Origin of the sequence: Pseudoroseomonas sp. WGS1072, from assembly GCF_049340465.1 — a bacterium.
Lineage (GTDB): Bacteria > Pseudomonadota > Alphaproteobacteria > Acetobacterales > Acetobacteraceae > Pseudoroseomonas.
This window is the reverse complement of sequence record NZ_JBMPSU010000001.1, coordinates 496,090-607,587: the sequence shown is the minus strand read 5'-3', so window position 1 is coordinate 607,587 and position 111,498 is coordinate 496,090. Positions and strand designations below refer to the sequence as shown.

Here is a 111,498-nt window from a genome sequence, read left to right as displayed (position 1 = left end):
GCGCAGCAGTTCGCCGTAGGTCAGCCCTTCCTCGACGGTGAGCGGTGGCGGCTCGGCGCGCGTGGTGCTCACCATGATCAGCGCCAGGGCGAAGGTCACCGAGATGATGCTGAACGGCAGGCTGCCCTCGACAGGAAAGGAGGCGATGAGCAGCTGGCCGACCGCCAGGGCCAGAAAGGTGCCGACCATGTAGAAGGCGAAGACCCGGCCCCGTATCGCGCGGGGCGCCTTGGCGTGCAGCCAGCTCTCCGTCGTCACGAAAAGGCCGGCGCAGCCGTAACCGATCGCGGCGCGCAACACGCTCCAGGCGGCGAGGTCGCTGACGGCCGACATCGCGGCCGTCGCGGCGATGACAATGCCCCCGAAGGCCGTATAGGATCGGATATGGCCGATCCTCTGCAGAAGTCGGCCACAGGAGACGGCGCCGATGGTGAAGCCGATGAAATAGGCGCTCAGGACAATACCCTCAAAGGCGGGATCGAAGGATTCGATGCCGAGCCGCAGCGAGACCACCGTCGTGAAGAAGCCGTTTGCCAGCTGGATCAGGCTGGTTGCCAGAATCAGGGTGCCAAGCTGTGCGCGCACCGGGGACTCCTTCGTGATCATGAACCACAGAGCTGCTTCCGCGGCATTCCCAACCCGATCAGACTGCCCCGCCGAGGACAAGCGCCATGTCGCGGATCCTCCCCCACGGCGCGCGCCGGCTCGGGCCATGGCCTGCCTGCTGTCCGTCCTGACGGTGGGCCTGATGACAGGATCGGCCGCCCGGGCGCAAGGGCCGGCGGAAGCGCCCCAGGACCGGGGCATGCTGACACTGCTCAACGAGAACGACATGTGGGGCGGCACGGACCGCTACTACACCAACGGTCTGCGGCTGGGCTGGACCTCGCCCGTCGGCGCGCCTCCCGCCGCTCTCTCCTGGCTCGACCGGCAGTTCGACTGGCTGCTCGGCGATGGTGCGTTCCGATGGTCCCTGTCGCTCGACCAGGCGATCTTCACGCCGGAGGACATCCGAAACCGGCGTCCCGATCCCCGCGACCGCCCCTATGCCGGCCACCTGTCCCTCACGCTCGGCCTGGAGCGGGCCACGGAGCACGAACGCACCGTGCTGGCCTTCCAGCTCGGCCTGGTCGGCCCCGGCGCCGGCGGCGAGTTCATCCAGAACCGCTGGCACGACGTCATCAACAAGTACCACGCCGAGGGCTGGGACACACAGTTGCGCGACGAGCCGACCTTCGGCGTCCTGGCGGAACGCAACTGGCGGGTTTCCACGGGCCGTCTCGGCACCTTCGACACCGAGATCATCCCGGCCGCGACCCTGTCGCTCGGAACGGCCCATACCTATGCCGGCGGCGGGATCACCTTCCGCCTGGGCGACGCGCTCGATGCGGACTGGGGCCCGTCCCGCCTGCGGCCCTCCCTCGGGGACAGCGTGCCGGGACGGCCGAGACAGGCCTTAGGCTGGTATGTCTTCGGCGGTATCGGAGGGCGCGGCGTGGCGCGCAACCTGTTCCTCGACGGCAGCACCTGGCGCGACAGCGCCAGTGTCGATCGGCGGCCCGTGGTCGGCGAGATCGAGGCGGGACTGGCCGTCTTCTGGCGCGGCATGCGGCTGGCCTATACCCAGGTCTGGCAGTCGAAGGAGTTCAGCGAGCAGAAGGGGGGGCAGAGTTTCGGCGCGATCAGCCTGACCATTCCGTTCTAGGATACCGGTCGTAACGACCGGGGACTCCCTTCATGAAGGCCGGCGGTTTTCTTCCCGTCCTGCTGGGACTCGGGGCGGTTGTGCTGGTGCTCGCCGGGCTTTGGGCGGCGGCGTCCCTGATGGCGCCGCTGACCGTCGCCCTGTTCATCATCGCATCGGTCGTCCCGTGGCAGCGGCAGCTGGAACGCATCCTGCCGCGCCCGCTGGCGATGCTGCTGATGCTGCTGGCCATCGTGACCGTCGTGGGCGCTTTCGGCAGCCTCGCCGTCTGGGCCGTCAACCGCGCCGGTCACTGGCTGGTCGAGAACAGCGCCAGCATCCTGGCCCTCTACGCGGCGGCGACGGCCATGCTCGACGCCCAGGGGCTGGACACGGCCGCCGCCCTGGCCGGGCAGCTCGATGTCTCCATGATGCTGCGCACCGCGCGCAGCCTGGCGGCCTATCTGCAAGGCTTCATCAGCTTCATGATGCTGATGCTGATCTTCATCATCCTGGGCCTGCCGGAGGCGGGGCCGGTGGCGCGCCGGCTGGAGGCGCTGGGGCCGGAGGGCCATGGCGGCCGGGCGTTGCGCGTCGCCAGGTCGACCTCGCGGAAGTTCCAGCACTACCTGCTGGTCCGCACGGTGATGAGCCTGGCGACAGGCCTCTGTGTCTATGGCATCGCACTGCTGTTTCATCTGGAACTGGCCCTGGAATGGGGTGTGCTCGCCTTCGTGCTGAACTACCTCCCCTTCATCGGCCCCCTGGTCGCGACGATCCTGCCGGCGCTGCTCGCCGGGGTGCAGTTCGGGGCCCTGACGCCGGCGGTCGGTGTCATGCTCGTCATGATCCTCACGCAGAATCTCATCGGCACCTATGTGGAACCGCGCGTGGCGGGCAACGCGCTGGCGATCTCGCCCTTCCTCATTCTGCTGGCGGTCTTCTTCTGGAGCTTCCTGTGGGGCATTGCCGGCGCCTTCATCGGCGTGCCGATCGCCATCGCCATCATGGAAGCCTGTGGCGCCTATCCCCGTACCCGCTGGGTCGCGGCCCTGCTTTCCGCCGCATCCTCCGATCCGGTGCCGCGCCGGGCTTCCGGGGAATCATGAAGGGGCGGGCGCCATGCCCTGGCGCCCGCCCCCTGGCCGATGTGTCTGACGAAGACGGGCGCTACCGGACCGCCTCGGGATCCGGCGGGATGTCGCCCGGACGATAGTTGGGCAGGCCGCCGGACGGGATGATGGCGATGAGCGCCAGGCCGGCCATGATCAGCAGGCCGATCTTGAGGGCCCGCAACCGGGCCTCGGTGTTGATCCGCACCGCCTCGGTCACCTGCTCGGGCGAGGCCGTCGTGTTGCTGAGCACGGCCTGCAGGCGGTCGTTGCTGACGAAGTTGATGTTGTCGAGATTGACCTGGGCGCGCAGCTCCTCGGTCAGCACCGGGCTGGCCGTGACCCTGCCGAGGACGGCGCTGCTCAGCAGGCCGACCACGAGCGCCCCGGCGACGGCGGTGCCCACGGCGGAGGCCAGGTTCTGCGTGGTGCCCCGCAGCGAGCCGACATCGCTGGCCAGTTCCTTGGGCGAGGCGGTGACCAGCACGTTGAACAGCAGGGTGACAAGCGCGCCCTGGCCGATGCCGAAGAGGATCAGCCCGAGCAGGACAGGCCACTCGTTCCAGTCGTTGCGCACGACGAAGGCCAGCCAGAGCAGGGCCACGGTGCAGATGACGAAGCTGCACCGCGCGATCAGCCGCGGCGTCATCTTGTCGTAGAGATTGACGACCAGCATGGCGGTGAAGAAGACGGTCAGGTTGAAGGGCATCATGGCCACGGCCGTGGCGATCGGCGATCGGCCCTGCACGATCTGGATATAGAGCGGCACCAGGAAGTTCAGCGCCGCCTCCAGCGCCACGACGACGAACAGGGCATAGACCGCGGAGCGCTCCTTCGGCGAATCCACGACCTCCAGCGCCAGCAGGGGCGTCCGTCCCTGCGCCCTGGCGCGGTGCGTCCAGGCCAGGAAGGCCTGGCCCAGCACGATGCCGAGGATGATCAGCACCGGCGCGGGGGACAGGCCCAGGAGGTCGAACGGCGCCCCCGGCCGCGCCCATCCGAGGCCCCAGCGGTTCAGGTTGTTGAAGCCGAAGCTGATGCAGATGATGGCGGCGGCCGCGAGCACGACGCCTAGCAGGTCGATCCGGACATCGGGATGCGGGGTCGAGGGCTTGAGGCGCAGGCTGGCGGCGAAGGCGATGGCGGAGGCCACGATCAGGATGCCGAAGGAGGGCCGCCAGCCGATATGGGTGCCGAGAACGCCGCCGATCACGAAGGCCAGCACCCCCGCGGCGGCGCGGGCCGAACCCAGCGCGCCCACCGCCGTGGCCTGCTGGCGCCCGCGGTAGTTCTCGGCGATCAGCGCGACCAGGCAGGGAACGATCACGGCGGCCGAAAGGCCGCACAGGGCCTGCGCCGTGATCATCAGCGTCGCGGTCGGCGTGAGCGTCATCAGCACCTGTGCCGCGAGGAAAGCGAGGATGGCGCCACGGAAGACGCGGGACGGGCCGAAGCGCTGGGAAAGCTTCGCGCCCAGCATGACGAAGCCCGCGACCAGCATGCCGTACATCACGATGCCGGTGGCCACCGTGGTCGGCGGCACATCGAAGCTGGCCACCATGCCGCCCAGCGCCACGGGAAGAGAGGCCACGTTGAACGACATGATCATCTGGCCGAGCACGATGGCCATGAGGGGAACCCAGCTCTCGCGGCTCTCCGCGTCCTGGCCTGTCACATCGGCGTCGAGCGCCATGGCGTTCTCCAGTTCATGCTTGCCGAAAGAATCGGAATGGCCTCAGGCCGGCTTGGACACCAGCAGGTCGAGGCCGAGGCGATGCGACAGGAACCGCGCCACCTGCTGACCCTTGACGCTGTTGCCCGCCTTGTCCAGCCGTGGCGCATAGGTGCCGAGGCCGCCTTTCCCGGGGGAGACGGTGACGATGCCGCCGCCGATGCCGCTCTTGCCCGGAAGGCCGATCTCGTAGAGCCAGTCTCCGGAGGTTTCGTAGAGCCCGGCGGTGATCATGACGGCCAGGGTGTAGTGGCAGACCTCCGGGCTGACGATCTGCTCGCCGGTCACCGGATTGACGCCGCCATCGGCCAGCGTGGCGCCCATGATCGCTAGATCCCGCGCGGTGACCTGAAGCGAGCACTGGCGGGTGTAGAGATCGGTCGCCTCGGCCGGGTCGGAGTAGATGGCGCCCATCCCATGCAGCGCATTGGCGATGCCGCGGTTGCGGAAATTGGTCTCGCTGGCGCAGCGGTAGGTTTCCTCATCCAGCTCCAGCTGCCGGCCGGCGAAGCGGCTCAGGCCCTGATGAATGAAGCTCCACTTCTCCGCCTCCGACAGGCCGGGAACCAGGCTCGTCGTCGCGATGGCGCCGGGATTGACCATCGGATTCGTCTTGCCGTCGCGGCTGAACTCGATGGCCGCCAGCGAATTGAAGGGGCGGCCGGTGCCGTTCACGCCGAGCTTCTCGCGTGCGGCCTGCGGGCCCAGGAGCTGACAGACCAGCGCGAAGAGAAATGGCTTGGAGACGCTCATGATCGTGAATGGCGTCTCGACATCCCCGACGGCGGCGATCCCGCCGTCATTCGCCACGATGCAGATGCCGAACTGCTGAGGCGGCACCCGCGCCAGGGCGGGATAGACGGTGGAAACCTCGCCCTCCTCGGAGTCCTTGAAGCGGTTGTAGGCCTCGTCGATCAGGCGTTTGACCGGCTCCTCGTCGGGAAGCTGGCCGGTCGAGACGTAATCATAGCCTTCCTCCTCGGAAGGCTGGGGAAATGGGGACACCTCCATGGCGGACCTACTCCTCCCGATACCGACATCGTTGTTCTTCTGTTGAGTGGGCGTCGTCGAAGCCCGGGCATGCCGGAGCGCATACCTTCACCTCTGCAGTGAGGCTGCGCCTCCGAAAGAGTGTCGTCAATTTGCATGTCAACGTCCGCCACGCGAACGGGGATGACAAATTGGTGTGGTCAATCCTCCTCGGCGCGGGCTTTCGGGAGCCACCGTGGGGCAGGTCCGGCATGCTGACGGACCCCTGCGGTGGTCCGGCCCGTTGCGAGCCCGCAGCGGCCGTGACAGATGTACCAATGTTGGAGACGTCGCTGATGCAAACTGTAATCCTTCCCCGTGACAGCTACAGCTATGGAACGCCGCTGGCCATTCTGGCGGCCCTGCTGTCGCTGAGCGGGCCGGCGATGGCGCAGGCGCCGGCAGTGAGCGTCACACCCGTGGCGGTCGAGGACGTCGCGCCAGGGGCTCGTTTCGTCGGACGCGTGGAGGCGATCAACGCGGTCGACATCCGCTCTCGCGTCGAAGGCTTTGTCGAGGCGCGCGGCTTCCGCGAAGGGCAGTTCGTCGAGCAGGGTCAGGACCTCTTCCGGATCGAGAGCGCGGGCTACGAGGCCGTCCTCTCCGCCGCGCGGGCCAGCCTGGCGGGCGCGGAGGCCGATCTGCGGGATGCCGAGGGGCGCTTCGAGCGCAGCCAGCAGCTCCGCCGGACGCAGGCGGCCTCCCAGGCGGCGCTGGAGGAAGCCCTGGCCGCGCGGGACCGCGGCCGCGCCAACGTCATGGCGGCGGAAGCCAACCTGCGGCAGGCCGAACTCAATCTCAGCTACACCATCATCCGCGCGCCGCTGGCGGGGCGGATCGGGCATACCACCGTCGCGGTGGGCAGTCTCGTCTCGCCCTCATCGGGGGTGCTCGCCCGCATCGTGCAGGTCGATCCGATCCGCGTCGTCTTCTCGGTGAGCGACCAGAGCCTTCTGGAGTTCCGCGGCGGCGCCACGGCCGGGCCGGCGGAGACCTTCGTGCCGACGCTGACCCTGTCCTCCGGCCAGACCTATCCCGGCGCCGGCGAGATCGACTTCATCGGCAACGAGGTCGATCCCCGGACCGGTACGGTGCCGGTGCGCGTCCGCTTCGCGAACCCGGACGGCCTGCTGGTCCCCGGACAGTTCGTCACCGTGGCCGTGCAGCCGGATGCGCCCCGCCAGCGCCCCGTCGTGCCGCTGGGCGCGGTGCAGCTGGACCGGGAAGGGCGCTTCGTGCTCCTTGCCGATGACAACGACAAGGTCGTGCTGCGGCGCATCCGGACAGGCGCGCAGCTCGATCAGAACTGGATCGTCGAGGAAGGGCTGAAGGGCGGCGAGCGGCTGATCGTCCAGGGCCTGCAGAATGCGCGGCCCGGCGCCGCCGTGACCGTCGTGCCCGTGGCCGTCGTGCCCGTGGCCGGCGCGCTCGCCCGCCCATGATCGCCGCGCTCTTCGTCCGGCGGCCCCGCTTCGCGATGGTGATCGCGGTGGTCACCACCCTGGCCGGACTGCTGGCCCTCAGCATGATTCCCGTCGCGCAGTTCCCGCCGATCACGCCGCCGGAGGTCCAGGTCAGCGCCAGCTATCCCGGTGCCAGCGCCGAGGTGCTGATGAACAGCGTCGGCGCGCCGATCGAGGAGCAGGTCAACGGCGTGGATGACATGATGTACATGTCCTCCTCCGCCGGCAACAACGGCAGCTATTCGCTGACCGTCACCTTCCGCGTCGGCACCGATCCGGCCATGGCGCAGGTGAATGTGCAGAACCGTGTGGCGCTGGCGACGGCGCGGCTGCCGCCGGCCGTGACGCAGACGGGCGTGTCCGTCCGCGCCCGCTCCACCAGCATGCTGATGGGCGTGTCGCTCTACTCGCCGGGCGGCACGCGCGACGAGATCTTCATCAGCAACTACGCCTCGGTCAATCTGCGCGACGCCCTCGCCCGGATTCCGGGCGTCGGGGATGTCGGCGTCTTCGGCCCGGTCTACAGCATGCGGGTCTGGATGAACCCCGACCGCATGCAGGCCCTGGGTATCACGGCGGCCGATATCACGGAGGCCATCCGCGCGCACAACGCGCAGGCCTCGGCGGGGCTGATCGGCGCGCCGCCCGCGCCCGCCGGGCAGGAGCTGCAGATGGCGGTGATGGCGCGCGGGCGCCTGGAGACGGCGGAGGAGTTCGGCGACATCGTCCTGCGCACGAATGCCGATGGCGCGATCGTCAGCCTCCGCGACGTGGCCCGCCTCGAGCTCGGCGCGCAGTCCTATGACATCGGGTCGCGCTTCAACGGCCAGCCGAGCGCGACCCTCGTCATCTATGCCGCGCCGGAGGCCAACGCCCTGAACGTCGCCTCCGCCGTCCGGTCGGAGCTGGCGCGCGCCGCACCGCAGTTTCCGGAGGACCTCGCGCAGACGGTCGTCTTCGACACCACGGCCTTCGTCAGCGAGACGATCCGCGAGATCGCCATCACGCTCGGCATCACCTTCCTGCTGGTCGTCCTGGTCACCTATGTCTTCCTGCAGGACTGGCGCGCCACGCTGATCCCGATGCTGACGATCCCGGTCTCGCTGCTCGGCGGATTCGTCATCCTCTACGCGCTGGGCTATTCGGCGAACACCGTCACCCTCTTCGCCATCGTGCTGGCCATCAGCCTGGTCGTCGATGATGCCATCATCGTCGTCGAGGGTGTGCAGCGCGCCATGCAGGAGCAGAGCCTCGCCGTCGTCGAGGCCACCCTGGAGACGATGCGCCAGGTCACCGGGCCCATTGTCGTGACGACCCTGGTGCTCGGCGCCCTGTTCCTGCCGATCGGCTTCATCTCCGGCGTCACCGGGCAGCTCTACGGACAGTTCGCCGTGACGATCATGGCGACCATCACGCTCTCGACCGTCAACGCGCTGACCCTGAGCCCCGCCCTCTGCGTGCTCCTCCTGCGGCGGCCGGCCGGCCCGCGGGGCGGGGTCTTCGCCCTTCTCGAGCGGGTCATCGGGCGGTCGCGGCGGGGCTACCTGGCCCTGCTCGGCCGCCTGGCGCGGCGGCTGGTGCTGGCGGGCGGGATCATGGTGGCGGTCCTGGCCGGCGTGACCGGCCTGTTCCGCACGCTGCCGACGGGCTTCATCCCCTCCGAGGATCTCGGATACATCTTCGTGAATGTGCAGTTGCCGAGCGCCGCCTCGCTCGAGAGGACGCAGGCCGCGCTGGACGAGGTGGTGCGGATCGTGCGCGCGACGCCGGGCATCGACAATGTCATCGGCGTCGCGGGTGCCAGCCTTCTCGGCGGCGGCGGCTCCGATTCCGGCATGGTCATCGCGGCGCTCAGGCCCTGGCGCGAGCGCCGCGATGCGAGCGGGCGTCTTGACCATGTGCTGGCCCACCTGCGGGCCCGCTTCGCCACCGTGACGGCGGGGGCGGTCGTCGCCTTCGTGCCACCGGCCATTCCGGGGCTCGGCGCCACGGGCGGGTTCGACCTCCGCCTCCAGGCCCGCGGCGGGCAGAGCCAGGAGGAACTGGCGGAAGCGATGCGGGGCCTGATCGTCCGGGCGAACCAGGCCCCGGACCTGACCGCCGTGTTCAGCACCTTCCGGGCCGACACGCCGCAGGTCCATCTGCAGATCGACCGCCACCGCGCGGAGTTGCTGGGCGTGACCCCGGGCGCGATCTTCCAGACGCTGCAGGCGCACCTCGGCTCCGCCTATGTGGACGACTTCAACATCCTCTCGCGCGTGTTCCAGGTCCGCATCCAGGACGAGGCGGGCTTCCGCAGCCAGGCGGCCGATATCGGGCGCCTGCATGTGCGCGCCAGCTCGGGCGAGCTGGTGCCGCTCCGTGCCCTGGTGACGACCCGCGCCACCCTCGGGCCGAGCGTCATCAACCGCTACAATCTTTTCCCCGCCGTCGCCATCAACGGGCAGGCCGCGGACGGCGCCAGCAGCGGCGCCGCGCTGGACCGCATGGAGGCACTGGCGCTGGAGAGCCTGCCGGAGGGCTTCGGCTTCGAATGGACCGGCCTCGCCCTGCAGGAACGGCAGGCCGGGGCGGAGACGATGATGATCATTCTCGTCGGCATCGTCTTCACCTACCTCTTCCTGGTCGCCCAGTATGAGAGCTGGAGCGTTCCCCTGGCGGTCATGCTGTCCGTGGCGCTGGCGGTGCTGGGCGCCCTCGCCAGCCTGGCCCTGGCGGGAATGCCGATCGACGTCTACTCGCAGATCGGCCTGCTTCTGCTGATCGGACTGGCCGCGAAGAACGCGATCCTCATCGTCGAATTCGCCAAGACCCGGCGGGAGCAGGGCATGAGCACGCTGGAGGCGGCGATCGACGCGACGCGGCAGCGTTTCCGCCCGCTGGTCATGACCGCCTTCAGCTCGGTCCTCGGCGTCGTTCCGCTGGTCATCGCGAGCGGGGCGGGGGCCGAGAGCCGGCGCTCGATCGGCATGACCCTCTTCGGCGGCCTGCTGATCGGAACCCTGCTCGGCCTGCTGATGATCCCGGTGCTCTATGTCATCGTCCAGACCGTCCGGGAAAGGCTCAAGGCGCGGTTCCTCGCCGCGCCCGGGGCGGAGCGGGGATAGGGATGGCGGCGCGGTCTTCCCGCCCCTGTTCCGTGCCATCCGCGGGCAGCCGTGCGGAGCGGCCCCGGATCAGCGCGCCCTGTAGAAGGACGCGCTCGCGCGGCAGGGCGGCGCCTCCGATGCGGGCGGCAAGCAGGTCCAGCCCCCGCGCGACCATGGCCTGCAGCGGCTGGGCCACGGTGGTCAGGCGATAGGGAGGCTGGCGGGCGGGTCCGATGCCGTCCATGCCGACCACCGAGATGTCGCCGGGCACCGCGACGCCGGCTTCCCGCAGGGCGTCCATGCCTCCCATGGCCAGGATGTCGCTGACGCAGAAGACGGCGTCCGGGCGCCGCGCGGGCGCCAGGGCGGCCAGGGCGGTGCCCGCGGCGAAGCCGGCGGCGTGGCTGGCGCCGCGAGGGCGATACGCGCGGCCTGCCCGACGGCAGGCTGCAGGACCTCGCCGGAATGAACACGCTGATGGGCTTCGAGGAAGTCCGGGACTTCGACCGCCGCTGGGCCCGCCCCGCCTCCGGCACGACGGAGTAGCCTGACCGGACCCTGTGGTCCCCGACATCACGAGGAACGTCCATGACAACAAGAAACACGCTTACCCGCCGCGGGTTCGGCGGGATCGCGGCCGGCCTGGCGCTGGCGCCCGCTCTCGCGCGGCCGGGGTGATGCCGGGGCGGTGCTGGAGAACTGGCTGGCCGATTTCGACTACATGCGGCGGAACACCGACTGGGGCATGCTGGTCTATACCTTCCACCCCGATGTCAGCGGCCGGGGCCACCGGATGATGATGATGGAGCGGCTGATCGACGGCCTGGCGGCGCGGGGCGCCGAGTTCCTGACGCTGGACGAGGTGCAGCAGGCGTTCCGCGCCCGGCGCGCGCCGGGCGGCGGGGGTTGAGGCGGGAGGGCGCCATGGCCTAGGCTCCCGGCACAGGCCTTCCGGGACGTCCCTCGCGCCCGGCCGGGCGGCTTCTTCCCGACCGGCGGCCCCGCGCCGGCCTGGAGGAGGCCGCGCGGCCCTCCGCCGCGCCGGACCGCGCGGAGGGCCTGGGCGGCGGCCGGGCCGGGGACAGGACGCCCGACCCTGGCCGGTGGAGAGAGACAGGGATCCGATCGTACGGCGCATGTCCGGCTTGCACGATCCAGCGAAGGGCTGATCATGAACTACGTTCCGAAGAGCAACGACATCGCCGGGCTGATCGAGGCCGACCGCGCGCATGTCTGGCATCATCTCTCCCAGCACAAGCAGTACGAGACCGTCGACCCGCAGCTGATGGTCGAGGGCAAGGGCATGCGGATCTGGGATGCCACCGGCAAGGAGTATCTCGACGCCACCTCGGGCGGCGTCTGGACGGTGAATGTCGGCTACGGTCGCGAATCCATCGCCGATGTGGTGCGCGAGCAGCTGGTGACGCTGAACTACTTCGCCGGCGCCAAGGGCAGCGCGCCGGGCGCCGCCTTCGCCAAGCGGCTGATCGAGAAGATGCCGGGCATGACCCGCGTCTACTACTCGAACTCCGGCTCCGAGGCGAACGAGAAGGCCTTCAAGATGGTGCGGCAGATCGCCGCGCGCCATCACGGCGGTAAGAAGTGGAAGATCCTCTACCGTGAGCGCGACTACCACGGCACCACCTTCGGCGCCCTCGCCGCCTGCGGCCAGCCGCAGCGCAACGCCGATTACGGCCCCTACCCGGAGGGCTTCGTCGAGGTGCCGCACTGCCTCGAATACCGCAGCCAGTATCCGGACGCCGAGGATTACGGCATCGCCGCCGCCGATGCGATCGAGGCGGTGATCCTGCGCGAGGGGCCGGAGACGGTGGGCGCGATCTGCCTGGAGCCGATCACCGCCGGCGGCGGCGTCATCGTGCCCCCGGCCAGCTACTGGCCGCGCGTGCAGGAGATCTGCCGCAAGTACGACGTGCTGCTGCATATCGACGAGGTGGTCTGCGGTCTCGGCCGCACCGGCAAGTGGTTCGGCTACCAGCAGTTCGGCATCGAGCCGGATTTCGTGACCATGGCCAAGGGCGTGGCCTCGGGCTACGCGGCGATCTCCTGCACGGTGACGACCGAGAAGGTCTTCAACCTGTTCAAGGACAACCCCGCCGACCCGATGAGCTACTTCCGCGACATCTCCACCTTCGGCGGCTGCCTGGCCGGCCCGGCGGCGGCGCTCGAGAACATCCGCATCATCGAGGATGAGGGCCTGCTCGAGAACACCCAACGGATGGGCGCGCGGCTGCGCGACAACCTTCTGGCGCTGCAGGAGAAGCATGCCGTCATCGGCGAGGTGCGCGGCCTGGGCCTGTTCCAGGGCGCGGAGCTGGTGGCCGACCGAGCGACGAAGGAGCCGCTGGCCGAGGCCAAGGTGCAGGCCGTCGTGGCGAAGTGCATGGAGCTCGGCGTCATCATCGGCGCCACCAACCGCTCCCTGCCCGGGCTGAACAACACCCTGACGCTGAGCCCCGCGCTGATCGCCACCGAGGCGGAGATCGACCGCATCACCGAGGTCATCGGGCAGGCGCTGACCGCCGTCACCGGCTGAAGCGGCCCGCCGGCCACGGTCCCGGCCGGGACCGTGGCCGGGCGGCGTCAGGCCAGGTGCGCTTCCGGCCCGAGCAGGGATTCCCGCATCCGCGCCTGCAGCAGGGCGCCTTCGCGGGGCGGCAGCACCAGCGGAAGCGCTTCCGCGTTGATCTTCACCTGGGCGAAGAGCGGGCCGTCGCAGCGGTGGACCGCGTCGCGCAGGGCCGCGATATCGTCCATCGCCTCGACCCGGCTGGCCTGCGGGAAGCCGGCGGCGCGGGCGATCCCCGCCAGGTCCACGCCGGCGCCGGTATGGGTCGGCTGCATGCCGGTCTCGCCGTAGTGCTCGTTGTCCAGCACGACCACGGAGAGATTGGCGGGGCGGGCCACGGCGATGGTGGCCAGGGCGCCGAGGCTCATCAGCATCTCGCCGTCGCCGGTGATCACCAGCACCGGCACCTTCGGCTGCGCCAGGGCCAGGCCGAGGCCGATCATCGCCGCCCCGCCCATGCCGCCCCAGAGCGGCAGGTTGCGCGGGTGGTCGCCCGCCGCGGTGATGTCCCAGGCCGGCGCGCCGAGCCCGGCCACCACCAGCAATTCGCCCCGGTCGGCCAGCAGCGCCGGGACGACCTCGCGCCGGCGCAGCGTGCCGGAGGATGCGGTCTCGCTCATGGCGTCACTCCTTGCCGAAGGTCTTGGCGCCCAGCACGCGCTGGCCGATCAGCGTCGCCGTGGGGCGGAAGGTGTTGAAGGCCATGCGCAGCGTGGCATCCGCGGTGGGCGCGATGTCGGCGGCGTGGTCGGCGCGGCACACCAGCGTCCCCATGGCCTCCAGCACGGCCTGCGTGGCCTGGCCCATGGGCATCTGCGCCGGGTTGAACTCGCCGAAATCGCCGCGCATCGTCACCAGCATCGGCATGGGCGTGCGGTGCAGGATGCCGAGCGACAGCATGTTGACGCAGTTGCCGACGCCCGAGCTCTGCATCAGCAGCACGCTCCTCTCGCCGCCGAGCCAGGCGCCGAGCATCAGCGCGATGCCTTCTTCCTCGGTGGTCAGCGAGACGGCCCGGATCGCGGGATCGGCCTGGCAGCGGCGGATCAGGCGTGAGTGTCCGGCATCCGGGACATAGGCGACCTGGCGGACCTTGTGGGTCCTGAGCAGTTCGAACAATTCGTCCGGCCAGGTGTCGGCCGGCGCCGGCGCCACGTCCATGGCTGTGTCGTTCACGCGTTTTCCTCCTGCGAAAAGAGCGAGTGCTCCTGCCTTGTCCCGGCCGCTGTCCGCTCCTGAGCGGGGACGAGGGTCGAGGAAGCGGCAGCCGCTGTCAATCGGGCAAGGCGCCGCCGATGCGGGCATGGATCTTGCTTCCGGTCCCGGCGTGTCCTTTCGCCGAACAGGAGGCTTGCCGATGCCCCGCTTCACCCGCCGCCATGTCCTGGCCGCATCCTCCGGTATGGCGCTCGGCCTGGCGGCCCCCTCCGTCGTGCGCGCGCAGCCGCGGGAGATCTTCGTCGGCGGCCCCGCCTCGCCTGGCCTGACCGACATGCTGTTCCCGCTGATCGAGCGCAAGCACGGCTTCAAGATCCTGTTCGAGGGCAGCAACTCCCTCATCAACCTGGAGAAGATCCGCGCCAACAAGGCGCGCCCGACCATGACGGTGACGATGATGGACGATCCGGTCCTCATCCTCGCCGAGCGGGAGAAGGTGATCGCCCCGCTGAAGGGTGCCAATATCCCCAACCTCGCGGATGTGCGGGCGGACGCGAAGCCGCGCGACGCGATGTGGGTGAACTGGTGCCAGCCTGCCTCCTCGATTGCCTACAACACGGACAGCGTGAGGCCCGGCCCGGCCTCCTACGCCGAGGCCTGGGACAGCAGGCACCGCGACAAGATCATCCTGATCTCCATGCGCATCACCCAGGCGGTGGTGCCGCTCCTGGCGGCGGCGCATCTGGCCACCGGCAAGCCGCTCGCCGAATGCCTGAAGGAGGCGGATGCGGGGTTCGAGAAGCTGAAGGAACTGAAGCCCAACGTGCTGCAGGTGACGAGCAACGCGCCGCAGGCGCAACAGCTCTTGGAAACCGGCGAGATCGACTTCTTTCTCAGCCCCGACACGCGCACGGTGCTGTTCCGCAAGGCCCAGGGCGCGCCGGTCGACCAGGCGCAGCCGAAGGAGGGGATGGTCGCCATGCCGGCCGGCGCCGCGCTGGTCGCCAATGGCCCGAACCCCGAGCTGGGGATGACCTTCATCAACGAGCTGCTGGACCCCGAGACCCAGGCGCTGATCGCCAAGACCTTCTACTCCAACCCGACCAACACCAAGACGGTGAAGCCGGCCGGGCTCGACCTGCCGGAGCTGGCGGTGCTGGACTGGGAGTACTTCGCCGACAACCGCAACCGCTGGATCGAGCGCTTCGAGCGCGAGATCTCGGGCGGCTGATGCTGATCGGCACGAGGCCCGGCGCCGCCGCGCCGGGCGGCCTCACCGCGCCCGACCATCTCCGCGTCGCGGGTCTCGGCAAGCGCTTCGGCGCGGCCAGCGTACTGGACGACCTCTCGCTCACCGTCGCGCGGGGCGAGTTCGTCTCGCTGCTCGGGCCCTCGGGCTGTGGCAAGACCACGCTGCTGCGCCTGATCGCCGGGCTGATGCGCCCCGACCGCGGCAGCATCGTGGTGGGCGGCGCCGAGATCACCCGCCTCCCGGCGCACCGGCGCAACATCGGCGTGGTGTTCCAGAACTACGCGCTGTTCCCGCATCTGACCGTGGCGGAGAACCTGGCCTTCGGCCTGCGTGCCCAGGGCGTGCCGCGCCGCGAGCAGGCGGCGCGCGTCGAGGAGGCGCTGGCGCTGGTCCGCATGGGCGAGCATGCCGGCAAGCCGGTGACGGCGCTCTCGGGCGGCCAGCAGCAGCGCGTCGCGGTGGCGCGCGCGCTGGTGGTGCGCCCCTCGCTGCTGCTGCTGGACGAGCCCTTCTCGGCGCTGGACCGCAAGCTGCGCGACACGATGCAGGTCGAGCTCAAGGGGCTGCTGCGCGAGGTCGGCATCACCGCCATCTTCGTCACCCATGACCAGGAGGAGGCGCTGGTCGTCAGCGACCGCATCGCGGTGATGAACGCCGGCCGCATCGAGCAGCTGGCCGATCCGGTGACGCTCTACCGGCAGCCGGCCACGCTCTATGTCCTGGACTTCGTCGGTCGCTCCACGCGCCTTGCCGGACGGGTGGCGGAGAGCCGGGGCGGCGGGCTGGTGGTGGAGACGGCGCTGGGCCGGCTGCGCGCCCGGGGCAGCTACCTGCCTGGCTCGCCGGTGGTGGCGGCCATCCGGCCGGAGGCGATCCTGCTGGACCCGGCGGCGGAGGAGGGGCTGGCGGCGCGCATCGCCGATGTCAGCTTCCTCGGCTCCCGCGTGCAGCTGCACCTGGATCTGCCGGCGGGCGGGCCGGATCGCGGCATGGTCGAGCTGGCCCGCCTGCCGGAGGGCCTAGCACCCGGCCGCCCGGTGCGGCTGGCCTTCCCGGAGGCCGAGGTCATGGTCTTTCCCGCGCCATGAGCACCACCGCGCCGACGGTCCTGGCACCGGCCGCCGCACCCGCCGCGCGGCCGGCGATCGACCCGCTGGCCCTGCTGGCGCTGCCGGCCGTGGCCTTCATGGTCACGGTCTTCGCGCTGCCGGTGCTGCTGCTGCTCATCACCTCATTGCGTTCGGAGGCGGGCTTCAGCCTTGACGGCTATGCCCGGCTGCTGGGCGATCCCTATTACCTCCGGGTGATCGGACGCTCGCTCTGGCTGGGGCTCGCGACGACGCTCGGCGCCGCGCTGATCGGCTATCCCGCCGCCTTCGCCCTGGCGCGGGCGCGCGGCTACTGGCAGGTGGCGCTCTTCGCCCTGGTCTTCCTGCCGATGACCGTCAGCGTCATCGTCAAGTCCTTCGGCTGGGCCATCATGCTGCGGCGCGACGGCATCGTGAACTGGGCGCTGCTCTCGGCGGGATGGATCGAGCGGCCGCTGCGCCTGCTCTTCACCGAGGAGACGCTCTACATCGGCATGATCAACGTCTTCCTGCCGTTCATGCTGCTGCCGGTCTATTCCGGCGTGCGGATGATGGACAGCCGGCTGCCGGAGGCCGCGGCGACGCTCGGCGCCGGGCCGGTCTTCCGCTTCCTGCACGTGATCCTGCCGCTCAGCCTGCCGGGCCTGGTCGCCGGCGCGACGCTGGTCTTCTCGCTCGCGGTGGCGGCCTATGTGACGCCGCAGCTGCTGATCGGCGAGCGCTACATGACGATGTCGATGGTCATGGCCAAGGCCTTCCTGAACCTGCGCGACTGGCAGCTGGGCGCGGCCATGGCCGCCGTGCTGCTGGCGGTGGCGGTGGCGGTGGTGGTGGGCGCCGCGCTGCTGCAGCGCCGCCTGGCCCGGCGATGAGGAGGGACGGATGATCGAACGGATGGGACGCGGCTTCTGCGCCGCCATGCTGGCGCTGGCCATCCTCTTCCTGCTGCTGCCGATCCTGGTGGTGATCCCGGTCTCCTTCACCGACACCGCGGTGTTCCGCTTCCCGCCGACCGGCTTCTCCTTCCGCTGGTACGCGCGGGTCCTGGAGATCGACGCGCTGCTCGGGGCGCTCTGGCTCTCGGCCAGCATCGCCGCCCTCTCGACCGTTATCTCCCTCGTCCTCGGCACGCTCTGCGCCGTGGCGCTGGTGCGCGGGCAGGTGCCCTGGGGGCAGGCGGTGGCGACCTTCATGATCTCGCCGCTGATGCTGCCGGGCCTCGTGCTCGGCATCGCCCTGTTGCAGGCGGCGCGCGAGATCGGCCTGCGGGATGCCTGGTGGTCGCTGCTCCTGGCGCATGTGGTCATCACCATGCCCTTCGTCATGCGCACCGTGCTGGCAAGCCTCTCGCTCTTCGACTTCACGCTGGTCGACGCGGCGCGGACGCTCGGCTGCTCCTATCCGATCGCCCTCTGGCGCGTGCTGGTGCCGGCCATCCTGCCGGGCTTCCTCAGCGGGGCGCTCTTCGCCTTCTTCGCCTCCTTCGACAACTACCCGATCTCGATGTTCCTGGTGGATGTCCGCACCAAGACCCTGCCCATCCAGTTGCTGAACCAGCTCGAGGTGTCGCCCGATCCGACACTCGCGGCGGTTTCGGTCTTGCTGATCGGGCTGACGGTGCTGATGCTGCTGTTCTGCGACCGGCTGGTCGGGCTGCGGCGGATGGCGGCGCTGTAGCGGTGCCATCCGCCGGCGGGGCAGGTCGCCTTCCCGTTCAGGCCGGCACGCCATCGACCGGGTTGAACGGCCCGGGGAAGACGCCGCGCGGCGCGATCAGCGGATAGGGGTCGCGGGCGAGGAAGCGGCCGCCGCCCGGCGCGGTGGCGATCTCGCCCCCGTCACAGACGACGGTGCCGCGCACCAGGGTCGTCACCGGCCAGCCCTTCACCGCCATGCCTTCATAGGGCGTGTAGTCGCTGCCGTGATGCAGCAGGCTGTTGGTGATGGTGACCTCCTTCTCGGGGTCCCAGATCGTCAGATCGGCATCCGCGCCGACGGCGATGGTGCCCTTGCGCGGATGCAGGCCGAAGAGCTTGGCCGGATTGGTGGCGGTGATGGCGACGAAGGTCTGCAGGTCGATCCGCCCCTTCGAGACCCCTTCGGAGAACAGCACCGGCAGCCGGGTCGCCAGGCCGGGCAGGCCGTTCGGCACCTTGGTGAAGGGCGCGTCCTCGCCATGGGCCTTCTTGCCGTCCGGCCCCTCGTAGCGGCTGGGCGCGTGGTCGGAGGAGACATTGCCGATCACGCCGGCGCGGATCGCGGCCCAGAGCGCCTCCTGGTCCGCCGTCGTCCGCGCGGCGGGGCTGAAGATGAACTTCGCGCCCTCGAAGCCCGGGCGGTCCATGTCCGCTGTCGTCAGCGTCAGGTATTGCGGGCATGTCTCGGCCCAGACCTTCAGCCCGCGCGCCTGGCCGCGCGCCACCTCCTCGGCCGATTCCGCGCCGGAGACGTGAAAGACCTGGATCGGCGTGTCCAGCGCCTCGGCCATGGCGATGATGCGGTGGGTGCACTCGCGCTCCACCACCATGGGCTTGACCCAGCCATGGTACTTCGGCGCGGTCAGCCCGGCGGCGAGCAGCGCGTCGCGGTAGAACTCGATCAGGTCGTTGTGCTCGGCGTGCACGCAGACCAGCGCGCCGAGGCGGCGCGCGGCGGCGAGGACGCGCAGCGCCTCCGCATCCGTCACCTTCGCGCCCTCGTAGGTGAGGAAGATCTTGAGCGAGCGGTGCCCCGCCTCGACCAGCGGCGGCAGCTCCCGCTCCAGCAGCTCCGGCGTCGGGTCGGTCAGGATCAGGTGGAAGGAGTAGTCGACGCGCGAGGCCTTCGCGAGCTCGTGGTAGGCGGCGACCTTGTCCGCCAGCGTGCCGCCGCGCGGCTGCCGCGCGAAGCAGATCACCGTCGTCGTGCCGCCGGCGGCGGCCGAGGCGGAGGCGGTGTCGAAACTGTCGGCGTTGCGGGCCGGGCCTTTCGCGGGCTCCTCGATATGCGTGTGCGTGTCCACGCCACCCGGCAGGACCAGCCGGCCGGAGGCGTCGATCTCGCGCCGGCCGGCCGGCAGGTCGCGGCCCAGCGCGACCACGACGCCATCGACAATGCCTATATCACAGGCGACCGTGTCGCTCGCCGTGACCACCGTGCCGTTGCGGACCACGCAATCGAAGGATGCCATCTGCCGTTCTCTCCTCGGTTCTGCCGTCACATGCTGCCCGGAAGCCGCCATGTCGCAAGTGGCCACGCTGCAAGCGGCATGCCGGGGCGCCGGCGCCCGGGCGGGTGGGGCGGTCTCAGCCCGCCCCGTGCCGGGCGATGGTGCGCCGTGCCATCTCCACCGCGCCCGCGCGCGAGCGGGCGGCGCCGACGAAGCGGCGCAGATGCACGAAGACGGCGTCCGGCACGCCGGAGGCCGCGGCCAGGGCGGCGTCCTGCAGCCCGGCCCAGTCCTGCGGCAGCGGCAGGCGCTGGGCGAAGGAGCCGGGCTCGGGGGGCATGGCATCGACCATCCAGTTGCCGTTCGGCACCGGGTAGACGGCGAAGAGCACCGGCAGGTCATGGGCGAAGACGGCGCCCTTCCAGGGCATGCCGCGATCCAGCTCCAGGATGCGCGGATCGGCCGAGGCGGCATGCGCCGCCGCCACCAGGGCGTCGGCCGCCAGCCGGGCGCGCAGCACGGCGACGCGGCGGCGCAGCACCTGCTCCACCAGGGCGACGGCATCCAGGAAGGCGGCATCCTCCGCCGCCTGGCGGCCCTCGGCGGGAACGTCCCAGGGCAGGTTGCAGTCACCCACCAGGGAGGCGAGGTCGAGCGGCTCGCGGCTGCCGGCCACCCCATTGTCGATCTCGTCGATCCGGCGCACCAGGCTGCGGTCCAGCTCGGCGGCGATGGCCGGGGCCAGGCCCTCCTCTCCGCCGCCGGCGCGCAGGAGGGCCGCCACCGCCGCCTCGCCGTACTGCTGCCAGACCAGGCCGGCCGAGCTGAAGGGCGTGCCGTCCGGCCGCACCGGGGCGCCGCGCTGGTGGTGGTCGAAGCGGCGGGCGGCGGGATCGAAGACCGTCCCGACATCCCAGACGTAGTCGCCCTGGGCGATGGCCGCCGCGTCCCGCGTGCGCAGCAGGCGATGGTCGCCGCCCGGCCGGTGCAGGCCGAGCGCCTGCTGCAGCACCACATAGGCGAAGGCCTCGTCGCAGTGGAAGCCGCCGCTATGGGTGATGAGCAGGGGCAGGGCGGTGTCGGTCATGCGGATCCTTCGCGTGGGCTGGGCCAGGGGGTGGGGGCCAGGGGGTGGGGGCCAGGGGGTAGGGGCCAGTGGGCCTGGGTGCCCCCGGAAGGCAGGCCTTATCCGCCAGCGGCCCGGCCGGCGCCACCCCCCTCTCCGCTTTGCGCCCTGTCCTGCCGCGTGCTTCCCTGATGACAGGAGGATGACGGGAGATGAGCCTGATCGTCGTGCTGATCAGCCTGTCGGGGACGGTGGCTCTCCTGCTCTGGGGCACCCGCATGGTGCAGACCGGGGTGCAGCGTGCCTTTGGCGCCCGGTTGCGGGGGCTGCTGGGCCACGCCCTGAGCAACCGGCTCAGGGCTTTCCTGGCGGGTCTCGGCGTCACCGCCCTGTTGCAGAGCAGCACGGCGACCGGCCTGATGGTCGCGGGCTTCGCGGCCGGCGGGGTTGTGGGGCTGGTGCCGGCGCTGGCGGTCATGCTGGGCGCCAATCTGGGCACCACGCTGATCGTCCAGCTCCTGTCCTTCGACATGGCGATGGTGGCGCCGGCCCTCATCCTGCTGGGCTTCATCCTGTTCCGGCGGGAGGCGCCGCTGCCGCATGACCTCGGGCGGGCGGTGATCGGCCTCGGGCTGATGCTGATGGCGCTGCACCAGCTCGTGGCGCTGATGGGCCCCTACGAAGCCACGCCTCAGCTGCGGGCCCTGCTCGGCCTGATCGCCGCCGTGCCGCTGCTGGATGTCCTCGTGGCGGCACTGATGAGCTGGGCCCTGCATTCCAGTGTGGCCACCGTGCTGCTGATCATGTCCCTGGCCGAGCATGGCGTCGTGTCGCTGGAGGCGGCGCTGGCCATGGTGATCGGGGCCAATCTCGGCAGCGCCCTGAACCCGCTGCTGGAGGGCGGCGGCGGGGACCCGGCCGGGAGGCGCCTGCCGCTGGGCAACCTGCTCAACCGCCTGGTGGGGCTGGCCATCGCCATGCCGCTGCTGGGGCCGGCGGCAGCGCTGCTGGGCGGCGGGTCCGGCGATGCCGGCCGGGCGGTGGCGCAGTTCCACAGCCTGTTCAACCTGGTGCTGGCGGCGCTTTTCCTGCCCCTGCTGACACCCTACGCGGCGCTGCTGCGGCGCCTTCTGCCACGCCGGGAGAACCCCGCCGATCCCGCCCGCCCGCTCTATCTCGATCCCGCCGCGCGGGAGGTGCCGGTGGTGGCGCTGGGCGGCGCGGCGCGGGAGGCGCTGCGGCTGGCGGACCTGGTCGAGGCGATGCTGCGCGACGCGCGGGGGGTGCTGGCGACGCCCGGCGCCCGGCCGGCGGCCGTGTCGCGTCAGGCGGAGGATGCGCTGGACCGGCTGAACCGGGAGCTCAAGACCTATCTCGCGGGGCTCGACACCGAGGAGCTGAGCGAGGCGGACCAGCGGCGGGTGCAGGAGATCCTGCTTTTCGCCATGCATCTGGAGCAGGCCGGGGACGTGGTGCAGGGCGGCTTGCTGCCGCATGCCGACAAGCTCCGCAAACGCGGCCTGATGCTGTCCGCCGAGGGGAGGGACGAGCTTCTCGGGCTGATCGATCGGGTGATCGGCAATCTGCGGATCGCGGCCTCGCTGCTGATGACGGAGGATGCCCGCGCGGCGCGGCTGCTCGCCGCCGAGAAGGCCGCCTTCCGCGACGTCGAGGCACAGGCCACCGCGCGGCATTTCGAACGGCTGCGCGCCGGGCGGCTGGAGAGCCTGGACAGCGGCGGCCTGCATCTCGACCTGCTGCGCGATCTCAAGCTGGTGAACAGCCACGTGGTCGCGGCGGCGGCCTATCCCGTGCTGGAGCGGGAAGGGGAATTGCGGCCGAGCCGGCTGGTCGAGGCGGAGGAGGCCACGGCCGGACCGGCGGCAGGCTGAAAGAAATTTTTTACGTGAGAATGTGTTCGCGGCGCCTGGGAAGGTGGCGGTGGATAACCCTGGCTTTGCCAGATTTTTCCGTGAGTCGCGGCGCGGTGGGTGCTGTGGGCGAAACGCCAGGCAAGCAAATTGTGGGGGGATGTCCTGCATCCGACCCACCAGATATGGGTTGAAGCTCCGGGCGACGCGGTGCAAACCTGCGCCTCACCACACTACAACCCATCAGGGATTCTCGCCGTGTTCGATGCCATTCAGCTTGCCGATGACATTCAGCTCGCGGGGCATGGCCAGGTGCATGTGGACCGGTCGCGGGATGCACTGCTGACCGATTTCGGCAAGGCGACGCTGGACGACCGGTACCTGATGCCGGGCGAATCCTATCAGGATCTTTTCGCGCGCGTGGCCAGCGCCTATGGCGACGACGCGGCACATGCGCAGCGCATCTACGATTACATCTCGCAGCTCTGGTTCATGCCGGCGACGCCGGTGCTGTCGAATGGCGGCACGACGCGCGGCCTGCCCATCTCCTGCTTCCTGAACGAGGCGAATGACAGCCTGAACGGCATTGTCGACCTGTGGAACGAGAATGTCTGGCTGGCCTCCAAGGGTGGCGGCATCGGTTCCTACTGGGGCAACCTGCGTTCGATCGGCGAGAAGGTCGGGCAGAACGGCAAGACCAGCGGCATCATCCCCTTCATCCGCGTGATGGACAGCCTGACGCTGGCGATCAGCCAGGGCTCGCTGCGGCGCGGCTCGGCGGCGGTCTATCTGCCGGTCTCGCACCCCGAGATCGAGGAATTCATCGACATGCGCCGCCCGACCGGCGGCGATCCGAACCGCAAGGCGCTGAACCTGCACCACGGCATCCTGATCCCGGATGCCTTCATGCGCGCCGTCGAGGCGGATGAGGAATGGGCGCTGACCTCGCCCAAGGACGGCGCCGTCATTCGCAAGATCCCGGCGCGCGGGCTGTGGATCCGCATCCTGATGGCCCGCATCGAGCAGGGCGAGCCCTACATCATCTATTCCGACCACGTGAACCGTGCGCAGCCGGAGCACCAGAAGCTCGCCGGCCTGGAGGTCAAGACCTCCAACCTGTGCTCCGAGATCACCCTGCCCACCGGGCGCGACCAGCATGGCCAGGAGCGCACCGCGGTGTGCTGCCTCTCCTCGCTGAACCTCGAGACCTGGTTCCAGTGGAAGGATGAGCCGCGCTTCATCCCCGACGTGATGCGCTTCCTGGACAACGTGCTGCAGAGCTTCATCGACAACGCCCCCGACAGCATGGCGCGCGCCAAGTACAGCGCCATGCGCGAGCGCTCGGTGGGCCTTGGCGTGATGGGCTTCCACTCCTTCCTGCAGGCGCAGAACGTGCCGTTCGAAAGCGTTATCGCGAAGGTGTGGAACAAGCGGATGTTCCGGCACATCCGCGAGCAGGCCGATGTCGCCAGCCGGCAGCTCGCCGAGGAGCGCGGGCCCTGCCCGGATGCCGCCGAATACGGTTTCATGGAGCGTTTCTCGAACAAGATGGCGATCGCGCCGACGGCGTCGATCAGCATCATCTGCGGTGGCGCCAGCCCGGGCATCGAGCCGATCGCGGCCAATGTCTACAACCACAAGACTCTGTCCGGCAGCTTCATCGTGCGCAACCCGTATCTGAAGAAGCTGCTTCAGAAGCACGGCCGCGACGATGACGAGACCTGGACCAACATCACCGTCACGAAGGGCAGCGTGCAGCACCTGGATTTCTTGGACGAGCAGGAGAAGGCCGTCTTCAAGACCGCCTTCGAGCTGGACCAGCGCTGGGTGGTGGAACATGCCGCCGACCGCACGCCGTTCATCTGCCAGAGCCAGTCGGTGAACCTCTTCCTGCCGGCCGATGTGCACAAGCGCGACCTGCACCAGATCCACTTCCAGGCCTGGAAGAAGGGTGTGAAGTCGCTCTACTACTGCCGCTCGCTGTCGATCCAGCGCGCCGACACCATCAGCGAGAAGGTCTCGGCCCAGCCCGCGCTTGGCTTCGCCGCGGCCAACAGCCTGGAGGCCGTGTTGCCGAGCGCGCCGCTTCCCGGTGTGGCGCCGGTGCGCGCCGTGGCCGCGGAGGCGGGCGGCAACGGCACGAATTACGAGGAATGCCTCGCCTGTCAGTGAGACGGGTCTGGCCTTCCACCCCCGACCAAGCCTTTTCCTGACCAGCGATGGCGCCGCCGGCCCGTGATCCGGGTCGGCCGGGCGCCTCGCGTCCAGACGCCGGAGACATGCCATGTCCGCGACCACCGATGCCGCCCCCGAGAGGTTGGACCTGCTGACCGCCAACCCGGTCTACAAGCCCTTCCGCTATCCTTGGGCCTATGATGCCTGGATGACGCAGCAGCGCGTCCACTGGCTGCCGGAAGAGGTTCCGATGGCCGATGACGTGAAGGACTGGCAGAAGAACCTGACCGAGGCCGAGCGGAACCTTCTGACGCAGATCTTCCGCTTCTTCACCCAGGCCGATGTCGAGGTGAACAACTGCTACATGAAGCACTATTCCCAGGTGTTCAAGCCGACGGAAGTGCTGATGATGCTCTCGGCCTTCTCCAACATCGAGACCATCCATATCGCGGCGTATTCGCATCTCCTCGACACCATCGGGATGCCGGAAATCGAGTACACGGCCTTCCTGAAGTACAAGGAGATGAAGGACAAGTACGACTACATGCAGTCCTTCTCGGTCGAGAACAAGACCGAGATCGCCAAGACGCTGGCCGCCTTCGGCGCCTTCACCGAGGGGCTGCAGCTCTTCGCCTCCTTCGCCATCCTGATGAACTTCCCGCGCTTCAACAAGATGAAGGGCATGGGACAGATCGTCTCCTGGTCGGTGCGCGACGAAACGCTGCATTGCCTCTCCGTCATCCGGCTGTTCCGCACCTTCGTGCAGGAGAACCCGGAGATCTGGACGCCGCAGCTGAAGCGGGAGCTGCTGGAGATCTGCACCACGATCGTCGAGCACGAGGACGCCTTCATCGACCTCGCCTTTGAGCTGGGCGGCGTGCAGGGCATGACGGCGGAGGATGTGAAGCTCTATATCCGCTTCATCGCCGACCGCCGCCTGCAGCAGCTCGGCCTCGACCCCCATTACGGGATCGAGAAGAACCCGCTGCCCTGGCTGGACGAGATCCTGAATGCCGTCGAGCACATGAACTTCTTCGAGGGGCGCGCCACCGAGTATTCCAAGGCCAGCACCCAGGGCAGCTGGGAGGAGGCCTTCGCCGACGGTGTCTTCGCCGACAAGCAGCCGGAAGGGCAGCTGCTGCCCTGATCCGTCCGCCGGCCGGGGGGCGGGTGGGACAATCGGTCCCCCTCCGCTTCCGGCGCCGGATCGGCTAAGCAGGCGGGATGCAAAGGCTGATCCGCATCCTCGTGCTCTTCCTGATCCTGGGCCTCGGCGCGCTCTGGGGCGCCGCGGCCTTCAACCGCCAGCCGGGCGAGCCGCTCGGCGATGCCTTCATGCGCCAGGTCGCCGGGCTGATGGGGCAGGAGGCGGCGGTGCCCTCCGTGGGGGGCGTGCAGCTCCCCGAGGGCATGGTGCTGGGCGGCCCCTTCCGCCTGACCGACCAGGAGGGGCGCAGCGTCACCCAGGCCGAACTGGGCGGCGCGCTGATGGTGGGCTACTTCGGCTTCACCTACTGCCCCGACGTCTGCCCGACCGAGCTTGGCGCCATCGCCAGCGCCCTGGACCTGCTGCCCGCGGCCCAGGCCGAGCGGGTCACGCCGGTCCTGTTCAGCGTCGATCCCGAGCGGGATACGCCCGAGCAGCTCAAGGCCTACGTGACCAACTTCCATCCGCGCATGGTCGGGCTGACCGGGACGCCGGAGCAGGTCGCCGAGGTGGCACGCCGGTTCCGGGTCTTCTACGCCAAGGTCAAGCGCCCCGAGATGACCGAGTACCTCGTCGACCATTCCTCCTTCATCTACCTGATCGGCAAGGATGGGCGCGTGCGCATGCTGCTGCGCCCGCAATCGACGCCGGAAGACATCGCCAAGGCCGTTCAGGCGCAGCTCGCGACACTATAGACACAGTTGGGCCTTACATCTTTAAAGGGCAACGCGATCGTGATCACCACCCTGTGCAGCCGGGGCTTTGTCGCGTACATGTCCTTGATGCGAAGCTTGCGTGAGCCCGTGGCGCGCGCGGCACGCCTGCGAAAGCAAGGAGGCTAGGCAGCATGGCGGAAGATTGGTCAGAAGGGCAGGGCGTTCAGGAGCCAGCCAAGGTCCAGCCGGCTCCGCGTCACACGCGTCGGTTGTCGGACAAGATCCTGATCGCCTTCCACCAGGCCTGCGACCAGAGCGACTACGAGGTTGCCGAGGAGCTGCTGCGGATCCTGGAGAAGATGGTGACCCGGCGGCCGAACTCCCCGGACACCAACCGCCGCAAGAACATGGAGAGCCTGGTCGCGGCGCATGAGCGCCTCTGGCTTCTCCGGCATCCGGAGCCGGGCAACTAGACCGTCAATTGACGAATTGAGATCGCGGAATTTCGGGGATCATCTGATATCCCCGTCCTCGGTACGTATTTCAGAATTGATGTTCCGCGCGAGTCGTGATTTCCTTCCTGAACGCCAGGGAGATCGCGGCATGACCCTTCAGCTGGGCCAGACGGCCCCCGATTTCAGCGCCGAGACGTCGGAGGGGCCGATCCGCTTTCATGACTGGGCGGAGGAGTCCTGGGTGGTGCTGTTCAGCCACCCCCGTGATTTCACGCCGGTCTGCACCACCGAGCTGGGCGAGGCCGCCCGGCTGAAGCCGGAATTCGACCGGCGCGGCGTCAAGGTGATCGGCCTCTCGGTGGATACCCTGGACAATCACGCCGGCTGGAACGCGGATATCGCCGACACGCAGGGCGCGGCCGTCAACTTCCCGCTGATCTCCGACGCGGACCGTGCGGTGTCCCACCTCTATGGCATGATCCATCCCGAGGCGGACGCGGCCGTCACGGTCCGCACCGTCTTCGTCATCGATCCGGCGAAGAAGGTACGCCTGACCCTGGCCTATCCACCCTCGACCGGGCGGAACTTCCAGGAAGTGCTGCGGGTGATCGACAGTCTCCAGTTGACGGATCGCCACAAGGTCGCGACTCCGGTGAACTGGCAGCCGGGCGAGCGGGCGATCATCGTTCCCTCCATCCCGGACGAGCAGGCCCGGGAGCGGTTCCCGCAGGGCTGGGAGGCCGAGAGGCCGTATCTGCGTTGGGTGGATGTGGAGAAGGCATGATGCTGGCACCGGTCTCGCAGGCGGTCGAAGGCTTCTGGGGCGCGGTCGGCCGGACGCCGCTGATCCGGCTTCGCCGGGCCTCGGAGGAGACCGGCTGCGAGATCCTGGGCAAGGCCGAGTTCATGAATCCCGGCGGCTCGGTGAAGGACCGGGCGGCGCTCGGCATCCTGCAGGATGCGGTGGAACGCGGCCTGCTGACCCCGGGCCGGCCGGGCACCGTGGTCGAGGGCACGGCCGGCAATACCGGCATCGGCCTGGCGCTCGCCGCCAATGCCCGCGGCTGGAAGAGCATCATCGTCGTGCCCGAGACGCAGAGCCGGGAAAAGCTCGATTTCCTGCGCATGATCGGCGCCGACCTCCGCCTGGTGCCGGCCAGGCCCTATGCCGATCCGGGCAACTACGTCCATGTCTCCCGCCGGCTGGCCGAGGAGCTGGGCGCGGTCTGGGCCAACCAGTTCGACAACCTGGCCAATGCGCGGGCGCACGAGGCGACCACCGGGCCGGAGATCTGGGACCAGACCGGCGGGCGGATCGACGCCTTCACCTGCTCCTGCGGCACCGGCGGGACGCTGGCGGGCATCGCCCGGGCCCTGAAGGCGCGGCATTCCGGCGTGCGCGTCGTGCTGGCCGATCCCGAGGGCAGCGCCCTGGCGCCCTGGGTCAGGAATGGCACGGTCAAGGCGACGGCGGGCAGCTCCATCACGGAGGGAATCGGCCAGGCGGCGCGGGTGCCCGGCAATCTGGACGGCGCGCCGATCGATGGCGCCGAGACCATCCCGGATGCCGAGGCGCTGCGGCAGGTCTTCTCCCTGCTGGTGGAGGAGGGGCTCTCGGTCGGCGGCAGCGCCGGGCTGAACGTGGCGGCCGCGGTGCGCGTGGCGAAGGCGCTGGGGCCCGGCCACACGGTGGTGACCATCCTCTGCGACGGCGGCGCCCGCTATCAGTCCAAGCTCTTCAACCCCGCCTTCCTGCGCGAGAAGGGCCTGCCGGTCCCGCCCTGGCTGGACTGACACGGGTTTTCGCGCCGCCGTATCGGAATGCGATCGCGTCGGGCTTGGCCGCCCGCCGCTTTGGCGTCACCCTGGCCACCGCCGATGGCTGCAAGGGAGAACGCCGGTGAACGGAGCTGAAAGCCTGGTCCACACGCTGCTCAAGAGCGAGGTGGACACCTGTTTTGCCAATCCTGGCACCAGCGAGATGCACTTCGTCGCGGCACTCGACCGGATCCCCGGCATGCGCTGCGTGCTGGGGCTGCAGGAGAACATCGTCACCGGCATGGCCGACGGCTACTGGCGCATGGCGCAGAAGCCGGCGGCCACCCTGCTGCATTGCGGCCCCGGCCTCGCCAACGGCCTGGCCAACCTGCACAACGCCCGTCGCGCCCGCAGCGGGATCGTCAACATCGTCGGCGATCAGGCCACCTATCACCGCCCGCTGGATGCCCAGCTCACCGCCGACACCGAGGGCTGGGCGCGCGGCGTCTCCGGCTGGGTGCGGACCGCGATGGATGCCCGCCGCGTCGGTGCCGATGCCGCCGTGGCGGTGCAGGCCGCGCGGACCTCGCCGGGGCAGATCGCGACCCTGATCCTGCCGGCGGACACGGCCTGGAACGAGGGCGGCGAAGTCGCCGCCGCCCTGCCGGTGCCGCCCGCCCCGGCGCCCGACCCGCATGCGGTGAAGACCGCCGCGCGGGTGCTGCGCGAGAAGAAGAACGTGCTGATCCTGCTGGGCGGCGCGGCCCTGCGCGGCGAGGCGCAGGCTTTCGCCTGGCGCGCCGCCCAGGCCACCGGCCAGCGCGTCATGGCCGAGATGTCGAATGCCCGGCATGAGCGCGGGCGGGGCCGGCTGCCGCTGGAGCGCGTGCCCTATCCGGTCGACCAGGCGATCGAGGCGCTGAAGTGGGTCGAGCACCTGATCCTGGTGAACGCCAAGGCGCCGGTCGGCTTCTTCGCCTATCCCGGAAAGCCCAGCCTGCACTATCCCGAGACCGCCGAGGTGCATGTCCTGGCGCGCTACGAGCAGGACGGGCTGGCGGCGCTCCGGGCGCTGGTCGAGGAGTTGGGCGCGGCCGAGGCGGCCATCCCCGACCCCGGCCCGAGGCCGGAGATCGCCCGCGGCGCGCCGACGCCGGAAGGGCTGGCGCGGACGCTGGCGGCGGTGATGCCGGAAGGCGCCATCATCGCCGACGAGAGCGTCTCCTTCGGACGCGGCTTCTTCAAGGAGACGCACGCGGCGCCGGCGCATGACTGGCTGCAGATCACCGGCGGCGCCATCGGCTGCGGCATGCCGCTCGCCACCGGTGCCGCGATCGGCGCCGGGCGGCAGCGGCGGGTGATCAACCTGCAGGCCGATGGCTCGGCCATGTACACGCTTCAGTCGCTCTGGACCCAGGCCCGCGAGAAGCTGCCGGTGACCACGGTCATCCTCTCCAACCGCAAGTACCAGATCCTCATCGGCGAGTATCAGAATGTCGGCGCCAATCCCGGGCCGACGGCGATGAGCATGCTCGACCTTGGCAATCCCGATCTCGATTGGCTGAAGCTCGCCGGCGGCATGGGGGTCGCGGCGGCGCGGGCCACCTCGCTGGAGCAGTGCGCGGACCTGATGAGCCAGTCCTTCTCCAGCGACGCGCCCTTCCTGATCGAGCTGATGATCTGAACCGGCGGGGCCGGGGGGCCTCGTTCCCCCGGCCCCCGGCAGCCCCTCCGGAGGGCTTGACCCGGCCGCCAGGTCGGTTTAATTGAGAATAACTCGCAGTTGCAGAAGATGAGGTGGAACGCGGTCACGACCGTCCCACCGCGGAACCGGATCCCGCACTACTCTCCCCGGCTCCCCGCCTTCTCTGTCTGACATTGCGGGATCCGGCGCTCCGCCTGCAGGGGAGGCGAAGCGCCGGAAGCGGACCGGGATGAAGCGCGCCGCTCCTCAGGCGCGCTTCCGGCCTGGGGAGCCCGAAGGGGGCGCCACAGGCTCTGTCGATTGGCACGCGGGCAGGGCGTGCCGGTCCCGGTCCGCGCCCCTTCTTCCCGAGGTTGCCGGACGCTTTCCTCTCCGGGCGGGGAGGGGCCAGAATGGGCCGGCCGGCAATCAGGAGGAATCGCCATGCCCTATCTCATCGAAACCTGGGACAAGGCCGACAGCCAGGCGCTGCGCCAGTCCACCCGAGCCGTGCACATCGATTTCCTGGACCGCAACGCCGCCCTGCTCCTGGCCTGCGGCGCCAAGCTGACCGATGACGGCGCCGATGCCGGCGGCGGCCTCTACATCGTCGATGTCGAGAGCCGGGCCGAGGCGGAGGCCTTCATCCAGCAGGACCCCTTCACCCAGGCCGGCCTGTTCGAGACCATCCGCATCACGCGGTGGCGCAAGGCCTATCTGGACGGCAGGCGCCACCTGCCGCCGCGCTGAGCCGGCAGGAGCAGGGGCAGCGGACATGCCGCAGGGCCAGTCCAGGGCGGAGGAGAAGGTGCTCCGCCGCTCCTTCGGCGTCACGCTCGTCGTGGCGGCGGCGGGCGTGCTGTTCGGCCTGCTGTCCGGCTCGCTCTCCATCGTCTTCGACGGCGTCTTCTCGCTGATCGACGCCACCATGTCGCTGCTGGCGCTGTTCGTCGCCCGCCTGCTGGCGCGCGGCGACAGCCGGCGCTTCCAGCACGGCTTCTGGCACATCGAGCCCATGGTGCTCGTCTTCAACGGCTTCGTGCTGATGCTGACCTGCGCCTATGCCTTCCTCAACGCGGTGGGCAGCCTGCTGCAGGGCGGCCGCGACCTCGCCTTCGGCTGGGCCGTCGGCTACGCCGCGGCCATCGCCGCGGTGAGCTTCGCCATGGCCGCCTATGGCCGCCGCGCCAACCGCCGCATCGGCTCGGATCTGGTGGCGCTGGACGTGCAGGGCTGGATCATGGCGGGGACGATCACCGGGGCGCTGCTGCTGGCCTTTCTCGCCGGGCTGCTGCTGGGCCGGGGGCCCTACGCGCATCTGACGCCCTATGCCGATCCGCTGGCCCTGGCGGTGCTGACGCTCTGCCTGCTGCCCGTGCCGGTCCGCACGGTGCGCAAGGCGATGTCGGAGGTGCTGCTGGTCACGCCCACCTCCCTCGACCGCCGGGTGCGCGCCATCCTGGACGAGGTGACGGCGCGGCACGGCTTCCCCGCCTATTCCAGCTATGTCGCCAAGATCGGGCGCGGCCTCTTTGTCGAGGCCCATATCCTGGTGCCGCCCGGCCATCCGCTGGACGGTGTCCAGGGCTTCGACGCCGTGCGGGAGGAGATCAGCACGGCGCTGGGGAGCGACGGGCCGCATCGCTGGCTGACCGTGGATTTCGTCGGCGACCGGCGCTGGTTCTGAAGCGCCCGGCGCCCTTCCGGCCCTCAGCCCTTCCGCGTCAGGGCGCCGCGCATCGCCCGGCCCGGGGCATCGGTCGTGAAGGCCTCGGCGAAGACCGGCACGCTGGCGGCGACGGAGGCCGTCAGCGGCAGCTCCTCCCATTGCCGCAGGAGGGCCTTCTGCGCCGCGATGGCGCGCGGCTCGCATTCCAGGATCGGCGCCAGCGCCGCCTCGACGGCCGAGTCCAGCCCTTCCGGCCCGGCCACCGCGTTGATCAGCCCCCAGTCCAGCGCCGTGGCGGCGTCGATGGTGGCGGCGGTCATCAGCATCCAGCGCGCCCGGCCCCAGCCGATCAGCCGCGGCATCAGCGCCGCATGGATCACGGAGGGAATGCCGACCTTCACCTCCGGCATGGCGAACTGGGCCCCGGGTGCCGCGACGCGCAGATCGCAGGCCATGGCCAGTTCCAGCCCGCCGCCCAGGGCCCAGCCCTGGATGCGCGCCACCACCGGCAGCGGGCATTGCCGCGCCGCCTCGCAAAGCCCGCCCAGGCGGGTGATGAAGGCCTCGGCGGAGGCAGGGTCCAGCGCCGCCATCTCGCGCAGGTCGGCGCCGCCGATGAAGCTGCGCTCGCCCGATCCGGTCAGCACGATGGCGCGCAACCCGGCCTCCCGGCCCAGCAGCCCGATCCCCTCGGTCAGCGCCAGGATCACCGCGGTGCTCAGGATATTGGCCCGGCCGGCCTCATGGATGGTCAGCCAGGCCACCTCGCCCCGGCGCTCGACGGCGCAATGCCGGTTCAGCAGTTCCATGCGTTCCTCCCGCGTTTCGTGCGCCGCCGCGCCGGCGCCGGGCGGCCGGTGCGGCTACAGGCCGCGCAGCCGGGCGGCCAGATAGGCGGCGTAGTTGTCCGTCATGCCGGCGACGAAATCGACGGCGCAGCGGATGGTCTCGCTCGGGCTGTAATCCCGCTTCGGATGATAGTCGCGCATCAGCGACAGGGCCTGCCGTGCCGGGCCGGAGACGCGCTCGACATCGCCCCCGGCCTGGACGAAGGCGAGGCAGGCCTCCAGGAAGACGCTGAGCGTCTTCTCCAGCACGTCGCGCGCGCCGATCTCGAACTCCGCCTTGCGCGGGTGGAAGTAGAGCGTGTCGCGGTTGGTGCGGCGGATGGCGTCGAAGGGCTCCAGGAGGTCCGGCGCGCAGAGGCCGATCAGCGACTGTCCGGGCGCCATCCGGCCTTCCAGGATGGGCTCGCGATGCCGGGCGAAGGCCACCGCCACGGCGCCGATCATCCGGCCGATGGCCTTGGAGCGCAGCAGGGCGACCTTCTGCACCTCGGTGTCCTCGCCCGCCAGCCGGGCGCGGTCGGCCTGGGCGAGGGGAGCGACCAAGGCCTCGTAGTCGCGATAGGGCACCATATCGAGCTCGACCGCGTCCTCGAGATCGGCCAGGCCATAGGTGATGTCGTCCGCCGCCTCCATCAGCCAGACGGCGGGATGGCGCGGATGCGGCCCGTCGAGCCCGCAGCCCGCCAGCACCTCCCCGAAGGCGGCGCGCTCGGTGGCGAAATGGTTGAATTTCACGCCGGGCCGGCCACGCCGCTCGGCCCGCGGGTCGGTCGCGTCCCAGGGGTATTTCAGGAAGGCGCCGAGGCTGGCCAGCGTCAGCTTCAGGCCGCCGCGCTCGCGGTAGCCGTCGGCCCGGGTCAGGATGCGGAAGCCCTGGGCATTGCCGTCGAAGAAACGCAGATCCGCGTCCAGCTCCAGACCGGCGGCGCCTGGCCCCTGCAGCCACTGGGCCATGAAGCCGGCGATCACCTCCTCGCCGGCATGGCCGAAGGGCGGATTGCCGATGTCATGCGCCAAGCAGACCGCCTGCACCAGATAGCCGAGGTCGTCCGGCGTATGGCCGCTGCCGGCCAACTCGGCGGCGCAGTCGGTGCCGACGGTGAAGCCGAGCGAGCGCCCGACCGAGGCCACCTCCAGCGTGTGCAGCAGGCGGTTGCGGACATGCGCGTTGAAGGGCAGGGGATGGACCTGGGTCTTCTGCTGCAGCCGGCGGAAGGGGCGGCTGAAGACGATGCGGTCCTGGTCGATCTGGAAGGCGTTGCGGTTGGCGGCGACGCGGGCGGAGGGCTCGGTGAAGCGGCGGGTCTCGAACAGGCGGGACCAGCGCACCGGCGCTCAGCCCCGCATCCGCGCCACGGTCGCGGTGGTGGAATTGCCCGGCAGCAACTCGGCGAGCTTCACCACCCCGCCCCAGTCCTGCAGCAACTCACCGCCCACCACCTGATCCACGGTATAGTCGGCGCCCTTCACCAGCACCTCGGGCTGCAGCAGCCGGATCAGGTCCAGCGGCGTGTCCTCCTCGAAGATGGTGACGAGGTCGACGGTGGCGAGGGAGGCCAGCACGGCGGCGCGCGCCGCCTCGGGCTGCACCGGGCGGGAGGGGCCCTTCAGCCGCTTGACGCTGGAATCGGCGTTGAGCCCGACCACCAGACGGTCACACCAGGAGCGCGCCTGCTCCAGCAGATGCACATGTCCCGGATGCAGCAGGTCGAAGCAGCCATTGGTAAAGCCGACGCGCCAGCCGCGCTGGCGCCAGCGCTCCACCTGCTCGGCGGCGGCGGCGCGGCGCATCACCTTGCGCAGCGCGCCGCGCTCGGGCGTCAGGGCCTCCAGCAGATCGGCCTCCCGGGCCACCGCGGTGCCGACCTTTCCCACCACGAGCCCGGCGGCGATATTGGCGAGGCGCGCCGCCAGCGGCAGCGGCAGGCCGGCGGCGAAGCCGGCCGCCAGCACGGCGACCACCGTATCCCCCGCGCCCGAGACGTCATGCACCTCGGGGGCCTCGGCCGGCAGGTGATGCACCGCCTCCCCCTCAAGCAGGGTCATGCCGTCCTCGCTGCGCGTCACCAGCACGGCGTGGAAGCCGTGGCGCGCCTGCAGGGCACGGGCGGCGGCGACGATGGCCGCCTCGCTGTCCACCGGCATCTGGGTGGCGAGCGCCAGCTCGGCGCGGTTCGGCGTGATGACATCGGCCCCCGCGTAGCGGGAGAAATCCTCGCCCTTGGGGTCCACGACGACGCGCCGGCCGGCCGCCCTGGCGGCGGCGATCAGCTTCTCCGTCGTGCCGCCGGAGAGCACGCCCTTGCGGTAGTCGGAGAGCACCATGACACTGGTGGCGGCCACGGTGTCGGTGGCGATGCGGATCAGCCGCTCGGCCAGCCGCTCATGGATCGGCCGCGCCACCTCCTGGTCGGCGCGCAGCATCTGCTGGCCGGCGGCGATGAAGCGGGTCTTGGTGGTGGTGATGCGCCCGCCCTGGACCAGCAGCCAGGGCTCGACGCCGGGCTGGCCGCCGATCAGCCCGGTCAGGTCGCTGCCCGCCTGGTCGTCCCCCACGACGGAGAGGAAGGCCACGGCGGAGCCCAGCGCCGTCAGGTTGCGCACCACATTGCCCGCTCCGCCCGGCATGGCCAGCTCCCGCTCCACCGTCAGCACGGGGACGGGCGCCTCCGGGCTGATGCGGCGGACATGGCCGTAGACGTAGCGGTCCAGCATGGCGTCGCCCACCACGAGGACGGAGGCGCGCTTCAGCTGCCGCACCGCATCGGCCAGATCCGGCTGGGTGCCGGGGCCGGGCCGCGGATCGTCCTGCGTGTTCGGCCGGGGAGCATCCGGCAGGGGTGCGTCCGGCAGGGGGGAGGGGGGCACGGGGCCTTGCATCGGCAAGGGCCTAGCGCAGCCCTGGCGCTGCACGCAAGGCGCCCTGGCGGCCCGGCCTCCGGGGCGGCGGCCTCATGCCGAGAGAAACCGCAGGCTGGCGGCGTCCAGCGCCAGGGCGGTGAGGGCGCCTCCGGCCACCGCGCCGGTGTCGATGCCGATTCGCCAGCGCCGCAGTTCCGGGGCCCGGGAGGGGGTATGGCCGTGGACGACGATGCGCGGCAGCGGCCGGGGCCAGGAGAGGAAGGGCTCGCGGATCCACATCAGGTCCAGCTCGCGCTGGCTCTCGAGGGCGCGACGCGGGTCGATGCCGGCATGGACGAAGAAATAGTCGCCCGCCGACCAGGACGGCCGCAGGCCGCGCAGCAGCGCCAGATGCGCCTCCGGCAGCACCAGGCGGCTGTCCTCGGCGCCGTAGCTGGCCAGGGTGGCGTCGCCGCCATTCCACAGCCAGAGATCCTCGGCCACCGTTCCGGGCCCCGCCGTCAGGGCGTCGAGCATCATCGCCTCGTGATTGCCGCGCAGCAGAATCCATTCCGCCCCCGCGATCGGCCCGGGCCCGGCGAGGCGGTCGAGCACCGCCGCGCTGGCCTCGCCGCGATCGATATAGTCGCCCAGATGGACGATGGCGCAGCGCGCCGCCGGGCGGTCGCGCCAGTCCCGCGCGATGCGGGCATGCAGGGCCTCCAGCCGGTCGGCGCAGCCATGCACGTCGCCGATGGCGTAGACGCGGAGGCCGTCCGGCAGCAGGCCGGGGGCGGGTAGATCCATGACGATGAAGCCCCCAGGAGACAGCGGCGCCAGCGTGGCGCCGCCGCATCATGCGCCCGCGGCGGCGGGGGTTCAACGCATCCGCGTCACGCGGCCCCAGGCGGCGCCTTTCAAGCGACGGGCGCGACGCGCCAGATGCGGTTGCCGGTGTCGTCCGTCACCAGCACGGCGCCGCGCGCGTCCTGGATCACGCCGACCGGCCGGCCGTGGGTCTCGCCCCGCTCCGGGTCAGGCATGAAGCCGGTCAGGAAGTCCTCCGCCAGACCGCTCGGCCGGCCCCCGGCGAAGGGGACGAAGGCGACGCGATAGCCGCTGAACGCGCTGCGGTTCCAGGAGCCGCGCTGCGCCACCAGGGCGCCGCCCCGGTAGCGTTCCGGCACCGCCGTGCCGCGCAGGAACTGCAGGCCGATGCAGGCCGTGTGGCTGCCCAGCGCGTAGTCCGGTGCGATGGCGGCGCGCACCAGGTCGGGCCGCTCATGCGCCATTCGGGGGTCGGGATGGCTGCCCCAGTAGCTGTAGGGCCACCCGTAGAAGCCGCCCTCGCGCACATGGGTGATATAATCCGGCACCAGATTGTCGCCGATGTTGTCGCGCTCGTTCACCGCGGTCCAGAGCGCGCCGGTCACGGGCTCCCAGTCCATGCCATTGGGGTTGCGCAGGCCATGGGCGAAGATCCGCTGGCCGCCGCCGTCGGGATCGATCTCCAGGATCGCGGCGCGGCGCCGCTCCTCCTCCATGCCATACTCGCCATTGTTGCTGGCCGAGCCGACCGAGACGTAGAGGCGCCGCCCATCGGGACTGGCGATGATGTTGCGCGTCCAGTGGTTGTTGTAGCCGCCTGCGGGCAGATCGAGAATGCGCTCGGCCCGGCTGCCGTCGATGCGCGTCTCGCCGGGCTGGAAGGGAAAGCGAAGCACGCCGTCCGTGTTCGCCACGTAGAGCCGCCCCTCGCGATAGAGCATCCCGAAAGGCTGGTTCAGATCGGTCAGCAGCACGTGGCGCTCCGGCTGCCCGGTGCCATCCACGTCACGCAGGAGCGTGATCCGGTTGGCGCTGCCGCCGGTCACGGTGCCCGCGCGCTTCTGCTGTGCCTGCTGCTCCCGCTCCTCCGCCGTCCGGGCCGGCTTCGGCAGGGTACGCGCCTCGGCGACCAGAACGTCGCCATTCGGCAGGAGATGCATCCAGCGCGGGCTGTCGAGGTCGCGCGCATATTCGGTCACGGCGAAGCCTGGCGCGGCGCGCGGCGTCTTGCCCTCCGGCCAGCCGATCTGGCGGGAGAAGTTGCGTGTCTCGTGACGAAGATCGGGCGCCGGCAGGGCGGGAGCGCGGCCGATGCCGGCGGCAGGAACCTCCTGGGCCCCGGCCCTTCCGGCCAATAGGCCGCCGGCGCCGAGGGCCGAGGCCAGGATCAGCCGGCGCGAGGTGATGGGCATGGGCAACTCCCGTCTCAGACAGCGATGCCGCCTCAATCCTGCCCGGCAGGATAGGTTTCCGATATGTCATGTTTCATCATCCCCACGGCAACTCCCGCTTCCGGGGCCGCGTTGAGCGGGATGCCAGGCCATGGGGCGCCCTGACCCCGGCCAGGGCGCAACCGCTGAGGAGCAGCCGCATGAAGATCTGGAAGAAGCCTCGAATCGTCGAGATCCGTACCGGCATGGAGATCAATTCCTACGCCGTTGCGGAGTGATCCGCGAGGGATGCGCTGGCTCGTGCTGGGCGCCGCGGCCGGTGGCGGGTTTCCCCAATGGAACTGCGCCTGTCCGAACTGCCGGGCGGTGCGGGCCGGTGATCCGCATCTCCGTCCGCGCAGTCAGTCCTCCCTGGCCATGGCCTTGCAGGAGGGGGACTGGCTGCTGGTGAATGCCGCGCCGGAGCTGCTGCAGCAGATCGCGCGGCAGCCTGTCCTGCATCCGAACAACCGGCAGCCGCGCCATAGTCCGCTCTCGCATGTTCTGCTCACGGGGGGCGAGATTGACCAGCTTGCCGGCCTGCTATCCCTGCGGGAGCGGCACGCCTTCGAGTTGCGGGCGACGCAGCGCGTCCTGGGCATTCTGGCGGAGAACCGCATCTTCGATGCGCTATCCGGCGAATGCGTGACGCGCCGGCCACTGCCTCTGGAGGAGGTCTGGAACCTGCCCGGCGGAGCCCGCCTGCGACTCTTCGCCATCCCCGGCAAGCCGCCGCTCTACCTTGAGGCGCAGGCGGAGGCCGAGGCCGAGGACACCGTCGCGGTGGAGGTCGAGGCGCGGGATGGCCGGCGCGCCTACTACATTCCCGCCTGTCATGCCGTGACAGCGGCGCTGCGCGAACGGATTCAGGGGGCGGAACTCCTGCTCTTCGACGGCACGGTCTGGACCGACGACGAGATGGCGCGGGCCGGCGTCGGAAGCAGGACAGGGCGTCAGATGGGCCATCAGCCACTCTCGGGCGCCGACGGGTCGCTCGCCGCCTTGTCCGGCCTCGACATCGGCCGGAAGGTGCTGATCCATGTCAACAACACCAACCCCGTGCTGCGCGAGGGCTCCCCAGAGCGGAACGAGGCGACGGCAGGAGGGTGGGAGATCGCGGAGGATGGCCTGGAGCTGTCATGGTGAGCCCGCTGCTGTCCCCGGAGGAGCTGGAGGTCGCGCTGCGCGCCATCGGCGCCGAGCGCTACCACAACCTGCATCCCTTCCATCGCCTGCTGCATGACGGGGCGTTGACCCGGGGCCAAGTGCAGGCCTGGGCGCTGAACAGATACTACTACCAGAGCCGCATCCCGCTGAAGGACGCCGCCTTCCTGTCCCGCGCCGAGGACCCGGCGCTGCGCCGCGTATGGCGGCAGCGGCTGGAGGATCATGACGGCGACGCGGACAACCCGGGCGGCATCCGACGCTGGCTGGCATTGACCGATGGCGTGGGGCTGGAGCGTGGCCAGGTGGAGGCCGGGACCGGCATCCTCCCGGCGACGCGCTTCGCCGTGGATGCCTATGTCCGCTTCGTTCGCGACCGCCCGCTTCTGGAGGCCGTCGCCTCCTCGCTGACGGAACTCTTCTCGCCCATCATCATCTCCGAACGCGTCGCCGGCATGTTGCGGCACTACGACTTCATCGACGCCGCGGCCCTGGACTATTTCTCGCACCGCATGGAGCAGGCGCCGCGCGATTCCGATTTCGCCCTGGACTATGTCCGCCGCGAGGCGAGAACGCCGGAGCAGCAGGCCCAGGTGCTGGAGGCCTTGCGCTTCAAGTGTGATGTCCTGTGGGCGCAGCTCGACGCCCTGCATCACGCCTATGTCGTGCCGGGCCTGATCCCGCCTGGCGGCTTCCGCCCGACGTGAGCGCGCCCCGCCTCTCGCCGCATGTGCGGCTGCATTATGACAGGCGCCGCGAGAGCTGGGTGCTGCTGGCGCCTGAACGCGTCCTGGTGCTGGACGACGTGGCCTACGCCATCCTGCGGCGGCTGGATGGACAGCACGATGTCGCGCGGCTCGCCGCCGCGCTGGCCGAGGAATACGACGCGCCGGCCTCCGCCATCGCCGAGGACGTCCGCGAGGTCCTGGAGGATTTGCGGCGGAAGGGGCTGGTGCAGCCGTGAACGTCCCAGGACCGCCCGCGATCCCGCCACCGCTGGGCCTGCTGGCCGAACTCACCCACCGCTGTCCGCTCGGGTGCCCCTACTGCTCCAACCCCGTGGACCTGGAGCGGCGGAACGCCGAACTCGACACGGCCACTTGGCAGCGGGTGCTGCGCGAGGCGGCGGCGCTCGGCGTGCTGCAACTGCATCTCTCGGGCGGCGAGCCGGCAGCGCGGCCGGATCTGGAGGCGATCACCGCCACGGCCACGGAAGTCGGCCTCTATGCCAATCTTATCACCTCCGGCGTGCTGCTGGACGCGGCACGGCTCAAGGCGCTTGCCGCCGCCGGCCTGCCGCATGTGCAGCTTTCCATCCAGCATGCCGATGCGCAGGCGGCGGACCACATCGCGCGTTTCCGCGGCGCCCATGCACGCAAGCTCGCGCTCGCCGAGGCGGTCCATGCCACCGGCATGGCGCTCACCGTCAACGCCGTGCTGCACCGGGAGAACGTGGACGCGCTGGAGGCGATGATCGCCCTGGCCGAGCGGATGGGCGCCACGCGGCTGGAAGTCGCGCATACGCAGTATCATGGCTGGGCGCTGCGTAACCGCGCGGCCCTGATGCCGGACGCCTCGCAGGTCGCGCGGTCACGGCAGATCGTGGCCGGAGCGGAGCGGCGCCTGGCGGGTCGGATGGCGATCGACTTCGTCACGCCGGACTATCATGCCAGCCGGCCCAAGGCCTGCATGGGCGGCTGGGGGCGGCGCTTCCTCAACGTGACGCCGAGCGGCGCCGTGCTGCCCTGTCATGCCGCCGAAAGCATTCCCGGATTGTCCTTCGACCGTGTCACCGAGCGCAGCCTGGAGCAGATCTGGTATGGCTCGGCCGCCTTCAACCGCTTCCGCGGCACGGGATGGATGTCCGAGCCCTGCCGGAGCTGCGAGCGCCGCGAGCTGGACTGGGGCGGCTGCCGCTGTCAGGCGCTGGCGCTGACCGGCGACGCGGCGCGGACCGATCCCGCCTGCGCTCTCTCGCCGGACCGCCGCCGGCTGGACGAGGCGCTGGCCGTGATGCCGGCGGAGGGCTTCGCCTGGCGCCGGCCATGACGCAGTAGGCTCGGCGCCGCCTGGCGGCGCCCTCCGCCGCGCCGCGGCCGTGATCGAGCCGCCGCCCCGCGCGCCCGGGGGGCGCGCGAGGGAGAGCTGCGGGAGGGCATGGACACCGGACGATCCGGTTCGTCCATTCCGATGGCGAAGGCCGGCCCGTCCGCCCTTCAGACCCGCTCCAGCACCATGGCGATGCCCTGGCCGACGCCGATGCACATGGTGACCAGGGCGTAGCGGGCCCGGCGGTGGTGCAGTTCCGCCACCGCCGTCTGCACCAGTCGCGCGCCGGACATGCCAAGCGGGTGGCCGAGCGCGATGGCGCCGCCATTCGGGTTCACATGCTCGGCGTCGTCCGGCAGGCCGAGGTCGCGCGTCACCGCCAGCGCCTGCGCGGCGAAGGCCTCGTTCAGCTCGATCACCTCGATCTCACCGAGCGAGAGGCCAGCCTTCTCCAGCACCTTGCGGGTGGCCGGCGCCGGGCCGAAGCCCATGATGCGCGGCGGCACCCCGGCCGTGGCGCTGGCCACCACGCGGGCGCGTGGCGTCAGCCCATGGCGCGCGGCGGCGTCCTCGCTGGCCAGCAGGATGGCGCAGGCCCCGTCGTTCACGCCCGAGGCATTGCCGGCGGTCACGCTGCCCCCCTCGCGGCGGAAGGGGGTGGGCAGGCGGGCCAGCGCCTCCAGCGTGGTCTCCGGGCGGGGGTGCTCGTCCTCGGACACGATCAGCGGCTCGCCCTTGCGGCGCCTGATCTCGACCGGGACGATCTCCTCGGCGAAGCGGCCGCGCAGCATGGCGGCCCGGGCACGCTGCTGGCTGCGGAAGGCGAAGGCGTCCTGGTCGGCGCGCGAGATCTGGAAGTCGGCGGCGACATTCTCCGCCGTCTCCGGCATCGAATCCACGCCGTAGCGCGCCTTCATCAGCGGGTTGACGAAGCGCCAGCCGATGGTGGTGTCATGGATCTCCGCCTGGCGGCCGAAGGCCTCCGCGCTCTTGCCCTGCACGAAGGGCGCGCGGGTCATGCTCTCGACGCCGCCGGCCAGCATGAGTTCCGCCTCGCCCGCCTTGATGGCACGGGCGGCGATGCCGGTGGCGTCCATGCCCGAGCCGCAGAGCCGGTTGACGGTGCTGCCGGGCACGCTGTCCGGCAGGCCGGCCAGCAGCAGGGCCATGCGCGCGACGTTGCGGTTGTCCTCGCCGGCCTGGTTGGCGCAGCCGAGCACGACGTCGTCCAGCGCGCCCCAGTCCAGCCCGGGGTGGCGCGCCACCAGCGCCCGGATCGGCACGGCGCCGAGATCGTCCGCGCGCACCGCGGCGAGCGCCCCGGCATAGCGGCCGATGGCGGTGCGCGCGGCGTCGCAGATGAAGGCCTCGGCCATCAGGCGGGCTCCGCCTGGCGCAGCGGCGCGTCGGTCCGGGCCTGCAGGTCGTCGAAACTCAGCCCCGGCGCCATCTCGACCACGGCGAAGCCCTGTTCCGTGACGTCCAGCACGGCGAGGTTGGTGTAGACCCGGCGCACCGAGCGCATCGCCGTCAGCGGATAGCCGCACTGGCGAACCAGCTTGGAACGGCCCTCCTTGGTCGTGTGCTCCATGATGACCCAGAGGTTCTTGGCGCCGGCGGCGAGGTCCATGGCGCCGCCCACGGCGGGGGCGGTGTCGTTGGCCGAGGTCGCCCAGTTGGCGATGTCGCCATTCTCCGCCACCTCGAAGGCGCCGAGCACGCAGAGGTCGAGATGCCCGCCGCGGATCATGGCGAAGCTGTCGGCGTGGTGCACATAGGCGCCGCCGCGGCGCAGCGTGACCAGCTGCTTGCCGGCATTGATCAGCCAGGGATCGGCATCCAGCTCACCGGGCGCCGGGCCCATGCCGAGCAGGCCGTTCTCGGAATGGAACACCACCTCGCGCTCCAGCGGCACGTAGTCGGCCACCATGGTCGGGATGCCGATGCCGAGGTTGACGTACCAACCTTCGGGAATGTCCCGCGCCAGGCGCCGCGCCATGTCCTTGCGCGACCAGGAAGTGAAGCTCGTCTCGCTCATGATGGCCTCCTCAGGCGACGGGATGGGTCAGGACGCGGTCGACGAAGATGCCGGGGGTCACGACATGCTCCGGGTCCAGCGTGCCGAGCGGCTCGATCAGGTCGACCTGGGCGATGGTGAGCTTCGCCGCCATGGCCATCACCGGGTTGAAGTTGCGGCCGGAGCGCCGGTAGGTGAGGTTGCCCCAGCGGTCGGCGCGGTGCGCCTGGACCAGCGCCACATCGCCCGGCAGGGCGTGCTCCAGCACGCAGGGGCGGCCGCCGAACTCGGCGGTGGGCTTGCCCTCGGTCAGCAGGGTGCCGTAGCCGGTCGGGGTGTAGAAGGCCGGCACGCCGGCGCCGGCGGCGCGCATGCGTTCGGCCAGCGTGCCCTGCGGCACGATCTCCAGCTCCAGCCGGCCCGCCTTGTACAGCTCCTCGAAGACCACCGAGCCGGCGCTGCGCGGGAAGGAGCAGATGATCTTCCGCACGCGGCCGAGTTCCATCAGCCGCGCCAGGCCGACGCGCCCGGCGCCGGCGTTGTTGGCGACGACGGTGAGATCCTTGGCGCCCTGCTCGATCAGGCCGTCGATCAGCGCATCGGGCTGGCCGACCGAGCCGAAGCCGCCGACCAGGACTGTGGAGCCATCGGCGATGCCCTGCATGGCCTCGGCCATGTCGCGGACGATCTTGTTGATCATGCGGGATTTTCCTGGTTGAGCATGGTTTCCTCCGCCGCCCGCTGTCAGCGCGGGCCGGTGCCATCCCGCGACACTAGGTCGGCCCTCCCACGCCCCGCAACGCCGTGCGCTATCCGCACAGGACCTTTCCGTGCCGGAAATCGGACCTGCCCGTGGAATTCGGACCTGCACGGTACTTTGTCGATGCATGAAACGAGATGGAGATGGTGCTGCCGCCGGGCACCCGCTTCGCGGTACTGAGGGTGCAGCAGGGCGTCACCAATGGCCTATGGGGCAAGGGTGTGGGAGCCTATGGCGTGTGATCGTCGACGTGATCGCATTGCCGCCCGAATGATGCCGCCCAAATGACCCCTCCGCCGCACGAGGTTCTGCGATGTCTGATCGTCCGCCGCCCAATCCCGCTCCTGCCCCCGACCAGGGCCGCCCCGCTGGCGCCGTCCCGGCCGAGGCGGCGCGCGCCACCGCCGCCGCGCTGCGCGAGGCCGCCCATCCCGGCTATCTCGGCGACCTCAAGGTGGTCGATGGGGTGCTGCGCGACCTCGCGCAGGCCTATGTCGAGCGCGTCCGCCTCGCCCTCGAGCAGCCCGATCCGTCGGCCGCCGCGCACGCCGGGGTGCAGCGGGACATCGACGAGGCCACGCGGGTCTGGCGGATCTTCACCGGCCAGGACCCGGCCTTCCGGCCGACCCGCCTGCACAGCCGCGAGGCCATGGATGCGCACGTGCTGCGGCACCATGCGGGCGCCGACCGCCAAGCCCCGACGCTCATGGCGGTGGTCGATTTCATGACCGCGATCGGCGCCGCGGCCATGCATTCCGACGGCCAGGAGGCCAATGCCGAGGCGCAGATCGAGGACGCCTTCGCCACCTACACGCGCCTGTTCGCCGGCCTGCCGTCGGCGCTGCCCGAGGAGCCCCCCCGTGACCGACGTCATCCCACCTGACGACTCCCCCGCCGTCCGCGTCGACCTGCCGCAGAGCGCCGAGGCCGAGCTGATGAAGGCCGATACCAGCCTCCGCACCGTATGGGGCTGGGCCTCGGTCATCTCCGAGCATGGCCAGCCGGTGGTCGACCGGCGGGGCGATGTTATCAGCGAGGTCAAGGTGCGCAAGGCCGCGCACGCCTTGTTCAGGACGTCCGCGTCGGCAAGGCCATGCATCAGGGCGTCGCGGTCGCCGAGCTGGTGGAGTCGGTGGTCCTAACCGAATTTCGAGGAGGCCGAGGAATCCGCTTGACGCCGGCCAGGGGACAGCGTTTATTGCGACTAACTCGCAGTTGCAGCGAGGGCTGGCGGAAAGCGGTTACTACCGTCCCACCGCTCCGGATCCCGCACTACTCTCCCCGGGTCCGCTAGTCCTCGCTCGCAGCGGGAACCGATACCTGGCCTGCAGGGGAGGCCAGGTGTCGGGAGCGGGCCGGGACGGAGCGCGTGTCACTATGCGAACCGCGCGCTCCAGGCTGGTGGCACCTGAAGGGGGACGCCATCCGCCAGACTTTCTTGCACGCGGGCAGGGCGTGCAGGTCCCGGTCCGCGCCCCCTTCCTTTTTTCAGGGAAGGCGGCGCGACCCTCTCTCAGGTGAGAATCCCCGGTCCACGCCGGCATGAGGCGCGACCTCCCGGCAGACCCCCTTAGTGGAAGAGCGCCGGCGCGCCGATGGCCTCGCCCAGGATCTCGTCCTCACGCATCACCAGATGGCCGCGCACCAGCGTCATCACCGGCCAGCCGGTGCAGGACTGGCCGGCGAAGGGCGTCCAGCCGCAGGGCGAGACAATCCAGCTCTCCTCGATGGTGCGGGTCTTGCGCAGGTCGACGATGGTGAAATCGGCATCGAAGCCGGCGGCCAGGCGGCCCTTGGTCACCGCGCCATAGACGCGCGCCGGGCCGGCGGCCATCAGGTCCACCATCCGGCCGAGGCTGAGGCGGCCGGCGTTCACGTGGTCCAGCATGATCGGCACCAGCGTCTGCACCCCGGTCAGCCCGGCGGCGGTGGCCGGCCAGGGCTTCTCCTTGTTGGCGCGGGAATGCGGCGCGTGATCGGAGCCGATGCAGTCCACCGTGCCATCGGCGACGGCGGCCCAGGCGGCCCGCATGTGCCGCTCGTCGCGGATCGGCGGGTTCATCACCGCGTAGCCGCCGAGCCGGTCATAGGCCTCGTCGGTCTGGCTGAGGTGGTTCACCAGCACCTCGACCGTGGCGACGTCGCGGAAGTCGCGCAGATAGGCCAGCTCCTCGGCCGTGGAGACATGCAGGATATGCGCCGGGCGGCCGGTCTCCCGCGCCAGCGCCATCAGGCGGCGGGTTCCGAGGAAGGCGCATTCCACATCGCGCCACTCGGCGTGCAGCCGGTGCGGGCCGCCGGCGGCATAGAGCGGCTTGCGCTCCTGCAGCCGGTACTCATCCTCCGAGTGGTAGCAGACGCGGCGGCGGCCGGAGCGCATCACCCGCTCCAGGCTGGCATCGTCCTCCACCAGGAGGTCGCCGGTGGAGGAGCCGGCGAAGACCTTCACGGCGCAGACATCCGGCTCCAGCTCCAGCGCCGCCAGCTTCGGGATGTTGGACTTGCCGGCGCCGATATAGAAGCCGATGTCGCACCAGGACTTCCCCTGCGCATAGGCCCGCTTCTCCTCCAGCGCCCTCTGCGTGGTGATGGAGGGGGTGGTGTTCGGCATGTCGAAGACGGTGGCGATTCCGCCCAGCACGGCGGCGCGGGTTCCGGTCGGGATCGTCTCCACCGCCGGATCGCCGGGGTCGCGCAGATGCACATGCGGGTCGATCAGGCCGGGCAGGACATGCAGCCCGCGGCAGTCGATCTCGCGCTCCGCCGTGGCGCCGCCGAGCGCGCCGATCGCGGCGATCCGGCCCGCGCGCACGCCGATATTGGCCTCCGCCTCGCCCCAGGGCAGCACGCAGCGTCCGCCGCGCAGGATGAGATCATAGCTGGTCATGCGGAAAATCCTCTCGGGGGCGGTGGTCTCTGATCCTGTCTCTAGGCAGAATCCATCGCGGCGGCGACCCCTCGCGGGAGGGGAAGGGGCCAAGGGACAAGGAAGGGAGGCGGCAGGATGGCCAGGGCGACACCGGAACCAGGCTTCTCGGCACAGTTGCGCCAGCGCTGTGCCGCCGACTGGGAGGCGGCGACCGGACACCGCTTCGTGGAGGAATTGCTGGCCGGGCGGGTGGAGCCGGCGGTGATGCGCCGCTACCTGGTGCAGGACTACCAGTTCATCGACCGCTTCGTGGCGCTGCTGGGGGCCGCCATCGCCAGCGCCGATTCCTATGCCGCGCGGCTGCGCCTCTCGCGCTTCCTGGCGATGATCACCAGCGACGAGAACACCTATTTCCAGCGCGCCTTCGACGCGCTCGGCGTGCCAGCGGCGGAGCGCGACGCCCCGGCGCTGAGCGAGACGACGCGCAGCTTCCAGGCGCTGATGGGCGTGGCGGCGGAGAGCCGGTCCTATGCCCGCTGCCTGGCCGTGCTTTGCGTCGCCGAGTGGCTCTACCTGAGCTGGGCCAGCCGGCTGGAGGGGCCGCCGCCGCCCGACTTCGTCCATGCCGAATGGATCGCCCTGCACGCGAACGAGGCCTTTCGCGACTTCGTGGGCTGGCTGCGTGGCGAGCTGGACCGGGTCGGGCCGGCGGAGGCGGATGTCTGCCTCGCCCTGTTCCGCCGCGCCGTGGCCCTGGAGCGGCGGTTCTTCGACGACCTCTATGGCGAAGGCGGGGCCGCGCCACCCCGCCCGGCCTGACGCCTCCCCTTTCCGCCGTACCTCTTCTGTTCCATATCTGCCGGATGGCCAAGTCCCCGAACCGCTTCGTCTGCCAGAACTGCGGCACCCTGGCGCCGCGCTGGCAGGGCCGCTGCGACACCTGCGGCGAATGGAACACCATCGTCGAGGAGCAGCCGGAGGTCCGCGCCCCCGGCCCGGCCGGCAAGTCGGGCGGCGGGCGGAAGCTGGAGTTCGTCGGGCTGAAGGGCCGCGCGGCGCCGCCGCCGCGCACGGTGAGCGGCATGGCGGAGCTGGACCGGGTGCTGGGCGGCGGCTTCGTGCCGGGCTCGGTCGTGCTGGTGGGCGGAGATCCGGGCATCGGCAAGTCCACCATCCTGCTGCAGGCGGCGGCGCGCATCGCCGCGGCGGGCCGGCGCGTGCTCTATGTCTCAGGCGAGGAGGCCATCGACCAGGTGCGGCTGCGCGCCCTGCGGCTGGGCCTGGCCGAGAGCCCGCTGGGCCTCGCCGCCTCCACCAGCCTGCGCGATATCGCGGCCAGCCTGGAGGAGGAGCGTGACGCCACGCTGGTGATCGTCGATTCGATCCAGACGGTCTGGCTCGACAGCCTCGATTCGGCGCCCGGCACGGTCAGCCAGGTGCGCGCCTGCGCCGCCGAGCTGACGCGCCTGGCCAAGACCCGCAACTTCGCGGTCGTGCTGGTCGGCCATGTCACCAAGGAGGGCACGCTGGCCGGTCCCCGCGTTCTGGAGCACATGGTCGATGCCACCCTCTACTTCGAGGGCGACCGGGGGCACCAGTTCCGCATCCTGCGGGCGGTGAAGAACCGTTTCGGCGCGACCGACGAGATCGGCGTCTTCGAGATGACCGACAAGGGGCTCATGGAGGTGGCCAACCCCTCGGCCCTGTTCCTGGCCGAGCGGCGCGGCAACATCTCCGGCAGCGCCGTCTTCGCCGGCATGGAGGGCACCCGCCCGGTGCTGGTGGAGATCCAGGCGCTGCTCTCGCCCTCGGCCTCCGGCGGCTCGCCCCGGCGGCAGGTGGTGGGCTGGGATTCCGGGCGGCTGGCCATGCTGATGGCGGTGCTGGAGAGCCGGTGCCGCGTCAGCCTCGGCCAGAACGACGTCTACCTGAACATCGCCGGCGGGCTGCGCATCAACGAGCCGGCGGCCGATCTGGCGGTGGCCGCCGCGCTGGTCTCCGCCGCCACCGACCGGCCGACCGATCCGGACCGGGTCTTCTTCGGCGAGGTCGGGCTCTCGGGCGAGGTGCGGCAGGTGGCGCAGACCGATCTCCGCCTGCGCGAGGCCGCGAAGCTCGGCTTCGCCGGCGCCACCCTGCCCCGCCGCGTGGCGCGGGGGGGGCGGACCCCGGGCAAGGGCCCGGAGGGGCTGCGGCTCGACGAGGTCGGGCATCTGGCGGATCTGGTGGCCCCGATCGCCGCGGCGGCGGCGGGCCAGGCCGGGGCGGCGCGGGCCGGGGCGGAGGCTCCGCCGGAAGGGCCAGAGGAAGAGTGACAGCCGGACAGGGCTTGGCTATAGGCTGGCGCCGATGACCTGGGTGGACGGCATTGTCCTCGCGGTGCTCGCCCTCTCGGCGCTCATCGCCTTCTTTCGCGGGCTGGTGCAGGAGGTGCTGGGCGTCGGCGCCTGGGCCGGCGCCGTGCTCTTCGCGCTCTACATGCTGCCCGGCACCGGGCCGCTGGTGAAGACCTGGGTCGAGCCGGACTGGCTGGCCGAGATCATCGCGCTCGGCGGTGTCTTCCTGGTTGCCCTCGTGGTGCTCAAGCTGATGATCGGCTGGTTCGCCGGCAGGGTGCGGGCTTCCGTGCTCGGGGGTCTGGACCGCGCCCTCGGCATGGTCTTCGGTCTCGCGCGGGGTGCTTTCCTGGTCGTCCTCGCCTATATCGTCGGCGGGCTGTTGCTTCCCGCTGTCGATCGCTGGCCGGAGCCGGTGCGCGACGCACGGACCCTACCCCTGGTGGCGGATGGCGCCGGGACGCTTGTCTCGTGGCTTCCGCCGGAGTATCGCCCGCGACTTCCCGATTTGCCGCAGCGCAGCATCCCCGGCATGGACGAGCTGCTGCGGCCCCCGGCGCGAGGCCGGTAGCGAGGACACCGATGCAGCCCCTGCCCTCCACCAACCCCTGGGATGAAGACGACGGCTTCCACGAGGAATGCGGCGTCTTCGGTGTCTGGAACGCCTCGGATGCCGCGGCGCTGACCGCCCTCGGGTTGCATGCCCTGCAGCATCGCGGGCAGGAGGCCTCGGGTGTCGTCGCCCTGACCGATCCGGGCTCGGAGAAGGGCGTGTTCAACGCGCATCGCGGCCTCGGGCTGGTGGGCGACATCTTCGGCGACGCCAAGGTGATGGCCGGGCTGAAGGGCCGCGCCGCCGTCGGCCACAACCGCTACGCGACGACGGGCGAGACGGCGCTGCGCAACGTCCAGCCGCTCTATGCCGATTTCGAGTTCGGCGGCCTCGCCGTGGCGCATAACGGCAACCTGACCAATGCGACGGCCCTCAAGCGCGCCCTGGTCCGCCGCGGCTGCCTGTTCCAGAGCACCACGGATTCGGAGGTCTTCGTCCACCTCATCGCCATCAGCCTCTACGCCAATGTGGTGGACCGCCTGATCGACGCGCTGAAGCAGGTGCAGGGGGCCTATTCGCTGATTGCCCTGCATCACGGCGCCCTGATCGGCGCCCGCGATCCGCTCGGCGTCCGCCCGCTGGTGCTTGGCCGGCTGCCCGAGGGCGCCATGGTGCTGGCCAGCGAGACCTGCGCCCTCGACATCGTCGGCGCCGAGTTCGTGCGCGACATCGAGCCGGGCGAGATCGTCGTCATCGATGACAGCGGGCTGCGCAGCATCAACCCCTTCGGCCGGCAGCAGAGCCGGTTCTGCATCTTCGAGTACATCTACTTCGCCCGGCCGGATTCCGTCATGGAAGGCACGCCGGTCTATGGCGTGCGCAAGTCGATCGGCGCCGAGCTGGCGCGCGAGAGCCATGTCGAGGCCGATGTCATCGTGCCGGTGCCCGATTCCGGCGTGCCCGCCGCCATGGGCTACGCCGCCGAGAGCGGCATCCCCTTCGAGCTCGGCATCATCCGCAACCACTATGTCGGCCGCACCTTCATCGAGCCGACCGACCAGATCCGCAATCTGGGCGTGAAGCTGAAGCATTCGGCGAACCGGCCGATGATCGAGGGGCGGCGGGTGATCCTGGTGGACGATTCCATCGTCCGCGGCACCACCTCCAAGAAGATCGTCGAGATGGTGCGGCAGGCCGGGGCCAAGGAGGTGCACATGCGCATCTCCTCGCCGCCGACGACGCATCCCTGCTTCTATGGCATCGACACGCCGGAGCGGGAGAAGCTCCTCGCCGCCAACCACGATGTCGAGGAGATGGCGCGCATCATCGGCGCCGACAGCCTGGCCTTCATCTCGCTCGACGGTCTCTACCGCGCCCTCGGCCACGCCCGGCGCGAGAGCGGCGCGCCGCAGTATTGCGACGCCTGCTTCACCGGCGACTATGCCATTCCGCTGACCGATCTCGTCGGCCATCCCGAGCGCGTGCCCGCCCTGCTGGCGGCGAACGGCCAGTGACAGGACAGCCAGAGACGGGGCGGCCGCTCGCCGGGCAGGTCGCCCTCATCACCGGCGCCAGCCGTGGCATCGGTGCCGCCACCGCCATCGAGCTGGCCCGGCTGGGGGCGCATTGCGTGCTGGTGGCGCGCACCCAGGGGGGGCTGGAGGAGACCGACGACGCGATCCGGGCGCTGGGCGGCGGGTCCACCCTGCTGCCCTTCGACCTGGTGAAGCAGGCCGACAAGATCGACGTCATCGGCCCCTCCCTGGTCGAGCGCTTCGGCCGGCTTGACATCCTGGTGCACAATGCCGGGGCGCTCGGCAGCCTGACGCCGGTGGCGCATATCCAGCCGCGCGACTGGGCGGATGTGGTCGGCGTCAACCTGACGGCAAGCTGGCGGCTGATCCGCACCTGCGACCCGCCGCTGCGCGCCGCGCCCGCCGGCCGGGCCGTCTTCGTCACCACCGGGCGGGTACGGCGGCCCAAGCCCTACTGGGGCGCCTATGGCGCGACCAAGGCGGGGATGGAGCATCTGGTCCTGACCTGGGCACGGGAGGTGGAGCACACCCCCCTGCGCGTGAACCTCTTCGACCCTGATGTGGTGGCGACCAAGATGCGCGCCCAGGCCATGCCGGGGGAGGACCCCGCCAGCATCGTCCAGCCCGCCGAGGTGGCGTCCGCGCTCGCCGCGCTCTGCCGGCCGGAGGAGGCACGGCATGGCAGCACCGTGGTTTTCGAGCGTCAGGCGGCACAGGCCGCCTCTTGACGGCGCCGTGCCGGCCGGCAAAATCCCTCGCATGTCCGTGACGATCACCCTCAAGCGCATTACCAAGACGACCGCTCCGGCGGGGCGTCCTCTGGTGGCTGCGCGGACCGACACCGCGGCATAGCACCAGAAGGCCCCGCCGGAGACGGACGGGGCCTTGCCGGACGGAACCGGCGCCCCGTCTCCTCCGGCCTCCATGGAAGAGACATCATGCTGTCCCTCGAAGAACCCGCCGAAGCCGCCTTCCGCCAGGTCGAGGCCGCCGCGCCCGTGGTGGCCATCATCGGCGCCACCGGCGCCGTCGGTGTCGAGCTGCTGCGCTGCCTGGAGAGCCGGGGCTTCCCGCTCGGCGGGCTGAAGCTGCTGGCCTCGCCGCGCTCGGCGGGCCGGACGCTCGACTTCAAGGGCCGGCCCGTCACGGTTGAGGCGCTGACCGAGGACAGTTTCGCGGGCGTCGACATCGCGCTCTTTTCCGCCGGCTCCGGCATCTCCAAGCGCTTCGCCGCCGCCGCGGTGAAGGCGGGCGCCCTGGTGGTGGACAATTCCTCGGCCTTCCGCATGGAGCCCGAGGTGCCGCTGGTGGTGCCGGAAGTGAACGCGGCCGCCCTGGCCGGGCATCACGGCATCGTCGCCAACCCGAACTGCGTCGCCGCCATCGCCACCGTTGCCCTGGCGCCGCTGCACCGCGCCCACCCCATCCGCCGGCTGACGGCCGCGACCTACCAGGCGGCCTCCGGCGCCGGCGCCGCGGCGATGGAGGAGCTGCGCGAGGCCACCGCCGCCTATCTCCGGGGCGAGAGCTTCGAGCCCAAGGTCCTGCCGCACCCCTACGCCTTCAACCTGTTCAGCCACAACGCCGAGATGGACCCGGAGAGTGGCTACAACGGCGAGGAGACCAAGGTGGTGGCGGAGACCCGCCGCATCCTCGGCGCGCCCGAGCTGCCGATCGGCATCACCTGCATCCGCGTGCCCGTGCTGCGCGCGCATGCCATGGCGCTGACCGTGGAGTTCGACGAGGTGGTGACGCCGGAGGAGGCGCGCGAACTGCTGGCCGCCGCGCCGGGCCTGCGCCTGGTAGACGACCGCGCCGCCAACCACTTCCCGATGCCCTCCGAGGCCACGGGCCAGGACGATGTGCTGGTGGGCCGCATCCGCCGCGATATCGGCGACCCCTCGGGCCGTTCGCTCGCCCTGTTCGTGGCCGGCGACCAGTTGCTGAAGGGCGCGGCGCTGAACGCGGTGCAGATCGCGGAACTGCTGCTGAAGCGGTAGGCGGGCAGGGGAGGGGGCTCGCGCCCCCTTCCGACCTCCGGCCTGCCTACTTCCGCAATTCCATCCCGATCGGCCCCTCGCGCTCGCCGCGCGCGAACTGGTCCACCATGGCATTGCCGGTCTGGCCCAGCGTCGCGGCGGGGCCGGTCCAGACGATGCGGCCCTTGTGGATCATCGCCGCCGTGTCGCCGATGCGCCGTGCGCTGGCCATGTCGTGGGTGATGGAGACGGCGGTCGCGCCCAGCTTCTTCACGGTGTCCACGATCAGCCCGTCGATCACGGCGCCCATGATCGGGTCGAGGCCGGTGGTCGGCTCGTCGAAGAAGATGATGTCCGGCCGCGCCGCGATGGCGCGCGCCAGGCCGACGCGCTTCTGCATGCCCCCCGAGAGCTCGGCGGGCGAGAGATCGCCGACGCTGCCGTCGAGCCCGACCTGGGCCAGGATCTCCGCCGCCTTGCCGCGGGCCTCGGCCCGGGTGACGCGCTTCTGCGCCAGCAGCTTGAAGCAGACATTCTCCCAGACCGGCAGGCTGTCGAACAGCGCCGCGTTCTGGAACAGCATGCCGATGCGGTCGTTCAGCGCCTCGCGCTCGCGCCGGGGCATGGTCAGGACATCGTGCCCGTCGATCTCGATCGAGCCGGAATCCGGCGTGATCAGGCCGAGGATGCACTTGATGGTGACGGACTTGCCGGAGCCCGAGCCGCCCAGGATCACCATGCTCTGCCCGGCCCCGACATCGAGATCGACGCCGTCCAGCACCTTCTTGGCGCCGAAGCTCTTGGTCAGGCCGCGCAGGCGGATTTTCGGGGTGCTGCTCATGCGCCGAAGAACAGGGCGGTCAGGACATAGTCCAGCGCCAGGATGAGGATGGAGGAGGAGACCACGGCCGAGGTGGTGGCCGCGCCGACGCCCTGCGCGCCGCCCTTGCTGCGATAGCCGCTGTAGCAGCCCATCAGCGTGATGATGAAGCCGAAGACCGCCGCCTTCACCAGGCCGGAGATGACATCCATCGGCTCCAGGAAGTTCAGCGTCGAGGTCAGATAGGAGGTCGAGGTGAAGCCGAGCTGGGTGGTGCCGATGAGCCAGCCGCCCATGACACCGAGGATATCGGCGATCACCACCAGCAGCGGCATGGCCAGCGTGCCCGCCAGCAGGCGGGGCGCCACCAGGTACTTCATCGGGTTGGTCGAGAGCGTGGTCAGCGCGTCGATCTGGTCGGTGACGCGCATGGTGCCGATCTCGGCGGCGAAGGCGGCGCCGATGCGGCCCGCCACCATCAGCCCGGCCAGCACCGGCCCCAGTTCCCGGGTGATGGAGATCACCACCACATTGGCGATGGCGCTCTCGGCGCCGAAGCGCGAGAAGCCCGAATAGGACTGCAGCGCCAGCACCATGCCGGTGAAGACCGCCGTCAGCGAGACCACCGGCAGGGAGAAATAGGCGATCTCGACGAAGGCGCGGCCGATCAGATGGGGATAGAAGGGCGGCCGCACGATATGCGACACGCCGTTCATCGCGAAGAGCACGATGCCGCCCACCGTACGGAGGGCCTCCAGGACGCCGCGTCCGATCGCGGCGAGGAAATCCAGGACGAGGGTCAAGTTCGGGGGCGCCAGTTCATGCCGGGATGTAGCGCCGCTGGTAGCGGGCGCCGAGGGCGGTAAGGATCTCGTAGCCGATGGTCCCGGCACGCGCGGCGACATCGTCCGGCGTCTGCGCCGCGCCGATCAGCTCGATGCGGTCGCCGGGCGCGACATCCAGGCCGGTGACGTCGAAGGTGGCGAGGTCCATGGAGACGCGGCCTACCAGCGGGACGGGGTGTCCGTCCAGGCTGCCGATGGCCTGACCTGAAAGGCTGCGGGGATAGCCATCGGCATAGCCCACGGCGACGGTGGCGATCCGACTCGGGCGTGGCGCCCGCCAGGAGGCGCCGTAGCCCACGGTCGCGCCTTCCGGTACCTCGCGCACCTGCAGGACGGGCGCGGTGAGCCGCACCGCCTGCCGCATCGGGTTGGGGCGGCCCGGAGTGGGGTTGATGCCGTAGAGCGCGCAGCCGGGGCGCGCCAGGTCGGAGGCGAAGTCCTCGCCCAGGAACAGGCCGGCGGAATTGGCGAAGCTGCGCGGAACGCCGGGAAGCGCCGCGCAGCCGGCGGCGAAGCGGCGCGCCTGCTCGGCGTTCAGCGGATGGTCCGGCTCGTCGGCGCAGGCGAGGTGGGTCATGACGTAGCGCAGCCCCAGCCCCGAGAGATCCCCCACCCCCGCCAGCCCGGCGGCGTCCAGCCCGAGCCGCTCCATCCCGGTATCGAGGTGCAGGATGGCGCCGGTCGTGCCGGCGGCCCGGTGGGCCGCGACATCCTGCGGCGTGTTCAGCACCGGGGTCAGCGCGGCCCCCTGGTCGGCGCCCGGCGCGAAGCCACCCAGCACCGCGATCATCGGCCCATGGCTCAGCACGCGCCGCAGGGCGATGCCCTCCGAGAGATGGGCGACGAAGAAGTACCAGCAGCTGGCGGCCGCCAGGGCCTTGGCCACCGGCCCGGCGCCGAGGCCATAGGCATCGGCCTTGACCACCGCGGCCACGGCGCCATCCACATGCCGCTCACAGAGCGACTGCCAGTTGCCGACGATGGCGCCGAGGTCGACCTCCAGAAGCCCGGCGCGCTCGCCGGGGTCAGTAGCCGTCATGCGCGCCGCCATGGTGGATGTCGAGGTCGCCGAAGCGGGTGAACTCGGCCTCGAAGAAGAGGGGGATGGTGCCGGTCGGACCGTGCCGCTGCTTGGCCACGATCAGGTCGGCGCGGTTGTAGGCCTTCTCCATCCGCTCCTTCCAGGCCGCCAGGGCATTCTCGTACTTCTCCCCATTGTCGAAGCCGGCCGCCTTGGGTTCCTGCATCTTCAGATAGTAGTCGTCGCGGTAGACGAACATCACCATGTCGGCATCCTGCTCGATCGAGCCCGATTCGCGCAGGTCGGCGAGCTGCGGCCGCTTGTCCTCGCGGTTCTCCACCTGGCGGGACAGCTGCGAGAGGGCGATCACGGGCACCGCCAGCTCCTTGGCGATGGCCTTCAGCCCCTGCGTGATCTGGCTGATCTCCTGCACCCGGTTCTCGGGGCGGGAGCCGGCGGCCGGGCGCATGAGCTGCAGGTAGTCGACCACGATCAGGTCCAGGCCGCGCGTGCGCTTGATGCGCCGGCAGCGGGTGCGCAGCGCCGAGATGGTGATGGCCGGCGTGTCGTCGATGAAGAGCGGCAGGCGGGCCAGCTCACGGCTGACCTCGACGAAGCGGTCGAAGTCGCGCTGCTGGATCTCGCCGCGGCGGATGCGGTCGCCCGAGACCCGCGCCTCCTCCGAGAGCAGGCGGGTGGCGAGCTGGTCGGCGCTCATTTCCAGCGAGAAGATGGCGCAGCCGCCCTTGGGCACGGCGCCGGGCCCGTGCTCGTCCTCGGCGGCGCGCAGGAGGGACTTGGCGGCGCCGAAGGCGATCTTGGTGGCCAGCGCCGTCTTGCCCATGCCCGGGCGGCCGGCGAGGATGACGAGGTCAGAGGGGTGCAGCCCGCCCGTCTTGGCGTCGAGGTCGCGCAGGCCCGAGGGCAGGCCGGAGACGCCGCCGCCGCTGGTGAAGGCCTTCTCCGCCATGGTGACGGCCTCGGTCAGCGCCCGGCCGAAGGTGACGAAGCCGCCCTCCGAGCCGCCATCCTTGGCGAGGTCGAAGAGCGCCTGCTCGGCCGCTTCCAGCTGCTCCTTGGCGCCCAGCTCGGCCTCGGCGCCGAAGGCGCGGTTCACCACCGTCTCGCCCAGGTCGATGAGCTGCCGCCGCAGCCAGGCGTCATGGATGACGCGGCCATATTCGCCGGCATTGATGATGCCGACCATGGCGGTCAGCAGCTCGGCCAGATAGGCGCTCCCGCCCACCTCCTGCAGCACGCCGGAATGCTCGAACTCGGCGCGCAGCGTCACCGCGTCGGCGAGCTGGCCCGCCTCGATCCGGCGTTGGATGGCGGCGTAGATGCGGCCATGCACGGCATGGGCGAAATGCTCGGGCGCCAGGAACTCGGAAACCCGCTCATAGGCCTTGTTGTTGGCCAGCAGCGCTCCCAGCAGCGCCTGCTCGGCCTGCGCATTCGCCGGGGGCTGCCGCTGCGACAGGCCGATCAGCCCGTCTCCGGGAGGGGGAACGCTGTTCATCCCCCCTACTTAGCCCGAGAGGCCGTCGGGGTGGAAACCGGGGGCTGTGGATAACGGGGATGTTCCGGATTGGGAATTGTGCCGCCGGCCCGGCACACCGCCCGGCGGCCGCCCCTCAGGGCCGCGGGCGGCAGGCCATCTCGCCGCCGGTCCGCCCCTGCGCCTGCGCGCTTTCCGCCGCCGCCCGCTCGGCCGCCTGCATGTAGTCCCGCGTCAGCGGCAGCGTCTCGGGCGAGCGGGTGAGCTGCAACTGCCAGTTCATATGCCCCATGCGCCGGAAGGCCAGCTCGGAGCCGATCAGGTAGAATTCGAACATGCGGCAGAAGCGTTCGTCATAGAGGCTCTGGATGGCGTCCCGGTTGGCGGCGAAGCGGCGGCGCCAATGCGCCAGGGTCTGCGCGTAGTGCAGCCGCAGGATCTCGATATCGGTCGTCCAGAGGCCGGACTTCTCGACATGCGGCAGCACCTCGGAGAGGGCCGGGGAGTAGCCGCCCGGAAAGATGTACTTGGCGATCCAGGGGTTGGTGCTGCCCGGCCCGTCGCTGCGGCCGATGGCGTGGATCAGCGCCACCCCGTCAGGCTTCAGGGCCGCGCGCAGGCTGCGGAAGAAGCGGCGGTAATGATCCACGCCGACATGCTCGAACATGCCGACCGAGACGATCCGGTCCACCGGCTCACGCCAGTCGCGGTAGTCCATCAGCTCGAAGCGCACGCGATCGGCCAGGCCGGCCTCGGCGGCGCGGCCGCGGGCCACCTCCAGCTGCTCGGTGGAGAGGGTGATGCCGGTGACGCGGACGCCATGCTCCCGCGCCAGGTGCAGGGCCATGCCCCCCCATCCGCAGCCGATGTCGAGGACATGGAGGTCAGGATGGTCGAGCTTCAGCTTAGCGGCGATGTGCCGCTTCTTCAGCAGCTGCGCCTCCTCCAGGGACTCCTCGCCGGTCGGGAAATAGGCGCAGGAGTACTGCCGGTCGCGGTCCAGGAAGAGGGCGTAGAGGCGTCCGTTCAGGTCGTAGTGATGGGCGACGTTGCGGCGCGCGCGCCCCGCCGGGTTCAGCTGGTCGAAGCGGCGGCGCAGCCAGCGCAGCTTCTCCATCACCCGCTCCCCCGGGTGCCCGGCTTCCATCAGGTTGAGGACCAGCAGGTCCATCACCTCGTAGAGCGTGCTGCCGACCGGGCGGATCTCGCCGTTCATGTAGCCTTCGCCGAAGGCCAGGCCCGGATTGGTCACCAGCCGCCACTCGGCGCGCCGGCTGCGGATCTCGAAGGCGGCGGAAGGCCCGTCCTGGCCACCGTAGCGGCGTTCCACGCCGTCCGGGTAGCGAACGGTCAGCCGCCCGTGACGGATCATACGGGACAGCACACGATCAAACGGCATGTCTGGGCCCTCGCTGCTCACCACGATCCCGCATGTTGGGGAAAGGTCGCGAGGGCTGTCCAGTCACGCGGGGGCGAGGCCGATGGCCCCCCAAATCATGCCGGCCCACCGGAGGATGCCGCCGGCGGACCTCCGCGACGACAAAAGGGGGAGCGCCTGTCCGGCACTCCCCCCTCTCGACGCGTCCGTGGCCTCGGTGGAGGCCGGGGCCGGTCTTACTCTTCGCTGGCGGCGCCCAGCTCGGACAGCTCGGCGGCCAGCTCGGCCTCCAGGCTCTCCTCCTCGGCCTGCTGCTCGGCGCGAAGATCCTCGCCGCGCGCCTGCTTCTCGGCCTCTTCCGGGGAACGGGCGACGTTCACCGTCACGAACAGATCCACCTCCGGATGCAGCGCGACGCGAACCTGGGTCAGGCCCACGGTCTTGATCGGCTGCTCCAGCAACACCTGGTTGCGGAAGATGGTCAGGCCGGCTTCCCGGCAGGCCTCGGCGATGTCGCGGCCGGACACAGAGCCATAGAGGCCGCCGGCCTCGCCCGCCTGGCGGATGATGACGACCGTGAGGCCGTCCATCCGCTCGGCGATGCGCTCGGCTTCCTCGCGGCGCTTCAGGTTCTGGGCTTCCAGCTGAACGCGCTCGCGCTCGAACCGGGCCAGATTGTCCTTGTTGGCGCGGATCGCCTTGCCCTGCGGGAGCAGGAAGTTGCGGGCATAGCCAGGGCGGACCTTCACCAGCTCGCCCATCTGGCCGAGCTTGTCGACCCGCTGCATCAGGATGACTTCGATCATCGGTGTAACCCCGATCTCACATGTTGGCGGGCGGGTTGCGGCGCCCGTACTGTTCGAGGAGGCCGAGCGCCACGAGGATCACGGCGCCCGGCAGGCTGAAGACGAGAATCAGGACATAGAGCAGGATCAGCACCGGCAGCCGGCCGCTGAAGGAGGCCAGCCGCGTGTGCATCGCGGCCAGCCCCTGCAGCAGCAGCGGCACCGAGAGCACCAGGCAGAGCGACAGCGGCAGCATGGCGTCGGCCTCGTCGGCCACCAGCCAGGCCAGTCCGGCCAGGGCCGGGAGGGCCGGATACCAGCCGGGCAACCGGCCCGACCGCCAGCGCGGCGCCGGCGCCAGGGCCAGGCCGCGGCGCTGCAGGAAGCCCTGCGCGCCGGCCGCGTTGGCCAGCAGCGCCAGCCCGACCCAAAGCGCCAGCGCCCCGGGCATGAGGCGGACGATCTGCTCGACCATCGGCTCCGACACCCCGCCGCCCATGCGCTCCAGGCCGTCGCGGACGGCCTCGTGCAGCACCGCCTCCAGCCCGCCATGCTCCCCCGCCGCGAGGCTCGCGGCCAGGGTCACGAAGGCCGGCCAGAGGCCCAGCAGCGCCAGCGGTGCCGTCAGCACGAGGCGCGGCCCGGGCCGCAGGCCGAGGGCCACCAGCATCCAGGCCGGCAGGGCATAGAGCACCAGCCAGAGCAGAAGGGCGACCCAGCCCGGCCCGGCCAGCAGCAGCGCCGCGCCGCCCACCGGAATGGCGAGGGTCGTGGCGATGCCGCCGAAGCCGAGCCCGGCCAGGAAGAGCGGCAAGGGGGAGAGCCAGAACAGGCCGAGCCCTCCCGGAAGGCCGCGCAGCGCCCAGAGCGTGGCCAGCGCCGAGACGAGCCCCGCCGCCGCCCCCGCCAGCAGGCGGGGATCGTCGATCAGACCGGTGGGAAAATTCCCTCGGGGGTGTCCCGCTGCCACGGCTGTGCCTGCCTCAGAGATCCTGAATCCCGTCCGCTGCCGTCAGTCGTTGATGACGTAGGGCAGCAGCGCCAGGAAGCGCGCGCGCTTGATGGCATTGGCCAGCTCGCGCTGCTTCTTCCCCGACACGGCGGTGATCCGGGACGGGACGATCTTGCCCCGCTCGCTCAGGAAGCGGGAGAGCAGGCGCACGTCCTTGTAGTCGATCTTCGGCGCGTTCGGGCCGGAGAAGGGGCAGGACTTGCGGCGGCGATAGAAGGGCCGGCGGGCGCCCACGGCGGGGCGACGGGCGGCGATGTTCGGTTCGCTGGTGTCGGACATGATGGATTACTCCTCGCCGCCGGTGTTCTCGGAATCATCGCGCGAGCGGGCGCGATACTCCTCACGGTCGTCGTTGCGCTCACGCGTGCGGCCGGAGGAGAAGCGCCCCGCCGGCGGGCGCGGGCCACGGAAGCCGCGGTCGCGCTCGCGGTCGTCGCCGCGCTTGGCCAGGATGGCGGAGGGCGCCTCGTCGATCGTCTCGACGCGCAGCGTCATGTGGCGCAGCACGTCCTCATTCAGGCCGAGCTGGCGGGCCACTTCCTGCTCGGCGGCCGCCGGGCAGTCGAGGCCGAGGAGCATGTAGTGCCCCTTGCGGTTCTTCTTGATGCGGTAGGCCAGGCCCCGAAGGCCCCAGTACTCGCGCTTCTTGACCTCGCCACCGGCCTCGGTGACGACGCCCGCGACCTGGTCGGTGATGGCCTCGACCTGCTGCTGCGTCAGGTCGTTTCGTGCGATCAGCACGGTCTCATACAACGGCATGGGATCTCCCTGTGGCTGTCTCAGCCCAAGCCTGCTCCGGCCCATGCCGGAGAGCGCAAACGGGCATAGCCGGGCGCGATGCCTCCGCGCCCGGCAGGGTGGCGCTGCGTAAACCATAATTGCCCCGCCGCGTAAACCGCCTTATCCACAGGGCGCGCCGGCCATGCCGTGGCCGCGGGGCTTCGCCGTCATCGCGGGAGCGCGGGCGGCCAGGGCCCTCCCAGGGGGGCTCGGGATGACATCCCGATGACGCTCGATTGTTGACACCGGGGGGCAGCGCCATTACCCCGCCCGGCTCCACACAGGGATTGTCGCCGGATCCGGCCTGCCGGCCGGCTGTCAGCGCAGAGGAAAGCCGACACCGCCATGCCGATCGCCTTCGTCTTTCCCGGCCAGGGCAGCCAGGCGCCCGGCATGGGCCGCGAGCTGGCCCAGGCCTTCGCCCCCGCCCGCGAGGTCTTCGAGGCGGTGGACGAGACGCTGCGGCAGAACCTCTCCCGCCTGATGTTCGAGGGGCCGGCCGAGGAGCTGACCCTGACCGCCAACGCGCAGCCGGCGCTGATGGCCGTCAGCCTGGCGGTCATGCGCGTGCTGGAGCAGGAGGGCGGCTTCGACCTGAAGTCGCAGGTGGCCCTGGTCGCCGGACATTCGCTCGGCGAATACAGCGCGCTGGCCGCGGCGCAGAGCCTCGACGTGCCGACCGCCGCCCGCCTGCTGCGGCTGCGCGGCGAGGCCATGCAGAAGGCGGTGCCGGCCGGCCTCGGCGCCATGGCGGCGCTGCTCGGCGCCGAGATGGCCCAGGCCCAGGCGATCTGCGAACGCGCCGCCGAGGGGCCGGAGGGCACCGAGGTGGTCGAGGCGGCCAACGACAATGGCGGCGGCCAGGTGGTGATCTCCGGCCATCGCGGCGCCGTGGAGCGGGCCGTCGCCCTCGCCAAGGCCGAGGGCATCAAGCGTGCCATGCTGCTGCCCGTCTCGGCGCCCTTCCATTCCGCCCTGATGGCGCCCGCCGCCGACGCCATGGCCGAGGCGCTGGCCCTGGCCGAGCTGCGCCCACCGCTGGTGCCGGTGGTGGCCAATGTCACCGCCGCGAAGGCGACGGACCCGGCCGAGATCCGCGAATTGCTTGTCCGGCAGGTGACCGGCACGGTGCGCTGGCGGGAATGCGTGGGCACCATGGTCGAGCTGGGCTGCGACCGATTCGTCGAGATCGGCGCCGGCAAGGTGCTGACCGGCCTGATGCGCCGTCTGGCGCCGGAGGCCGCGGCCCTGTCGGTGGGCACGCCCGCCGAGATCGAAGCCTTCCTCAAGACGTTGTGAGGCGATGAGCGGCATGTTCGGACTGGATGGAAAGGTGGCGCTGGTGACCGGCGCCACGGGCGGCATCGGCGCCGCAATCGCCCGCGCGCTCCATGCGCAGGGCGCGAAGGTGGCGCTCTCGGGCACGCGTGAGGCGGTGCTGCGCGAGCTGGCCGACGAGCTGGGCGAGGGCGCGCTGATGGCGCCGGCCAATCTGTCCGACCCCGCCGCGCCGCAGGCGCTGATCGAGAAGGTCGAGGCGGAGCTCGGGCGGCTCGACATCCTGGTCAACAATGCCGGCTTCACCCGGGACGGCTTGGCCATGCGGATGTCCGACCAGGACTGGTCGGACGTGCTGGAGGTCGATCTGGCGGCGCCGTTCCGGCTGGCGCGCGCCTCGCTGCGCGGCATGATGAAGCGTCGCTCAGGCCGGATCGTCTCGATCGCCTCGATCGTCGGCGTCACCGGCAATCCCGGCCAGGCGAACTATGCGGCCGCCAAGGCCGGGCTGATCGGCATGAGCAAGTCGCTGGCCCAGGAAGTGGCCAGCCGTGGCATCACGGTGAATGTCGTGGCGCCCGGCTTCGTGCGCACCCCGATGACCGATGCGCTCAACGAGCAGCAGAAGGCTCGGCTGATGGAGCGGATTCCGCTGGGCCGCATGGGCGAGGCCACTGATATCGCGGCCGCGGTTGCCTATCTGGCATCCGATGCCGCCGGCTGGGTCACCGGCGCCACCCTGCACGTGAACGGCGGGATGGCGATGACCTGAAACGGAACGGCCGGGAAATCTGTTCCCCGGCTTGCTTCCATGTTAATGCCGCGCAGGTCGACGACGGGGGCGGTCCCCGTCCGGAATGCCGGCAGCGTCTGCAAGCAGGAGAGACTCGGGCGATGAGCGATACCGCCGAGAAGGTGAAGAAGATCGTTGTCGAGCACCTCGGCGTCGAGGAAGCCAAGGTCACGTCCGAGGCGTCGTTCATCGACGACCTGGGGGCCGACAGCCTCGACACCGTCGAGCTGGTGATGGCCTTCGAGGAGGCCTTTGGCGTCGAGATTCCCGACGACGCGGCCGAGAAGATCACGACCGTCAAGGACGCGATCGACTATATCGAGGCGCAGAAGGCCGCCTGAGGGCCTTCCATTCGCGCCGCGCAAGTAGACGTCTGGGGGAGATAACGCGTGTTCGGTTCTCTGACGACGCCGCGACGCGTCGTCGTCACCGGGATGGGCATTGCATGCCCGCTCGGCGTCGGCGTCGATCATGTGTGGCGGCGGATGCTCGCCAGCGAGAGCGGCATCGGCCCGATCAGCCTCTTCGATGCCAAGGACCTGCCGGCGCGTATCGCCGGCGAGGTTCCGGCTGGCGCCAAGACCGAGGGAAAGCTCGACTTCAACGAGTGGGTCCCGGTCAAGGACCAGAAGAAGATGGACCGCTTCATCCAGCTCGCCCTCGTGGCGGCGACGGAGGCGGTCGAGGATTCGGGATGGATGCCCGAGGGTGAGGCGGATCGGAACGCCACCGGCGTGATGATCGGCTCCGGCATCGGCGGCCTGCCCGCCATCGCCGAGAACGCCCTGCTGGTCGGGGCCGGCAAGGCCCGCCGTCTGTCGCCCTTCTTCATTCCCTCGGCGCTGATCAACCTGGCCTCCGGCCATGTCTCGATCAAATACGGCTTCAAGGGACCGAACCACGCCGTGGTCACGGCCTGCGCCACCGGCGTGCACGCGCTGGGCGACGCGGCACGGCTGATCGCGTTGGGCGATGCCGATGTCATGGTCGCCGGCGGCACCGAGGCGGCGATCAGCGATATCGGCATGGCCGGCTTCTGCGCCGCCCGTGCCCTCTCGACCGGCTACAACGACACGCCGCAGGAGGCCTCGCGCCCCTGGGACGAAGGTCGCGACGGCTTCGTCATGGGCGAGGGCGCCGGTATCCTGGTGCTCGAGGAGTACGAGCACGCCAGGAAGCGCGGCGCCAAGATCTACGCCGAGGTCCTGGGCTACGGCATGTCGGGCGATGCCTATCACATCACCGCCCCGGCCGAGGGCCATGAAGGCGCCTTCCGGGCCATGAAGGCGGCGTTGCGCGACGCCGGCGTCACCCCGGAGCAGATCCAGTACGTCAATGCCCACGGCACCTCGACGCCGCTGGGCGACGACCTGGAGCTGGAAGCGGTCGAGCGGCTTTTTGGCGAGGCCGCGCGTGGCCTCGCCATGTCCTCCACCAAGTCGGCGATCGGGCATCTGCTCGGGGCCGCCGGCGCCGTGGAAGGGGTCTTCTCCATCCTCGCCATCCGGGACGGGGTGGCGCCGCCCACCCTCAACCTGCGCAAGCCCTCGCGGGAGAGCGTGATCGACCGGGTGGCGCTGCAGCCGCAGGAGCGGCCGATCGACGTGGCGCTGTCGAACAGCTTCGGCTTCGGCGGCACCAATGCCAGCATCCTGTTCCGCAAGGCGGGCTGAGGCACTTCCGGCCGGGCGGCAGGTTCTTCCCCTCCGCCCGGCCAGCCCCATCTGAGCATCGGGTGGGTGGAGGGCTCGCGGCCCTGGCTCAGCCTCCTTCCCCGCTTGCCGACGAGGAGGGCCGATCTTGCGCAAGTTCTGGATGTTCCTGCTGACCCTATTTCTTCTCCTGGTCGTGGCCGGCGCCGGAACGGCCTGGTGGGGCTGGCGCAGCTGGTCGGCGCCAGGCCCGTTGGCGCAGGCGACGCCGGTGGTGGTCGAGCGCGGCGGCGGTGTCCAGACCATCGGCGCGACCCTGGCCGAGCGAGGGGTGATCCGTGATCCGCGCCTCTTCGCCGCGGCCGTCTGGCTGACGCGGGAGGAGGGGCCGCTGCGGGCCGGCGAGTTCCTCTTTCCCGCCCAGGGTTCCCTGCGCGACGTGCTGGCCGTGCTCCGCACCGCGCGCCCGGTGCAGCGCCGTCTGACTCTGCCGGAAGGTCTGACCGCCCGGCAGATGGCGGCGATCCTGCAGCAGGCGGAGGGCCTGTATGGCGACCTGCCGACCATCGACGAGGGCGAGCTGTTGCCGGAGACCTATGCCTATAGCTGGGGCGACAACCGCGCCGGCGTGGTGCGGCGTGCCGCCGCCGCCATGCGCGAGGCGCTGGACCGGTTGTGGAAGGAGCGGGCCCCGGATCTGCCCCTGGCCAGCCCGCGAGAGGCCCTGGTGCTGGCCTCCATCGTCGAGCGGGAGACCGGGATGCCCGAGGAGCGGGGGCGGGTGGCGGCGGTCTTCATCAATCGCCTCCGCCGCAACATGCCCCTGCAATCGGACCCGACGGTGGCCTATGCCGCGGCCGACGGCGCCGTGCTGGACCGGGCGCTGACCCGGGCCGACCTGGACCGCGAGCATCCGTTCAACACCTACCGCAACCGCGGGCTGCCGCCCGGGCCGATCGCCAGCCCCGGAATCGAGTCGCTGCGCGCGGTGCTGCGGCCCGACAGCACCGACGACCTCTACTTCGTGGCCGACGGCACCGGCGGCCATGCCTTCGCCCGGACCCTCGAGGAGCACAACCGCAACGTCGCCCGGTGGCGCGCCATCGAGCGACGCAGGGCCACGCCCTAGGCCGGCTGTTCAGCCTCGTCCCACCGGCTTGGCGGGCAGGCGGGCGGCGATGGCGGCGCGCAGCGCCATGGGCAGGGCGCCGGCCAGGCGGGCCATGGCATAGGTCGGCCAGGGGAAGGCGATTCGCGCCCGGCCGGCCTCGATGCCCCGCAGGACGCGCCGCGCCGCCGCCTCCGGTGTCAGCAGGAAGGGCATCGGGAAGTCGTTCACCGCCGTCATCGGGGTGCGGATATAGCCCGGGCAGACGGCGTGGATGCGCAGCCCCCGGTGACGCTCGGTCGCGTCATGCGCCTCGGCCCAGCGCTGCACGGCGGCCTTGCTGGCGCAGTAGGCGGCGGCGCCCGGCGTGGCGACGAAAGCGGCGACCGAGGCGATGACCGCCACCCGGCCGCGGATGCCGTCGGCGCCCGGCGGCTGCGCCGCCATCCTGTCCAGGGCGGGCAGGGCGGTGTTCAGCACACCGGTGACGTTCGTCGCGAAGATCGCCCGGGTCTGCCCGGACGGTTCCGCCACCCCGCCGGTGCCGCCGGAGACGCCGGCATTGGCGACCAGCAGGTCCAGCCGATCCATCCCCTCCACCCAGCGGGCCGCCGACCCGGCATCGCGCACATCGAGCGTGGTCTCGCGCACCTGGGCTCCGGCGGCGCGGCAGCGGTTGGCCGCGCCGGCGAGGCGGGCCTCGTCCCGTCCCGTCAGATGCAGCGTCACGCCGGGCCGGGCACAGCCCAGGGCCAGAGCCAGGCCAAGGCCGGAGGAGGCGCCGGTGATGGCGATCGTCGTCCAGTCTCGGCGCGCCATGTCTTGCATCCTGTGCCGGAGGGGAAGAGAAGGCCGGTCATGGCCATTTCGTCGATGACCGGCTTCGCCCGGCAGTCGGGAGCCCTGCCGGACGGTACGGGTTTCGTGTGGGAACTGCGCAGCGTCAACGGGCGCGGGCTGGATCTGCGCCTGCGCCTGCCGCCCGGGCTGGATCCTCTGGAGGCACCGCTGCGCGAGGCCGTGGGGGTGCGCTTCAAGCGGGGCAACATCTCCGCCACGCTGTCCCTGAAGAGGGAGGAGCAGCGGCCCCGCCTGACGCCGGATCCGGCGGCGCTGGAGCAGGCCATCCAGCTCGTCCTGGCGGTGGCCGCGCGCATCCCCGGCTGCCCGCCGCCGCGCGCCGAGGCGGTGCTGGCCCTGCCGGGCGTGCTGCGGGCCGAAGCGGCCGATCCCGCCGCGGGCGAGGAGGAGGCCCGGCGAGCCGTGCTCTCCCGGGCCTTCGCCCTGGCGCTCGACGATCTGGCGGCCGCCCGCCGGGGGGAGGGGGAGAAGCTCGCCGCCATCCTCGCCACCCTGCTCGACGAGATCGCCGCCCTGCGCGAGGTGGCGCTGGGCGAGGCCGCCGCCCAGCCCGCCGCGCACCGGGCCCGGCTGCGGGCGGCGCTGGCCGAGATGCTGGAAGGCGAGCGCCGGGTGCCGGAGGAACGGTTGGCGGCGGAAGTGGCGTTGCTGGCGCAGAAATCCGACGTGCGGGAGGAGCTGGACCGGCTCGGCGCGCATCTGGCCGCAGCCCGCGCCCTGCTCGCGGAACCCGGGCCGGTGGGCCGCAGGCTGGAGTTCCTGACCCAGGAGTTCGGCCGCGAATCGAACACGCTGGGGGCCAAGTCGGCCAGCCTGGGGCTGACCCGCATCGCCCTGGACCTGAAGGCCGCGCTGGAGCGGCTGCGCGAGCAGGCGGCGAACGTCGAATGAACCGGATCTCCCGCCGGGGCCTCTGCCTCGTCCTCGCCGCGCCCTCGGGGGCCGGCAAATCCTCGGTCAGCCGGGCGCTGCTGGAGCGGGAGAAGGATCTCCGCCTCTCCGTCAGCGCCACCACGCGGGCGCCGCGCCCGGGCGAGCAGGAGGGGGTCCATTACTTCTTCCGCAGCATGGCGGAGTTCGAGGCCATGGAGGCATCCGGCGCGCTGCTGGAATCGGCCCGGGTCTTCGGCCGCCGCTACGGCACGCCGCGCGCCCCGGTGGAAGAGGCGCTGGCGGCCGGGCGGGACGTGCTCTTCGACATCGACTGGCAGGGCCACCGCCTGCTGCGCGCGGCTTTGCCGGCGGATGTGGTCAGCCTGTTCCTGCTGCCGCCGAGCCTGGCGGAGCTGGAACGCCGGCTGCACGGGCGGGGTCAGGATTCGCCGGAGGAGATCGCCCGCCGCATGCAGGCGGCGCGGGACGAGATCAGCCACTGGGCGGATTTCGACCATGTGCTCGTGAACAACGACTTCCACGAGACGGTGGCGGAGGCGCGGTCGATCCTGCATGCGGCGCGCTGCGCCCGCGCCCGCCAGCCTTGGCTGCCCGCCTTCATCGATGAACTGCTGAAGCCCTGACGATGGGCGGGCCGGTCATGCTGCTGCATGTCCTGGGGCCGATCTTCGCCCTGATCGGCCTCGGTTATCTCTTCGCCCGGCGGCGCTGGGTGAGCGAGGAAGGGCTGCGCGGCCTCAACGACTTCGCCTTCAAGCTGGCCATGCCGGCCCTGCTCTTCGCCGGCGCCACCTCGCCCCATTCCGGCGGCGGGGTGGTGGCGGTGGCGTTCTTCGCCGGCTGTCTGACGACCTATGGCCTGGCCCTGCTGCTGGGGTGGCGGCTGCTGCGGCTGCGGCTCTCCGAGGCCGGCTCCTTCGCCCTCAACTGCAGCTTCGGCAATACCAACATGATCGGCATCCCGGTCATCCTGGCGGTCTTCGGCCAGAGCGGGCTGGCGCTGCTGCTGGGCATCCTGGCCCTGCATTCGCTGATCCTGTTGCCGCTGGCCACGGTGGTGGCCGAGCTCGCGCACAGCAGCCAGGCCTCGATGACGCGGATCCTGAAGCCGACGCTGCTCGCCGTGCTGCGCAACCCGATCGTGCTGGCGGTGCTGCTCGGTCTGCTGGTCACGCTGGCCGGCATTCCAGTGCCGGCCACCGCGCGCCGCTTCCTCGACCTGGTGGGGCAGGCGGGGCCGCCCGTGGCGCTGTTCACCCTGGGCGCCAGCCTGCTCTCCTTCAATGCCCGGCGCGACTGGCCCGAGGCGCTGATGGGCTGCGGCCTCAAGCTGGCCTTCATGCCGGGGCTGGTCTGGGGTGCCGGGCTGGCGCTCGGGCTGGGGGGGGAGGCGCTGGCCGTGGCGGTGCTCACCGCCGCCATGCCGACCGGCGCCAATGCCTTCTTCCTGGCGCGGCGCTACATGAGCGGTGCCGAGCGCTCCGGCGCCACGGTGTTGATCGCGACGCTGCTCTCCACCGTGACGCTCTCGGCGCTGCTCCTGCTCCTGACGTGAACGGGGAATCGGCCGGTTTTCTTCTCAGTGCAGGTTGAACTGGCCCTCGGCGTACCGAAATTCGGCGGGCCGGGTCAGGGCGCTCGACGCTACCCGCACGGAGTGCAGCGGACCGTGGATCTCCCGCTGCCAGAAGGCCAGGAAGCGGTGGAGCTCCGGGAAGCGGGGCGCATGATCCACCTTCTGCCAGACGAAGCTCTGCAGCAGGCCCGGATGATCGGGCAGGTGGTAGAGGATCTCGGCGGTGGTCAGGCGCCAATCCGGGATTCGGACGAAGCCTTCGATATCCCGCAGCAGCATGGGCGATCGTCTCCGTTCTGGTAGCCGGCCCGGCCTTCGGGCCGTTCTGTTCCCCTTTCGGGCCAGGAGAGCATGCCATGGCGTGACCGGCGGATGACAAGAAAAACCGTCTGGTTTCAATGCTTTGGCACTCTTCGACAAAGAGTGCTGCCGAACACTTGACGACCTCCGAGGAGCGCCCTAGATCGTCAGCACTCTCCGGGAGTGAGTGCTAACAGGCTCGCCGGCCGGAGAGGCAACCGTCGCTGAATGCGCCACAATAGGGCGTCAGGAGAGGGCCAATGAATTTCCGTCCTTTGCATGACCGCGTCGTCGTCCGCCGGCTGACCGCCGAGGAGAAGACCGCGGGGGGCATCATCATCCCCGACACCGCCAAGGAGAAGCCGCAGGAAGGCGAGATCGTCGCCGTCGGCTCCGGCGCGCGCAACGAGAAGGGTGACCTCGTCGCCCTCGACGTGAAGGTCGGCGACCGTGTCCTGTTCGGCAAGTGGTCCGGCACCGAGGTCAAGATCTCCGGCGAGGAGCTCCTGATCATGAAGGAATCCGACCTGATGGGCGTGATCGCGGCCTGAGCCTGCGGACCCCCGTTTCCCACGAACCGATCAGAACAGAGGTAGAGAATCATGGCTGCTAAGGACGTTAAGTTCGGCGCCGGTGCCCGCGAGCGGATGCTGCGCGGCGTCGATATCCTGGCCGATGCCGTCAAGGTGACGCTGGGCCCGAAGGGCCGCAACGTCGTCATCGACAAGTCCTTCGGCGCGCCGCGCATCACCAAGGACGGTGTGACGGTCGCCAAGGAAATCGAGCTGGCCGACAAGTTCGAGAACATGGGCGCGCAGATGGTGCGCGAAGTGGCCTCGAAGCAGAACGACCTGGCCGGTGACGGCACCACCACCGCGACCGTGCTGGCCCAGGCCATCGTCCGCGAGGGCGCCAAGGCCGTGGCCGCCGGCATGAACCCGATGGACCTGAAGCGTGGCGTCGACAAGGCGGTGGCCGTCGTCGTCGAGGAGCTGAAGGCCAAGACCAAGAAGATCACCACCTCCGGTGAGGTCGCCCAGGTCGGCACGCTGTCCGCCAACGGCGAGTCCGAGATCGGCGAGATGATCGCCCAGGCGATGGAGAAGGTCGGCAACGAGGGCGTGATCACGGTCGAGGAGGCCAAGGGCATCCAGACCGAGCTCGACGTCGTCGAGGGCATGCAGTTCGACCGCGGCTATGTCTCCCCGTACTTCATCACGAATGCGGAGAAGATGATCGCCGAGCTCGAGAACCCCTACATCCTGATCCACGAGAAGAAGCTGTCCCAGCTGCAGCCGATGCTGCCGCTGCTGGAGAGCGTCGTGCAGTCCGGCCGTCCGCTGGTGATCGTGGCCGAGGATGTCGAGGGCGAGGCCCTGGCCACCCTGGTCGTCAACAAGCTGCGCGGTGGCCTGAAGATCGCCGCCGTGAAGGCCCCGGGCTTCGGTGACCGCCGCAAGGCGATGCTCGAGGACATCGCGATCCTGACCGGTGGCCAGGTGATCTCCGAGGATCTCGGCATCAAGCTCGAGACCGTCACGCTCGACATGCTGGGTCAGGCCAAGACCATCCGCATCGAGAAGGAGAACACCACGATCGTCGATGGCGCCGGCGCCAAGGACGACATCCTGGGCCGCGTGGAGCAGATCAAGGCGCAGATCGAGGAGACCACCTCGGACTACGACCGCGAGAAGCTGCAGGAGCGCCTGGCGAAGCTGGCCGGTGGCGTCGCCGTCATCCGTGTCGGTGGCTCCACCGAGGTCGAGGTGAAGGAGCGCAAGGACCGCGTCGACGACGCGCTGCACGCGACCCGCGCCGCGGTCGAGGAAGGCATCGTGCCGGGTGGTGGCGTGGCCCTGCTGCGCGCCGCCGGCAAGCTCGCCGACCTGAAGGGCGACAACAACGACCAGCATGTCGGCATCGAGATCGTTCGCCGCGCCATCCAGGTGCCGCTGAAGCAGATCGCCGAGAATGCCGGCAAGGACGGCGCCGTGATCGCCGGTGAGGTCCTGCGCGACGGCACCTACGAGTACGGCTATGACGCCCAGCTCGACGAGTACAAGAACCTCGTCGACGCCGGCATCATCGACCCGACCAAGGTCGTCCGCACCGCCCTGCAGGACGCGGCCTCCATCGCCGCCCTGCTGATCACCACCGAGGCGATGATCGCCGAGCGTCCGGAGAAGAAGGCTCCGGCCGGCGCTCCGGGCGGCATGGGCGGCATGGGCGGCGACATGGACTTCTGATCCTCCGGGATCGAGGTCCGGCCCCCGGGCTGGAACAGCAGGAGGGGCGGCCGCAGGGCCGCCCCTTTTCGCATGCGCGAGGGCTAACGCGTTCGTTACGAAACGGCGCCGGTTTGCGTTGACAGGGCGGTGCCGATCTGCCCCACTTCTTCTCGCCAACCGCTGCCGATCGCCTTGCCGTGCCTCCGGAGACCCGGTCGCCTTCAAGCCGTGAAACCGGATGGGCCACAGGCAAGGGCGCTCATGCCCTGCCGCCGCATTTGAGAGGAGTGCGTCGCCATGGCGACCGGCACCGTGAAGTGGTTCAACGCGACCAAGGGCTTTGGATTCATCGTCCCGCAGGATGGCGGCAAGGATGTCTTCGTGCACATCACCGCCGTCCAGAAGGCGGGCCTGCAGGGCCTGAACGAGAATCAGAAGGTCAGCTACGACGTGGCCATGGAGCGCGGCAAGGCCGCCGCGATCAACCTGAAGCCGCTCTGAGGCCCCGGCGGAGGCGGCCGACCAGGCCGCGTCCGGCTTGCATGCCCGCTCTCCCTTCCGGGAGGCGGGTTTTTTCGTCCGTCAGGCGGTTTCCCAGCCGATGGCGCGCCGCAGGAAGGCATTGCCCAGGGCGGAGAAGGCGGCGACCTCGCCATTGTCCTTGCCATAGCCATGTCCGCCGGCCGCCGGCTCGTAGAACAGCGCCTCGTAGCCCAGAGACTGGAGCCTGGCCGCCATCTTCCGCGCGTGGCCGGGATGAACGCGATCGTCCCGCCGGCTGGTGGCGATCAGGATCGCCGGATAGGGCCGCCCCGCCACGGCGGCCTGATAGGCCGAGAAGTGGCGGATGAAGGCCCAGTCCTCGGGCCTGTCGGGGTCGCCATACTCGTCCTTCCAGCTCGCCCCCGCCAGCAACCGCGTGTAGCGGCGCATGTCGATCAGCGGGATGGTGCAGAACAGCGCGCCGAAGCGTTCCGGGTAGCGGGTCAGCATATTGGCGATCAGCAGGCCGCCATTCGAGCCGCCCTCCGCCGCGATCCGCCCGGGCCGCGTCACGCCGCGCCGCACCAGGTCGGCGGCGACGGCGGCGAAGTCGTCGTGCGAGAGGATCTTGCCCTGGCGCCGCCCCGCCTCGTGCCAGGCGGTGCCGAACTCGCCGCCGCCCCGGATATTGGCGATGACCGCCGTGCCGCCCTTGGCCAGCCAGAGCAGGCCGGAGGTGCTGCTGTAGGCGGGCAGCAGCGGGATCTGGAAGCCGCCATAGCCGGTCATGTGGACCGGCGCATCGCCGCTCCCCCCGCCTTCCTGGTGGCGGGGACCGATCTGCACATAGGGAATGCGCTCGCCATCGGTCGAGACGGCCTCGTGGCGCGAGACGGCCAGGCCGCTGGCGTCGAAGGCGGGCGAGGATCGCCGCAGCACCGCCGGCGCCGTCAGGCGGATGTCCGTCAGCAGCATCTCGGGCGGCGTGAGCGGGTCCTGCGCCATGACCAGCAGCGTGCCGTCGGATTCGTCCTCACGCTCGTCGAGCGGGCGGAGGCCGACCACGCCGATATCCGGCAGGCCAGTGACGGGCGCCGAGGTCCAGCCCTCCTCGCCGGGCGTGAGGAGGGTGAAGACGGGGCGCAGCTCGTCGAGCACGGAGAGCACCAGCCGGCCGGCGCACCAGAAGAAGCCCTGCAGGGCCCGGCGCGGCGCCGGCGTGAACAGCGTGCGGAAGCGGGCCTCGCCCGCCAGCACCTCCGCCAGCCGCGCGCCCAGTACGGTGTCCGGGGCGTGGGTGACGCCACCCACCGTCCAGGGCTTGCGCGGCTGGGCGGCGAGCCAGCCGCGCTGCCAGGACAGGCGCAGGTCGGTCGGCAGGTCGATGCGGCGGGAGCGGCCCTCGCGGTCGCCGAGATGGATCGCCTGGTCGAAGAAGCCGAGCTGCTCCTGGAAGACCAGGATCTCCCGCCCGTCCTCGCGCTCCACCCCGCCCCAGGCGCCCATGGACTCCACGCCGGTCTCGAACAGGATGCGGGCCTCGCCCGGCGTCTCGCCCCGGCGCAGCAGGCGGATGCTGCGCGGATAGCCGGAGCGGGTGGAGCTGGCCGCGTCGAGCGCCAGGGAGACCAGCAGCGTGTCGCGGTCCAGCCAGTCGGCACCACCCTTGGCTTCCGGCAGGGCGAAGCCGCCTGCCGGGAAGGCGCGGGTGGCGAGATCGTATTCGCGCAGCACCACGGCGTCGCCGCCGCCGCGCGAGAGGCGCAGCAGGGCGCGGTCATGCGTCCCCGGCAGGGTGCCGGCGCCGCGCCAGACCCAGTCCTCGCCCTCGGCGGCGGCCAGGGCGTCGAGGTCGAGCAGCACCTCCCAGTCCGGCCGCTCCTGGCGGAAGCTGTCGAGCGTGGTGCGGCGCCACAGGCCGCGCGGCTGCGCCGCATCCTGCCAGAAGTTGTAGAGATGCGCGCCGCGGCGGGTCACGAAGGGCAGCCGGTCCGGCCGGTCCAGCGCCGCCTTCACCGCGTCGCGGTCGGCGGCGTAGCGGGCATCGGCGAGGCGGGCGAGGGTGGCCGCGTTCTGCGCCTCCACCCAGGAGAGGGCGCGCTCCCCCTCGATCTCCTCCAGCCACAGAAAGGGGTCGTCCTCGGTCATGCGGCGGCTCCGTGCCGGAGGGAGAGACTCGGGAGGGAAAGTGGCTCAGACGATCTGGTAGCGGGCCTTGGCCGCCCGCTCGATGGCGCCGGCGATCAGGCGGTCGATATCCAGGCCGATGCGGAAGTCCTGCAGGAAGCGCAACTCCTCCTGGGTGGCGTCGCCATCCGCCGCCGCCACCTCGCAGGCCAGCAGATAGGCGGTCTCCCGCAGGCGGGGCGGCAGCGTGTCCCGGATCAGGGCGCAGGCGCGGTCCAGGCCGTCGTTCTGCCGCAGCAGGGTCAGGCAGGACTCCGTCACCGTCTCGATCTCCTCGGGGAGGAATCCGTCGAAGACCGGCAGTTCCCGCACCAGCCGCGCCATCATGCCCAGCTCGGCATCGGACATCTGCTGGTCGGAGGCGGACATCAGCACCATGGCGCAGACCAGGGCCTCCTGCGCATTGAAGCGGATCTTGGTGTGCGGCATCGGTCTCTTCCTTGTTCGGCGAAGGCCTAACGCAGGGCGGGCGCCGCTTCAATCGCCCCGGCGGGCGGGCCGCCGAGGAAGGCGGCGGTCTGCCGGACCGCCTCGGCGAGGCCCAGGCGCTGCGGGGTCACGCCGTCCGGCAGGCCGGCGAGCAGGCGTGAGGGGGTGCGGGGATCGAGCAGCACGAAGACGCCCCGGTCGTCGGCGCGGCGGATCAGCCGGCCGAAGGCCTGCCGCAGCCGGTGCCGGGCGATGGCATCGTCATAGGCGGATGGCCGGCCGCCCGAGAGATGGATCCGCCGCTCCCGGTGGAGGATGGAGGGGCGCGGCCAGGGCACGCGGTCGAACACCAGCAGGCGCAGCGCGCGGCCCGGCACGTCCACCCCGTCGCGCAGCGCGTCGGTGCCGAGCAGGCAGGAATCCTCCTCGGCGCGGAAGATGTCGACCAGGGTCGCGCTGTCCATGGCGTCCACATGCTGGGCGTAGAGCGGGATGCCGGCCTCGGCCAGGGCGGGGGCGAGGCGGGCGTGCACCTCGCGCAGCCGGCGGATGGCGGTGAACAGGCCGAGCGCGCCCCCGCCGGCGGCCAGGAAGAGCTGCTGCATCGCCGCCGCCACCTGGGCGGGGCTGTCCCGGCTGAGATCCTCGACGATGAAGGCCCGCGTATTGGCGGCATAGTCGAAGGGCGAGGGCAGGGCGGCGCGGATGGCCGGGTTCGGCAGGTGCTGCACCCCGGTGCGCGCCTCGGCCTCGCGCCAGGCGGCCTCGGGGTCGTGGCGGGCGGCGTCGCGCAGCGTGGCGGAGGCGATCAGCACGCCATGGGCCGGAGCCGCCACCTGGGTGGCGAAGGGCACGGTGGGGTCCAGCCAGTGGCGGTGCAGGCCGGCATCGATGTCGCGCCCCTCGCGCCGGGACAGCGCCAGCCAGTCCACGAAGGTCGGCCGCTGACCGGGCTCGGCGGGGGCCTCGCGCAACTGGCGCAGCATGGCGGTCCAGGCGGTGAGCGGCATCAGGGCGCGCCGCTCGACGCTGCGGATGGCGGTCTCCAGGCGGATGCGGTCGCCGGTCTCCAGCTCCTGGTCCGGGTCCTCCAGGATCCCGGCGAGCAGCTTCGCCAGGTACTTCAGCGGGTCGCGCAGCGCCTCGAGCGCCGTCTCCAGCGCGGCGGCGGCGCCGGGGAGGTCCGCGTGCAGGGGATGGAGGTCGCATTCGGCGTCATAGAGCGGATCGGCCTCGGCACTGCGCGCCAGGACCTGGGCGCGGGCGGCGCGCAGGAAGGCCTCGCCGGGCGCGGCCCCGTCCTCGGCCTCGTCCCAGCGGTCCCACCAGCCGGCGCCGGGCAGGGCGCGCGCGGCATGTTCCACCAGGTCGAGCGGCGGCAGCAAAGCGGGGTGCTGGGCCAGCATCTCCTCCAGCCGGCGGCGCAGGCCGCGCGCCCGGCTCCGCCCGCCTTCCTGGCCCAGCAGCCAGCGGCGCAACTCGGCCATCTCGGCGCCGCAGAGGGCGGCGGAGAAGGCCCCGTCGGCGGCATCGAAGAGATGGTGCCCCTCGTCGAAGACATAGCGCAGCGCCGGCCCGTCCTCGCCGCCGCCCAGCGCCGCCTGGACCATCACCAGGGCGTGGTTGGCCACGACCAGGTGCGCCCCGGCGGCGCGGCGGATCGAGTGCTCGACATAACACCGCTTCCAGTGCGGGCAGGCGGAATGGATGCACTCGCCGCGGCGGTCGGCCAGGAGCGAGATGCTGCCGGGCGGAAACAGCTCGACCAGCCAGCCGGGAAAGTCGCCGCCCAGCAGGTCGCCGTCCCGCGTGGCCAGGGCCCAGCGCGCCACCAGGGCGAGGGCGGTGAGGCGGCCCGGCATGGCGCCGCTCACCGCCTCGTCGTAGTTCAGCAGGCAGAGGTAGTTCTCGCGCCCCTTGCGGATCACCACCTTGCGGCGCCGCTCCTCGGGTTCCGGATAGAGGCGGGCCAGCTCCTGGTCGAGCTGGCGCTGCAGGTTGCGGGTATAGGTAGCGATCCAGACCGGAGCGCCGTTCCGCTCGGCCCAGAGGCTGGCCGGCGCCACATAGCCCAGCGTCTTGCCGGTGCCGGTTCCCGCCTCGGCCAGCACCAGGCGGGGCTCGCCGGCCAGCTCCCGCGGGGTGAAGGCAAGGCTGGCGGCGGAGGCGAAGTCCGCCTGGGAGGGGCGCTGCTCGGCACCTTCGCCGAGGATCTCGGCCAGGCGGGCGCGCGCCTCGGCCGGCGCCACCGGATGGCTGGCGGGCGGCGGCGGCGGGCCGGCATCCTCCCATTCGGCGAGCTGGCGCCAGACCTTCAGGGCATCGGCCGAGGGGCGGGCGGCGGGCTGGCCCAGCGCCGCCAGCACGGAGTCCGCCCAGGGCCAGTCATTCGCCTGCCGCAGCCGCGCCGCCAGCATCGCCGCGTCGCGGTTCAGCGGCGCGTGGCGCGCGCGGGCCAGGCGGCGCAGCAGCTCGGCGGCGATCTCCGGCAGCAGCGCGGCGGCGGCTTCCGCATCCCCGGGCGCCGGCAGGTCGAGGGCGAGGGCCAGGCCGCGCGGCGTGGGCGGCGCCGGTTGGGCCGGCAGGCAGAAGGCGAAAAGCTCCAGCAGGTCGCAGGCGCCGGGCAGGCCGGACAGGCCGAGCCGCCGTGCCGTGGCCGGGGCATGGACCAGGATGGGCGGGCCGAACTCGCGCAGCAGCTCCGGCAACTCGGCCGGGCGCGGGGTGAACAATTCGCCATCAGGGGTGAGCAGCGCGGCGCTGCCGGGCGCCGGGGCGACCAGGGCCGGGCCGCTCGGCAGCACCAGGCGGGGGGGCAGGGCGTCGTTCCGGCCCTTGGTGGCAGTCACCGGGGGAGAGTAGGGGCAAAGCACGAACGAAGCCAGCCGCCAGCGGGGTTTTTCCAATCGTGATGGCCGCGCGGGGTGGCTTTGGCCGCCCTGCCGACTGGGCGCGTTGACCGCGGCACGCGGCGCTGGCATGGGGCGGGAATGACCGCCGATCCATCGCTCCGCACCGTCAAGGCCTGGCCCTTCGAGGAAGCCGCCAAGGTCGCCGATCGCCTCGCCGCGTCCGGCAAGAAAACGGCGCTGTTCGAGACCGGCTACGGCCCTTCCGGCCTGCCGCATATCGGCACCTTCGGCGAGGTGGCGCGCACTTCCTGGGTGCGCAATGCCTTCACCCGCCTGACCGGCCTGCCGTCCCGCCTGCTGGCCTTCTCGGACGACATGGACGGGCTGCGCAAGGTGCCGGACAACGTGCCGAACGGCGATGTGCTGCGGCAGCATCTCGGCAAGTCGCTGACCGCCATCCCCGACCCCTTCGGCACGCATGAGAGCTTCGGGCACCACAACAACGCCCGGCTGCGCGCCTTCCTGGACGCCTTCGGCTTCGAGTACGAGTTCGCCTCGGCCACCGACTACTACCGCTCGGGCCGCTTCGACGCGGCGCTGCTGCGGATGCTGGAGGCGCATGAGGAGGTGCGGCAGGTGATCCTGCCGACGCTGGGGCCGGACCGCCGCGCCACCTATTCGCCCTTCCTGCCGGTGCATCCGCGGACGGGGGTGGTGATGCAGGTGCCGGTGGAGGAGACACGGCCCCAGGACGGGACCATCGTCTGGCGTGACCCGGAGAGCGGCGAGCGCTTCGAGACGCCGGTGACCGGCGGCCATGTGAAGGCGCAGTGGAAGGCCGACTGGGCGATGCGCTGGTTCGCCCTCGGCGTCGATTACGAGATGTCGGGCAAGGACCTGATCGACAGCGTCCGCCTCTCCTCGGCGATCTGCCGGGTGCTGGGGGCCGAGCCGCCGGTCAGCATGACCTACGAGCTGTTCCTCGACGCCAATGGCCAGAAGATCAGCAAGTCCAAGGGCAACGGGCTGACGATCGAGGAATGGCTGCGCTACGCCCCCCCCGAGAGCCTGGCCTACTTCATGTACCAGCAGCCGGGCCGGGCGAAGCGGCTGCATTTCGACGTCATCCCCCGCGCCACGGACGAGTACCTGCAGCAGCGGGAGCGGCTGCGCGCCAGCCAGGACCCGGCCAATCCGGACTGGCACATCCATGGCGGCGAGGTGCCGAACACGCCGGAACCCCCGCTGACCTTCGGCATGCTGCTGAACCTCGCCACGGTGGCCGCCGCCGACACGCCGGAGCGGTTGTGGAAGTTCGTGCGCAACTACGCCCCCGGCGCCACGCCGGAGACGCAGCCGCTGCTGGGCCAGCTGGTCGAGTATGCCGTGGCCTATGCGCGCGACTTCGTGCTGCCCGGGCTCACGCCGCGCGCGCCGACCGCGGAGGAGCGGCCCTGCTTTCAGGCGCTGATCGACCTGCTGCGCGCGCACCGGCAGGAGATCGAGGCGCTGCCGCCCGGCCTGCCGCAGGCCGAGCGCATCCAGGTCGATGTCTATGACGCCGGCCGGCGCGAGCCCTTCATCCAGAAGATGAAGGACGGCTCGAACGGCGTCTCGCGCGGCTGGTTCAACGCACTGTACCAGGTATTGGTGGGCGCCGATCAGGGGCCGCGCTTCGGCAGCCTCGCCGCCGCCTATGGGGTGCCGGAGACCATCCGCCTGATCGAGGAGGCGCTGACCCGACCACCGCGGGAGGCGGTCGCGGCGGAGACGGCACGGGCGTGAGCCGGGCAATCGGCCTGCTGCGCCGGCACGGGCCGACGGTCTTCGGCCTCGCCCTGCTGGTCGGCGCCCTCTATGTGGTGCAGCGGGAGTTCCGCGACCTCTCCATGGCGGATGTCCGCGCCGCCCTGGGCGCCATCCCGGGCCGGCAGCTCTGGGTGGCGGCGGGCTGGACGCTGCTCGCCTATGCGGTGCTGACGATCTACGACCGCCTCGGCTCGGTCTATGCCGGCAAGCCCGTCAGCTACGCGCGCAGTTCGCTGGCCTCCTTCTGCGCCTATACCCTGGCGCACAACCTCGGTTTCGCCGCCGTCTCCGGCGCGGCGGTGCGCTACCGCTTCTACGCGGCATGGGGACTGACCCCGGGCGAGATCGCCAAGGTCATCGCCTTCACCAGCCTGACCTTCGGCCTGGGCGGCATGGCGCTGGGCGGCATGGTGCTGATCTGGGAGCCGGAGGTGGTGCCATGGATCGCCGAGAACCTGCCGCACTGGGCGATGCAGACCGTCGGCGTGGCGCTGCTCGGCGTGGTCGCGACCTATATCCTGCTCTCCCGCCTGCTGCCGCATTTCACCGTCTTCGGCCACCGCATCGACCTGCCCGGCTTCCGCATGGCCTGCGCCCAGACCCTGCTGGCCGGCGTGGATGTCGCGGTGACGGCGATGATCTTCTACGTTCTGCTGCCCGAGGCGCCGGGGCTGAGCTTCGCGCGGTTCCTCGGCATCTACCTCGCCGCCTACACGGCGGGGCTCGCGGCCAATGTGCCCGGCGGCCTCGGTGTCTTCGACACGGCGGTGCTGGTCGGGCTCGCGCCCTATGTGCCGGCGCCGCAGGTCATCGGCGCCCTGCTGATCTTCCGCTTCTTCTACTACATCATCCCGCTCTTCCTGGCGGGCATCCTGTTCGCCGGCTTCGAGATCGGTCAGCGCCGCCACCTGCTGAGCGGATTCGGCGCCGAGGCCCGCGTGACGGATGCGCTGGAAGGCCCGGTGCTGGCCGGGCTCTCGGGCCTGGCCGGGGGCGTGCTGCTGTTCATCGGCGCCCTGCCGGCGCGCGGCTCGCAACTGGCCGTCTGGGCCGGCGACTGGGCCGCGCTGGCCAGCCAGTTCGCCGCCTCGCTGATCGGCTCGCTGCTGCTGGTGGTCGCCTATGGCATGGTGCGGCGACTGAGGATCGGCTGGATCGGCGGCATCGTGCTGCTGCTGCTCGGCTGCTTCATCACCCTGCTGCGCGGCGAGCCATGGTGGATCTCCGGCGGCTTCGCCGTGCTGGGTGGCCTGCTGGCCTGCTTCAGCACCGCCTTCTACCGCGACGCCCGCCTGACCGGCGAGCCGCTGGCCCGCGGCACGCTGCTGCCCCTGACCGCCAGCGCGGCCGCCGCCCTGGTGCTGGCGCGCATCGCCTGGGAAGGGCCGGTGTCGCACGAGCCCTGGTGGGAAGTGCCCTTCTCGGACGAGGCGCCACACACCCTGCGCTTCGCCGTCGGTCTCTGTGGCGTGCTGCTGCTGGCGGCGGCGGCGCGGCTGTTGCGGCCGGCGCGGATTCGCGCGCCCTCCTACGACATGGCGACGCGGGCGCGGCTGGCCGCGCTCGGGGCCCGCGTGCCGGCGGAGGGCGATGGCGCCCTTTTCGTCGAGGGCGGGCGCGGCGCCGGCTTCGCCTTCGTCCGGCGTGAGCAGGTCTGGATCGGCATCGGCGACCCGGCCGGCGATGCCTCGGCCCGCATCACCGCCATCTGGCGCTTCCGCGACCTCTGCGACCGCAACGGCGTGGCCCATGCCTTCTGGCAGGTCGGGCCGGAACTGCTGCGGGCCTATGAGGATACCGGCCTGGCGGCGCTGCCGCTGGGGCAGGACCGCTACCTCGTATGCCCGGCGGAGAGCGACCCGGAGCTGGTGCTGAAGGCGCTGGGGCGGGAGGCGCCGCCGCGCTGAAGCGGATCGCCCATCGGGCCGCCTATTGGCTCGCCCAGAGGATGCGGTGCATCCAGGCCAGCTCGGCGAGGTCGAAATTGTAGTTGGGATGCGCCGGGTTGAGGCTGGCCAGCTCCACGCGGCGGGCGGATTGCCGCACCAGCTGCTTGGCCATCACCTCGCCCTTCTGGGTGCGCACCACCACGCGGTCGCCCCGCCGCACCGGCGAATTGGGCGAGACGATGACGATGTCGCCATCGCGGAACACCGGCTCCATGCTCTCGCCCGAGATTTCCAGCGCATAGGCATTGGGGTCGGAAAGTTCCGGCGTGCTGATCTCGTCCCAGGAACCGCCGACCGGGTAGCCGCCATCACCGAAGTAGCCGTCGCCGCCCGCCTGGGCCAGGCCGATCAGCGGGATGCGCCGCCCCGCCGCGCCGTTGCGGGCGCCGGACTGCAGGGCCGGGGTCCCGGTGACCAGGGAGGCGAAGCTGTCCATGTCGGTGCCGGTGGCCAGGAGGATCTTGGCGATGCTCTCCGTCGAGGGCCAGCGCGCCCGCCCGTCGGCGCCGAGGCGCTTGGAGGGATTGAAGGCGGTCGGGTCCAGCCCGGCCTTGCGGGCCAGGCCCGAAGGGGAGAGACCGTGCTCCGCGGCCAGGGCATCGACCGCCCGCCAGATGTCGTCATGACGCATGGGCGGAATATCCTAGGCTTCCGGTCTGATTGCAATAGGAACATCATCACAAATAGGTGTTGACACCTATTAAGAGAATCGCAATGGTTGGGCGGTATTCAACTATTTGGCGAGAACGCTCATGGCCACCGCCCCCCGCAGCACCACTGCCGTCTATGCCTCGATGCGCCGTGCCGAGCCCTTCCGCAGCGCGGAGGAAGCCTGGATCTGGACCATGGCCGCGCTGGTGGCGCGCCGCGACGGCGCGCGCATCGTCGCCGGCGCCGGCCGGGCGCTTCGCCCCTGCGAGCCCGACGACGTGGTGAAATGCCTCGACCGCCTCTACCGCCAGCGCCGCATCGATCTCGTGCATGCCCGCATCCTGCGGATCTGGGGCGAGCGGGGCGAGGCGCCGAATCCCCGCTACGCGCGCGAGAAGAACGACTGGCGCATCTGGACCGAGGCGCTGCGGCGCCTGGAATGGCCGCTGCGGATGAAGGGCATCGTCGAGGGTCCGGGGATGGACCTAACCGAGGAGGCGGTGGTGGTGGAGTGGCCGCTGCGGACCCCGGCGTGACGCCTCGCCCTGCTCTCGGGGCGCGCCTTTCGCCGCGCCACGCCCTGGCCGAGCCGCAGAGGGTCTGGATCGGATTCGGCGGCCAGGCGGATCAGGGCTGGCTGCGGCTGCTGCGCCCCGGCTTCCGGCATTGCTTCGCCGCCCTTCACGACGAGCAGGGCTGGACCGTGGTTGAGCCGCTGTCCGGACGTCTGCTGGTGACGCGGCCGGGCGTGCCGGCGGCCTTCGACCTGCCAGGCTTCTATCACCGTGCCGGACTGACCATTCGCGGACCCTTCACCCCCGGCCCGGCCCGGGGCCGCTGGCTGCCGCCCCTGACGCCTTATTCCTGCGTCGCGGTGTGCCGTGGACTGCTGGGCGCCGGCGCGCCCTTCGCCATCACGCCGCACGGGCTCGACCGGGCGCTGCGGGGCGCCCAAGAAAATAGGAATAAAGTCGTTGACATGCTGAAATCCGTCCTGTAGAACCCTCCTTGTCAACGGGCGAGCTGCGTCCGGCGACATCCTCCCCGATCCCCTCCGAGACTGCGCGGGCCCCGCCGGACACTTCCGGCGGGGCCCGCGGCGTTTTGGGCACCCGATCGGGCCCGACCCGCAGAAGGAGACGACCCGCATGGGTGGCCTGTTCCGAGCCCCGAAGCCGGTGGTGGTCACCGCGGCCCAGACGGTGGCGACCCCGACGAACGCCACGCCCGATTCCGAGGCGGCGGCACAGACCGCGCGGCTGGAGAGCCGGGAACGGTCCCGCCGCGGCCTGCCCGGCACCATCGCCACCTCCGCCCGCGGCGTGCTGGACGCCGCGCCGAGCGGCCTGGCCGGCTCGCGCAAGACCCTGCTCGGAGAATGAGCCGCATGACCCCCGAAACCGTCCTGGCGCGGCAGGCGGCGGCGCTCGACCGCCGCCGCCCCTGGGAGAGCCTCTGGCAGGACTGCTACGACCATGTCCTCTCCGGCACGCCCGGCAGCGGCGGCCCCGCCCTCTACGACGCCACGGCGGCGGACGCGGCGGAGCAACTGGCCTCCAGCCTGATGGCGGAGCTGACCCCGCCCTGGTCGCGCTGGTTCGGCCTGGCGCCGTCACGCGCCCTGGCCGAAGGGCCCGATGCGCTGGCCGCCGCCGAGGCGCTGGAGGCCGCGGCCGAGACGCTGCAGGGCCACCTCGACCGCTCCAACTTCGCGCTCGAGATGCATCAGGCGCTGCTCGACGTCGTGGTCGCCGGAACCGGCGTGCTGCTGGTCGAGGAGGCGCCCCCGGGCGAGGCCTCCGCCCTGCGCTTCACCGCCGTGCCGCTGCGCGAGGCGGTGCTGGAGGAGGGGCAGGGCGGCCGGCTGGACACGGTCTTCCGCGCCGTCTCCCTCGATGCCGCGGCGATCGCGGCGCGCTACCCGGGCGCCCCCCTGCCACCGGCGCTGACCGCCGCGGGGGACGGGCCGGCGCGGGCGTACCGCGTGGTCGAGGCGGTCTGGCCGGAGCGGACCGGCAGCGGCTTCCTCGCCGTGCTGGACCTCGACGGCGCCGCCCTGCCGCTCGCCGCCGGTCGCTTCCTGGACAGCCCCTTCATCGCCTTCCGCTGGATGAAGGCGCCGGGCGAGAGCTACGGCCGCGGCCCGGTGATGAAGGCGCTGCCCGATATCCGCACCGCCAACAAGGTGGTGGAGCTGGTGCTGAAGAACGCCTCCATCGCCGCCACCGGCATCTGGCAGGCGGAGGATGACGGCGTGCTGAACCCGGCCACGGTGCGGCTGGTGCCGGGCGCCATCATTCCCAAGGCGCCGGGCTCCTCCGGGCTGACGCCGCTCGCCGCGCCGGGCAATTTCGATGTCTCGCAACTGGTGCTGGACGATCTTCGCGCCCGCATCCGGTCCGCCCTCCTGGCCGACCGGCTGACGGCGCCGAGGGGCGCGCAGATGACGGCGACCGAGGTGCTGGAGCGCAGCGCCGAGACGGCCCGCCTGCTGGGCGCCACCTACGGGCGGCTGCAGGCCGAGCTGCTGACGCCGCTCGTCGCCCGCTGCCTGAGCATCCTGCGGCGGCGCGGCGAGGTGCCGCCGCTGCTGCTGGACGGGCGGGAGGTGCGCCTGACCTACCAGTCACCGCTCGCCCGCGTGCAGGGCCGCGCCGACGCGGCCAACACGCTGCTCTTCCTGCAGGCCGCCGCGCAGCTCGGCCCGCAGGCGGTGGCGCAGCTGGACATCCCGGCCGCCACCCGCCACCTGGCCCGCGTGCTCGCCGCGCCGGCCGGAATCCTGAACCCCGTCGAGGAATGACAGAGCGCATGTCCGAGAATCTGCTGGAAGCCGCGCTGGAGGGTGAGGACGCCTCCCACCCGGAGGGGATCCCAGAGGGGATCCCGGAGAAGTTCCGGGACGCCGAGACCGGCAAGCTGCGCGTCGATGCGCTGCTGAAGTCCTATCTGGAGCTGGAGAAGCGGCTGTCGCAGCGCTTCGCCCCGCCCGGTCCCGAGGCTCCGGAGGAGGAGCGGGCGCGGTTCCGCCGTGCCCTCGGCGTGCCCGACAGCCCCGAGGACTACAGCATCGAGCCGAAGCACGCGGCCTGCGGGCCGGATGCGGGGGTGAACCGCCGCCTGCACGAGGCCGGCTTCACCTGCGAGCAGGTGCAGCTGGTCTATGACCTGGCGGCCGAGCGCCTGCTGCCGCTGATCGCCGAGGCGGCGGCGGATTACGAGGCGCAGAAGCAGATGGCGAAGCTGGCGCAGGACTTCGGCGGCGAGGAGCAGTTCCGCCGGATCGCGCCGCAGATCGCCGCCTGGGGCCGCGCCAACCTGGCGCCGCCGGTCTACGAGGCGCTCTCCACCACCGCCGAGGGCGTGCTGGCCCTGCACCGCATGATGGAGAAGGGCGAACCCAGCCTGGCGCGCGGCGCCGCCGCCACCGAGGCGATGGACGAGAAGGCGTTGCGCGAGATGATGCGCGACCCGCGCTACTGGCGCTCGCGCGAGCCGGAATACGTCAAGCGCGTGACGGACGGCTTCCGGCGCCTCTTCGGCCAGGGCTGAGCGCCCGCGCCTTCCCCGAGATTCCGCCGGTGCGGAACCCGTCGCCCGCGGGGCGCCGGGCGCATCGGCGTGCCCGCCGCGCCGGCCCCCTGACCGGCCAACCGACGCGCGCGGGCGGCTGCCCCCGAACCCAGATTCCCTCCTGAAGGATATCGGCATGTCCGCTTCCATCGACCAGGTCTTCGCGAAGCAGTTCCAGTCCGAGGTGCACGCCGCGTATCAGCGGCAGGGCAGCAAGCTGCGCCCGACCGTGCGCAGCAAGACCGACATTCGCGGCGCCTCGACCATCTTCCCGATCGTCGGCCGCGGCACGGCGGCGGCGAAGGCGCGCAACGGCGCCGTGCCGGTGATGAACCTGGCGCATTCCAACGTCGAGTGCTTCCTGCAGGACTACTATGCCGGCGAGTGGATCGACCGCCTCGACGAGCTGAAGACGAATGTGGATGAGCGCCAGGTCGTCGCCAATGCCGGCGCCTACGCACTCGGCCGCAAGACCGACGAGCTGATCATCGCCGCCCTCGACACCGCGACGCAGGAAGCCGTGGGCACCGCGCCGGGCACCGGGGACACCGACGGCCTGACCAAGGCCAAGGTGCTGATGGCCTTCGAGATGCTGGGCGCGGCCGACGTGCCGGATGACGGCAACCGCTTCGCCATCGTCGGCTGGAAGCAGTGGAGCCAGCTGCTGCAGATCGAGGAGTTCGCCAATGCCAACTATGTCGGCGACGACGAGCTGCCCTGGAAGGGCACGCAGGTGAAGCGCTGGCTCGGCGCCACCTGGATGCCGCATTCCGGCCTGACCAGGAGCGGCAGCCTCCGCTTCTGCTACTTCTACCACAAGACGGCGGTCGGCCATGCCGTGGCCCAGGACATCGCCACGGACATCACCTGGCATGGCGATCATGCCGCGTACTTCGTCAACAACATGATGAGCCAGGGCTCGGCGCTGATCGACCAGGCCGGCGTCGTGCGGATGCGCGCCGCCGAGTAAGCACCGCCGAGTAAGCACCGCGGGCCGGGGAGGCGGATGCCGCCCCGGCCATCACCGCACCCCCGCCCCACCAGGAGGTTTCGACCGATGGCGCTCTCCGCCCTCGTCCTCTGCTCGCGCGCGCTGCTCAAGATCGGCGCGCAGCCCATCGCCTCGCTCGACGAGGGCACCGCCGAGGCGGAGGTTGCGGCCAACCTCTATCCGGCGGCGCGGGACACGCTGCTCTCGGCCTATCCCTGGTCCTTCGCGACCGGGCAGATGGAACTGCCGCGCCTGCTCGCCACGCCGCACGCCGACTTCGCCTTCGCCTACCAGCTCCCGGCCGACTTCCTGCGCGTGCTTTCGGCCGGCGGGGAGGGACGGGGCAGCGGCCTGGTCTACCGGCTGCACGAGAGCCGCCTGCACACCGACGCGCCGCGCGTCACCTTGACCTACCTGTTCCGGCCGGCGGAATCCGAGTTCCCGCCGTTCTTCGCCGCCGCGCTGGTCACGCGGCTGGCGGCGGAGTTCTGCATTCCGCTGACCGAGAGCACCTCGCGCGCCGAACTTCTGAACCGCCTGGCCGAGAGCGAGTTCCGCAACGCGCGCCTGACCGACAGCCAGCAGCACACCGCGCGCGCGCTGGAGCACTTCCCCCTGATCGCGGCGCGGGGGTGACATCATGGCCGGCGGCCGCAACACCAAGACCAGCTTCACCGCGGGCGAGCTCGGCGACGAACTCCTGGGCCGCCCGGACATGCGCGCCTACGAGAACGGCGCGCGGCGCCTGCGCAATGTCTTCATCCAGCCGACCGGCGGCGTCACCCGCCGCCCCGGCCTGCGGCATGTCGCCATGCTGCCTGGCAAGGCACGGCTGATCGCCTTCGAGTTCAACACCGAGCAGACCTATCTGCTGGTGCTGACGCATCTCCGGCTGCAGGTCTTCATGGACGACGCACCGGTCGCCGAGATCGCCGCGCCCTGGACCGAGGCGATGCTGGACCAGATCGCGCACACGCAGAGCGCCGACACCCTGCTGCTGGCGCATCCCGAGATGATGCCGCAACGCCTGACGCGCGGCAGCCACACGGCCTGGAGCCTGGCCGCCTGGGACTGGGTGGCGCAGCCCTACTTCCGCTACGCCCCGCCCGGCCTGACGCTGGCGCCGAGCGGCACCGGCGGCACCGTGACGCTGACGGCCAGCGCCGCCTTCTTCCAGGCGGGCCATGTCGGCACGCGGCTGCGGATCGGCGGCCGGCGGATCGTCGTCACGGCCATCGCCTCGCCGGGCGTGGCGACCGCTGTCGTCGAGGAGACGCTGGCCGGTGCCGCCCCGACGGACGACTGGGACGAGGCGGCCTTCAGCGGCGTGCATGGCTGGCCGGTGACGCTCTGCTTCCATCAGGACCGGCTGGTGATCGGCGGCTCGCGCGATCTGCCGAACCGCCTGTGGCTGTCGCGTTCGGGCGACCTGTTCAACTTCGACCTCGGCACCGGCCTCGACGACCAGGCGATCGAGTTCGCGCTGCTCTCGGACCAGGTGAACGCCATCCGCGCCGTCTTCTCCGGGCGGCACCTGCAGGTCTTCACCTCCGGCGCCGAATGGATGGTGACGGGCGATCCGATGACGCCGGCCTCGATCCAGCTGCACCGGCAGACGCGCATCGGCTCCCCCATCGCCCGCATCATTCCGCCGGTCGATGTCGATGGCAGCACGATCTTCATCGGCCGCTCCGGCCAGGCGGTGCATGAATACGCCTATACCGATGTCCAGCAGGCCTATCAGGCGAACGACCTGGCGCTGGTCGCGCGGCACCTGGTGCGGGAGCCGGTCTCGATGGTCTACGACCAGACGCGGCGCCTGCTGCATGTCGCGATGGCCGAGGGCTGGCTGGCGACGCTGACGCTCTACCGCACGGAGCTGGTCACGGCCTGGACGCGGCAGGAGACCGCCGGCGCCTTCCGGGCCCTGGCCGAGATCGACGGCACGGTCTGGTGCGCCGTGGAGCGTGACGGCCGCATCAGGCTGGAACGCTTCGATCCCGCCATGGCGGTGGATTCCGGCCTGACCGGCGCCAGTGCGACGCCACGGAGGATCTGGTCGGGCCTCGCGCATCTGGAAGGCCGGAAGGTGCAGGTGGTGGCCGACGGAACGCCGCTGGGCGGCGCGACGGTCGGGGGCGGCGCCGTCACGGTGGAGCCGGAGACGCAGGCGCTGCAGGTCGGCCTCGGCTTCGCGCATGTCATCGAGCCGCTGCCGCCGCAGCTCTCCGGCGCGGCAGGGGCGCGCAGCGTGCCCCTGCGCCTGATCTCCGCCACCTTTCGCCTGCTCGGCACCGCGGCGCTCTCGGTCGATCTCGGAAGCGGCGCGAGGCCGGTGCCCTTTCGCCGGCTGGACACGCCGATGCTCGACGCGGCGCCGCCGCCCTTCACCGGCGACGTCACCCTGCGCGGCCTGGGCTGGCAGCGTGACGCCCTGCGGCCGCTCTGGCGGATCGAGGGCGAGACACCGCTGCCCCTGACGCTGCTTTCCGTCACCACCGAAACGAGGATGACCGACTGATGGCACAGCTCGCTCCGATCGCCACGCTCGTCGGCACCGGCGCCTCGCTCTATGGCACGGTGCGGCAGGGCCAGGCACAGGCCGCGCAGGCCAAGGCGCAGCAGCAGCAGGAGGCGGAGGGCCTGGCCCTGCGGCAGCAGCAGCTCGCGGTCCAGCAGGAGAGCGAGGCACGCGCGCGGGCCGACCGGCTGGAGCGCACCACGGCGGCCACGCGCGCGCGGCTGGCCGCCTCCGGCGTCAACCCGGACCAGGGATCGGCAGCCGCCATCACCACCGGGCTGGAACGGGATGCGGCGGAGGCTGCGGCGGACAGCAACGAGCAGTTCGCCACCCGCATGGCCGCCGGCCGCAGCTCGCTGCTGAACGCCGACGGCTCGCTGACCACCTGGCTGCGCGCCGGCAACGGCTTCAGCGGCGCACTCCGCTCCCTGCTGGAGTAGGGCGGCTCCGGCTCGCGCCGATGCGGCCCGGCCGCTCCTTTCCCCCTTTTCCAAGAGAGACCCGCATGGCCGAGCATATCCGCATCGGCGACGTCGCGCCGCGTGTGCACTACGTGGCGGACGGCGCGCAGACCGCCTTCGTCTTTCCGTTCCCCATCTTCGAGGAGGCGGATCTCGAGGTCCGCGTCGATGGGCTGGTGACGCAGGAGGGCTTCCTCATCCAGGGCGCCGGCGCCTCGGAAGGCGGCCTGGTCACCTTCCGACAGCCGCCCGCCGCGGGCCGGCAGGTGCTGCTGCGCCGCGTTCTGGTGATGCAGCGGGTGACCGACTTCCAGCCGAACGGAGTACTGCGCGCCAACACGCTGAACGACGAGCTCGACCGCCAGACCGCCGGCCTGCAGGAGCTTCGCGAGGATCTCCAGGCCGCGCTCCGCGCCGCGCCCGGCGATGCCCCGGCGACGCTGACGCTGCCCTCGCGTGAGGGGCGCGCCAACAGGTTGCTGGCCTTCGACAGCCTGGGCAATGCCACCGCCGTCGCGCGCGAGCCGGTGCTCTTCGCGCCCTTCGCCGGCGCCATCGCGCGCACCGTCGAGGACAAGCTCGGCGAGCGGCTCTCGGTCCGCGACTTCGGCGCCGCCGGCGATGGCGTGACCGATGATGGTCCGGCCCTGCAGGCGGCGATGAACGCCGCGGCGGCATCCGGCAAGGTGCTCGAGATCGGCGAGGGGAGCCATCGCACGACATCGCCGCTGACCCTGCCCGGCGCCGCCGCCGGCCTCGTCATGCGCGGCAGCATCCTCTATGCCGGGCCCGGCGGCGGCGCCGCGCTGACCATCGGCGACGGCGCGGCCACGCGCAACCAGGGCAAGAGCTACCAGGGCCTGCGCGTGCTGCGCGCCAGCCTCTCCGACTGGCTGGACGAACGCGACATCGGCATCGTGCTGCGCAACCTGGACGCCTGCTCGGTCTCGATCGCGCGCGTCGAGGGCTTCACCATCGGCATCCGCACCCTCGGCGTCGAGCTGGGCTTCGAGGACAGCACGATCCATCTCGGGCGCATCGTCAACAACCGCATCGGCCTCGACATCCGCACCGCGACGGCCGAGGCCTGGAACAACAGCGTGCGCTACATCGGCGGGCACTTCGCCAACTCGGCGGCGACGCATCCCTCGATGGACCGGTTCGGCGTGCGCTTCTCCTGCGAGGCCGGCGCCTACAACCGCCACAACGCGCATCTCTTCCTCGGCCCCGGCTTCGAGCTGCAGCGGGGCGGTGGCGACACGGGCTATCCGCAGCGCGGCGCCATTCCCTTCCTGCTGGAGGCGGGCGACGAGCGCGGCATCCAGGCCGTCGGCGTCCGCATGGAGCAGTGCAGCCGCTATGTCGCGCGTCATGCCGGCGGTGCCAATGACTGCTGCTACGAGGTGAACTACGTCGGCAACTATGCCTTCGAGGGCTGTGCCGTGCACTATCCGGCGACGGCGACGCGGGCCGGCGGCACCGTCATCGCCCGGCACCAGGCCGCGGCGGCGCAGGGCTCCCCCCGCCTGGTCGCCGATGCCGGGCATGTGCGCGGCCGGGCCTTCCGCTGGAGCAACGACGAGATCGGCTTCGAGGGCATGGCCTGCCTGTCGGGCAACCCCGCCGGTCCGCCCTCGACGCTGGATGGCTTCGCCTTTCCGGGCCTGCCGGACATCGTCCTGAACGGCGACAGCGTCGGCCTGCCGACCAGCCGCGCCCTCGGCTTCGTCGTCGATGCCGCCGCCTGCAAGGAGTTCTTCGTCGCGGTCGAGGGCGAGCGGCTCCGCATCGTGGTGCAGCAGTTCGACGCGGGCGGCGAGGTCATCCTGCAGGACCGGCCGGTGCTGTTCTCGAACATGAATGTCGTCGGCCGGTTCCCGGGCTCCGCCGAGGCGTCCAACGCGCACTGGTGGGAAGGCAACGCCAATATCGACAGCCTGGTGACCAGCGGCGGCGCGAGCCTGCCGCTGAACCGGCTGCAACGCGTCACCCTGCACGCCGATGCCGCCTGGGCGGTGATCGGCGTGCGGGGCGCGGCGGAGGGCACGCAGCCGACCGCCGTCCTGAAGGCGCTGCGGCTCTACTGCTCGGCGCTGCATGCGCCGGGCATCCTCTATGGCGGGTCGCGCCGCTGGGGCGTCCGCGAGCTGCAGGCGCGCCTCGACTTCGATCCGACGGAGATCCCCGCCGGCGGCAACGCCACGCAGGTCGTGCCGCTTCCCTTCGTGCAGGGCGGCGACGTGGTGCAGGCCAGCCATACCGCGGCCTCCGGCTTCATCGAATGGAGCGCCGCCACCACCACCACCGGCCAGGGCGGCAGCGTCACCTGCCGCGCCACCAACCGGCACGGCAGCCTGGCGATCAACCTCGCCGCCGGAACCCTGTTCGTGCGCGCTACCAAGCCAAGGATCTGACCATGCACGGGACGTTCCATGCCGGACCCGAACCCGGACCGGAGACGCCATGACACGGCGCCAGATCGTCACGCCCGAGGAACTGCGCGGCGCCATCCGCCGCGTGGTGGACGACTACGAGGCCTTCGTCGCGCGCGGGCCATCCCCCGGCACGCATGACGATGCCAAGGCCTTCGCCGCGCATCACAGCGCGGCGAAGTCGGCCCTGACCCATCTGGAATACCTGCTGAAGCTCGCCCGCTCCGCCGGTGCCGGGGAGGAGCAGGGCGTGGCGGAGGCCGGCGCGTTGCTGCGGCAGGCCCGCAGCGCCCTGGTGGAGACCGCCGAAGCCGAGGAGGCATGCGAGGACGATGACGGACCCTCCGGCTGACCTGCTCGAATTCGTCTGGGTCTGGAACAGCCAGGCCGGGCAGGGCACGCCGCCCGTGCACCGTCGCGTCCTGCGCTGGCTCGAGGGCCGTCGCGCGGCGGGGGACCACCGGCTGCTGCTGATGGCCTTCCGCGGCTGCGGCAAGTCCACGCTGGTCGGGCTCTACTGCGCCTGGCTGCTGTATCGCCGGCCGGAGACGCGCATCCTGGTGCTGGCGGCGGACCATCCGCTGGCCACCAAGATGGTCGCCACCGTGCGGCGCATCGTCGAGCGGCACCCGCTCTGCCGTCCGCTCGTCCCGGCCTCGCCCGAGGCCTGGGCGGTGGACCGCTTCACCGTCGAGCGGCCGGGCGCGCTGCGCGACCCCTCGATGCTGGCGGCGGGGCTCGGCGGCAACATCACCGGCCTGCGCGCCGATGTCATCGTCTGCGACGACGTCGAGGTGGCCGGGAACTGCGACACCGCCGGCAAGCGCGCGGAACTGCGGGAGCGGCTGGCCGAGACCGAGTTCATCCTGACGCCGGGCGGCACCATCCTCTATGTCGGGACGCCGCACTGCGCCGAGAGTCTCTACCGCACGGCGCAGGAGGGCGAGAGCTGGCTCGCCGGCTATCGCCGCCTGCGCATCCCGCTGCTGGATGGCGCGGGGCGCAGCGCCTGGCCGGAACGCTTCTCCGAGGCCATGGTGGCGCAGCTGCGCGAGCGGGTCGGGCCGATCCACTTCAGCCGGCAGATGCTGCTGCGGCCGGTGGCGGCGGAGGCGGCGCGGCTCGATCCCGCGCTGCTGATCCGCTACGCCGAGGAGATCGACTACCGCGAGGCGCAGGGGCGGCCGGTGCTCAGCCTGCTCGGCCGCCGCATGGTCTCGGGCGGCGGCTTCTGGGACCCGGCCTTCGGGCGGCCGGAGCGTGGCGATTCCAGCGTCCTCGCCGCGACCTACGCCGATGCCGAGGGCAACCACTACCTGCATCGCATCGCCTATATCGTGCAGGAGCCGGACGCGCCGGACGATCCGGCGACCCAGCAATGCCGCGCCGTCGCGCGGCTGGCGCGGGAGCTGCTGCTGCCCGTCGTGCGCGTCGAGACCAACGGGCTCGGCAGGTTCCTGCCGGCGGTGCTGCGGCGGGAGATGGCGCGCGCCGGGGCGGCCTGCGCCGTGGTCGAGCAGCACAGCCACCGCTCCAAGCAGGAACGCATCCTCTCCGCCCTCGACCCGCTGCTGGCGGCACGGAAGCTGCACGCGCACGAGCAGGTGTTCCGCACGCCCTTCCCGGTGGAGATGGCCGAGTGGAAGCCCGACGTCGCGGGCACGCGCGACGATGCGTTGGACGCGCTGTCGGGCTGCCTGCTGGCCGAGCCCGTGCGGCTGCCCGGCGCGCCGCCCGCGGCGCGGGGGGCGGGCTGGCGCGGGATCGACGGAACGGTGCCCGCTCTGACTCAATCTTACATGTAAATGTTCTTGTTTTGTTTGCCATGGGGCCGGCCGGCGGCTAGAGAGGGGCTGTCAGCGGGCAAGTTGCGCCCGCGGCCCCGGCCATCCCGACCCCACCCCCCCCCGATCGCTCCCCCACGGCGCCGTGTCATCGACCCTCCCCAGGGCCGATGGCGCGGCGCCGTTCCTCATGCTGGCCAAGGAGGGCCGGATGAACCCGCTCGATCTGGAACCCCAGACTCTGGCCACCACCCTGGCCGCGGCCGTCCAGGCGCCGGTCCTGCTCGTCCTGTTCTGGATGCTGCATGGCCTGCGTCGCGGCCTGCCCGGCCCCGGGCCCGACCTCGCCGACCCCGCGCAGCCCCCCCGGGTGGAAGGCGAGGCCCTGGCCCGGACCCGCGACGAACTGGCCGCCTTCAAGCTGGAGGTGGCGCGGACCTATGTGCCGCTGGCCCTGATCCGAGACGTCGACCAGCGCCTCAGCCAGCACCTGCTGCGCATCGAGGAGAAGCTCGACGCCGTCACCCGCGCCGCCACCGTCACCGCCGCCGTGCAGTCCGCCCGCCAGGGCTGGCGCGGCGACGATGCCCGCTGATCCCGCCCCCCGAACGCCCCCCGGACCGAGGACGCCCATGACGCCCATCACCGCTCCCGATCACGCCCCCTGGACCAGCTGCGCCCGGACGCCGCAGGAGGTGCTGGCCATGACCCTCTGGGCCGAGGCCGGCACCCGCCCGGTGCGGGCCATCGAGGCCCTGGCCGCGACCATCATGAACCGGGTCCGCCTGGCCGAGGGCGGGGCGGTGACGCATTGGGGGAAGGGCCTGGCCGCCATCTGCCGCGCGCCCTTCCAGTTCTCCTGCTGGAACCGCAACCACATCCGGCACATGCTGATGCTGGCCATTCCGCCCGGCGACCCCGCCATGGCGATCTGCCGGCGCATCGCCGCGCGGGCGGCGGCCGGGGCATTGATGGACCCGACCGGCGGGGCCACCCATGCGCATGCCGCGGAGGAGATGCCCGACTGGGCGCTGCGCCTGCCGCCCCTGGCCGAGATCGGCGGCATGCTGTTCTACCGGCCCTCGGAGGGCTAGAATCCCGGGCATGGAGCCCATCATCTACACCATGATCCGGGATGCCGACTGGCGCGAGGCCCGCGCCGCCGGCATCTATCGCGGCAGCGCGGAGGATGCGCGGGACGGTTTCCTGCATTTCTCGACCGCCGCGCAGTTGCGCGAGAGCGCCGCCCGCCACCGCGCCGGCCAGCCGGATCTCTGGCTGGTGGCGGCCGAGGCGGCGGCGCTCGGCGTCACGCTGCGCTGGGAGCCTTCGGGCGGCGCACGCCCCGGCCTCTTCCCGCATCTCTACGGCCCGCTGCCGCTCCCGGCGGTACGCTGGGCCATGCCTCTGCCGTTGCGGCCTGACGGCACGCATCTCTTCCCGGACGAGATTCCCTGAGCGGTCGGGGCGCCCTCACTCCACCTTCAGTGCCGCGCGCAGCTCCGCGGCGCCGGCGGGATCGCACAGGCCCTGCAGCCGCCCCGCCGCCAGCCGGGCATAGCGCAGCAGCAGCGACCGGCGCCGCGCCGGCGGCAGCCGGTGCTCCGGCGCCGGGCGAAGGATCGCCGCCTCCCCCTCATCCGCCACGATCAGGCCGACATCCTCCGGCAGAAGCGCCTGGGGGAAGTCGAGATCGACCGCGAAGAACAGACGGTCGCACCATTCCCGGTATTCGTGCCACTTGGCATCGGTCTGGAAATCGCGGGCGCAGCTCTTCACCTCGATGGCGGTGAAGCCGCCATCCGGCTCCAGCGCCAGGATATCGAGCCGCCGGCCCGTGGGCAGCGGCACCTCCAGCACCGGCGCCCAACCCAGCCGTCCACACAGGCGGCCCGCGGCGCGGCAGACCCGCAGCGTGCGTTCGGGAGGGGTGAGGAGCGGGAAGGGGGAGCCGGACATCCGTTCCATGTTCGCTCTCCGTTCCTTGGCGCGTCAAGCCCGGCTGGTGTAAGAGGAGCCATGGGCGCGGAACCTCCCTTCTGGAAGATCAAGCCGCTGGCGTCGATGAGCCGGGCGGAATGGGAAAGCCTGTGCGATGGCTGCGGCCGCTGCTGCCTGCACAAGCTGCGCGACGAGGACACCGAGGCCCTGGCCCATACCGCCGTCGCCTGTCGCCTGCTCGACATCGACAGTTGCCGCTGCCGCGACTATGCCAACCGCCGGGCGCATGTGCCGGATTGCGTCAAGCTGACGCCGCGGCGGCTGGCCGGAATCGACTGGCTCCCCCCCTCCTGCGCCTATCGCCTGGTGGCGGAGGGGAAGGACCTGCCCTGGTGGCATCCGCTGGTCTCCGGCCGGGCCGGGACGGTGCACGAGGCGGGGGCCTCGGTGCGCGGCCGCGCCGTGCCGGAACGCGCCGTGCGTGACCTCGAGGATCACCTGGCCGACTGGCCGGGGGAATGGCCGGAGGAAGGGTCCGGGCAGGCGCCGACCGCCGGCCCGGCAACCGCCAGCCCGGCAGAAGAGGAGAAGCCCTGATGCGAAACCCCGCCCCCTCCACCCGCCGCCACTGCCGCGCCGCATGAGCGAGCCCCTGCGCTGCCGCGCCCCCGCCATCGCCACGGTGCAGATCGACACCTCCGACCTGCGCGTCACCCGCTGGGACTTTCCGCCCGGCTCCGAAACCGGCTGGCACCGCCACGGCTGGTCCTACGTGGTGGTCCCCGTGCTGGCGGGGCAGATGACGCTGGAACTGCCGGGTGGCGAGACCGCCAGCGTCACCCTGGTGCCCGGCGTCTCCTACGAGCGCAAGGCGGGCGTGGAGCACAACGTCATCAACAACGGCGATGCGCCTTTCGCCTTCGTCGAGATCGAGATGAAGGCCTATCCGGGCTGAAGCGGGGCGGGGATGGGCTTCTCTCGCCCGCCCGGGCTTCCTAGATTGATCGCGCACAACCCCGGCAGTGAGCGGAGCGGACCACGCCTCATGGCGCAGAGAGAGTATTTGTCGTCCCCCCACTCCCGTCGCGACGTGACCCCTCTCCCGGAACTCCCCCTCTCCGGCCCGGCCTGCCGCGCGGGGCGGCCGGCGCCATGAAGCAGCCGGATTTCATGGCGCTCCTCGACGCGGCGCCGCACCCCTACATGGTGCTCGATCCCGAGCTGACGCTGGTCTGGGCGAACCGCGCCTATCTCTCGGCGACCGGGCGCAGCGCCGCCGACATCCTGAATCGCAACCTTTTCCAGGCCTTTCCCAGCGGGCCGCACGACGCGGGTGGCAGGGCCGAGCGCCAGCTCCGGCAATCCCTCGGCACCGTGCTGGAAAGCCGGACGCCGCACAGCATCGCCCTGATCCGCTACGCCATCCCGCGGGAGATGCCGGAGGGCGTGGTCTTCGAGGACCGCTACTGGAGCGCCACCCACACGCCGGTGCTGGACGCCAGCGGGGAGGTGGCCTTCATCCTGCAGCAGACCGACGACGTCACCGAACTCCGGCGCTCCCGCGCGGCCCGCGTGGATGAGCAGGATCGTCCGGCGCGGCTGAGCCGCAGCCTGCTGCGGCGGGCGGAGGTGGTCCAGGAGGTCAACCTCGCCCTCGACGCCGAGCGCAGCCTGCTGCACCGCCTGCTCGAGCAGGCCCCCGCCTTCGGCGCCTTCCTGCGCGGTCCGGAGCATGTCTTCGAGATCGCCAACCAGGCCTATCGCCACCTGGTCGGCCGTGACGACCTGCTGGGCAAGCCGGTGCGCGCGGCGCTGCCGGAACTGGAAGGCCAGCCCTTCTTCGATATCCTGGACCGGGTGTACCAGACCGGCGAGGCCTTCAATGCCCGCGCCATGGGCGCGCGGCTGCGGCAGCAGCATGATGGCGAGCTGGCCGATCTCTATCTCGACTTCATCTACCAGCCGATCCTCGACGCCGTCGGGCAGGTGAGCGGCATCTTCGTCCTCGGCTACGACGTCACCGAGCAGCACCGCACCGCCGCCGAGCTGGAGCGCTACAAGGACCGGCTCGAGGACATGGTGCGCAGCCGCACCCGGGCGCTGGAAGAGAGCGAGGCGGAGCGGCGGCGGACCGAGGTGGCCCTGCGGCAATCGCAGAAGATGGAGGCGATCGGCCAGCTCACCGGCGGTGTCGCGCACGACTTCAACAACCTGCTGCAGATCCTCAGCGGCAACCTCCAGCTGCTGCAGCGCTCCCTGCTGACGGCCGAGGATCAGCGCCGGCTGGAGATGGCGCTCGGCGCCGTCGATCGCGGCGCGAAGCTCGCCTCGCAGCTCCTGGCCTTTGCCCGCCGCCAGCCGCTCGAGCCGCGCGCGGTCAATCTCGGCCGGCTGGTGCGCGACATGGACGACCTGCTGCGCCGGGCCCTGGGCGAGGCGATCGAGCTGGAGACGGTGATCGCCGGCGGGCTGTGGAACACCCTGGCCGATCCCGACCAGGTGCAGAACGCCCTGCTGAACCTCGCGGTCAATGCGCGCGACGCGATGGACGGCGGCGGCCGGCTGACCATCGAGGCCGGCAATGCCATGCTGGACGACATGTATGCCCTGCAGCATGACGACGTGAAGCCGGGGCAATACGTCATGCTGGCCGTCTCCGACACCGGCAGCGGCATGCCGCCGGAGCTTCTGGAGAAGGTCTTCGAACCCTTCTTCACCACCAAGCGCGAGGGACGCGGCACCGGCCTCGGCCTGTCCATGGTCTATGGCTTCGTCAAGCAGAGCCACGGCCACATCAAGATCTATTCCGAGGTCGGCCAGGGCACCACGGTCCGCCTCTACCTGCCGCGCAGCCACAATGCCGAGGAGGCCGTGGCGCCGGCGGTGCCGGCCTTGCTGGAGGGCGGCAGCGAGACCATCCTGGTGGTCGAGGACGACCCCGTGGTGCAGGCCACCGTCGTCGATCTGCTGGGCGATCTCGGCTATACCGTGCTTCGCACCTCGGACGGGCAGAGCGCGCTGACGCTGGCGCGGAGCGGCGTCGCCATCGACCTCCTGTTCACTGACGTGGTGATGCCCGGACCGGTGCGGGCGCCGGATCTGGCGCGGCAGGTCCAGACCCTGATGCCGCATTGCGCCGTGCTCTTCACCTCCGGCTATACCGAGAACGCCATCGTCCATGGCGGCCGGCTGGACCCGGGCGTGAACCTGCTGTCCAAGCCGTACCGGCGCGAGGATCTGGCGCGCAAGGTCCGGCACACGCTGAACAACCGCCGCCAGGCCCTGGCCGCCGCCGCCCTGCCGCGCGTGCAGATCCCGCCCGCCGCGCTGCCCGCCGCCGCGGGGACCTGGCGCGTGCTGCTGGTCGAGGACGATCCGCTGATCCTGATGGACAGCGAGGACATGCTGTCGGCGCTCGGCTGCCGCGTGGTGGGCGTGCGTGACGCGCCAAGCGCGCTGCGGGAGATGGAGCGGCAGGAGTTCGACCTGCTCTTCACCGATATCGGCCTGCCCGGCATGTCCGGCCCGGAACTGGCGCGGCTGGCCCGCGGGCGGCGGCCGGGGCTGCGGATCATCTTCGCCTCCGGCTATGGCGCGGCAGCGGCGGCCGAGATGCCGGACGCCCTGGCGCTGACCAAGCCCTATGGCCTGCGCGAGCTGGAAGCGGTGCTGCGCCGCGCCATGTCCTGAGCGGCGCCGGCGCCGGCGACCCCATGGCGGCGCCACGGCGGGAGACGGTGCTGCTACGGCCGGCCTCCGGCGCCGCCCGGCCCTGCCCGCTGGAGTGGCGGGCCTCGCCCCGCGCGCGGCGGATCACGCTGCGACTGGACCCGGTCTCCGGTCATGCGGTGCTGACCCTGCCGGCCGGCCTGTCCGCCGGGGCCGGGCGCCGCGCCGGCCTCGCCCTGCTGCGTCGCCATGCCGACTGGATGGCGCTCTGCCTCGCCGCGCTCGGCCCGCCGCTGCGGCTGGCGCATGGCGCGGTGGTGCCGCTCGCCGATGCGCCGCATGCCGTGCTGCACCGGCCGCTGGCGGCGCCTGTGGCGGTGCTGCGGCCCGGCCGCATCCTGGTGGGCGGCGCCGCCGAGGGGCTGGCCGGGCATGTGCTGGCGCTGCTGCGGCAGGAGGCGGGGCGGCGGATTGCCCCGCATGTCCGGCGCCATGCCGGCGCCCTCGGCGTCGCCCCGCGCGCCATCCGGCTCAAGGACCCCCGCAGCCGCTGGGCCAGTTGCACGGCCGGCGGCGTCCTGGCCTTCTCCTGGCGCCTCGTCATGGCGCCGGACTGGGTGCTGGCCTCGGTGGCGGCGCATGAGGTGGCGCATCTGCGGGAGATGAACCACTCGCCCCGCTTCTGGGCGGCGCTGGCCGGGCTCAGCCCGGATCACGCCGCGGCGCAGGCCTGGCTCCGCCAGCACGGCCCGCGGCTGCTGCGCGTCGGCGCCTGAGCCGCCGGCTTGCGGCTTCACCGCCGTGCCCGGCGCTGCCATACCGGAGGCCTCATCCTCGTCCCGGGAGTTGCCTCATGATCCTTCTCGTCACCGGTGCCACCGCCGGCTTCGGCGCCGCCATCGCCCGCCGCTTCGCCCAGGACGGCGCCCGCATCATCGCCACCGGCCGCCGTGCGGACCGGCTCGAGGCCCTCGCCGGGGAGCTGGGCGCGGATCGGGTGCTGCCCCTGACCTTCGACGTGCGCGACGCCGCCGCGGTGCGCGCCGCCATCGGCGGCCTGCCGGAGGCGTGGCGCGACATCGATCTGCTGGTGAACAATGCCGGCCTGGCGCTGGGGCTGGAACCGGCGCAGCGGGCCGATCTCGCCGATTGGGAGACCATGATCGACACCAATGCCAAGGGTCTGGTCGCGGTGACGCATGCCGTGCTGCCCGGCATGGTCGCGCGCAATCGCGGCCATGTGGTGAACATCGGCTCGACAGCCGGCGAATGGCCCTATCCGGGCGGCAATGTCTATGGCGCGACCAAGGCCTTCGTGCACCAGTTCAGCCTGAACCTGCGGGCCGACCTCTTCGGCACCGCGGTGCGCGTGACCGACATCCAGCCCGGCCTGGTCGGCGGCACGGAATTCTCCCAGGTCCGCTTCCAGGGGGACGAGGCCAAGGCCGCCTCGGTCTATGAGGGGACCGAGGCACTGACCCCGGAGGATATCGCCGACGCGGTGCACTGGGTGGCCAGCCGCCCGGCGCGGGTCAATGTCAACACCCTGCAGGTGATGCCGGTCTGCCAGAGCTTCGGCCCGCTCCGCGTGCAGCGCGGCGGCTGAGGCGGCTCAGCCTGGCGGTGACGCCGCCGCCAGGTCGCGAAGCTCGGCCAGCACCAGCCGGAGCTCCTGCTGCACGCCGGCCAGCAGTGCCGGCGCGGCCTCGGGCGTGGCCGGGCGCATCGCCAGGCGGGCCTGATGTGCCAGGCGCTGGGCACCGAGGCTTCCTGCGGCGCCCGCCAGGGCGTGGGCACCCTGGCTGAACGCCGCCATGTCCCGCTCGCCAAGCGCCACGGCCATGCGCTCGCCCAGCTCGGCGAGGTCGTGCTCGAAAGTCCGCAGGATGGTCAGGAAGACATCCGGCGGAAGGCCTTCGGACAGAATCGCGACGGTCGTGGGATCAATGGCTTGCACAACTGGACCGTGGCAAAGCCGGAACGTTCGGTCAATGTGCCGGGCCGGCGATTGTGCCGGGCGGGGCGGGGCTTCCGCTACTCGTCCTGATCGCGGCTGCGCCGGGCGCCACGCCAGGCCAGCTGGGCGCCGATGGCGCAGCCGGCCATGGTGGCGGCGGTGCCGATCCCCGACCCCAGCTCGACGGCGCTCGCCACCATCGTCATCACCGCGCCGAAGGCCATCTGCAGGGCGCCCACAAGGCCGGACGCGGTGCCGGCCAGTTGCGGCCGCACGCTGACGGCGGCCGCCACCGCGTTCGGCTGCGACACGCCGTTCCCGAGCGCCACCACCGACATCGGAATGAAGAAGATGACGATGGACAGCGGCAGCAGCGCCTGCGCCAGCACGGCCAGCAGGGCGCCGCCGGTGCTGACGATGAGGCCGAGCCGCAGCATCCGCGCCAGGCCCAGCCGGGAGGAGAAGCGGCCGGCCAGGTAGGAGCCGGCGCCGAAGGCCAGCGAGATCGCCATGAAGGACAGCGCGTAGGCGCGCGGCGTGTGGCCCATCCCCTCCATCAGCACGCGCGGCGCGCCGGCCATGAAGGCGAAGAACAGGCCGGTGGTGCAGGTGGTGATGGCGGCGTAGCAGCGGAAGCTGCGGATGGCGGCGAGCTGGACGAAGGCATGGCCCATGCCGCGCAGCCCCGGCAGCGGCTGCGCGGCGGGCAGGGTCTCCGGCAGGCGCAGGGCCAGCAGGCCGAGAAGGATGCCGAAGCCCACGCAGGCCAGCATGGTGGAGCGCCAGCCGAAGGCCGCCGTCAGCTCGGCGCCGAGCAGCGGCGCCATCATCGGCGCGACCGTCATGCCCATCATGACGAAGCCGATCTTGCTGGCCGCCTGATCGCGCGGGAAGACATCGCGGATGATGGCGCGCACCAGCACCATGCCGGCGCAGCCGCCCGCGGCCTGCGCCGCCCGCGCCACGATCAGCAGGCCGATGCTGGGCGCCAGCAGCGCCGCCAGCGAGCCGAGGAGATAGATGGCGAGCCCGCCCAGCAGCACCGGGCGGCGCCCGTAGCGGTCGGACAGCGGGCCATAGATGAGCTGCCCGAGCGCGATGCCGATCAGGTAGATCGTCAGCGACATCTGCACCGTGGTGTAGGGCACGGCGAAAATCCCCGCGAGCAGCGGCAGGGAGGGGATCAGGATCTGCATGCTGAAGGGGCCGAGGCCCATCAGCAGGGTCAGTAGCCAAGTCTTCGGGACGCGGCGGGGCGGCGCCGCGAGACCGCTGGGTGTTTCTTCTTCCTGGACGATATCACGCGGGGACATGGCCCCAGCCTAGGGGCGGGCCGCCCTCCCGGCCAGTCGGGCCGGATCACGATGCATCTCCCCGCCATGCGCCGGGCGCAGCCATGCCCCTGGCCGGAAGCATGGCCGCCCCCGGGCGCCGGCTCCTACCAGCGCAGGCTGCGCAGCGCCGCCATGGGCGCCACGCCTTCCCGCGCCGCCTCGGCGTCGAGCAGCGTCGGCGAGGGATCGGGGCCGAGATTGTCGCCGGCCAGTCCGGTCAGCGCCCAGACCGCGTCCACCCCGATGGCGGCCGCGCCGGCGAGGTCGGTGTGCGGCGTGTCGCCGATGGCGACGATACGGGACGGCGGCAGGTCGAGCGCCGCCAGCACGGTCTCGTAGACCATCGGGTCCGGCTTGCCGATCTCCATCACCTCGCCGCCCAGCTCCAGGTAGCGGTCGGCGAAGGCGCCGGCGCAGATCAGCCGTTGCCCGCCGACCATCACGGCGCGGTCCGGATTGGTGCAGACCATCGGCAGCCGTGCCGCGGCGGCGGCCTCCAGCATGGGCATGTAGGGCGCGGTGCTCTGCCGCCCATGCGCGAAGTCCGGGCCGGTGTTGAGCACGAAATCGGCCTCCCCGGCGGCGGTGGCCAGGGCGATGTCCAGCCCCTCGATCACCGAGAGGTCGCGCTCGGGGCCGATATGGAAGGCGCGCGTCCCGAGCTTGGCGAAGAAGGGGTGGGTGCGGTCGCGCAGCAGGGTCCAGGCGACCTCGCCGCTGGTCACGATGCCGTCGAACAGCCCGGCGCCCAGGCCCATCTCCTCCAGCGCCGCCTGCACCGTCCAGGAGCGGCGCGGGGCGTTGGAGAGCAGCACGATCCGCCGGCCGCGCGCGCGCAGCTCGGCCAGCGCCTCCGGCACGCCGGGATAGGGGCGCTCGCCATCGTGCAGCACGCCCCAGATGTCGAGGATGAAGCCGTCATGGCTTTCGGCGAGGGGGGCGACGGAGTCCAGGATCTTCATCGGGCATCGGCTCCCACGGCGTCATGGACATGGCGGAAGCCGTCGCGCCGCAGCAGCGCGGCCAGCTCCCGCTTGAGGCGCGGCACCAGGGCGGGGCCGGCATAGGCGAAGGCGGCGTAGAGCTGCACCAGCGCGGCGCCGGCGCGGATCTTCTCATAGGCCTCGGCGCCGCTGGAGACGCCGCCGCAGCCGATCAGCGTCAGCCGCCCGCGCGCCAGGCCGAAGACGCGGCGCAGCAGGGCGGTGGAAGGGGCGAGGAGCGGCGCGCCGGAAAGGCCGCCGGTCTCGCCCCGGTGCGGGCTGGCGAGGCTCGCGGGCCGGGCGATGGTGGTGTTGCTGACGATCAGCCCGGCCACGCCGTGCCCGGCGCAGGTCTCGACCAGGGCGGGCACGGCGTCCTCCGCGAGGTCCGGAGCGATCTTGACCAGCACCGGCGGCTGCCGCGGCGCGGCGGCGCGGGCGGCGGCCACGGCCTCCAGGATGGCGGCCAGCCGCGCCTCGCCCTGCAGGTCCCGCAGCCCCGGCGTGTTGGGCGAGGACACGTTGATGGTGACGTAGTCGGCGACCGGGGCGACGGCGGCATAGAGGGCGGGGTAGTCCCGCTCGGGATCGGCGCCTTCCTTGTTGATGCCGATATTGGCGCCGAGCACCGCCGGCAGCGGCCGCGGCAGCGCGGCGAGCCGGGCGGCGAAGGCCTGGACACCCTGGTTGTTCATGCCCATGCGGTTGATCACCGCGCGGTCCTCCGGCAGCCGGAAGAGACGCGGGCGCGGATTGCCCGCCTGCGGGCGCGGCGTCGTCGTGCCGGGCTCGACCAGGCCGAAGCCCAGGCGCATCAGCGCCGCGACGGCCACCGCGTCCTTGTCGAAGCCGGCGGCCAGGCCGATCGGGTTGCGGAAGTCGAGGCCCAGCGCCGTCGTCGCCAGCACCGGGTCGTCCGGGGCCGTGTCCCGGCCGGCGAGGCCGAGGGCCAGGGCCCGGAGCGCGAGGCCATGGGCACGTTCGGCATCGAGGCCGCGCATCAGCGGCATCAGGGCGGAGGCGAGGGCAGGGGTCATGACCGCCCGCTTGTGCCTTTTCGCGCCGCACAAGGGAAGGCCCCGTTTGCGCGGCGGATTGACCGCCGCCGGCCCAGGCCCGAGAAGCCGGGCGGCACCGGGAGGATGGAACGCCGTGCAGGGATCCCTGCTGATGCTGGCCGCGCTGGGCCTCTTCGCCGTGCTCGACACCAACAGCAAGCTGCTCTCCGCCAGCTACCCGGTCGCCCAGGTGGTGCTGATCCGGCAGGGGACGATGCTTCTGCTGTTGCTCCTGGCGCGGCTCCTCCGGCCGGGGGCGGGCGGGCCGCTGGCCACCGCGCATCCCGGCCTGCACCTGCTGCGCGCCGCCGGCATGCTGGGCTCGGCCATCGGCTTCTTCCAGGCGCTGCGCGAGATCCCGCTGGCCGAGGGCTATCTCGTCTACTTCACCGCGCCCTTCATGACGCTGGGCCTCGCCGCCCTGGCGCTGGGCGAGCGTCCGCCACGCGCCGTCTGGCTGTGGAGCGGGGTCGGCTTCCTCGGCGTGCTGGTGGCCATGGCGCCGGGACTCTCCGCCGGCGGCAGCCCGCTGGCCTATGCCTATGCGCTGCTCGGCACGGCGAGCTACGCGGTGGTGCTGACGGTCAATCGCGGCCTGCGGCACGAGCCCGGCATCGCCCGGTTGATCCTCTGGTCGGCGCTGCCGGGCGGCATGGTGCTGGCGCCCTTCGCCCTGGCCGGCTGGGTGCCGCCGTCGCCGGCCGACTGGCTGGCGCTGGCGCTGAACGGCGTCTTCGCGGGGCTCGCCACCATCTGCCTTGCCGGGGCCTTCCGCCGCGCCAGCGTGGCGCAGCTGGCGCCGCTCGAATTCTCCGCGCTGCTCTGGGCCATGCTGGCCGATCTGGCGATCTGGGGCGCGCTGCCGGGCCTCGCCACCCTGGCCGGCGGCGCCATCGTCGTCGCCGCCTGCGTCATGAGCCAGCGGGCGCGGCGGACGCCTTCCGGGGCAACGGGAACGGCGTGACGAGGCACGCCGCCGGCGAGCGGCCGCCGGTGATCCGCGGGGCCTTCTCCGCCTCCGGCGCCGGGCCGACCCTCGCCCGGCCGGGCCGCGCAGCACCGCCTCGCGATCGCGGCCCCGTCCGGTCAGCCGGCGGAGCCGCGCCGATGCCGGCGGCGCGGCGTGCCGTCCGCCGGGCTCATTCGGCGGCGGTGGCCAATGCCGCCTCCGGCGGCTCCCAGGCGCGCACCGGCGGCAGGTTGCCGGTGAACTTCTCCACCTGCAGCACGGTGAGCTGGCCGGTGCAGCCCTGCGCCAGCCGGGAGGTACCGGCATCGCGCGTCAGCACGTTCGGGTTGCCGTGCACGCAGAGCGGCATCTCCTCCTCCGGGTCCGCCGGGTCGTACCAGGCGCCGGTCGCGAGCTGCACCACCCCGGGCATCACCGCCTCGCTCAGCGCGGCGGCGGCGAGGCAGGCGCCGCGCCCGTTGAACAGCCGGACGATATCGCCCTCGGCGATGTCGCGCGCGGCGGCATCCGCGGGATGGATGCGCATCACCTCGCGCCCGCGCCGCTTGCTGTCGGCGCTGGTGCCGCCGAAGTCGAGCTGGCTGTGCAGCCGCGTCGCCGGCTGGTTGGCGACGATCCAGAGCGGGTTCGCGGCATCCGGCACGTCCACCGGCGCGAGCCAGGCCGGATGGCCGGGGCAGTCCTCGTAGCCGAAGCCGGCGATGGTCCCGGAGAAGATCTCCACCTTGCCGCTCGGGGTCGGCAGCGGGTTGGCGGCCGGATCGCGGCGGAAGGCGCCGAGGATGCCGCCGGTATCCTCCTCGCGCGGCAGCTCCAGCTCGCCCATCTCCCAGAAGGTCTCGAAATCCGGCGCGGGCAGGCCGCGCTCGGCCAGCGCCGTCCGGGTGCGGTCGTAGAGATGCGCGAGCCATTCGCGCGGCGTGCGGCCCTCGGTGAACTCGGCCTCCTTGCCGAGCCGCGCCGCGAGGCCCGCGAAGATCGCGTAGTCGTCGCGCGCCTCGCCATAGGGCTCGGCCAGCTGGTGCATGGCGACCAGCAGCGGATCGGTGGTCGAGCCGGCGATATCCTCCCGCTCCAGCGTCATGGTGCAGGGCAGGACGATGTCGGCATGCCGCGCCGTGGCGGTCCAGGCGGTCTCGTGCACCACCAGCGTGTCGACGCGGGCGAAGGCGCGGCGCAGGCGGTTGATGTCCTGGTGGTGGTGGAAGGGGTTGCCGCCGGCCCAGTAGACCAGGCTGATCTCGGGATAGGTCAGCCTCTGGCCGTTGTAGTCGAAGGGCGCGCCGGGGTTCAGCAGCATGTCGCTGATGCGCGCCACGGGGATGAATTCCGTGACCTTGTTGCGGCCCTGCGGCAGGCCGGCGACCGGCACCGCCACCATGCGCTTGCCGTAATGCGCGATCGAGCCCAGGGCGTAGTTGAAGCCGCCGCCGGGCAGGCCGATCTGCCCCAGCATCGCCGCCAGCACGGCGCCCATCCAGACCGGCTGCTCGCCATGCTCGGCGCGCTGCAGCGCATGCGCCATGGTGATCAGCACGCGCTTGCCGGCGGCCTCCCGCGCGAGGCCCGCGATGCGCGCCTCCGGCACGCCGCAGATGGCGCTGGCCCAGGCGGCGGTCTTCGGCACGCCGTCGGTCCGGCCCATCAGGTACTTCTCGAACTCCGGCCAGCCGGTGCAGTAGGTGTCGAGGAAGGCGCGGTCGTGCAGCCCCTCGCTGGCCAGGGTATGCGCCATGCCGAGCATCATGGCGGTGTCGGTGCCGGGGGTGATGGTCTGCCACTCGGCGCCCGCCTCCTCCGGCAGGTCGTCGCGCAGCGGGCTGATCAGCACGAAGCGGCAGCCGCGCGCCGCCGCGGTCCCCATCGCGCCGCGCTCGATGTGCTGGCTGACGCCGCCACCCGCGACCGCGCTGTTCTTCACCGCCATGCCGCCGAAGGCCAGCACCATCTGGGTGTGTTCCATCACCTGCTCCCAGGTGATGCTGTGCCGCGTCACCGGCTCGAAGGGGCCGAGGACATGCGGGATGATGACGTTGGCGGCGCCGGCGCTGTAGCTGTTGACCGAGCGCACATAGCCGCCGAGCGCGATGTTGAGGAAGCGGTGGATCTGGCTCTGCGCGTGGTGGAAGCGCCCGGCCGAGGACCAGCCGTAGGAGCCGCCGAAGATCGCCTGCGGGCCGCGCGTGTCGCGCAGCCGGGCCAGCTCGCCGGCCAGCAGGTCCAGCGCCCTGTCCCAGGAGACGGCGACGAACTCGTCCCGCCCGCGTCGGTCGCTGGGGCCGGGACCGTTCTCCAGCCAGCCGCGCCGGATCATCGGTCGCGCGATGCGGGCGCGGTGGCGGAGCGCCTTCGGGAAGTTCTGCAGGATCGGCGAGGGGTCGGGATCGCCCGGATGCGGCTCGACGACGAGCGTGCCATCCTGCCAGCCGGCGCGGAACACCCCCCAGTGCGAGGAATGCGGCCGAAGCCCGCTGCGGTCCATCGGCTTGTCCATGCTGCGTCCTCTCTGCTGCGGCGGCGGCGCAGTCTGCGCCGGACGGGCGGGCCTGTCATCCCGGATGGCGGGGGGCCATATCCAGGGCCATATAGGCAGAGCGGTCCGAAAGGCCGCGCTGAAGCCCGGCAACCCGCCGCCGGGTCGCGGCATTGCGGGCGGGAGAAGAGGAGCATCACCGTGGCGCTGCTGCTGAACATCCTGTGGAACGTGCCCGGGCTCGGTTTCATCCCGGCGCTGCTCTGGCTGCTCGCGGCGGCGGTGATGGCCGTCACCATCATCGGCCTGCCCTGGGCGCGCGCCTGCCTGACCCTGGCGCATTACAGCTTCCTGCCCTTCGGCCGGCAGATCGTCTCGCGCAAGGACCTGACGGGCCTCGAATCCCTCGGCACCGGCCCGCTCGGCCTGCTGGCCAACCTGATCTGGTTCCTGCTGGCCGGCATCTGGCTCTGCATCTCGCACCTGACCCTGGCCGCCGCCTCGGCGGTGACCATCATCGGTCTGCCCTTCGCCTGGGCGCACCTGAAGCTCGCCGCCGCCGCCATCTTCCCGGTCGGCAAGCGGGTGGTGCCGAATGCGATGGCCGATGCCATCGCGCTGGGCCGCGGGCAGGAGGCGCTGTCCCGGCAGCGCGGCGGCTGAGGCGCAGAGGCGTCGGCGTGAGTGACCCCGACCTTCTGGTGATCGGCGCCGGGGCGGCGGGCATCGCCGCCGCCCGCGCGGCGCGCGCGGCCGGGCGCGCGGTGCGGGTGCTGGAGGCGCGGGGCCGCCCGGGAGGCCGCGCCTGGACCGAGAGCGCGACCCTCGGGGCGCCCTTCGACCTCGGCGCCACCTGGCTGCACCAGGCCGGCGACAACCCCCTGACCCCGCTGGCGCGCGACGCCTTCGACCATGACGCGGTGCGCAGCCACCGCTGCCTGATCGGCGGGCGGCCCGCCGGCGCGGCCGAGATGGCGGAATACGACGCCGCCTATGCCGCCTTTCACGACCGCCTCCGCGCCGCCCGCGCCACGGCGGCGCCCGATGCCGCGGTGGCCGACCACGCGCCGCGCGGCGGGTTCTGGGACGCCACGGTGGCGCATTGGGAAGGGCCGGTGATCTGCGCCGCGCCGCTCGCCGCCATGGACCTGCGCGACTTTCTCGACACCCAGCTCGCAGGGCCGAACCTGCTGCTGCGGGACGGCATCGGTGGGCTCCTGGCGGGGCTCGCGGCGGAGCTGCCCGTCACCTACGGCGCGCCGGTCGAGCGGCTCTCCTGGTCCGGCCCCGGCGTGGTGGCGGAGGGGCCGTTCGGCCGCATCGCGGCGCGGGCCGCCATCGTCACCGCGCCGACCGCCGTGCTGGCCGCCGGCGCCATCCGGTTCGACCCGCCGCTGCCGGCGGAGACGGAGGAGGCCATCCATGACCTGCCGCTCGGCCTGCTGAGCAAGATCGGCCTGCGCGCGGCCGGGGAGGACCGGCTGGACCTCGCCCCCTTCGCCGGGCTGGAGCGGCGCGTGGAGGCGGAGGACGAGGCGGCCATGACCTTCATCGCCTGGCCGTTCGGACGCGACCACCTGATGGGCTTCCTGGGTGGCGAGGCGGCCTGGGCGCTGGCGCGGGAGGGCGCCGCCGGCCTCGCCGACCATGCCCGGGCGGAGTTGCGCCGGGCCTATGGCGGGCGCGCCGCCGCCGCGCTGCGCTTCGACCGGCCGCTGGCCAGCGACTGGGGGCGCGACCCCTGGGCGCGCGGCGCCTATTCCCATGCCCGCCCCGGCCGTGCCGCCGCCCGCGCAGCCCTGGCCCGGCCCCTGGGCGGCGGGCGGCTGCGCTTCGCCGGGGAGGCCTGCCACCCGCGTCTCGCCGCCACGGTGGCGGGGGCCTGGGAAAGCGGTCACATTGCCGCGTGGGCCGCTCTGCAACCGGAGGACGTCCGATTCAAGCCTTAACCATCCCTGCCATGCAGCGTATCTGCTACGCTTGATGACAGCACAGGCGGAACAGGCGGGCTTCGACCGTCAGGACGAGACGCTGCGGCTGCGCGGTCCGCTGACGACGCAGCGTGTCGGCCCGCTCTGGCGGGAGGTGCTGCGCGCCGCGCCCGGCGCCCGCCGGCTCGACCTCTCGGCGGTCACCGCGCTGGACACCACCGGCGCCACCCTGGTCCTGGCTGGCGCCTCCGCCGCCTCGAAGGCCGACCCCGTGCCGATCGAGGGGGCGAGCGAATCGGTGGGCGCGGTGCTGGAGCGTGCGCGGGCCGCCCTGGCGGCGCCCCGCCCGGCCGCGGCGCCCGGCGGCCTGCCCTTCGTCGCCGCCACCGGCGCCTGGGGCGTCGGCCTGTGGCACCGCTTCTGGGAATCCACCGGCTTCCTGGGCGAGACGGTGGTGATGGCGTTCGCCGCCCTGCCGCATCCGCGCCGCATGCGCCCGGCCGATCTGTTGCGCCATCTGGACGAGGCGGGGCTGCGCGCCTTCCCGCTCACCGTGCTGCTCGGCACGCTGATCGGCGTCATCCTGGCCTTCCAGTCCTCCATCCCCATGCGCCAGTTCGGCGCCGAGATCTTCATCCCGCCCCTAGTCGGCATCTCCCTGGTCCGCGAGCTGGGGCCGCTGATCGCCGCCGTCATCCTCTCCGGCCGCACCGGCTCGGCCTATGCGGCCGAGCTTGGCACCATGACGGTGAACGAGGAGATCGACGCGCTGCGCATCATGGGCGTCGATCCCATGGCCATGCTGGTGCTGCCTCGCCTGCTGGCCGCCATGCTGGTGATGCCGGTGCTGACCCTGGTGATGAACCTCTCGGGCCTCGCCGGCATGACCGCGGTGATGATCGCCCTCGGCTTCCCGACGGCGCTGGTGCTGAACCAGCTGGAGCAGTGGCTGACGCTCGGCAGCCTCATCGGCGGGCTCGGCAAGTCGGTGCTCTTCGGCCTGGCCATCGCCATGATCGGCTGTCGCGCCGGGCTCTCGGCCGGGCGGGGGCCGCGCGCGGTGGGCGATGCCGCCACAGCGGCCGTGGTCGGCGGCATCGTCGCCACCGTCGTGCTGGACGGGCTCTGCGCCGTGCTCT

The 111,498-nt window shown here is 71.5% G+C and carries 108 protein-coding genes (2 of these 108 cut by a window edge); 70 read left to right on the top strand and 38 right to left on the bottom strand.

Annotated elements, in window-relative coordinates; all coding sequences use genetic code 11:
- Positions 1-585: the 5' portion of an MFS transporter gene (locus ACF3NH_RS02950; RefSeq protein ID WP_370591961.1), read on the bottom strand. The gene continues 615 nt to the left of window position 1, outside the view; only the first 585 of its 1,200 coding nucleotides appear in the window; its start codon is at positions 583-585; its stop codon lies beyond the left edge, outside the window.
- On the opposite strand from ACF3NH_RS02950, the gene ACF3NH_RS02945 reads away from it, so the two are divergent.
- Positions 491-1,705, top strand: a complete 1,215-nt coding sequence (locus ACF3NH_RS02945) for a lipid A deacylase LpxR family protein (RefSeq protein WP_422921797.1) — start codon at positions 491-493, stop codon at positions 1,703-1,705. The two genes, ACF3NH_RS02950 and ACF3NH_RS02945, sit on opposite strands and share 95 nt — an antisense overlap.
- A 32-nt stretch (positions 1,706-1,737) precedes the next feature.
- Positions 1,738-2,793, top strand: coding sequence for an AI-2E family transporter (locus ACF3NH_RS02940; RefSeq protein WP_198365819.1), 1,056 nt, complete (start codon positions 1,738-1,740; stop codon positions 2,791-2,793).
- A gap of 61 nt (positions 2,794-2,854) precedes the next feature.
- On the opposite strand, the gene ACF3NH_RS02935 is transcribed toward ACF3NH_RS02940, so the two are convergent.
- Entirely contained in the window at positions 2,855-4,489 is a 1,635-nt protein-coding gene (locus tag ACF3NH_RS02935; protein WP_422921795.1) for an MFS transporter, read from the bottom strand.
- Positions 4,490-4,531: 42 nt separating this feature from the next.
- Positions 4,532-5,539, bottom strand: a complete 1,008-nt coding sequence (gene glsA, locus ACF3NH_RS02930) for a glutaminase A (RefSeq protein WP_422921794.1) — start codon at positions 5,537-5,539, stop codon at positions 4,532-4,534.
- Between the two features lie 314 nt (positions 5,540-5,853).
- Here glsA and ACF3NH_RS02925 point away from each other — a divergent pair, with 314 nt between their 5' ends.
- Together ACF3NH_RS02925 and ACF3NH_RS02920 are read left to right on the top strand one after the other, a co-directional pair.
- Positions 5,854-6,999 (top strand): efflux RND transporter periplasmic adaptor subunit, encoded by a 1,146-nt coding sequence (locus tag ACF3NH_RS02925; protein ID WP_422921793.1) that lies wholly within the window; start codon positions 5,854-5,856, stop codon positions 6,997-6,999.
- Complete coding sequence (locus ACF3NH_RS02920) at positions 6,996-10,127, top strand: efflux RND transporter permease subunit (RefSeq protein ID WP_422921792.1); 3,132 nt, start codon at positions 6,996-6,998, stop codon at positions 10,125-10,127. Before ACF3NH_RS02925 ends, ACF3NH_RS02920 begins: the two co-directional genes overlap by 4 nt.
- Here ACF3NH_RS02920 and ACF3NH_RS02915 read toward each other — a convergent pair.
- Positions 10,084-10,683 carry a substrate-binding domain-containing protein gene (locus ACF3NH_RS02915; RefSeq protein WP_422924709.1) on the bottom strand — a complete coding sequence of 200 codons (600 nt, stop codon included), beginning with the start codon at positions 10,681-10,683 and terminating at the stop codon, positions 10,084-10,086. The two genes, ACF3NH_RS02920 and ACF3NH_RS02915, sit on opposite strands and share 44 nt — an antisense overlap.
- 114 nt (positions 10,684-10,797) lie before the next feature.
- On the opposite strand from ACF3NH_RS02915, the gene ACF3NH_RS02910 reads away from it, so the two are divergent.
- Both ACF3NH_RS02910 and ACF3NH_RS02905 read left to right on the top strand, forming a co-directional pair.
- The gene (locus tag ACF3NH_RS02910; protein ID WP_422921791.1) at positions 10,798-11,019 is read left to right on the top strand and encodes a polysaccharide deacetylase family protein; all 222 of its coding nucleotides are present in this window, start codon (positions 10,798-10,800) and stop codon (positions 11,017-11,019) included.
- Between the two features lie 261 nt (positions 11,020-11,280).
- Complete coding sequence (locus ACF3NH_RS02905) at positions 11,281-12,663, top strand: aminotransferase family protein (protein ID WP_422921790.1); 1,383 nt, start codon at positions 11,281-11,283, stop codon at positions 12,661-12,663.
- A 47-nt stretch (positions 12,664-12,710) separates the two neighbouring features.
- On the opposite strand, the gene ACF3NH_RS02900 is transcribed toward ACF3NH_RS02905, so the two are convergent.
- Together ACF3NH_RS02900 and ACF3NH_RS02895 are read right to left on the bottom strand one after the other, a co-directional pair.
- Positions 12,711-13,316, bottom strand: coding sequence for a thiamine pyrophosphate-dependent enzyme (locus ACF3NH_RS02900; protein ID WP_198365850.1), 606 nt, complete (start codon positions 13,314-13,316; stop codon positions 12,711-12,713).
- A 4-nt stretch (positions 13,317-13,320) separates the two neighbouring features.
- Positions 13,321-13,872 carry a phosphonopyruvate decarboxylase gene (locus tag ACF3NH_RS02895; RefSeq protein ID WP_422921789.1) on the bottom strand — a complete coding sequence of 184 codons (552 nt, stop codon included), beginning with the start codon at positions 13,870-13,872 and terminating at the stop codon, positions 13,321-13,323.
- A 181-nt stretch (positions 13,873-14,053) separates the two neighbouring features.
- Here ACF3NH_RS02895 and ACF3NH_RS02890 point away from each other — a divergent pair, with 181 nt between their 5' ends.
- The 4 genes from ACF3NH_RS02890 to ACF3NH_RS02875 are packed head-to-tail and all read left to right on the top strand — an operon-like array spanning position 14,054 to position 17,871.
- Positions 14,054-15,085, top strand: coding sequence for an extracellular solute-binding protein (locus tag ACF3NH_RS02890; protein WP_422921788.1), 1,032 nt, complete (start codon positions 14,054-14,056; stop codon positions 15,083-15,085).
- On the top strand, positions 15,085-16,194 hold the full coding sequence (locus ACF3NH_RS02885; protein ID WP_422921787.1) for an ABC transporter ATP-binding protein: 1,110 nt from the start codon (positions 15,085-15,087) through the stop codon (positions 16,192-16,194). The genes ACF3NH_RS02890 and ACF3NH_RS02885 overlap by 1 nt, the downstream gene beginning before the upstream one ends.
- The gene (locus tag ACF3NH_RS02880; protein WP_198365856.1) at positions 16,191-17,066 is read left to right on the top strand and encodes an ABC transporter permease; all 876 of its coding nucleotides are present in this window, start codon (positions 16,191-16,193) and stop codon (positions 17,064-17,066) included. The genes ACF3NH_RS02885 and ACF3NH_RS02880 overlap by 4 nt, the downstream gene beginning before the upstream one ends.
- A gap of 10 nt (positions 17,067-17,076) precedes the next feature.
- Positions 17,077-17,871, top strand: a complete 795-nt coding sequence (locus ACF3NH_RS02875) for an ABC transporter permease (RefSeq protein ID WP_198365857.1) — start codon at positions 17,077-17,079, stop codon at positions 17,869-17,871.
- A gap of 37 nt (positions 17,872-17,908) precedes the next feature.
- Here ACF3NH_RS02875 and hydA read toward each other — a convergent pair whose 3' ends face one another.
- Complete coding sequence (hydA, locus tag ACF3NH_RS02870; RefSeq protein ID WP_422921786.1) at positions 17,909-19,363, bottom strand: dihydropyrimidinase; 1,455 nt, start codon at positions 19,361-19,363, stop codon at positions 17,909-17,911.
- 115 nt (positions 19,364-19,478) lie between these two features.
- Positions 19,479-20,429 (bottom strand): MYG1 family protein, encoded by a 951-nt coding sequence (locus ACF3NH_RS02865; RefSeq protein WP_422921785.1) that lies wholly within the window; start codon positions 20,427-20,429, stop codon positions 19,479-19,481.
- A gap of 191 nt (positions 20,430-20,620) precedes the next feature.
- On the opposite strand from ACF3NH_RS02865, the gene ACF3NH_RS02860 reads away from it, so the two are divergent.
- From ACF3NH_RS02860 to ACF3NH_RS02815, 10 genes are all read left to right on the top strand, one after another.
- Positions 20,621-22,300, top strand: a complete 1,680-nt coding sequence (locus ACF3NH_RS02860) for a Na/Pi cotransporter family protein (RefSeq protein ID WP_422921784.1) — start codon at positions 20,621-20,623, stop codon at positions 22,298-22,300.
- Positions 22,301-22,537: 237 nt separating this feature from the next.
- Positions 22,538-24,451, top strand: a complete 1,914-nt coding sequence (locus tag ACF3NH_RS02855) for a ribonucleoside-diphosphate reductase subunit alpha (RefSeq protein ID WP_422921783.1) — start codon at positions 22,538-22,540, stop codon at positions 24,449-24,451.
- Between the two features lie 112 nt (positions 24,452-24,563).
- The gene (locus tag ACF3NH_RS02850; protein WP_198365868.1) at positions 24,564-25,601 is read left to right on the top strand and encodes a ribonucleotide-diphosphate reductase subunit beta; all 1,038 of its coding nucleotides are present in this window, start codon (positions 24,564-24,566) and stop codon (positions 25,599-25,601) included.
- A 77-nt stretch (positions 25,602-25,678) separates the two neighbouring features.
- Positions 25,679-26,356 (top strand): SCO family protein, encoded by a 678-nt coding sequence (locus ACF3NH_RS02845; protein WP_198365870.1) that lies wholly within the window; start codon positions 25,679-25,681, stop codon positions 26,354-26,356.
- Between the two features lie 152 nt (positions 26,357-26,508).
- Positions 26,509-26,790: a hypothetical protein gene (locus ACF3NH_RS02840; protein WP_198365871.1), complete on the top strand. Its 282-nt coding sequence runs from the start codon at positions 26,509-26,511 to the stop codon at positions 26,788-26,790.
- 130 nt (positions 26,791-26,920) lie between these two features.
- Positions 26,921-27,556: a peroxiredoxin gene (locus ACF3NH_RS02835; protein WP_198365873.1), complete on the top strand. Its 636-nt coding sequence runs from the start codon at positions 26,921-26,923 to the stop codon at positions 27,554-27,556.
- Entirely contained in the window at positions 27,553-28,566 is a 1,014-nt protein-coding gene (locus ACF3NH_RS02830; RefSeq protein WP_198365875.1) for a cysteine synthase A, read from the top strand. The genes ACF3NH_RS02835 and ACF3NH_RS02830 overlap by 4 nt, the downstream gene beginning before the upstream one ends.
- Positions 28,567-28,672: 106 nt before the next feature.
- Positions 28,673-30,214, top strand: a complete 1,542-nt coding sequence (locus ACF3NH_RS02825) for an acetolactate synthase large subunit (protein WP_198365876.1) — start codon at positions 28,673-28,675, stop codon at positions 30,212-30,214.
- A gap of 444 nt (positions 30,215-30,658) precedes the next feature.
- Positions 30,659-30,964, top strand: coding sequence for a YciI family protein (locus tag ACF3NH_RS02820; RefSeq protein ID WP_198365877.1), 306 nt, complete (start codon positions 30,659-30,661; stop codon positions 30,962-30,964).
- A 25-nt stretch (positions 30,965-30,989) separates the two neighbouring features.
- Positions 30,990-31,901: a cation diffusion facilitator family transporter gene (locus ACF3NH_RS02815; protein WP_422921782.1), complete on the top strand. Its 912-nt coding sequence runs from the start codon at positions 30,990-30,992 to the stop codon at positions 31,899-31,901.
- A gap of 23 nt (positions 31,902-31,924) precedes the next feature.
- On the opposite strand, the gene ACF3NH_RS02810 is transcribed toward ACF3NH_RS02815, so the two are convergent.
- The 5 genes from ACF3NH_RS02810 to ACF3NH_RS02790 all read right to left on the bottom strand — a co-directional run bounded on the left by ACF3NH_RS02810 (position 31,925) and on the right by ACF3NH_RS02790 (position 37,812).
- A complete protein-coding gene (locus ACF3NH_RS02810; protein ID WP_422921781.1) occupies positions 31,925-32,692 on the bottom strand; it encodes an enoyl-CoA hydratase in 768 nt (255 codons plus the stop codon).
- 54 nt (positions 32,693-32,746) lie between these two features.
- Positions 32,747-34,060 carry a dGTP triphosphohydrolase gene (gene dgt / locus ACF3NH_RS02805; protein WP_198365889.1) on the bottom strand — a complete coding sequence of 438 codons (1,314 nt, stop codon included), beginning with the start codon at positions 34,058-34,060 and terminating at the stop codon, positions 32,747-32,749.
- A 6-nt stretch (positions 34,061-34,066) separates the two neighbouring features.
- Positions 34,067-35,611 carry a D-glycero-beta-D-manno-heptose-7-phosphate kinase gene (gene rfaE1 / locus ACF3NH_RS02800; RefSeq protein ID WP_198365890.1) on the bottom strand — a complete coding sequence of 515 codons (1,545 nt, stop codon included), beginning with the start codon at positions 35,609-35,611 and terminating at the stop codon, positions 34,067-34,069.
- A gap of 72 nt (positions 35,612-35,683) precedes the next feature.
- Positions 35,684-36,379, bottom strand: coding sequence for a metallophosphoesterase family protein (locus tag ACF3NH_RS02795; protein ID WP_198365891.1), 696 nt, complete (start codon positions 36,377-36,379; stop codon positions 35,684-35,686).
- A 110-nt stretch (positions 36,380-36,489) separates the two neighbouring features.
- Positions 36,490-37,812 carry a PQQ-dependent sugar dehydrogenase gene (locus tag ACF3NH_RS02790; protein ID WP_422921780.1) on the bottom strand — a complete coding sequence of 441 codons (1,323 nt, stop codon included), beginning with the start codon at positions 37,810-37,812 and terminating at the stop codon, positions 36,490-36,492.
- 68 nt (positions 37,813-37,880) lie between these two features.
- On the opposite strand from ACF3NH_RS02790, the gene pqqA reads away from it, so the two are divergent.
- The 5 genes from pqqA to pqqE are packed head-to-tail and all read left to right on the top strand — an operon-like array spanning position 37,881 to position 41,043.
- Positions 37,881-38,069: a pyrroloquinoline quinone precursor peptide PqqA gene (pqqA, locus tag ACF3NH_RS02785; RefSeq protein ID WP_422921779.1), complete on the top strand. Its 189-nt coding sequence runs from the start codon at positions 37,881-37,883 to the stop codon at positions 38,067-38,069.
- Positions 38,070-38,079: 10 nt separating this feature from the next.
- On the top strand, positions 38,080-38,976 hold the full coding sequence (gene pqqB, locus ACF3NH_RS02780) for a pyrroloquinoline quinone biosynthesis protein PqqB (RefSeq protein ID WP_422921778.1): 897 nt from the start codon (positions 38,080-38,082) through the stop codon (positions 38,974-38,976).
- Positions 38,973-39,701, top strand: a complete 729-nt coding sequence (gene pqqC, locus ACF3NH_RS02775) for a pyrroloquinoline-quinone synthase PqqC (protein ID WP_198365894.1) — start codon at positions 38,973-38,975, stop codon at positions 39,699-39,701. The genes pqqB and pqqC overlap by 4 nt, the downstream gene beginning before the upstream one ends.
- Positions 39,698-39,958, top strand: a complete 261-nt coding sequence (pqqD, locus tag ACF3NH_RS02770; RefSeq protein WP_422921777.1) for a pyrroloquinoline quinone biosynthesis peptide chaperone PqqD — start codon at positions 39,698-39,700, stop codon at positions 39,956-39,958. The genes pqqC and pqqD overlap by 4 nt, the downstream gene beginning before the upstream one ends.
- On the top strand, positions 39,955-41,043 hold the full coding sequence (gene pqqE / locus ACF3NH_RS02765) for a pyrroloquinoline quinone biosynthesis protein PqqE (RefSeq protein ID WP_422921776.1): 1,089 nt from the start codon (positions 39,955-39,957) through the stop codon (positions 41,041-41,043). The genes pqqD and pqqE overlap by 4 nt, the downstream gene beginning before the upstream one ends.
- A 167-nt stretch (positions 41,044-41,210) precedes the next feature.
- Here pqqE and pcaF read toward each other — a convergent pair whose 3' ends face one another.
- Genes pcaF through ACF3NH_RS02750 form a run of 3 tightly spaced genes read right to left on the bottom strand, consistent with a single transcriptional unit; the run spans position 41,211 to position 43,760 of the window.
- Positions 41,211-42,419: a 3-oxoadipyl-CoA thiolase gene (pcaF, locus tag ACF3NH_RS02760; protein ID WP_198365897.1), complete on the bottom strand. Its 1,209-nt coding sequence runs from the start codon at positions 42,417-42,419 to the stop codon at positions 41,211-41,213.
- On the bottom strand, positions 42,419-43,081 hold the full coding sequence (locus tag ACF3NH_RS02755) for a 3-oxoacid CoA-transferase subunit B (protein ID WP_422921775.1): 663 nt from the start codon (positions 43,079-43,081) through the stop codon (positions 42,419-42,421). Before ACF3NH_RS02755 ends, pcaF begins: the two co-directional genes overlap by 1 nt.
- A gap of 10 nt (positions 43,082-43,091) precedes the next feature.
- Positions 43,092-43,760: a 3-oxoacid CoA-transferase subunit A gene (locus tag ACF3NH_RS02750; RefSeq protein WP_422921773.1), complete on the bottom strand. Its 669-nt coding sequence runs from the start codon at positions 43,758-43,760 to the stop codon at positions 43,092-43,094.
- 373 nt (positions 43,761-44,133) lie between these two features.
- Between ACF3NH_RS02750 and ACF3NH_RS02745 the strand changes: the two genes are divergently transcribed.
- Positions 44,134-44,703 (top strand): hypothetical protein, encoded by a 570-nt coding sequence (locus ACF3NH_RS02745; protein ID WP_422921772.1) that lies wholly within the window; start codon positions 44,134-44,136, stop codon positions 44,701-44,703.
- Positions 44,681-44,962, top strand: coding sequence for a hypothetical protein (locus tag ACF3NH_RS02740; RefSeq protein ID WP_422921771.1), 282 nt, complete (start codon positions 44,681-44,683; stop codon positions 44,960-44,962). Before ACF3NH_RS02745 ends, ACF3NH_RS02740 begins: the two co-directional genes overlap by 23 nt.
- A 428-nt stretch (positions 44,963-45,390) precedes the next feature.
- Here ACF3NH_RS02740 and ACF3NH_RS02735 read toward each other — a convergent pair whose 3' ends face one another.
- Positions 45,391-46,707, bottom strand: coding sequence for a dihydroorotase (locus ACF3NH_RS02735; protein WP_422921770.1), 1,317 nt, complete (start codon positions 46,705-46,707; stop codon positions 45,391-45,393).
- Positions 46,708-46,824: 117 nt separating this feature from the next.
- Between ACF3NH_RS02735 and ACF3NH_RS02730 the strand changes: the two genes are divergently transcribed.
- The 6 genes from ACF3NH_RS02730 to ACF3NH_RS02705 all read left to right on the top strand — a co-directional run bounded on the left by ACF3NH_RS02730 (position 46,825) and on the right by ACF3NH_RS02705 (position 53,113).
- Positions 46,825-47,508, top strand: a complete 684-nt coding sequence (locus tag ACF3NH_RS02730) for a TenA family protein (protein WP_198365903.1) — start codon at positions 46,825-46,827, stop codon at positions 47,506-47,508.
- Positions 47,509-47,552: 44 nt separating this feature from the next.
- Positions 47,553-49,004, top strand: a complete 1,452-nt coding sequence (gene radA / locus ACF3NH_RS02725; protein WP_422921769.1) for a DNA repair protein RadA — start codon at positions 47,553-47,555, stop codon at positions 49,002-49,004.
- Positions 49,005-49,038: 34 nt separating this feature from the next.
- Positions 49,039-49,596 (top strand): CvpA family protein, encoded by a 558-nt coding sequence (locus ACF3NH_RS02720; RefSeq protein ID WP_422921768.1) that lies wholly within the window; start codon positions 49,039-49,041, stop codon positions 49,594-49,596.
- Between the two features lie 11 nt (positions 49,597-49,607).
- Positions 49,608-51,092: an amidophosphoribosyltransferase gene (gene purF / locus ACF3NH_RS02715; RefSeq protein WP_198365906.1), complete on the top strand. Its 1,485-nt coding sequence runs from the start codon at positions 49,608-49,610 to the stop codon at positions 51,090-51,092.
- The gene (locus ACF3NH_RS02710) at positions 51,089-51,841 is read left to right on the top strand and encodes an SDR family NAD(P)-dependent oxidoreductase (RefSeq protein ID WP_422921767.1); all 753 of its coding nucleotides are present in this window, start codon (positions 51,089-51,091) and stop codon (positions 51,839-51,841) included. Before purF ends, ACF3NH_RS02710 begins: the two co-directional genes overlap by 4 nt.
- 210 nt (positions 51,842-52,051) lie before the next feature.
- Complete coding sequence (locus ACF3NH_RS02705; RefSeq protein WP_422921766.1) at positions 52,052-53,113, top strand: aspartate-semialdehyde dehydrogenase; 1,062 nt, start codon at positions 52,052-52,054, stop codon at positions 53,111-53,113.
- A gap of 46 nt (positions 53,114-53,159) precedes the next feature.
- Here the strand turns inward: ACF3NH_RS02705 and ACF3NH_RS02700 are convergent, their stop codons facing one another.
- From ACF3NH_RS02700 to rpsF, 9 genes are all read right to left on the bottom strand, one after another.
- Positions 53,160-53,933 (bottom strand): ABC transporter ATP-binding protein, encoded by a 774-nt coding sequence (locus tag ACF3NH_RS02700; RefSeq protein WP_198365909.1) that lies wholly within the window; start codon positions 53,931-53,933, stop codon positions 53,160-53,162.
- Positions 53,930-54,715 carry an MlaE family ABC transporter permease gene (locus tag ACF3NH_RS02695; RefSeq protein WP_198365910.1) on the bottom strand — a complete coding sequence of 262 codons (786 nt, stop codon included), beginning with the start codon at positions 54,713-54,715 and terminating at the stop codon, positions 53,930-53,932. The genes ACF3NH_RS02700 and ACF3NH_RS02695 overlap by 4 nt, the downstream gene beginning before the upstream one ends.
- A gap of 16 nt (positions 54,716-54,731) precedes the next feature.
- Positions 54,732-55,796, bottom strand: a complete 1,065-nt coding sequence (gene alr, locus ACF3NH_RS02690; RefSeq protein WP_422921765.1) for an alanine racemase — start codon at positions 55,794-55,796, stop codon at positions 54,732-54,734.
- Positions 55,783-57,297: a replicative DNA helicase gene (locus ACF3NH_RS02685; protein ID WP_198365912.1), complete on the bottom strand. Its 1,515-nt coding sequence runs from the start codon at positions 57,295-57,297 to the stop codon at positions 55,783-55,785. The genes alr and ACF3NH_RS02685 overlap by 14 nt, the downstream gene beginning before the upstream one ends.
- A gap of 115 nt (positions 57,298-57,412) precedes the next feature.
- Entirely contained in the window at positions 57,413-58,675 is a 1,263-nt protein-coding gene (locus tag ACF3NH_RS02680) for an SAM-dependent methyltransferase (protein ID WP_198365913.1), read from the bottom strand.
- Between the two features lie 215 nt (positions 58,676-58,890).
- Positions 58,891-59,460, bottom strand: coding sequence for a 50S ribosomal protein L9 (gene rplI / locus ACF3NH_RS02675; protein ID WP_198365914.1), 570 nt, complete (start codon positions 59,458-59,460; stop codon positions 58,891-58,893).
- A gap of 16 nt (positions 59,461-59,476) precedes the next feature.
- Positions 59,477-60,409, bottom strand: a complete 933-nt coding sequence (locus ACF3NH_RS02670; protein WP_198365915.1) for a DUF2232 domain-containing protein — start codon at positions 60,407-60,409, stop codon at positions 59,477-59,479.
- A 42-nt stretch (positions 60,410-60,451) separates the two neighbouring features.
- Positions 60,452-60,730, bottom strand: a complete 279-nt coding sequence (gene rpsR, locus ACF3NH_RS02665) for a 30S ribosomal protein S18 (RefSeq protein WP_198365916.1) — start codon at positions 60,728-60,730, stop codon at positions 60,452-60,454.
- A 6-nt stretch (positions 60,731-60,736) separates the two neighbouring features.
- Positions 60,737-61,210 carry a 30S ribosomal protein S6 gene (gene rpsF / locus ACF3NH_RS02660; RefSeq protein ID WP_198365917.1) on the bottom strand — a complete coding sequence of 158 codons (474 nt, stop codon included), beginning with the start codon at positions 61,208-61,210 and terminating at the stop codon, positions 60,737-60,739.
- A gap of 366 nt (positions 61,211-61,576) precedes the next feature.
- On the opposite strand from rpsF, the gene fabD reads away from it, so the two are divergent.
- The 5 genes from fabD (at position 61,577) to mltG (ending at position 66,083) form a co-directional block, all read left to right on the top strand.
- The gene (gene fabD / locus ACF3NH_RS02655; RefSeq protein WP_198365918.1) at positions 61,577-62,530 is read left to right on the top strand and encodes an ACP S-malonyltransferase; all 954 of its coding nucleotides are present in this window, start codon (positions 61,577-61,579) and stop codon (positions 62,528-62,530) included.
- 13 nt (positions 62,531-62,543) lie between these two features.
- A complete protein-coding gene (gene fabG, locus ACF3NH_RS02650) occupies positions 62,544-63,281 on the top strand; it encodes a 3-oxoacyl-[acyl-carrier-protein] reductase (protein WP_422921764.1) in 738 nt (245 codons plus the stop codon).
- 122 nt (positions 63,282-63,403) lie between these two features.
- Positions 63,404-63,643 carry an acyl carrier protein gene (locus tag ACF3NH_RS02645; RefSeq protein WP_120009070.1) on the top strand — a complete coding sequence of 80 codons (240 nt, stop codon included), beginning with the start codon at positions 63,404-63,406 and terminating at the stop codon, positions 63,641-63,643.
- Between the two features lie 48 nt (positions 63,644-63,691).
- A complete protein-coding gene (gene fabF / locus ACF3NH_RS02640; protein WP_198365920.1) occupies positions 63,692-64,975 on the top strand; it encodes a beta-ketoacyl-ACP synthase II in 1,284 nt (427 codons plus the stop codon).
- A gap of 127 nt (positions 64,976-65,102) precedes the next feature.
- Positions 65,103-66,083: an endolytic transglycosylase MltG gene (gene mltG, locus ACF3NH_RS02635; RefSeq protein ID WP_198365921.1), complete on the top strand. Its 981-nt coding sequence runs from the start codon at positions 65,103-65,105 to the stop codon at positions 66,081-66,083.
- A gap of 9 nt (positions 66,084-66,092) precedes the next feature.
- On the opposite strand, the gene ACF3NH_RS02630 is transcribed toward mltG, so the two are convergent.
- Positions 66,093-66,881, bottom strand: a complete 789-nt coding sequence (locus tag ACF3NH_RS02630) for an SDR family NAD(P)-dependent oxidoreductase (RefSeq protein WP_422921763.1) — start codon at positions 66,879-66,881, stop codon at positions 66,093-66,095.
- A 39-nt stretch (positions 66,882-66,920) separates the two neighbouring features.
- On the opposite strand from ACF3NH_RS02630, the gene ACF3NH_RS02625 reads away from it, so the two are divergent.
- From ACF3NH_RS02625 to ACF3NH_RS02615, 3 genes are read left to right on the top strand one after another with little or no spacing between them, the layout of a single operon-like run.
- A complete protein-coding gene (locus tag ACF3NH_RS02625; RefSeq protein ID WP_422921762.1) occupies positions 66,921-67,814 on the top strand; it encodes a YicC/YloC family endoribonuclease in 894 nt (297 codons plus the stop codon).
- Positions 67,811-68,440: a guanylate kinase gene (gmk, locus tag ACF3NH_RS02620; protein WP_422921761.1), complete on the top strand. Its 630-nt coding sequence runs from the start codon at positions 67,811-67,813 to the stop codon at positions 68,438-68,440. The genes ACF3NH_RS02625 and gmk overlap by 4 nt, the downstream gene beginning before the upstream one ends.
- 2 nt (positions 68,441-68,442) lie before the next feature.
- The gene (locus ACF3NH_RS02615) at positions 68,443-69,372 is read left to right on the top strand and encodes an AEC family transporter (RefSeq protein WP_232477018.1); all 930 of its coding nucleotides are present in this window, start codon (positions 68,443-68,445) and stop codon (positions 69,370-69,372) included.
- A 24-nt stretch (positions 69,373-69,396) separates the two neighbouring features.
- Here ACF3NH_RS02615 and ACF3NH_RS02610 read toward each other — a convergent pair whose 3' ends face one another.
- Positions 69,397-69,672, bottom strand: a complete 276-nt coding sequence (locus ACF3NH_RS02610) for an usg protein (RefSeq protein ID WP_198365925.1) — start codon at positions 69,670-69,672, stop codon at positions 69,397-69,399.
- 281 nt (positions 69,673-69,953) lie between these two features.
- Here ACF3NH_RS02610 and groES point away from each other — a divergent pair, with 281 nt between their 5' ends.
- From groES to ACF3NH_RS02595, 3 genes are all read left to right on the top strand, one after another.
- The gene (groES, locus tag ACF3NH_RS02605; RefSeq protein ID WP_198365926.1) at positions 69,954-70,244 is read left to right on the top strand and encodes a co-chaperone GroES; all 291 of its coding nucleotides are present in this window, start codon (positions 69,954-69,956) and stop codon (positions 70,242-70,244) included.
- A 51-nt stretch (positions 70,245-70,295) separates the two neighbouring features.
- The gene (gene groL / locus ACF3NH_RS02600; RefSeq protein ID WP_422921760.1) at positions 70,296-71,939 is read left to right on the top strand and encodes a chaperonin GroEL; all 1,644 of its coding nucleotides are present in this window, start codon (positions 70,296-70,298) and stop codon (positions 71,937-71,939) included.
- Positions 71,940-72,218: 279 nt separating this feature from the next.
- Complete coding sequence (locus ACF3NH_RS02595; RefSeq protein WP_198365928.1) at positions 72,219-72,422, top strand: cold-shock protein; 204 nt, start codon at positions 72,219-72,221, stop codon at positions 72,420-72,422.
- Positions 72,423-72,503: 81 nt separating this feature from the next.
- Here the strand turns inward: ACF3NH_RS02595 and ACF3NH_RS02590 are convergent, their stop codons facing one another.
- The 3 genes from ACF3NH_RS02590 to ACF3NH_RS02580 are packed head-to-tail and all read right to left on the bottom strand — an operon-like array spanning position 72,504 to position 77,869.
- Positions 72,504-74,552: a prolyl oligopeptidase family serine peptidase gene (locus tag ACF3NH_RS02590; protein ID WP_422921759.1), complete on the bottom strand. Its 2,049-nt coding sequence runs from the start codon at positions 74,550-74,552 to the stop codon at positions 72,504-72,506.
- A 45-nt stretch (positions 74,553-74,597) separates the two neighbouring features.
- On the bottom strand, positions 74,598-75,020 hold the full coding sequence (locus tag ACF3NH_RS02585) for a tellurite resistance TerB family protein (RefSeq protein WP_198365930.1): 423 nt from the start codon (positions 75,018-75,020) through the stop codon (positions 74,598-74,600).
- Between the two features lie 26 nt (positions 75,021-75,046).
- The gene (locus tag ACF3NH_RS02580; RefSeq protein WP_422921758.1) at positions 75,047-77,869 is read right to left on the bottom strand and encodes an ATP-dependent DNA helicase; all 2,823 of its coding nucleotides are present in this window, start codon (positions 77,867-77,869) and stop codon (positions 75,047-75,049) included.
- A gap of 141 nt (positions 77,870-78,010) precedes the next feature.
- On the opposite strand from ACF3NH_RS02580, the gene ACF3NH_RS02575 reads away from it, so the two are divergent.
- Positions 78,011-79,657, top strand: coding sequence for a lysine--tRNA ligase (locus ACF3NH_RS02575; RefSeq protein WP_422921757.1), 1,647 nt, complete (start codon positions 78,011-78,013; stop codon positions 79,655-79,657).
- Entirely contained in the window at positions 79,654-81,588 is a 1,935-nt protein-coding gene (locus ACF3NH_RS02570; RefSeq protein ID WP_422921756.1) for a phosphatidylglycerol lysyltransferase domain-containing protein, read from the top strand. The genes ACF3NH_RS02575 and ACF3NH_RS02570 overlap by 4 nt, the downstream gene beginning before the upstream one ends.
- 22 nt (positions 81,589-81,610) lie before the next feature.
- Here ACF3NH_RS02570 and ACF3NH_RS02565 read toward each other — a convergent pair whose 3' ends face one another.
- Positions 81,611-82,261, bottom strand: a complete 651-nt coding sequence (locus ACF3NH_RS02565) for a S24 family peptidase (RefSeq protein ID WP_422921754.1) — start codon at positions 82,259-82,261, stop codon at positions 81,611-81,613.
- A gap of 121 nt (positions 82,262-82,382) precedes the next feature.
- On the opposite strand from ACF3NH_RS02565, the gene ACF3NH_RS02560 reads away from it, so the two are divergent.
- The 15 genes from ACF3NH_RS02560 to ACF3NH_RS02490 all read left to right on the top strand — a co-directional run bounded on the left by ACF3NH_RS02560 (position 82,383) and on the right by ACF3NH_RS02490 (position 95,501).
- A complete protein-coding gene (locus ACF3NH_RS02560) occupies positions 82,383-82,817 on the top strand; it encodes a hypothetical protein (protein WP_198365935.1) in 435 nt (144 codons plus the stop codon).
- Positions 82,814-83,281 carry a hypothetical protein gene (locus ACF3NH_RS02555; RefSeq protein ID WP_422921753.1) on the top strand — a complete coding sequence of 156 codons (468 nt, stop codon included), beginning with the start codon at positions 82,814-82,816 and terminating at the stop codon, positions 83,279-83,281. The genes ACF3NH_RS02560 and ACF3NH_RS02555 overlap by 4 nt, the downstream gene beginning before the upstream one ends.
- A 148-nt stretch (positions 83,282-83,429) precedes the next feature.
- The gene (locus ACF3NH_RS02550; RefSeq protein ID WP_198365937.1) at positions 83,430-83,663 is read left to right on the top strand and encodes a hypothetical protein; all 234 of its coding nucleotides are present in this window, start codon (positions 83,430-83,432) and stop codon (positions 83,661-83,663) included.
- Positions 83,664-83,668: 5 nt separating this feature from the next.
- A complete protein-coding gene (locus ACF3NH_RS02545) occupies positions 83,669-85,084 on the top strand; it encodes a portal protein (RefSeq protein ID WP_198365938.1) in 1,416 nt (471 codons plus the stop codon).
- 8 nt (positions 85,085-85,092) lie between these two features.
- Positions 85,093-85,833: a capsid assembly protein gene (locus ACF3NH_RS02540; protein ID WP_198365939.1), complete on the top strand. Its 741-nt coding sequence runs from the start codon at positions 85,093-85,095 to the stop codon at positions 85,831-85,833.
- A gap of 157 nt (positions 85,834-85,990) precedes the next feature.
- Positions 85,991-86,824 carry a phage capsid protein gene (locus ACF3NH_RS02535; RefSeq protein ID WP_422921752.1) on the top strand — a complete coding sequence of 278 codons (834 nt, stop codon included), beginning with the start codon at positions 85,991-85,993 and terminating at the stop codon, positions 86,822-86,824.
- Between the two features lie 87 nt (positions 86,825-86,911).
- On the top strand, positions 86,912-87,481 hold the full coding sequence (locus ACF3NH_RS02530) for a hypothetical protein (protein ID WP_198365941.1): 570 nt from the start codon (positions 86,912-86,914) through the stop codon (positions 87,479-87,481).
- Between the two features lie 4 nt (positions 87,482-87,485).
- Positions 87,486-89,366, top strand: a complete 1,881-nt coding sequence (locus ACF3NH_RS02525) for a phage tail protein (protein ID WP_422921751.1) — start codon at positions 87,486-87,488, stop codon at positions 89,364-89,366.
- On the top strand, positions 89,366-89,806 hold the full coding sequence (locus ACF3NH_RS02520) for a hypothetical protein (protein WP_198365943.1): 441 nt from the start codon (positions 89,366-89,368) through the stop codon (positions 89,804-89,806). Before ACF3NH_RS02525 ends, ACF3NH_RS02520 begins: the two co-directional genes overlap by 1 nt.
- Positions 89,807-89,871: 65 nt before the next feature.
- A complete protein-coding gene (locus tag ACF3NH_RS02515; RefSeq protein WP_422921750.1) occupies positions 89,872-92,241 on the top strand; it encodes a glycosyl hydrolase family 28-related protein in 2,370 nt (789 codons plus the stop codon).
- Between the two features lie 49 nt (positions 92,242-92,290).
- Positions 92,291-92,611 carry a hypothetical protein gene (locus tag ACF3NH_RS02510; RefSeq protein WP_422921749.1) on the top strand — a complete coding sequence of 107 codons (321 nt, stop codon included), beginning with the start codon at positions 92,291-92,293 and terminating at the stop codon, positions 92,609-92,611.
- Positions 92,592-94,064 (top strand): phage terminase large subunit, encoded by a 1,473-nt coding sequence (gene terL / locus ACF3NH_RS02505; RefSeq protein WP_422921748.1) that lies wholly within the window; start codon positions 92,592-92,594, stop codon positions 94,062-94,064. The genes ACF3NH_RS02510 and terL overlap by 20 nt, the downstream gene beginning before the upstream one ends.
- A 190-nt stretch (positions 94,065-94,254) precedes the next feature.
- Positions 94,255-94,638: a hypothetical protein gene (locus tag ACF3NH_RS02500; protein ID WP_422921747.1), complete on the top strand. Its 384-nt coding sequence runs from the start codon at positions 94,255-94,257 to the stop codon at positions 94,636-94,638.
- Positions 94,639-94,675: 37 nt separating this feature from the next.
- A complete protein-coding gene (locus tag ACF3NH_RS02495; protein ID WP_422921746.1) occupies positions 94,676-95,137 on the top strand; it encodes a cell wall hydrolase in 462 nt (153 codons plus the stop codon).
- Positions 95,138-95,147: 10 nt separating this feature from the next.
- A complete protein-coding gene (locus ACF3NH_RS02490) occupies positions 95,148-95,501 on the top strand; it encodes a DUF952 domain-containing protein (protein ID WP_198365949.1) in 354 nt (117 codons plus the stop codon).
- A 15-nt stretch (positions 95,502-95,516) separates the two neighbouring features.
- On the opposite strand, the gene ACF3NH_RS02485 is transcribed toward ACF3NH_RS02490, so the two are convergent.
- Positions 95,517-96,011 (bottom strand): MmcB family DNA repair protein, encoded by a 495-nt coding sequence (locus ACF3NH_RS02485; RefSeq protein WP_304621599.1) that lies wholly within the window; start codon positions 96,009-96,011, stop codon positions 95,517-95,519.
- A 51-nt stretch (positions 96,012-96,062) separates the two neighbouring features.
- Between ACF3NH_RS02485 and ACF3NH_RS02480 the strand changes: the two genes are divergently transcribed.
- From ACF3NH_RS02480 to ACF3NH_RS02460, 5 genes are all read left to right on the top strand, one after another.
- Positions 96,063-96,581, top strand: coding sequence for a YcgN family cysteine cluster protein (locus ACF3NH_RS02480; RefSeq protein WP_198365950.1), 519 nt, complete (start codon positions 96,063-96,065; stop codon positions 96,579-96,581).
- 43 nt (positions 96,582-96,624) lie between these two features.
- Positions 96,625-96,939 carry a cupin domain-containing protein gene (locus ACF3NH_RS02475; protein ID WP_198365951.1) on the top strand — a complete coding sequence of 105 codons (315 nt, stop codon included), beginning with the start codon at positions 96,625-96,627 and terminating at the stop codon, positions 96,937-96,939.
- A gap of 197 nt (positions 96,940-97,136) precedes the next feature.
- Entirely contained in the window at positions 97,137-99,674 is a 2,538-nt protein-coding gene (locus tag ACF3NH_RS02470; RefSeq protein WP_422921744.1) for a response regulator, read from the top strand.
- Between the two features lie 23 nt (positions 99,675-99,697).
- Complete coding sequence (locus tag ACF3NH_RS02465; protein ID WP_422921742.1) at positions 99,698-100,429, top strand: M48 family metallopeptidase; 732 nt, start codon at positions 99,698-99,700, stop codon at positions 100,427-100,429.
- A 77-nt stretch (positions 100,430-100,506) separates the two neighbouring features.
- On the top strand, positions 100,507-101,259 hold the full coding sequence (locus ACF3NH_RS02460) for an SDR family NAD(P)-dependent oxidoreductase (protein WP_422921741.1): 753 nt from the start codon (positions 100,507-100,509) through the stop codon (positions 101,257-101,259).
- A gap of 6 nt (positions 101,260-101,265) precedes the next feature.
- On the opposite strand, the gene ACF3NH_RS02455 is transcribed toward ACF3NH_RS02460, so the two are convergent.
- The 4 genes from ACF3NH_RS02455 to ACF3NH_RS02440 all read right to left on the bottom strand — a co-directional run bounded on the left by ACF3NH_RS02455 (position 101,266) and on the right by ACF3NH_RS02440 (position 104,964).
- The gene (locus ACF3NH_RS02455) at positions 101,266-101,610 is read right to left on the bottom strand and encodes an Hpt domain-containing protein (protein WP_422921740.1); all 345 of its coding nucleotides are present in this window, start codon (positions 101,608-101,610) and stop codon (positions 101,266-101,268) included.
- Between the two features lie 77 nt (positions 101,611-101,687).
- Complete coding sequence (locus ACF3NH_RS02450) at positions 101,688-102,923, bottom strand: multidrug effflux MFS transporter (protein ID WP_198365956.1); 1,236 nt, start codon at positions 102,921-102,923, stop codon at positions 101,688-101,690.
- Positions 102,924-103,048: 125 nt separating this feature from the next.
- Entirely contained in the window at positions 103,049-103,906 is an 858-nt protein-coding gene (locus tag ACF3NH_RS02445) for a TIGR01459 family HAD-type hydrolase (RefSeq protein ID WP_422921739.1), read from the bottom strand.
- Entirely contained in the window at positions 103,903-104,964 is a 1,062-nt protein-coding gene (locus ACF3NH_RS02440; protein WP_422921738.1) for a quinone-dependent dihydroorotate dehydrogenase, read from the bottom strand. The genes ACF3NH_RS02445 and ACF3NH_RS02440 overlap by 4 nt, the downstream gene beginning before the upstream one ends.
- Before the next feature lie 115 nt (positions 104,965-105,079).
- Here ACF3NH_RS02440 and ACF3NH_RS02435 point away from each other — a divergent pair, with 115 nt between their 5' ends.
- Complete coding sequence (locus ACF3NH_RS02435; protein ID WP_422921737.1) at positions 105,080-105,949, top strand: DMT family transporter; 870 nt, start codon at positions 105,080-105,082, stop codon at positions 105,947-105,949.
- A 175-nt stretch (positions 105,950-106,124) separates the two neighbouring features.
- Here ACF3NH_RS02435 and ACF3NH_RS02430 read toward each other — a convergent pair whose 3' ends face one another.
- Positions 106,125-108,449: a molybdopterin guanine dinucleotide-containing S/N-oxide reductase gene (locus ACF3NH_RS02430; protein WP_422921736.1), complete on the bottom strand. Its 2,325-nt coding sequence runs from the start codon at positions 108,447-108,449 to the stop codon at positions 106,125-106,127.
- Positions 108,450-108,629: 180 nt separating this feature from the next.
- Between ACF3NH_RS02430 and ACF3NH_RS02425 the strand changes: the two genes are divergently transcribed.
- The 3 genes in view from ACF3NH_RS02425 to ACF3NH_RS02415 are tightly spaced (at most 34 nt apart) and all read left to right on the top strand, a layout consistent with a single transcriptional unit that may run on beyond the window.
- Complete coding sequence (locus ACF3NH_RS02425; protein ID WP_198365959.1) at positions 108,630-109,091, top strand: YccF domain-containing protein; 462 nt, start codon at positions 108,630-108,632, stop codon at positions 109,089-109,091.
- 17 nt (positions 109,092-109,108) lie between these two features.
- Positions 109,109-110,377 (top strand): flavin monoamine oxidase family protein, encoded by a 1,269-nt coding sequence (locus ACF3NH_RS02420; RefSeq protein WP_422921735.1) that lies wholly within the window; start codon positions 109,109-109,111, stop codon positions 110,375-110,377.
- A 34-nt stretch (positions 110,378-110,411) separates the two neighbouring features.
- A protein-coding gene (locus ACF3NH_RS02415; RefSeq protein ID WP_422921734.1) for an ABC transporter permease crosses the window boundary here: on the top strand, positions 110,412-111,498 show its 5' portion. It continues 20 nt past the right edge of the window; 1,087 of the gene's 1,107 nt are visible here — the first part of the coding sequence; it begins with the start codon at positions 110,412-110,414; its stop codon lies beyond the right edge, outside the window.

Coding starts and splice junctions, on each gene's coding strand:
- ACF3NH_RS02945 (WP_422921797.1), top strand. CDS start 491: ATGCCGAGCCGCAGCGAGACCACCGTCGTGAAGAAGCCGTTTGCCAGC.
- ACF3NH_RS02940 (WP_198365819.1), top strand. CDS start 1,738: ATGAAGGCCGGCGGTTTTCTTCCCGTCCTGCTGGGACTCGGGGCGGTT.
- ACF3NH_RS02935 (WP_422921795.1), bottom strand. CDS start 4,489: ATGGCGCTCGACGCCGATGTGACAGGCCAGGACGCGGAGAGCCGCGAG.
- glsA (WP_422921794.1), bottom strand. CDS start 5,539: ATGGAGGTGTCCCCATTTCCCCAGCCTTCCGAGGAGGAAGGCTATGAT.
- ACF3NH_RS02925 (WP_422921793.1), top strand. CDS start 5,854: ATGCAAACTGTAATCCTTCCCCGTGACAGCTACAGCTATGGAACGCCG.
- ACF3NH_RS02920 (WP_422921792.1), top strand. CDS start 6,996: ATGATCGCCGCGCTCTTCGTCCGGCGGCCCCGCTTCGCGATGGTGATC.
- ACF3NH_RS02915 (WP_422924709.1), bottom strand. CDS start 10,683: ATGTCGGGGACCACAGGGTCCGGTCAGGCTACTCCGTCGTGCCGGAGG.
- ACF3NH_RS02905 (WP_422921790.1), top strand. CDS start 11,281: ATGAACTACGTTCCGAAGAGCAACGACATCGCCGGGCTGATCGAGGCC.
- ACF3NH_RS02900 (WP_198365850.1), bottom strand. CDS start 13,316: ATGAGCGAGACCGCATCCTCCGGCACGCTGCGCCGGCGCGAGGTCGTC.
- ACF3NH_RS02890 (WP_422921788.1), top strand. CDS start 14,054: ATGCCCCGCTTCACCCGCCGCCATGTCCTGGCCGCATCCTCCGGTATG.
- ACF3NH_RS02885 (WP_422921787.1), top strand. CDS start 15,085: ATGCTGATCGGCACGAGGCCCGGCGCCGCCGCGCCGGGCGGCCTCACC.
- ACF3NH_RS02880 (WP_198365856.1), top strand. CDS start 16,191: ATGAGCACCACCGCGCCGACGGTCCTGGCACCGGCCGCCGCACCCGCC.
- ACF3NH_RS02875 (WP_198365857.1), top strand. CDS start 17,077: ATGATCGAACGGATGGGACGCGGCTTCTGCGCCGCCATGCTGGCGCTG.
- hydA (WP_422921786.1), bottom strand. CDS start 19,363: ATGGCATCCTTCGATTGCGTGGTCCGCAACGGCACGGTGGTCACGGCG.
- ACF3NH_RS02865 (WP_422921785.1), bottom strand. CDS start 20,429: ATGACCGACACCGCCCTGCCCCTGCTCATCACCCATAGCGGCGGCTTC.
- ACF3NH_RS02860 (WP_422921784.1), top strand. CDS start 20,621: ATGAGCCTGATCGTCGTGCTGATCAGCCTGTCGGGGACGGTGGCTCTC.
- ACF3NH_RS02850 (WP_198365868.1), top strand. CDS start 24,564: ATGTCCGCGACCACCGATGCCGCCCCCGAGAGGTTGGACCTGCTGACC.
- ACF3NH_RS02845 (WP_198365870.1), top strand. CDS start 25,679: ATGCAAAGGCTGATCCGCATCCTCGTGCTCTTCCTGATCCTGGGCCTC.
- ACF3NH_RS02840 (WP_198365871.1), top strand. CDS start 26,509: ATGGCGGAAGATTGGTCAGAAGGGCAGGGCGTTCAGGAGCCAGCCAAG.
- ACF3NH_RS02835 (WP_198365873.1), top strand. CDS start 26,921: ATGACCCTTCAGCTGGGCCAGACGGCCCCCGATTTCAGCGCCGAGACG.
- ACF3NH_RS02830 (WP_198365875.1), top strand. CDS start 27,553: ATGATGCTGGCACCGGTCTCGCAGGCGGTCGAAGGCTTCTGGGGCGCG.
- ACF3NH_RS02820 (WP_198365877.1), top strand. CDS start 30,659: ATGCCCTATCTCATCGAAACCTGGGACAAGGCCGACAGCCAGGCGCTG.
- ACF3NH_RS02815 (WP_422921782.1), top strand. CDS start 30,990: ATGCCGCAGGGCCAGTCCAGGGCGGAGGAGAAGGTGCTCCGCCGCTCC.
- ACF3NH_RS02810 (WP_422921781.1), bottom strand. CDS start 32,692: ATGGAACTGCTGAACCGGCATTGCGCCGTCGAGCGCCGGGGCGAGGTG.
- rfaE1 (WP_198365890.1), bottom strand. CDS start 35,611: ATGCAAGGCCCCGTGCCCCCCTCCCCCCTGCCGGACGCACCCCTGCCG.
- ACF3NH_RS02795 (WP_198365891.1), bottom strand. CDS start 36,379: ATGGATCTACCCGCCCCCGGCCTGCTGCCGGACGGCCTCCGCGTCTAC.
- ACF3NH_RS02790 (WP_422921780.1), bottom strand. CDS start 37,812: ATGCCCATCACCTCGCGCCGGCTGATCCTGGCCTCGGCCCTCGGCGCC.
- pqqA (WP_422921779.1), top strand. CDS start 37,881: ATGTTTCATCATCCCCACGGCAACTCCCGCTTCCGGGGCCGCGTTGAG.
- pqqB (WP_422921778.1), top strand. CDS start 38,080: ATGCGCTGGCTCGTGCTGGGCGCCGCGGCCGGTGGCGGGTTTCCCCAA.
- pcaF (WP_198365897.1), bottom strand. CDS start 42,419: ATGGCCGAGGCCTTCATCTGCGACGCCGCGCGCACCGCCATCGGCCGC.
- ACF3NH_RS02755 (WP_422921775.1), bottom strand. CDS start 43,081: ATGAGCGAGACGAGCTTCACTTCCTGGTCGCGCAAGGACATGGCGCGG.
- ACF3NH_RS02750 (WP_422921773.1), bottom strand. CDS start 43,760: ATGATCAACAAGATCGTCCGCGACATGGCCGAGGCCATGCAGGGCATC.
- ACF3NH_RS02745 (WP_422921772.1), top strand. CDS start 44,134: ATGTCTGATCGTCCGCCGCCCAATCCCGCTCCTGCCCCCGACCAGGGC.
- ACF3NH_RS02735 (WP_422921770.1), bottom strand. CDS start 46,707: ATGACCAGCTATGATCTCATCCTGCGCGGCGGACGCTGCGTGCTGCCC.
- ACF3NH_RS02730 (WP_198365903.1), top strand. CDS start 46,825: ATGGCCAGGGCGACACCGGAACCAGGCTTCTCGGCACAGTTGCGCCAG.
- radA (WP_422921769.1), top strand. CDS start 47,553: ATGGCCAAGTCCCCGAACCGCTTCGTCTGCCAGAACTGCGGCACCCTG.
- ACF3NH_RS02720 (WP_422921768.1), top strand. CDS start 49,039: ATGACCTGGGTGGACGGCATTGTCCTCGCGGTGCTCGCCCTCTCGGCG.
- purF (WP_198365906.1), top strand. CDS start 49,608: ATGCAGCCCCTGCCCTCCACCAACCCCTGGGATGAAGACGACGGCTTC.
- ACF3NH_RS02705 (WP_422921766.1), top strand. CDS start 52,052: ATGCTGTCCCTCGAAGAACCCGCCGAAGCCGCCTTCCGCCAGGTCGAG.
- ACF3NH_RS02700 (WP_198365909.1), bottom strand. CDS start 53,933: ATGAGCAGCACCCCGAAAATCCGCCTGCGCGGCCTGACCAAGAGCTTC.
- alr (WP_422921765.1), bottom strand. CDS start 55,796: ATGACGGCTACTGACCCCGGCGAGCGCGCCGGGCTTCTGGAGGTCGAC.
- ACF3NH_RS02685 (WP_198365912.1), bottom strand. CDS start 57,297: ATGAACAGCGTTCCCCCTCCCGGAGACGGGCTGATCGGCCTGTCGCAG.
- ACF3NH_RS02680 (WP_198365913.1), bottom strand. CDS start 58,675: ATGCCGTTTGATCGTGTGCTGTCCCGTATGATCCGTCACGGGCGGCTG.
- rplI (WP_198365914.1), bottom strand. CDS start 59,460: ATGATCGAAGTCATCCTGATGCAGCGGGTCGACAAGCTCGGCCAGATG.
- rpsR (WP_198365916.1), bottom strand. CDS start 60,730: ATGTCCGACACCAGCGAACCGAACATCGCCGCCCGTCGCCCCGCCGTG.
- rpsF (WP_198365917.1), bottom strand. CDS start 61,210: ATGCCGTTGTATGAGACCGTGCTGATCGCACGAAACGACCTGACGCAG.
- fabD (WP_198365918.1), top strand. CDS start 61,577: ATGCCGATCGCCTTCGTCTTTCCCGGCCAGGGCAGCCAGGCGCCCGGC.
- fabG (WP_422921764.1), top strand. CDS start 62,544: ATGTTCGGACTGGATGGAAAGGTGGCGCTGGTGACCGGCGCCACGGGC.
- ACF3NH_RS02645 (WP_120009070.1), top strand. CDS start 63,404: ATGAGCGATACCGCCGAGAAGGTGAAGAAGATCGTTGTCGAGCACCTC.
- ACF3NH_RS02630 (WP_422921763.1), bottom strand. CDS start 66,881: ATGGCGCGCCGAGACTGGACGACGATCGCCATCACCGGCGCCTCCTCC.
- ACF3NH_RS02625 (WP_422921762.1), top strand. CDS start 66,921: ATGGCCATTTCGTCGATGACCGGCTTCGCCCGGCAGTCGGGAGCCCTG.
- gmk (WP_422921761.1), top strand. CDS start 67,811: ATGAACCGGATCTCCCGCCGGGGCCTCTGCCTCGTCCTCGCCGCGCCC.
- ACF3NH_RS02615 (WP_232477018.1), top strand. CDS start 68,443: ATGGGCGGGCCGGTCATGCTGCTGCATGTCCTGGGGCCGATCTTCGCC.
- ACF3NH_RS02610 (WP_198365925.1), bottom strand. CDS start 69,672: ATGCTGCTGCGGGATATCGAAGGCTTCGTCCGAATCCCGGATTGGCGC.
- groES (WP_198365926.1), top strand. CDS start 69,954: ATGAATTTCCGTCCTTTGCATGACCGCGTCGTCGTCCGCCGGCTGACC.
- groL (WP_422921760.1), top strand. CDS start 70,296: ATGGCTGCTAAGGACGTTAAGTTCGGCGCCGGTGCCCGCGAGCGGATG.
- ACF3NH_RS02595 (WP_198365928.1), top strand. CDS start 72,219: ATGGCGACCGGCACCGTGAAGTGGTTCAACGCGACCAAGGGCTTTGGA.
- ACF3NH_RS02590 (WP_422921759.1), bottom strand. CDS start 74,552: ATGACCGAGGACGACCCCTTTCTGTGGCTGGAGGAGATCGAGGGGGAG.
- ACF3NH_RS02585 (WP_198365930.1), bottom strand. CDS start 75,020: ATGCCGCACACCAAGATCCGCTTCAATGCGCAGGAGGCCCTGGTCTGC.
- ACF3NH_RS02575 (WP_422921757.1), top strand. CDS start 78,011: ATGACCGCCGATCCATCGCTCCGCACCGTCAAGGCCTGGCCCTTCGAG.
- ACF3NH_RS02565 (WP_422921754.1), bottom strand. CDS start 82,261: ATGCGTCATGACGACATCTGGCGGGCGGTCGATGCCCTGGCCGCGGAG.
- ACF3NH_RS02560 (WP_198365935.1), top strand. CDS start 82,383: ATGGCCACCGCCCCCCGCAGCACCACTGCCGTCTATGCCTCGATGCGC.
- ACF3NH_RS02550 (WP_198365937.1), top strand. CDS start 83,430: ATGGGTGGCCTGTTCCGAGCCCCGAAGCCGGTGGTGGTCACCGCGGCC.
- ACF3NH_RS02545 (WP_198365938.1), top strand. CDS start 83,669: ATGACCCCCGAAACCGTCCTGGCGCGGCAGGCGGCGGCGCTCGACCGC.
- ACF3NH_RS02540 (WP_198365939.1), top strand. CDS start 85,093: ATGTCCGAGAATCTGCTGGAAGCCGCGCTGGAGGGTGAGGACGCCTCC.
- ACF3NH_RS02535 (WP_422921752.1), top strand. CDS start 85,991: ATGTCCGCTTCCATCGACCAGGTCTTCGCGAAGCAGTTCCAGTCCGAG.
- ACF3NH_RS02530 (WP_198365941.1), top strand. CDS start 86,912: ATGGCGCTCTCCGCCCTCGTCCTCTGCTCGCGCGCGCTGCTCAAGATC.
- ACF3NH_RS02525 (WP_422921751.1), top strand. CDS start 87,486: ATGGCCGGCGGCCGCAACACCAAGACCAGCTTCACCGCGGGCGAGCTC.
- ACF3NH_RS02520 (WP_198365943.1), top strand. CDS start 89,366: ATGGCACAGCTCGCTCCGATCGCCACGCTCGTCGGCACCGGCGCCTCG.
- ACF3NH_RS02515 (WP_422921750.1), top strand. CDS start 89,872: ATGGCCGAGCATATCCGCATCGGCGACGTCGCGCCGCGTGTGCACTAC.
- ACF3NH_RS02510 (WP_422921749.1), top strand. CDS start 92,291: ATGACACGGCGCCAGATCGTCACGCCCGAGGAACTGCGCGGCGCCATC.
- terL (WP_422921748.1), top strand. CDS start 92,592: ATGACGGACCCTCCGGCTGACCTGCTCGAATTCGTCTGGGTCTGGAAC.
- ACF3NH_RS02500 (WP_422921747.1), top strand. CDS start 94,255: ATGAACCCGCTCGATCTGGAACCCCAGACTCTGGCCACCACCCTGGCC.
- ACF3NH_RS02495 (WP_422921746.1), top strand. CDS start 94,676: ATGACGCCCATCACCGCTCCCGATCACGCCCCCTGGACCAGCTGCGCC.
- ACF3NH_RS02490 (WP_198365949.1), top strand. CDS start 95,148: ATGGAGCCCATCATCTACACCATGATCCGGGATGCCGACTGGCGCGAG.
- ACF3NH_RS02485 (WP_304621599.1), bottom strand. CDS start 96,011: ATGGAACGGATGTCCGGCTCCCCCTTCCCGCTCCTCACCCCTCCCGAA.
- ACF3NH_RS02480 (WP_198365950.1), top strand. CDS start 96,063: ATGGGCGCGGAACCTCCCTTCTGGAAGATCAAGCCGCTGGCGTCGATG.
- ACF3NH_RS02475 (WP_198365951.1), top strand. CDS start 96,625: ATGAGCGAGCCCCTGCGCTGCCGCGCCCCCGCCATCGCCACGGTGCAG.
- ACF3NH_RS02470 (WP_422921744.1), top strand. CDS start 97,137: ATGAAGCAGCCGGATTTCATGGCGCTCCTCGACGCGGCGCCGCACCCC.
- ACF3NH_RS02465 (WP_422921742.1), top strand. CDS start 99,698: ATGGCGGCGCCACGGCGGGAGACGGTGCTGCTACGGCCGGCCTCCGGC.
- ACF3NH_RS02460 (WP_422921741.1), top strand. CDS start 100,507: ATGATCCTTCTCGTCACCGGTGCCACCGCCGGCTTCGGCGCCGCCATC.
- ACF3NH_RS02450 (WP_198365956.1), bottom strand. CDS start 102,923: ATGTCCCCGCGTGATATCGTCCAGGAAGAAGAAACACCCAGCGGTCTC.
- ACF3NH_RS02445 (WP_422921739.1), bottom strand. CDS start 103,906: ATGAAGATCCTGGACTCCGTCGCCCCCCTCGCCGAAAGCCATGACGGC.
- ACF3NH_RS02440 (WP_422921738.1), bottom strand. CDS start 104,964: ATGACCCCTGCCCTCGCCTCCGCCCTGATGCCGCTGATGCGCGGCCTC.
- ACF3NH_RS02430 (WP_422921736.1), bottom strand. CDS start 108,449: ATGGACAAGCCGATGGACCGCAGCGGGCTTCGGCCGCATTCCTCGCAC.